General features: G+C 60.1%; 111 protein-coding genes and 1 tRNA gene (1 of these 112 only partly in view). 50 read left to right on the top strand and 62 right to left on the bottom strand.

All coding sequences use genetic code 11. The features are described from left to right. Positions 1-692, bottom strand: the 5' portion of a protein-coding gene (gene znuA, locus DUT91_RS12175) for a zinc ABC transporter substrate-binding protein ZnuA (protein ID WP_114440643.1). The gene continues 370 nt to the left of window position 1, outside the view; only the first 692 of its 1,062 coding nucleotides appear in the window; it begins with the start codon at positions 690-692; its stop codon lies beyond the left edge, outside the window. A 117-nt stretch (positions 693-809) separates the two neighbouring features. On the opposite strand from znuA, the gene DUT91_RS12170 reads away from it, so the two are divergent. From DUT91_RS12170 to DUT91_RS12150, 5 genes are all read left to right on the top strand, one after another. Then, complete coding sequence (locus tag DUT91_RS12170; RefSeq protein ID WP_114440642.1) at positions 810-1,673, top strand: ATP-binding cassette domain-containing protein; 864 nt, start codon at positions 810-812, stop codon at positions 1,671-1,673. Then, positions 1,666-2,478 (top strand): iron chelate uptake ABC transporter family permease subunit, encoded by an 813-nt coding sequence (locus DUT91_RS12165; RefSeq protein WP_114440641.1) that lies wholly within the window; start codon positions 1,666-1,668, stop codon positions 2,476-2,478. The genes DUT91_RS12170 and DUT91_RS12165 overlap by 8 nt, the downstream gene beginning before the upstream one ends. Positions 2,479-2,482: 4 nt before the next feature. Then, on the top strand, positions 2,483-2,881 hold the full coding sequence (locus DUT91_RS12160) for a Fur family transcriptional regulator (protein WP_114440640.1): 399 nt from the start codon (positions 2,483-2,485) through the stop codon (positions 2,879-2,881). 249 nt (positions 2,882-3,130) lie between these two features. Next, entirely contained in the window at positions 3,131-3,733 is a 603-nt protein-coding gene (locus tag DUT91_RS12155) for an acyl-homoserine-lactone synthase (protein ID WP_160113641.1), read from the top strand. A gap of 52 nt (positions 3,734-3,785) precedes the next feature. Then, entirely contained in the window at positions 3,786-4,121 is a 336-nt protein-coding gene (locus DUT91_RS12150) for a PilZ domain-containing protein (protein WP_114440638.1), read from the top strand. Positions 4,122-4,134: 13 nt separating this feature from the next. Here DUT91_RS12150 and DUT91_RS12145 read toward each other — a convergent pair whose 3' ends face one another. The 35 genes from DUT91_RS12145 to DUT91_RS11975 form a co-directional block, all read right to left on the bottom strand. Continuing rightward, positions 4,135-4,611 carry a hypothetical protein gene (locus tag DUT91_RS12145; protein ID WP_114440637.1) on the bottom strand — a complete coding sequence of 159 codons (477 nt, stop codon included), beginning with the start codon at positions 4,609-4,611 and terminating at the stop codon, positions 4,135-4,137. Beyond that, positions 4,608-5,027: a flagellar protein FlgN gene (locus tag DUT91_RS12140; protein ID WP_342634453.1), complete on the bottom strand. Its 420-nt coding sequence runs from the start codon at positions 5,025-5,027 to the stop codon at positions 4,608-4,610. The genes DUT91_RS12145 and DUT91_RS12140 overlap by 4 nt, the downstream gene beginning before the upstream one ends. Before the next feature lie 33 nt (positions 5,028-5,060). Next, positions 5,061-5,648: a rod-binding protein gene (locus DUT91_RS12135; RefSeq protein WP_114440635.1), complete on the bottom strand. Its 588-nt coding sequence runs from the start codon at positions 5,646-5,648 to the stop codon at positions 5,061-5,063. A gap of 50 nt (positions 5,649-5,698) precedes the next feature. Then, on the bottom strand, positions 5,699-6,103 hold the full coding sequence (locus DUT91_RS12130; protein WP_114440634.1) for a hypothetical protein: 405 nt from the start codon (positions 6,101-6,103) through the stop codon (positions 5,699-5,701). Between the two features lie 8 nt (positions 6,104-6,111). Continuing rightward, positions 6,112-6,882, bottom strand: coding sequence for a flagellar biosynthetic protein FliR (fliR, locus tag DUT91_RS12125; RefSeq protein WP_114440633.1), 771 nt, complete (start codon positions 6,880-6,882; stop codon positions 6,112-6,114). An 11-nt stretch (positions 6,883-6,893) separates the two neighbouring features. Continuing rightward, the gene (gene flhA / locus DUT91_RS12120; RefSeq protein ID WP_114440632.1) at positions 6,894-8,984 is read right to left on the bottom strand and encodes a flagellar biosynthesis protein FlhA; all 2,091 of its coding nucleotides are present in this window, start codon (positions 8,982-8,984) and stop codon (positions 6,894-6,896) included. Between the two features lie 75 nt (positions 8,985-9,059). Then, positions 9,060-9,326: a flagellar biosynthesis protein FliQ gene (gene fliQ, locus DUT91_RS12115; RefSeq protein WP_114440631.1), complete on the bottom strand. Its 267-nt coding sequence runs from the start codon at positions 9,324-9,326 to the stop codon at positions 9,060-9,062. A 21-nt stretch (positions 9,327-9,347) separates the two neighbouring features. Then, positions 9,348-9,755 carry a flagellar hook assembly protein FlgD gene (flgD, locus tag DUT91_RS12110; RefSeq protein WP_114440630.1) on the bottom strand — a complete coding sequence of 136 codons (408 nt, stop codon included), beginning with the start codon at positions 9,753-9,755 and terminating at the stop codon, positions 9,348-9,350. Then, positions 9,752-10,246 carry a flagellar biosynthesis repressor FlbT gene (gene flbT, locus DUT91_RS12105; protein WP_114440629.1) on the bottom strand — a complete coding sequence of 165 codons (495 nt, stop codon included), beginning with the start codon at positions 10,244-10,246 and terminating at the stop codon, positions 9,752-9,754. Before flbT ends, flgD begins: the two co-directional genes overlap by 4 nt. A gap of 2 nt (positions 10,247-10,248) precedes the next feature. Next, on the bottom strand, positions 10,249-10,593 hold the full coding sequence (flaF, locus tag DUT91_RS12100; protein WP_114440628.1) for a flagellar biosynthesis regulator FlaF: 345 nt from the start codon (positions 10,591-10,593) through the stop codon (positions 10,249-10,251). A gap of 96 nt (positions 10,594-10,689) precedes the next feature. Beyond that, a complete protein-coding gene (locus DUT91_RS12095; protein ID WP_114440627.1) occupies positions 10,690-11,739 on the bottom strand; it encodes a flagellar hook-associated family protein in 1,050 nt (349 codons plus the stop codon). A gap of 2 nt (positions 11,740-11,741) precedes the next feature. Beyond that, the gene (gene flgK, locus DUT91_RS12090) at positions 11,742-13,154 is read right to left on the bottom strand and encodes a flagellar hook-associated protein FlgK (protein WP_114440626.1); all 1,413 of its coding nucleotides are present in this window, start codon (positions 13,152-13,154) and stop codon (positions 11,742-11,744) included. A gap of 31 nt (positions 13,155-13,185) precedes the next feature. Next, positions 13,186-14,436, bottom strand: coding sequence for a flagellar hook protein FlgE (locus tag DUT91_RS12085; protein WP_114440625.1), 1,251 nt, complete (start codon positions 14,434-14,436; stop codon positions 13,186-13,188). Positions 14,437-14,574: 138 nt separating this feature from the next. Beyond that, entirely contained in the window at positions 14,575-15,246 is a 672-nt protein-coding gene (gene ftcR, locus DUT91_RS12080; RefSeq protein ID WP_114440624.1) for a flagellar transcriptional regulator FtcR, read from the bottom strand. A 233-nt stretch (positions 15,247-15,479) separates the two neighbouring features. Beyond that, positions 15,480-16,124 (bottom strand): transglycosylase SLT domain-containing protein, encoded by a 645-nt coding sequence (locus DUT91_RS12075; protein WP_114440623.1) that lies wholly within the window; start codon positions 16,122-16,124, stop codon positions 15,480-15,482. Next, on the bottom strand, positions 16,006-17,316 hold the full coding sequence (gene fliK, locus DUT91_RS12070; RefSeq protein WP_114440622.1) for a flagellar hook-length control protein FliK: 1,311 nt from the start codon (positions 17,314-17,316) through the stop codon (positions 16,006-16,008). The genes DUT91_RS12075 and fliK overlap by 119 nt, the downstream gene beginning before the upstream one ends. After that, positions 17,313-18,581, bottom strand: coding sequence for a chemotaxis protein MotC (locus DUT91_RS12065; protein ID WP_114440621.1), 1,269 nt, complete (start codon positions 18,579-18,581; stop codon positions 17,313-17,315). Before DUT91_RS12065 ends, fliK begins: the two co-directional genes overlap by 4 nt. Further along, the gene (locus DUT91_RS12060) at positions 18,578-19,786 is read right to left on the bottom strand and encodes a MotB family protein (RefSeq protein ID WP_114440620.1); all 1,209 of its coding nucleotides are present in this window, start codon (positions 19,784-19,786) and stop codon (positions 18,578-18,580) included. The genes DUT91_RS12065 and DUT91_RS12060 overlap by 4 nt, the downstream gene beginning before the upstream one ends. Beyond that, a complete protein-coding gene (locus tag DUT91_RS12055; protein WP_147272177.1) occupies positions 19,783-20,445 on the bottom strand; it encodes a hypothetical protein in 663 nt (220 codons plus the stop codon). The genes DUT91_RS12060 and DUT91_RS12055 overlap by 4 nt, the downstream gene beginning before the upstream one ends. Before the next feature lie 2 nt (positions 20,446-20,447). After that, entirely contained in the window at positions 20,448-22,181 is a 1,734-nt protein-coding gene (gene fliF / locus DUT91_RS12050) for a flagellar basal-body MS-ring/collar protein FliF (protein WP_114440618.1), read from the bottom strand. A gap of 157 nt (positions 22,182-22,338) precedes the next feature. Beyond that, positions 22,339-23,187 carry a flagellin N-terminal helical domain-containing protein gene (locus DUT91_RS12045; protein ID WP_114440617.1) on the bottom strand — a complete coding sequence of 283 codons (849 nt, stop codon included), beginning with the start codon at positions 23,185-23,187 and terminating at the stop codon, positions 22,339-22,341. Positions 23,188-23,381: 194 nt separating this feature from the next. Next, a complete protein-coding gene (fliP, locus tag DUT91_RS12040) occupies positions 23,382-24,119 on the bottom strand; it encodes a flagellar type III secretion system pore protein FliP (protein WP_114440616.1) in 738 nt (245 codons plus the stop codon). Beyond that, complete coding sequence (locus tag DUT91_RS12035; RefSeq protein WP_114440615.1) at positions 24,116-24,628, bottom strand: flagellar basal body-associated FliL family protein; 513 nt, start codon at positions 24,626-24,628, stop codon at positions 24,116-24,118. The genes fliP and DUT91_RS12035 overlap by 4 nt, the downstream gene beginning before the upstream one ends. 10 nt (positions 24,629-24,638) lie before the next feature. Beyond that, positions 24,639-25,349, bottom strand: coding sequence for a flagellar basal body L-ring protein FlgH (gene flgH / locus DUT91_RS12030; protein ID WP_114440614.1), 711 nt, complete (start codon positions 25,347-25,349; stop codon positions 24,639-24,641). Further along, positions 25,346-25,912: a MotE family protein gene (locus DUT91_RS12025; RefSeq protein WP_114440613.1), complete on the bottom strand. Its 567-nt coding sequence runs from the start codon at positions 25,910-25,912 to the stop codon at positions 25,346-25,348. Before DUT91_RS12025 ends, flgH begins: the two co-directional genes overlap by 4 nt. Continuing rightward, positions 25,909-27,096, bottom strand: coding sequence for a flagellar basal body P-ring protein FlgI (locus DUT91_RS12020; RefSeq protein ID WP_200834956.1), 1,188 nt, complete (start codon positions 27,094-27,096; stop codon positions 25,909-25,911). Before DUT91_RS12020 ends, DUT91_RS12025 begins: the two co-directional genes overlap by 4 nt. A gap of 29 nt (positions 27,097-27,125) precedes the next feature. Then, positions 27,126-27,587: a flagellar basal body P-ring formation chaperone FlgA gene (gene flgA, locus DUT91_RS12015; protein WP_245419700.1), complete on the bottom strand. Its 462-nt coding sequence runs from the start codon at positions 27,585-27,587 to the stop codon at positions 27,126-27,128. Between the two features lie 38 nt (positions 27,588-27,625). Continuing rightward, entirely contained in the window at positions 27,626-28,414 is a 789-nt protein-coding gene (gene flgG, locus DUT91_RS12010) for a flagellar basal-body rod protein FlgG (RefSeq protein ID WP_114440610.1), read from the bottom strand. 16 nt (positions 28,415-28,430) lie between these two features. Further along, entirely contained in the window at positions 28,431-28,781 is a 351-nt protein-coding gene (fliE, locus tag DUT91_RS12005) for a flagellar hook-basal body complex protein FliE (protein WP_114440609.1), read from the bottom strand. Further along, the gene (flgC, locus tag DUT91_RS12000; RefSeq protein WP_114440608.1) at positions 28,781-29,200 is read right to left on the bottom strand and encodes a flagellar basal body rod protein FlgC; all 420 of its coding nucleotides are present in this window, start codon (positions 29,198-29,200) and stop codon (positions 28,781-28,783) included. The genes fliE and flgC overlap by 1 nt, the downstream gene beginning before the upstream one ends. Before the next feature lie 3 nt (positions 29,201-29,203). Next, a complete protein-coding gene (gene flgB, locus DUT91_RS11995) occupies positions 29,204-29,584 on the bottom strand; it encodes a flagellar basal body rod protein FlgB (RefSeq protein WP_114440607.1) in 381 nt (126 codons plus the stop codon). A 97-nt stretch (positions 29,585-29,681) separates the two neighbouring features. Next, positions 29,682-30,257, bottom strand: coding sequence for a hypothetical protein (locus tag DUT91_RS11990; protein WP_245419685.1), 576 nt, complete (start codon positions 30,255-30,257; stop codon positions 29,682-29,684). Beyond that, positions 30,254-31,642, bottom strand: coding sequence for a flagellar protein export ATPase FliI (fliI, locus tag DUT91_RS11985; RefSeq protein WP_114440606.1), 1,389 nt, complete (start codon positions 31,640-31,642; stop codon positions 30,254-30,256). The genes DUT91_RS11990 and fliI overlap by 4 nt, the downstream gene beginning before the upstream one ends. Beyond that, positions 31,642-32,367 carry a flagellar basal-body rod protein FlgF gene (gene flgF / locus DUT91_RS11980; RefSeq protein ID WP_114440605.1) on the bottom strand — a complete coding sequence of 242 codons (726 nt, stop codon included), beginning with the start codon at positions 32,365-32,367 and terminating at the stop codon, positions 31,642-31,644. Before flgF ends, fliI begins: the two co-directional genes overlap by 1 nt. 7 nt (positions 32,368-32,374) lie before the next feature. Next, the gene (locus DUT91_RS11975; protein ID WP_114440604.1) at positions 32,375-33,163 is read right to left on the bottom strand and encodes a DUF1217 domain-containing protein; all 789 of its coding nucleotides are present in this window, start codon (positions 33,161-33,163) and stop codon (positions 32,375-32,377) included. Positions 33,164-33,309: 146 nt separating this feature from the next. Here DUT91_RS11975 and motA point away from each other — a divergent pair, with 146 nt between their 5' ends. The 7 genes from motA (at position 33,310) to DUT91_RS11940 (ending at position 38,628) form a co-directional block, all read left to right on the top strand. Further along, the gene (gene motA, locus DUT91_RS11970) at positions 33,310-34,182 is read left to right on the top strand and encodes a flagellar motor stator protein MotA (RefSeq protein ID WP_114440603.1); all 873 of its coding nucleotides are present in this window, start codon (positions 33,310-33,312) and stop codon (positions 34,180-34,182) included. Between the two features lies 1 nt (position 34,183). Then, positions 34,184-35,122, top strand: coding sequence for a FliM/FliN family flagellar motor switch protein (locus tag DUT91_RS11965; protein WP_114440602.1), 939 nt, complete (start codon positions 34,184-34,186; stop codon positions 35,120-35,122). After that, complete coding sequence (locus tag DUT91_RS11960; protein ID WP_114440601.1) at positions 35,103-35,582, top strand: BAB2_0123 family type IV secretion system effector; 480 nt, start codon at positions 35,103-35,105, stop codon at positions 35,580-35,582. The genes DUT91_RS11965 and DUT91_RS11960 overlap by 20 nt, the downstream gene beginning before the upstream one ends. A gap of 23 nt (positions 35,583-35,605) precedes the next feature. Further along, positions 35,606-35,938 (top strand): flagellar motor switch protein FliN, encoded by a 333-nt coding sequence (fliN, locus tag DUT91_RS11955; RefSeq protein WP_114440600.1) that lies wholly within the window; start codon positions 35,606-35,608, stop codon positions 35,936-35,938. 8 nt (positions 35,939-35,946) lie between these two features. Next, entirely contained in the window at positions 35,947-36,999 is a 1,053-nt protein-coding gene (locus tag DUT91_RS11950) for a flagellar motor switch protein FliG (protein WP_114440599.1), read from the top strand. A 31-nt stretch (positions 37,000-37,030) separates the two neighbouring features. Beyond that, positions 37,031-38,104: a flagellar biosynthesis protein FlhB gene (gene flhB, locus DUT91_RS11945; RefSeq protein WP_114440598.1), complete on the top strand. Its 1,074-nt coding sequence runs from the start codon at positions 37,031-37,033 to the stop codon at positions 38,102-38,104. An 89-nt stretch (positions 38,105-38,193) separates the two neighbouring features. Continuing rightward, on the top strand, positions 38,194-38,628 hold the full coding sequence (locus tag DUT91_RS11940; RefSeq protein ID WP_114440597.1) for a hypothetical protein: 435 nt from the start codon (positions 38,194-38,196) through the stop codon (positions 38,626-38,628). A 25-nt stretch (positions 38,629-38,653) separates the two neighbouring features. Here the strand turns inward: DUT91_RS11940 and DUT91_RS11935 are convergent, their stop codons facing one another. Both DUT91_RS11935 and DUT91_RS11930 read right to left on the bottom strand, forming a co-directional pair. Then, positions 38,654-39,445 (bottom strand): helix-turn-helix transcriptional regulator, encoded by a 792-nt coding sequence (locus tag DUT91_RS11935; RefSeq protein ID WP_114440596.1) that lies wholly within the window; start codon positions 39,443-39,445, stop codon positions 38,654-38,656. Between the two features lie 252 nt (positions 39,446-39,697). Then, complete coding sequence (locus DUT91_RS11930; protein ID WP_114440595.1) at positions 39,698-40,420, bottom strand: TetR/AcrR family transcriptional regulator; 723 nt, start codon at positions 40,418-40,420, stop codon at positions 39,698-39,700. Positions 40,421-40,550: 130 nt separating this feature from the next. Here DUT91_RS11930 and DUT91_RS11925 point away from each other — a divergent pair, with 130 nt between their 5' ends. The 6 genes from DUT91_RS11925 to DUT91_RS11900 all read left to right on the top strand — a co-directional run bounded on the left by DUT91_RS11925 (position 40,551) and on the right by DUT91_RS11900 (position 47,665). Continuing rightward, on the top strand, positions 40,551-41,801 hold the full coding sequence (locus DUT91_RS11925) for an HlyD family secretion protein (protein ID WP_114440594.1): 1,251 nt from the start codon (positions 40,551-40,553) through the stop codon (positions 41,799-41,801). 41 nt (positions 41,802-41,842) lie between these two features. After that, positions 41,843-43,426 carry a DHA2 family efflux MFS transporter permease subunit gene (locus DUT91_RS11920; protein WP_114440593.1) on the top strand — a complete coding sequence of 528 codons (1,584 nt, stop codon included), beginning with the start codon at positions 41,843-41,845 and terminating at the stop codon, positions 43,424-43,426. Positions 43,427-43,740: 314 nt separating this feature from the next. Beyond that, complete coding sequence (locus tag DUT91_RS11915; RefSeq protein WP_114440708.1) at positions 43,741-44,844, top strand: ABC transporter substrate-binding protein; 1,104 nt, start codon at positions 43,741-43,743, stop codon at positions 44,842-44,844. A 66-nt stretch (positions 44,845-44,910) separates the two neighbouring features. Continuing rightward, positions 44,911-45,807 carry an ABC transporter permease gene (locus DUT91_RS11910; RefSeq protein ID WP_114440707.1) on the top strand — a complete coding sequence of 299 codons (897 nt, stop codon included), beginning with the start codon at positions 44,911-44,913 and terminating at the stop codon, positions 45,805-45,807. After that, positions 45,804-46,592, top strand: a complete 789-nt coding sequence (locus DUT91_RS11905) for an ABC transporter permease (protein ID WP_114440592.1) — start codon at positions 45,804-45,806, stop codon at positions 46,590-46,592. Before DUT91_RS11910 ends, DUT91_RS11905 begins: the two co-directional genes overlap by 4 nt. A gap of 11 nt (positions 46,593-46,603) precedes the next feature. Then, positions 46,604-47,665 (top strand): ABC transporter ATP-binding protein, encoded by a 1,062-nt coding sequence (locus DUT91_RS11900; protein WP_114440591.1) that lies wholly within the window; start codon positions 46,604-46,606, stop codon positions 47,663-47,665. 11 nt (positions 47,666-47,676) lie between these two features. On the opposite strand, the gene DUT91_RS11895 is transcribed toward DUT91_RS11900, so the two are convergent. The 4 genes from DUT91_RS11895 to DUT91_RS11880 form a co-directional block, all read right to left on the bottom strand. After that, positions 47,677-48,294, bottom strand: coding sequence for an alpha/beta hydrolase (locus DUT91_RS11895; RefSeq protein WP_114440590.1), 618 nt, complete (start codon positions 48,292-48,294; stop codon positions 47,677-47,679). Between the two features lie 10 nt (positions 48,295-48,304). Further along, positions 48,305-49,249, bottom strand: coding sequence for a VOC family protein (locus DUT91_RS11890; protein WP_114440589.1), 945 nt, complete (start codon positions 49,247-49,249; stop codon positions 48,305-48,307). A 131-nt stretch (positions 49,250-49,380) separates the two neighbouring features. Further along, positions 49,381-50,802 carry an NADP-dependent phosphogluconate dehydrogenase gene (gndA, locus tag DUT91_RS11885; protein WP_114440588.1) on the bottom strand — a complete coding sequence of 474 codons (1,422 nt, stop codon included), beginning with the start codon at positions 50,800-50,802 and terminating at the stop codon, positions 49,381-49,383. A gap of 137 nt (positions 50,803-50,939) precedes the next feature. Beyond that, the gene (locus tag DUT91_RS11880; protein WP_114440587.1) at positions 50,940-51,773 is read right to left on the bottom strand and encodes a MurR/RpiR family transcriptional regulator; all 834 of its coding nucleotides are present in this window, start codon (positions 51,771-51,773) and stop codon (positions 50,940-50,942) included. A 120-nt stretch (positions 51,774-51,893) separates the two neighbouring features. Here DUT91_RS11880 and DUT91_RS11875 point away from each other — a divergent pair, with 120 nt between their 5' ends. From DUT91_RS11875 to DUT91_RS11855, 5 genes are all read left to right on the top strand, one after another. Next, a complete protein-coding gene (locus DUT91_RS11875) occupies positions 51,894-52,658 on the top strand; it encodes an N-formylglutamate amidohydrolase (protein ID WP_114440586.1) in 765 nt (254 codons plus the stop codon). A 61-nt stretch (positions 52,659-52,719) separates the two neighbouring features. Further along, positions 52,720-54,234, top strand: a complete 1,515-nt coding sequence (locus tag DUT91_RS11870; RefSeq protein ID WP_114440585.1) for an amino acid permease — start codon at positions 52,720-52,722, stop codon at positions 54,232-54,234. A gap of 78 nt (positions 54,235-54,312) precedes the next feature. Continuing rightward, the gene (locus tag DUT91_RS11865) at positions 54,313-55,683 is read left to right on the top strand and encodes a glutamine synthetase family protein (RefSeq protein WP_114440584.1); all 1,371 of its coding nucleotides are present in this window, start codon (positions 54,313-54,315) and stop codon (positions 55,681-55,683) included. A 69-nt stretch (positions 55,684-55,752) separates the two neighbouring features. Next, a complete protein-coding gene (locus DUT91_RS11860; protein WP_114440583.1) occupies positions 55,753-57,138 on the top strand; it encodes an aldehyde dehydrogenase family protein in 1,386 nt (461 codons plus the stop codon). Between the two features lie 27 nt (positions 57,139-57,165). Beyond that, positions 57,166-58,338 carry an iron-containing alcohol dehydrogenase gene (locus DUT91_RS11855; RefSeq protein ID WP_114440582.1) on the top strand — a complete coding sequence of 391 codons (1,173 nt, stop codon included), beginning with the start codon at positions 57,166-57,168 and terminating at the stop codon, positions 58,336-58,338. An 80-nt stretch (positions 58,339-58,418) separates the two neighbouring features. On the opposite strand, the gene DUT91_RS11850 is transcribed toward DUT91_RS11855, so the two are convergent. After that, positions 58,419-59,012 carry a GNAT family N-acetyltransferase gene (locus tag DUT91_RS11850; protein WP_114440581.1) on the bottom strand — a complete coding sequence of 198 codons (594 nt, stop codon included), beginning with the start codon at positions 59,010-59,012 and terminating at the stop codon, positions 58,419-58,421. Between the two features lie 83 nt (positions 59,013-59,095). After that, entirely contained in the window at positions 59,096-60,229 is a 1,134-nt protein-coding gene (gene odc2 / locus DUT91_RS11845) for an ornithine/lysine decarboxylase (protein WP_114440580.1), read from the bottom strand. 612 nt (positions 60,230-60,841) lie between these two features. Here odc2 and DUT91_RS11840 point away from each other — a divergent pair. The 3 genes from DUT91_RS11840 to DUT91_RS11830 all read left to right on the top strand — a co-directional run bounded on the left by DUT91_RS11840 (position 60,842) and on the right by DUT91_RS11830 (position 63,634). Beyond that, complete coding sequence (locus DUT91_RS11840) at positions 60,842-61,741, top strand: LysR family transcriptional regulator (protein WP_114440706.1); 900 nt, start codon at positions 60,842-60,844, stop codon at positions 61,739-61,741. Positions 61,742-61,823: 82 nt separating this feature from the next. Beyond that, on the top strand, positions 61,824-62,492 hold the full coding sequence (locus DUT91_RS11835) for a DUF1007 family protein (protein WP_114440579.1): 669 nt from the start codon (positions 61,824-61,826) through the stop codon (positions 62,490-62,492). Between the two features lie 17 nt (positions 62,493-62,509). Next, complete coding sequence (locus DUT91_RS11830) at positions 62,510-63,634, top strand: nickel/cobalt transporter (protein WP_114440578.1); 1,125 nt, start codon at positions 62,510-62,512, stop codon at positions 63,632-63,634. A 15-nt stretch (positions 63,635-63,649) separates the two neighbouring features. On the opposite strand, the gene DUT91_RS11825 is transcribed toward DUT91_RS11830, so the two are convergent. The 8 genes from DUT91_RS11825 to trhO all read right to left on the bottom strand — a co-directional run bounded on the left by DUT91_RS11825 (position 63,650) and on the right by trhO (position 70,274). Continuing rightward, entirely contained in the window at positions 63,650-63,856 is a 207-nt protein-coding gene (locus tag DUT91_RS11825) for a hypothetical protein (RefSeq protein WP_114440577.1), read from the bottom strand. 12 nt (positions 63,857-63,868) lie between these two features. Then, on the bottom strand, positions 63,869-64,870 hold the full coding sequence (locus tag DUT91_RS11820; protein ID WP_245419684.1) for a cation diffusion facilitator family transporter: 1,002 nt from the start codon (positions 64,868-64,870) through the stop codon (positions 63,869-63,871). Positions 64,871-64,979: 109 nt separating this feature from the next. Continuing rightward, complete coding sequence (locus DUT91_RS11815) at positions 64,980-65,669, bottom strand: GNAT family N-acetyltransferase (protein WP_114440575.1); 690 nt, start codon at positions 65,667-65,669, stop codon at positions 64,980-64,982. 88 nt (positions 65,670-65,757) lie between these two features. Next, entirely contained in the window at positions 65,758-66,852 is a 1,095-nt protein-coding gene (gene modC / locus DUT91_RS11810; RefSeq protein ID WP_114440574.1) for a molybdenum ABC transporter ATP-binding protein, read from the bottom strand. Then, positions 66,849-67,532, bottom strand: a complete 684-nt coding sequence (modB, locus tag DUT91_RS11805) for a molybdate ABC transporter permease subunit (protein ID WP_114440705.1) — start codon at positions 67,530-67,532, stop codon at positions 66,849-66,851. The genes modC and modB overlap by 4 nt, the downstream gene beginning before the upstream one ends. Positions 67,533-67,552: 20 nt before the next feature. Beyond that, positions 67,553-68,305: a molybdate ABC transporter substrate-binding protein gene (gene modA / locus DUT91_RS11800; RefSeq protein WP_114440573.1), complete on the bottom strand. Its 753-nt coding sequence runs from the start codon at positions 68,303-68,305 to the stop codon at positions 67,553-67,555. Positions 68,306-68,561: 256 nt separating this feature from the next. After that, positions 68,562-69,260 carry a tellurite resistance TerB family protein gene (locus DUT91_RS11795; RefSeq protein ID WP_114440704.1) on the bottom strand — a complete coding sequence of 233 codons (699 nt, stop codon included), beginning with the start codon at positions 69,258-69,260 and terminating at the stop codon, positions 68,562-68,564. A gap of 96 nt (positions 69,261-69,356) precedes the next feature. Next, positions 69,357-70,274 (bottom strand): oxygen-dependent tRNA uridine(34) hydroxylase TrhO, encoded by a 918-nt coding sequence (gene trhO / locus DUT91_RS11790; protein WP_114440572.1) that lies wholly within the window; start codon positions 70,272-70,274, stop codon positions 69,357-69,359. A gap of 115 nt (positions 70,275-70,389) precedes the next feature. On the opposite strand from trhO, the gene DUT91_RS11785 reads away from it, so the two are divergent. Together DUT91_RS11785 and DUT91_RS11780 are read left to right on the top strand one after the other, a co-directional pair. Continuing rightward, a complete protein-coding gene (locus DUT91_RS11785) occupies positions 70,390-71,034 on the top strand; it encodes an N-acetylmuramidase family protein (RefSeq protein ID WP_114440571.1) in 645 nt (214 codons plus the stop codon). 77 nt (positions 71,035-71,111) lie between these two features. Further along, a complete protein-coding gene (locus DUT91_RS11780) occupies positions 71,112-71,750 on the top strand; it encodes a 2-dehydro-3-deoxy-phosphogluconate aldolase (RefSeq protein ID WP_114440570.1) in 639 nt (212 codons plus the stop codon). Between the two features lie 69 nt (positions 71,751-71,819). Here DUT91_RS11780 and DUT91_RS11775 read toward each other — a convergent pair whose 3' ends face one another. Then, positions 71,820-73,706 carry a peptidoglycan L,D-endopeptidase MepK gene (locus DUT91_RS11775; RefSeq protein ID WP_114440703.1) on the bottom strand — a complete coding sequence of 629 codons (1,887 nt, stop codon included), beginning with the start codon at positions 73,704-73,706 and terminating at the stop codon, positions 71,820-71,822. Between the two features lie 262 nt (positions 73,707-73,968). After that, positions 73,969-75,504: a sigma-54-dependent transcriptional regulator gene (locus DUT91_RS11770; RefSeq protein ID WP_114440569.1), complete on the bottom strand. Its 1,536-nt coding sequence runs from the start codon at positions 75,502-75,504 to the stop codon at positions 73,969-73,971. Between the two features lie 200 nt (positions 75,505-75,704). Between DUT91_RS11770 and DUT91_RS11765 the strand changes: the two genes are divergently transcribed. The 7 genes from DUT91_RS11765 to hemH all read left to right on the top strand — a co-directional run bounded on the left by DUT91_RS11765 (position 75,705) and on the right by hemH (position 84,872). Further along, complete coding sequence (locus DUT91_RS11765; protein WP_342634452.1) at positions 75,705-77,564, top strand: M3 family oligoendopeptidase; 1,860 nt, start codon at positions 75,705-75,707, stop codon at positions 77,562-77,564. Positions 77,565-77,648: 84 nt separating this feature from the next. Then, a complete protein-coding gene (locus DUT91_RS11760; protein WP_114440567.1) occupies positions 77,649-78,821 on the top strand; it encodes an aminodeoxychorismate synthase component I in 1,173 nt (390 codons plus the stop codon). Next, complete coding sequence (locus DUT91_RS11755) at positions 78,770-79,429, top strand: aminotransferase class IV family protein (protein WP_114440566.1); 660 nt, start codon at positions 78,770-78,772, stop codon at positions 79,427-79,429. The genes DUT91_RS11760 and DUT91_RS11755 overlap by 52 nt, the downstream gene beginning before the upstream one ends. A 184-nt stretch (positions 79,430-79,613) precedes the next feature. After that, positions 79,614-81,059: a homospermidine synthase gene (locus tag DUT91_RS11750; protein WP_114440702.1), complete on the top strand. Its 1,446-nt coding sequence runs from the start codon at positions 79,614-79,616 to the stop codon at positions 81,057-81,059. 165 nt (positions 81,060-81,224) lie between these two features. Continuing rightward, complete coding sequence (gene omp10, locus DUT91_RS11745; protein WP_114440565.1) at positions 81,225-81,602, top strand: outer membrane lipoprotein Omp10; 378 nt, start codon at positions 81,225-81,227, stop codon at positions 81,600-81,602. 136 nt (positions 81,603-81,738) lie between these two features. Continuing rightward, positions 81,739-83,655, top strand: a complete 1,917-nt coding sequence (locus tag DUT91_RS11740; RefSeq protein WP_114440564.1) for a 5'-nucleotidase C-terminal domain-containing protein — start codon at positions 81,739-81,741, stop codon at positions 83,653-83,655. Positions 83,656-83,804: 149 nt separating this feature from the next. Then, entirely contained in the window at positions 83,805-84,872 is a 1,068-nt protein-coding gene (hemH, locus tag DUT91_RS11735; RefSeq protein ID WP_114440563.1) for a ferrochelatase, read from the top strand. Positions 84,873-84,890: 18 nt separating this feature from the next. On the opposite strand, the gene DUT91_RS11730 is transcribed toward hemH, so the two are convergent. Then, on the bottom strand, positions 84,891-85,886 hold the full coding sequence (locus DUT91_RS11730; RefSeq protein WP_114440562.1) for a KpsF/GutQ family sugar-phosphate isomerase: 996 nt from the start codon (positions 85,884-85,886) through the stop codon (positions 84,891-84,893). 228 nt (positions 85,887-86,114) lie between these two features. Between DUT91_RS11730 and DUT91_RS11725 the strand changes: the two genes are divergently transcribed. Next, positions 86,115-87,764, top strand: coding sequence for an outer membrane beta-barrel protein (locus DUT91_RS11725; RefSeq protein ID WP_245419695.1), 1,650 nt, complete (start codon positions 86,115-86,117; stop codon positions 87,762-87,764). Between the two features lie 25 nt (positions 87,765-87,789). On the opposite strand, the gene galU is transcribed toward DUT91_RS11725, so the two are convergent. Continuing rightward, positions 87,790-88,686 carry a UTP--glucose-1-phosphate uridylyltransferase GalU gene (gene galU, locus DUT91_RS11720; protein WP_114440701.1) on the bottom strand — a complete coding sequence of 299 codons (897 nt, stop codon included), beginning with the start codon at positions 88,684-88,686 and terminating at the stop codon, positions 87,790-87,792. A gap of 326 nt (positions 88,687-89,012) precedes the next feature. On the opposite strand from galU, the gene DUT91_RS11715 reads away from it, so the two are divergent. Both DUT91_RS11715 and DUT91_RS11710 read left to right on the top strand, forming a co-directional pair. Further along, positions 89,013-90,188, top strand: a complete 1,176-nt coding sequence (locus tag DUT91_RS11715; protein ID WP_245419694.1) for a lytic murein transglycosylase — start codon at positions 89,013-89,015, stop codon at positions 90,186-90,188. Between the two features lie 170 nt (positions 90,189-90,358). Further along, positions 90,359-91,546: an SGNH/GDSL hydrolase family protein gene (locus DUT91_RS11710; RefSeq protein WP_114440700.1), complete on the top strand. Its 1,188-nt coding sequence runs from the start codon at positions 90,359-90,361 to the stop codon at positions 91,544-91,546. 46 nt (positions 91,547-91,592) lie between these two features. Here DUT91_RS11710 and DUT91_RS11705 read toward each other — a convergent pair whose 3' ends face one another. Next, a complete protein-coding gene (locus DUT91_RS11705; RefSeq protein ID WP_114440559.1) occupies positions 91,593-93,047 on the bottom strand; it encodes a glutamate synthase subunit beta in 1,455 nt (484 codons plus the stop codon). A gap of 124 nt (positions 93,048-93,171) precedes the next feature. Continuing rightward, the gene (gltB, locus tag DUT91_RS11700) at positions 93,172-97,917 is read right to left on the bottom strand and encodes a glutamate synthase large subunit (protein ID WP_114440558.1); all 4,746 of its coding nucleotides are present in this window, start codon (positions 97,915-97,917) and stop codon (positions 93,172-93,174) included. Between the two features lie 589 nt (positions 97,918-98,506). Here gltB and DUT91_RS11695 point away from each other — a divergent pair. Continuing rightward, positions 98,507-99,556, top strand: a complete 1,050-nt coding sequence (locus tag DUT91_RS11695; protein WP_114440557.1) for a threonine aldolase family protein — start codon at positions 98,507-98,509, stop codon at positions 99,554-99,556. A gap of 46 nt (positions 99,557-99,602) precedes the next feature. Here the strand turns inward: DUT91_RS11695 and DUT91_RS11690 are convergent, their stop codons facing one another. Further along, on the bottom strand, positions 99,603-100,073 hold the full coding sequence (locus DUT91_RS11690; RefSeq protein WP_114440556.1) for an Hsp20 family protein: 471 nt from the start codon (positions 100,071-100,073) through the stop codon (positions 99,603-99,605). Positions 100,074-100,373: 300 nt separating this feature from the next. Here DUT91_RS11690 and DUT91_RS11685 point away from each other — a divergent pair, with 300 nt between their 5' ends. Beyond that, positions 100,374-100,823, top strand: a complete 450-nt coding sequence (locus tag DUT91_RS11685; RefSeq protein WP_114440555.1) for a PepSY domain-containing protein — start codon at positions 100,374-100,376, stop codon at positions 100,821-100,823. Positions 100,824-100,981: 158 nt separating this feature from the next. Further along, positions 100,982-101,971: an alpha/beta fold hydrolase gene (locus tag DUT91_RS11680; protein WP_114440554.1), complete on the top strand. Its 990-nt coding sequence runs from the start codon at positions 100,982-100,984 to the stop codon at positions 101,969-101,971. A 7-nt stretch (positions 101,972-101,978) separates the two neighbouring features. On the opposite strand, the gene hisN is transcribed toward DUT91_RS11680, so the two are convergent. Both hisN and DUT91_RS11670 read right to left on the bottom strand, forming a co-directional pair. Next, positions 101,979-102,764, bottom strand: a complete 786-nt coding sequence (hisN, locus tag DUT91_RS11675) for a histidinol-phosphatase (RefSeq protein WP_114440553.1) — start codon at positions 102,762-102,764, stop codon at positions 101,979-101,981. 311 nt (positions 102,765-103,075) lie between these two features. Then, positions 103,076-103,966, bottom strand: a complete 891-nt coding sequence (locus tag DUT91_RS11670) for an N-formylglutamate amidohydrolase (RefSeq protein ID WP_114440552.1) — start codon at positions 103,964-103,966, stop codon at positions 103,076-103,078. A gap of 373 nt (positions 103,967-104,339) precedes the next feature. On the opposite strand from DUT91_RS11670, the gene cpdR reads away from it, so the two are divergent. Together cpdR and DUT91_RS11655 are read left to right on the top strand one after the other, a co-directional pair. After that, complete coding sequence (cpdR, locus tag DUT91_RS11660; protein WP_068882823.1) at positions 104,340-104,702, top strand: cell cycle two-component system response regulator CpdR; 363 nt, start codon at positions 104,340-104,342, stop codon at positions 104,700-104,702. A gap of 136 nt (positions 104,703-104,838) precedes the next feature. Next, a tRNA-Val gene (locus DUT91_RS11655) sits at positions 104,839-104,913 on the top strand. Positions 104,914-104,962: 49 nt separating this feature from the next. Here DUT91_RS11655 and DUT91_RS11650 read toward each other — a convergent pair. After that, positions 104,963-105,874, bottom strand: coding sequence for a LysR family transcriptional regulator (locus tag DUT91_RS11650; protein ID WP_114440550.1), 912 nt, complete (start codon positions 105,872-105,874; stop codon positions 104,963-104,965). 287 nt (positions 105,875-106,161) lie between these two features. Between DUT91_RS11650 and DUT91_RS11645 the strand changes: the two genes are divergently transcribed. The 7 genes from DUT91_RS11645 to DUT91_RS11615 all read left to right on the top strand — a co-directional run bounded on the left by DUT91_RS11645 (position 106,162) and on the right by DUT91_RS11615 (position 113,443). Beyond that, positions 106,162-107,370, top strand: a complete 1,209-nt coding sequence (locus DUT91_RS11645; RefSeq protein ID WP_114440549.1) for an ABC transporter substrate-binding protein — start codon at positions 106,162-106,164, stop codon at positions 107,368-107,370. A 25-nt stretch (positions 107,371-107,395) separates the two neighbouring features. Continuing rightward, entirely contained in the window at positions 107,396-108,196 is an 801-nt protein-coding gene (locus tag DUT91_RS11640; RefSeq protein ID WP_114440548.1) for an ABC transporter ATP-binding protein, read from the top strand. Next, on the top strand, positions 108,189-108,899 hold the full coding sequence (locus DUT91_RS11635) for an ABC transporter ATP-binding protein (protein WP_114440547.1): 711 nt from the start codon (positions 108,189-108,191) through the stop codon (positions 108,897-108,899). Before DUT91_RS11640 ends, DUT91_RS11635 begins: the two co-directional genes overlap by 8 nt. Before the next feature lie 5 nt (positions 108,900-108,904). Further along, positions 108,905-109,792 (top strand): branched-chain amino acid ABC transporter permease, encoded by an 888-nt coding sequence (locus DUT91_RS11630; RefSeq protein WP_114440546.1) that lies wholly within the window; start codon positions 108,905-108,907, stop codon positions 109,790-109,792. Between the two features lies 1 nt (position 109,793). Continuing rightward, positions 109,794-110,786: a branched-chain amino acid ABC transporter permease gene (locus DUT91_RS11625; protein ID WP_114440545.1), complete on the top strand. Its 993-nt coding sequence runs from the start codon at positions 109,794-109,796 to the stop codon at positions 110,784-110,786. A gap of 4 nt (positions 110,787-110,790) precedes the next feature. Then, positions 110,791-112,386: a GMC family oxidoreductase gene (locus tag DUT91_RS11620; protein WP_114440544.1), complete on the top strand. Its 1,596-nt coding sequence runs from the start codon at positions 110,791-110,793 to the stop codon at positions 112,384-112,386. Positions 112,387-112,606: 220 nt separating this feature from the next. Continuing rightward, positions 112,607-113,443: a MetQ/NlpA family ABC transporter substrate-binding protein gene (locus DUT91_RS11615; protein WP_114440543.1), complete on the top strand. Its 837-nt coding sequence runs from the start codon at positions 112,607-112,609 to the stop codon at positions 113,441-113,443. Positions 113,444-113,577 lie beyond the last annotated feature (134 nt).

Genomic DNA, 113,577 nt, shown 5'->3' with positions numbered 1-113,577 from the left:
TTCGTCAGTTCATCGAGCTTGGCCGAATAGGCCTTGGCATTGCTCTTGTAGAGTACGGCATGGGCAGGATCCGCCTCGGCCAGCGTCTTGGCGATATCCCCTACAAGAACTTTGGCGTTTTCCGGATCGAGCCAGACATGCAAATCGTACTCGCCATGCGCATGGTCGTGATGCTCATCACCTTCGTCGTGCGCCGCGTCCTTGCCATGATCGTGCTCGCCTTCCGCGTGGTCATGCCCATCATGTGCCTTCTCTTCGTGCGCGTTGTCTCCGTGCGCGTGGTCATGACCCTCCTCCGCTTCATCATCGCCATGCTTGTGCGCTTCGAATGGCCCGCCTTCGCGGAACTTGAGCTTGGTCAAGCCGGAAGCATCTCCCAGCGCCACGACCTTGGCGCCGGCTGCAAGCGTCTCGAAGGGCTTCTGGAGGAAAGTCTCCATTCCGGGACCGACCCAGAAAACCACCTTGGCATGTTCGATAGCCTCCGCATCGGACGGCCTGAGGCTGTAGACATGCTCCGATCCCGTCCCTCGCACGATAAGCGCCGGCTCGCCGACCCCTTCCATCACGGCGGCGACCAGCGAATGAATCGGCTTGATCGAGGCGACAACGCCTTCCCTGTCGGCGGCGAAAGCAGAGCCCGCGCCGGCAAGAACAGCAGATGCAAGCAGAAGGGAGCGGAGAATTTTCATGGTATTCCTCGTTGAATTCAGAGCAACGGCAACCGATATGTTATCTTATTACATACGTTGCGTAACGCTATAACGTCTGCCATAAGGCATGGCAAGTACTCACTGGAAAATAACGATATGCCGACCGGCCATATAGGCCCCGCGCCTCTCCCAGAACCTCTTATCGACATGAGGAATGCCGGTGTTTTTCGCAGCGGCAGATGGCTTGTCCGTGATATCGACCTGCAATTGAGGCGCGGCGAAATTGTCACCCTGATCGGGCCGAATGGCTCGGGCAAGAGCACGACGGCCAAGATGGCGATCAAGGTGCTCAAGCCTGATGAAGGACAGGTGATCCATGCCCCCGGACTGCGCATCGGCTATGTACCGCAGAAGCTGGCGATCGACTGGACGCTTCCGCTGTCCGTCGAACGTCTCATCACGCTGACATCCCCGCAGAAGAAGCAGGACATAGAGCACGCGCTCGAAGCCGTCGGCATTCCCCATCTTGCGAAGGCGGAGATGCGCCATCTCTCGGGCGGAGAGTTTCAGCGCGCGCTGCTTGCGAGGGCCATGGTGCGCAAGCCGGATATCCTCGTTCTCGACGAACCCGTGCAGGGCGTGGATTTCATCGGGGAAGCGGCGCTCTACGAACTGATCGAGAAACTGCGCGATACCTCGCATTGCGGCGTGCTCCTGATCTCGCACGACCTGCATCTGGTGATGGCCGCGACAGACCGCGTCATCTGCCTCAACGGCCATATATGCTGCAGCGGCACGCCGAAAGACGTAGCCGCGAGCAAGGAATACGCAAAGCTCTTCGGCCCTCGCGCGAGCGGGCCACTTGCGATCTACGAGCATCATCACGATCATACTCATCTCCCCGACGGGCGTGTTCGCCATGCGGATGGTTCCGTCACCGATCACTGCCATGAGCATGACGGCCATCATCACGACCACACGCCGACCCTGAAGGCGGGAGGAAAGAGCACCCATGCTTGACGATTTCTTCACCCGCGCACTGATCGCCGGCGTCGGCCTCGCGCTCACCACCGGTCCGCTCGGCTGCTTCATCGTCTGGCGGCGCATGGCTTATTTTGGCGACACCATGGCCCATTCCGCCCTTCTCGGCGTCGCGCTGGCCTTCTTTTTCGAGATCAACGTCATGATCGGCGTCTTCACCGTCGCGGTGTTGATTTCCGGGCTCCTCCTGCTCCTGCAGCGCCGCGATTCGCTCTCCACCGATTCGCTTCTCGGCATTCTCTCCCATTCCACCCTTGCCCTGGGGCTGGTCATGGTCGCATTCATGACCTGGATACGCGTCGATCTCCTGGGTTTTCTGTTCGGCGACATTCTCGCCGTTTCAAAAACCGATATTGCCTTCATCTATGGCGGCGGCCTGGCTGTACTGCTGGTCATGATGTGGCTTTGGCGCCCGCTTCTTGCCGCGACCGTCAACGAAGACGTCGCCAAGGCGGAAGGGCTTCACCCGGATTTCTCGCGCATCGTCTTCATGCTGCTCATGGCCGTCGTCATTGCCATCGCCATGAAGATCGTCGGCATCCTGCTGATCACGGCGCTGCTGATCATTCCGGCGGCGACCGCCAGGCGCCTCTCCACAACACCGGAACAGATGGCCGTCTTCGCTTCCCTTCTTGGCGCGGTCGCGGTTGTGGCCGGCCTTTTCGGTTCGCTGCGCTTCGACACGCCGTCCGGTCCATCCATCGTCGTTGCGGCTTTAGGGGTTTTCATTTTGAGCCTCTTGCCGTTACATATCCTTCTGCCATCAACCGCGCGCGGACGCTAAGCCAATGACTGCCCATCACGAGCTCACCCGCAACCAGGCCCTGGTGTTCAATGCTCTTGCGAAAGCCGAGAGCCCTTTGAGCGCCTATACTATTCTTGATCGGCTGCGCGACGACGGCTTCCGCGCACCGCTCCAGGTTTATCGAGCGCTCGACAAGCTTCTCGATTATGGCATGATCCACCGGCTTGAGAGCCTCAACGCTTTCGTTGCCTGCGCCCACCCTCATTGCGCCGATCACGGGCTGATCGCATTCGCCATTTGCGAAAAATGCGGACAGGTATCGGAATTCTCGGACCCGATCATCGAGGGGCAGGTCAATGAGTGGACTTCCCGGAGCGGCTTCCGGTCGTCCAAGACGACCGTTGAAATCCGTGGAACCTGCGCTACCTGCCTCAACGGATAATATAACTCCGAATAGCAATATATAGAGAAATTACAACCTACGCGAGAATATCACTGCAATTACGCCACAAAAGGCTGTAACTTCAATACAATTTAACTTTCACTATAAATATTAACTTAAGTCTCTTTTCATTTTTGCCCTGCAAATATCCGTCCGTGGCGGACGGACCGGTGCTTTGCCGGAATTTTCGATAGGCGGGCTCGTCAATTTCGCCTCACCCATCTTGCTATGGCGAAAGAGGAGCGATCAATGCTGCACTATGTCCACCCCCATCAAAGACCGCAATACCGTTCATTGCTTGACGACTATTTCCGTCTGCGCAAGACGATCTTTCACGACAAGCTCGGCTGGAGCGTGAATGTGACAGGCGATATGGAAAAAGACATCTACGATACGATGGACTGTCTTTATATTCTGTCGACCTCGGCGGACGGTGAGTTGCTCGGCGGGCTTCGCCAGATGGTCACGACAGGCCCGACCCTCACCTGGGAAGTCTTTTCCGATCTTGTCCCGGATCGCACGAGCATTATGTCGCCACGCGTGTGGGAGACGACGCGTTTCTGCATCTCCCCCTCAGCCTCGCATTTGAAGTTCAACAGCGGCCTCAATCGCGTGTCCATCGAACTCTCGCTTGGCGCCCTCGAATATGGCATCGAACAAGGCGTCACTCGCCATATCGCCGTATGCGAGCGCACGGTGTTCGAATTGTCCCGCTCGCTGCGGATGCCCTCCGAAATTCTCGGTTCGCGGATCGAACCTAACGGTTCCGAAATCCTTTGCGTGGCATGGGAAGTCAGCGAAGAATCCGCGGCGAGGCTGAAATGGGTAGGATCGATGGCGCAGGTGGCATAACGCACGATTCCGGCGGGGTAGCCGCCGGTTCCGGCTCTGCGGGACGTGCTGGATGAGCAATCGTTCCTCTGCACCGGAGAAGCGCAGTTCCGAGCGCCGTCGCACGCGGCTGCGCTCTGGAAAAATCGTCAATATGAATGGTCGTTTCCTGATAGAATGCCAGTTGCATGACATCGCTGGAGGCGGCGCGAAAATCCGTGTCGCCGATGCGCGTGACGTTCCTGATCGGTTCTGGCTGTTCGATGACCGCTATGGTCAGGCGCTCATTGCCGAGATTGTCTGGCGCGATGGTGTGGAGTTGGGCGTCAGATTTTGCAATGACCCCACAATTCAACCGCTGGACGATGCCCGTCTTTCAAAGCTGGCCGGCAAATATTATTCCCTGTAATTGATCCAGAGAGCTATTCCCCACCGGCCTTCATGTTCATCTCGCGAATTTCGGCCGCCGAAATATAGTTGAACTGCTCGACCAGGAGATCCTGCACGACCGGTTCCGGGAACTTCTGGTTGATCCCATCGATCACCGATTTCCGAACCGTCTCGAAATTCACCTTTTCGACCTGCTTCGTATCCGAATAGCTCCCGTAAAACTGGCGAAATATCTCGTCATGGATGAAATATTCCAGCGGAACCGCCAGTCGCGACTTCGTTTTCGAATCAATCGTGTAGACCAGTTGTGCGACGACATAGCCGGCCACCGAACCGCCTGTCATGACCGGTACGCTGAAGACATCCGTTTTGACGTAATCCATGCCACCGAGATAGCTCGCCTGCTGACCGTTCCCTTCCGACGCGGGCTGGTGGCCGCGCACTGCGATGAACAGTGATCCCAGCGCAACAGCGCAGATCCACAATCCGATCAGGACAATGCGGATCATAGGGCGTGGCCGCTCCGCGCATGCTGCATGCTATAGGTGCCGTCAGCCTCCTGCGTTTCCAGCGCAGTGCGGATGATATCGGAGAGTTCGCCCACAGCGCGCAGATGCAGTTGCAGCGCCTCGCAATTGCGCTCAAGCTTCTGCTTCAGCCGGTCGAGCAGCGGCTGAAGTGTTCTGAGCGCCGGTGCATCGGCAAGCGTCGCTGCCTTGTTCATCGCACGGGTGAAATCATAGAGCCCCCTGCTCTTGCGCGCATTGATCTCGGCGAGATCCGGATTGGCGCCATCGAGAAGAAGCTGCGTCTCCGTGTCCACGACATTCTCCAGGCGTTCGATCGCGAGGACTACCGGCTTCAGGGCCGCTTGCTTCTCGCCCTGGGCTTTGGCTGGTGCGTCGGCTTCCGGTGCGAAAGGCATGATTTCAGAAAAGTTGGATGTCATCGAAATTCCTCAAGATCTATGTGGGTTCTCACCCGCATCCGCATCGGTATTGTTCAATTGTTGTTTGATGAGCTGGCGTTCGGCCTGGTGCAGGATATCCGTGGATAACGATCCAGTCTCGCCCGCCGCGGCCTCCTGCGATTTTACATTCATCAAGGAGGCCGTAACCGGCATATTGGCGTCGGCCAACCGTTTGCTCTGCGCTTCCAGCATGCGGGCAATGCCGATCCCGCCCCCGTCAGCCATTTTCTGGGCTATCGCCTCCGCCATCATCGATTTCCAGTACTCGCCTGATATCCCCTGTCCGAAAACCGCATTCGTATCGTCGGTAAACATCGACTGCACGAATGACTGCAGCATGAAGGCCTCGAACTTCGTATAGGCGGGATTATGCTCCGCACTCGTGGAAACCGTTTTGCCCGAAGGAGCGGCCCCAACCGAAAAGGCTTCCTGCGCGAACGATGGGCCGCCGGATGCTCCTGACGACACTCGTGATGACGCAAGCGTGCGCAACCGCTCGACGGAAGCCCTGAATTTTTCAGGATCGGCCGCAGTCGCAACGTCCAGCACGATATCTGACGGCGGATTTATCGCCATGTCGGTGGATATCCTCTCTCCATTTTCCAGATCACTCTACCCACCCAAACTTACGGCAAGCTTGAGCCGAAGCGTATTTTCCCGGCGATCAATTCCTCTACGAGATCGGCTTCGGCTTTTCTCTCCCGCTGGCGGCTGCCGTCCGACATCCGGACTTCCAACAGTTCCAGCCTGCGCGATACCTGAAGCAGGGCCTGCCGCTCTGCGGCCAGTTCCTTTTCCAATTGGGTCCCGCGGCGCATGTTGGCACTGAGCCGCGCCAGGATCGCTGCCGGATCGATAAATGCCCCGCCGCCCTCATAGCGACGATCCTGCATCGCCAGCAATTCACCATTCTCCGCCATGATCTCCGCCAGACCGGCGGCAAGATTGGCGATCGCCATCTCCCGCCGCGCCTTCATCAGCGACTGGACCGCAATGAGGCTCCCCAAGCTCTTGAGATCGTAACTGGCCATCCAAACTCCTAGAAACTGCGTAGATGAACGCCCGCTTCCGAAACGAAAAAGGTCAAGAGTTCGGGCAGCAGGAAATAGGTCAGCACCAGACCGCCAGCCAGGACGAACGGCAACGAAATGAAATAGACAGGGATCGTCGGCGTCAGCTTGTTGACGAGACCGATGGCGATGTTAACCAGGATAGCGAAGACGATGAACGGCGCGGCGATCCGCAACGTGCCGGTGAAGGCGCTGGAGAAGGCATCCGTGACATCCACCAAAGCTGCATCGGGCCGTAAACCGCTATCCACCGGGATGACGGAATAAGAGGACAGCAAGGCCCGGAACACTTCCTGATGCAAATCCGTGACAAAAAACAGGAAGAGCGCCGAGAGTGTAATGATACTGGCAATGATCGCCTGCGGTTCCGATTCCTCGATCGCCCCGCTAGGCGCACCGGAATAGCCGATCGTCATGGCGATGACGCCGGCCATGAACTGCAACGCCCAGAAATATATCTGCGCCAGGATGCCGATCAGTCCGCCGACAATGCTTTCCGTCACGATCAGCCGCAACATCGTCCACGACTGCACGTTCGCCAATGTAGGCTCCAACCGTGGCTGAAGCAGAGGAACGACCATCAGCGAACAGGCAAGCGCCAGAAAAAGCCGGACGGACATCGGAATGCGCGGGCTCGATACCCCTGGCATGACCATCAGACAGGCTCCTACCCTGGCGAAGACCAGAAAGGCGGTCAGCACCATTTCGTTGAGCGGCAGCGAAAGCGCGGTTAATGGCATGCGGCAGCGCTTTAGGAGATCGTACCGAGCGACTTTACCTCGACGCCGCGCGCGATTTCCACATGGGACAGCACGGAAAGCGTAGCAAAGAGCCGCTCGATGATCATGCGAATATAAGGCCGCGCCTCGGGCGAAGCCACCAGCACGAAGCGTTCGCCGCTGTCGAGATGTTTGCGGATCGCCGTGCTCGCTTCAGTGCCGAACTGCTCGAGCAGTCGCGGGTCGATATCGAACTCGATCACCTCGCCCTTGGTGTCCCGTTTGAGGCTCTGGTGGAAGACCAGATCCCAGCGATTGCCGAGGCGAAGTACGTTGAGCGTGCCGTTGTCCGAGAGATCGCCGCATATCTGCTGCGCCATGCGCATCCGCACATGTTCGACGATCAACTCGGAGCGCCGTATATGCGGCGCGATCTCGGCGATTGCTTCCAGGATGAGATGCAGGTTGCGGATCGAAACCCGTTCTGCAAGCAGGAGCTTCAACACCGCCTGGAGACCGGAATAGGAGAGATGACCGGGGCAGATATCGTCGAGAAGCTTGCGATATTCCGGCCCGAGCCTGTCGAGCAATATGCGCATGTCCTTGTAGGACAGGAGTTGCGCCAGATTGTTGCGGATGATTTCGCTCAGATGGGTCAAAAGGACGGAAAGATTATCAACTGTCATGTAGCCATCGCGCTTCAGCTCGGCAGCGAAGGTTTCTGGCACGGAATAAGCCTTCATGCCGAAGGCCGGTTCGCGCACCGTCTCGCCCGGCACATCAGGCGGCGACCTTTCGCCGAGCACGACCAGCGTCTCGCCGACCCGCAACTCATGGCTTGCGACGGCGGTGCCGTGGATCTTGATCCGGTAGGTCTTCGGTGCCAGCGCGATATCGTCCGTCACCTTGATCTCGGGAATGACGAAACCGTATTCGAGAGCGAACTTCTTGCGCATCTTGTTGACGCGATGGGCGAGTTCCTCCTGCTGGGCGAGGAGCCTCGTCGAAAGTTGCTTGCCGAGACAAAGCTCGATCTGCGCAGTCTCCAGCGAAGCCTTGACGGAATTGCGCTCTTCTTCCTCCGCATGGCGCAGCTTTTGCGCTGCGTCCGCCTGGTCCGCGTCACGCCGCTTGGCTCGACGGCGCGGTACGGCAACCCCGACGAAAGCCATTCCCGCGGCAAGAATGAAAAACGGGAAAGCCGGAAGACCGGGCAGGACGCCCAGCACGAAAAGCAGAAATGCCGCGATGAACAACGCCTTGGGATAGGCGCCGAGCTGGCCGAACACCGCCTGGTCGGTCGAGCCGCGCGTACCGCCTTTGGAAACAAGAAGACCAGCGGCAAGCGATACGATCAGCGCCGGTATCTGCGTCACCAGACCATCGCCGACTGAAAGCTTGGTGAAGACATCCGCGGCTTCCGAGACATCCATTCCATGGCGGGTGACGCCGATGATGATACCGCCGAAAATATTGACGGTCGTGATGATCAGACCCGCGATGGCGTCGCCGCGAACGAATTTCGATGCGCCGTCCATGGAACCGAAGAAGGAGCTCTCTTCCTCCAGTTCACGCCGGCGGTGCTGCGCCTGTTTTTCGTCGATCAGTCCTGATGAGAGATCCGCGTCGATCGCCATCTGCTTGCCGGGAATGGCATCGAGCGTGAAGCGCGCGCCGACCTCGGCAATACGGGATGCGCCCTTGGTGATGACAAGGAAATTGACGATGATGAGAATGGAGAAGACGACAAGCCCGATGACGAAATCACCGCCCATGACAAATTGCGAAAAGCCATGGATGACATGCCCTGCCGCCGTATAACCCTCATTGCCATGGGTGAGGATGACGCGCGTCGTGGCGATATTGAGCGACAGGCGCATCATCGTTGCGATCAGCAACACAGTCGGAAAGGCGGAGAAATCGAGCGGCCGCTGGATCCACAGAGAAACCATCAGGATCAGCACTGAAAAGGCGATCGAAAAGGCAAGGCCGATATCGAGGACCACCGCCGGGACCGGCAGGAACAGAACGGTCAGGATAATGACGATGCCAGCGGCAAACCCTATGTCGCTTCCGGTCAGGAAGCCCTTGTCGCCGAATGATTTTGTTGCGCTCTGCTGCACACTGTTCTCCCGAGATACTCAGGAAGAATAAGCGACGAAGCTTGCGCGAGGGATTTGCGCGCAAGCTCTTGCTTCTTAAAATCCTTTTTCGATACGCGAATAGGCGAGAAGCGTGAAAGCGTTGATCTGCGCTCCGACGAACGGCGCGGTGAAGGCCAGGACAACAAATATGACGATGATTTTGGGAACGAAGGTCAGCGTGATTTCCTGCACCTGCGTCAGCGCCTGGAAAAGCGCGATGCCGATGCCGGCGATCATGGCTGCAAGAACCGCGGGCCCGCTGGCGGCGAGCGTCGTCCAGATCGCCGAATTGATGATGTCGAGCGCATCGGCTTCGTTCATCGCCCGCCCCTTCCGGCTAACTTAACTTATGGAGACGCCCGGCGTGATTGCCAGTTCGCTGCCATCGGCAAGCTTCGCCACCAGGCCGTCCTGCAGGATGCGCACGGATTTGACCTCGCCGCTGATTTTCCCGTCGGCACTCGTAACGGTGCGGCCGATCAGGCCGTCGGCCTGCGAAAGCGCGGAATTGCCGAGAAGCTTCTCGAGCTTGCTGTTCATCTGAACCGCCTGCTCGACATTCGAAAATGTCGCCAGCTGCGATATATACTGCGTCGAATCCATCGGCTCCGTTGGATCCTGGTTCTTCATCTGCGCTACGAGCAGCTTGAGAAAGGACTGGTAGTCCGCCGATGCCGCATTGGCCGCTGAATTGTTGTTCGTCGTCGGCGTGTTGGTATTCGTGTTTGAAACGCTCGGTGTTGTCGTCATGCCATTGCCTCCACAGGCCGGGTCAGAATTCCAGGTTCACGTCCGATATCCCCCGTATCTCCAATACCCCCGGGTACCCCGATGTCTTTGCCGCCCATAATTCTTGCTTCGTCGGGATAGAGATTACGCAGGGTCTTTAGCGCTTCAAAGACACGATTTTGATGAACGAGCTCGTCGATGAGCTTCAATCCCTTCAGGATCTCGACATCCTCGAAAGTGCTCAGTGTTGCCTTTAGCATGGCCTGGAATGTCTCCCGGGCTTCCGAACCGATGGCCGGATTGATCAGCATGATCTGGGCGGCAAAATAGAGTTGGCGCAGCGGCGTGGTCGTTTGCTCCGGCTGAAGAACGTGACCCTCCAGAAGAAAGGTCGCGTCGTTCAACAGCTCGAGCGAAACCTTGCGGTCGGCGCGAAGAACAGCCCCGTTGATATAGATCTTCTCTCCCGCCCGTAGCGAAAGACGGATGGTATTTTTGGAAGCCGGTGCCATTTCTAAAGACTGTCCCTGATCGTGCGGGTGATATCGATGACGGAATCATAATCGTCGGATTCGCCCTGCCTTATCCGCTCCATTTCCTTGAGAATGAAAATGCCAATGGAAATGATCGCGGCTTTGAGTTCCTGAGGCAGTGCATTTTCAACACTGCCGAGATCTTCGATGAGAGTCGTCCACAATTGCATCGTGAAATAAGCGGCGTCGATACCTTCCCTGGATGATGCTCCGTGTTCGCGTGCAGTACAGAGCATTTCGATGCAACGATCGAAGAGCAGGCGTTCGCGTTCCTTGGCGCTTGCCGTGTCATCATTCATCACATCTTCATAGCGCGATTGATACATTTGATCTCCGGGGCATTCCAGCAAATAACTCTAATGCTTTACTTTAGGACTAGCGTGAATCGATACTTTAATTTGTTGAATCATTACCTGATTTTATCACTTCAAGTAGTTGAGAAGACTCATACCCATGAGCCTAGTGGTCATCGCATAGGAGGTCTCGATCTGCGACATCAGCGCACTGACACGCGTCGCTGCCTCATAGGGATCGACCGCTTCGAGATCGCGAACCGAGCTGTTGAGAATGTTGATCTGCGCCGCGATGCGCGTATTGGCGTTCGTCGTCCGGGCCTGGGCGATCCCGAGTGCGGATTGCGACTGCGAAACCGCTGTGATCGCTTCAGTCGTCGTACCGAGCGCCTTGTTGATCAATGCGGAAAACGCGCTGTCGTTAAGGCCGATATCGCCAAGCTCGGCTACCATGGTGAAGCTCATTGCCACTTTGCGGAAGCCTTCCGCATTGGCGCTCACCGAAGTCTCCGTGAGTTCAGTCGGCGCGATGCGGCTCTTGATGACTGTGCTCGACGCCGATGACCAGTTGCTGCTCCAGTTCGCTTCGCTGAATTCAGCCGCAAACGCCGTTCCGAGAAACGCTTCCATGTCCGACGCGGAAATGCCAGCCACTTGAGGCGCATCCGTCGCAAAACCGAAATGATTTTCGAAAGCCTCCTGAACAGCCGACCTGGCAGTGCTGCCATCCCCGAAATAATCACCAAGCGGCTTCACATCGGTGTTGACGCCGGCGAAAATGAACTCGCCGGCATAGCTGCTGTTGAGAAGGCCTGTCGTGGTCTGGAGCGCCGATTTCGCGCTCTGGACAATCGTGGTTTTTCCTTCCACCGTCGAGGTCGCGCCTGCCAGATTGGCCAGGAAGTTTTGAGCTTGGCCGATGACGCTGCCAATCGCCGTCTGCGATGTCCTCATCCGCTGGGATATCAAATTGTTCATCTCGGTGAGCGACGACAGCCGATCATATTCCTTGCGCAGCGAAATAGTCTGGCCGGACCGTGCGCCAAGCGCCAACCCCACATCGAAGACTGTACCGGTGGTTGCTTCCTGCTGCGCCTTCAACAATTCCGTCTGTGCCTTGGAGACAACTGAACGCAAGGCATTTGAGAGAGCGTAGGACGAAACTGACTGAGCCTTCATGATTATCTCACCGCATTGAGAAGATCGTCGAGCATCGAGCCGACGGTTGACAGAACCCGGCTTGACGCCTGAAAGGATTGTTCGAGTTGGAGGAGGAGAGCCATCTCCTCGTTGATATCGACGCCGGTGGCGTTGGAGAGCGCCTGCTCCGCACGCGATGAGACCGTGGAATTATAGCTCTCGCTATCCGCTGCGGCCTTGCGCTGGCTTTCAAGCCAACTTGTCGAAGCGCTGCTGTAATCGATGATGCTGAGGTTGGTTCCTCCGCCCACAGCGGAATCGAAGCTGCGCTTTTCCGCGACAAGTCCAATCAGTTGCTGCAAACGGCCCGAGAAGCCCGAAGCGTTATCCGGGTTGTAGATATCGCCATGTCCGTCACGCAGCAATTCCGAACTGCCACCTTCGGAACGGATATATTCCGAGGGGACATGAACCTTCCCCGCAATGCCAGGTTCCGAGAACGAACCGGAGGAACTAAAGAGCCCAGTCTGGCCGCCCTCCTCGGAGAAGATGTCGATGAGCCCTCGGGCTATCTCATCAAGCTGGTTTTGATATTGAGGGGCGATCTGATCGCGCAACTGCAGGAGACCGCTCAAGCGCCCCGTCCCGTAGGGTTGCTCGAAGGTGCTGTGCGAGAGCGGCACGCCATCCACATAGACATTGTTACCGCCGGTCCCGGCGGCAAAGGCCGTCGTCGGCTCGAAGCTCACCTTGCGCGCGGTTTTTTCGAACAGGGTCACACCGGTTTCGGCGAAAATAACCATGTCGTTGTCGGCGCGTGTCATGGTGGTGATGCCGATCTCACCTGACAACTGTTTGAGAAGCGAATCGCGCTGATCGAGAAAGTCCGATATGTCGTCGCCCGACCTTGTGCCGTTGACGATGCGGCTGTTCACCTCTTCGAACTTCGCCAGCAATTCATTGACGTTGTCGACAGAATTGGCGATGTCCGCATCGGCATCGGCGCGCAGCTTCTGGACTTGCGCCGTACCCTCGTTGAGCGCTTTTGCAAGCGCCACGGCCTTGTCGACAACGCTATCGCCGGCCGTCGTGCTCTGGCCGGGCTGGGTGGCGTAAATCTGCAACGCATCGCGCAGATCGCCTATGAGCGCCGCGGGCGAGCCGGAATAGTCATCCGCCGAATAGAGCGCAGACAAACGGCCGAGCCCGGTTGCGAGCGTGCTCGACGATGCGTTCAGGCTGTTGGCTTGGATATAGCGTGTCAGCAGCGCCTCGTCAGCCGAACGACCGACGTTCACATAGACCGAGCCATGGGCCCCCGAGACCAGGGAGCCCGTGCGCTTGACATAGTTTGGATCGCTTGAGCCCGCAATGTTCCGAGATGCCAGCGCCGTCTGCTTCGACGTAGCTTTGAGAGAACTCTGGGCCGTAAGCAATGCAGAACTTAGTGACATCCTCTATCCAATCCCGCCCATATTAGAAGGGCTATCTCTTCAGGTTGACCAGCACGTCCATCAAATCCGCGCCCGTCTGGAAGGCTTTGGAATTGGCGGTGTAGCTGCGCTGTGCCTCGATCATTTCAGTGAGCTCTTCGGCGATATCGGCATTGGATTCCTCGAGTGCGCCCGAAGAAATGCTGCCCATCCCGCCGCTTTTGGGAAAACCGAGCTGGACATCGCCGGAATCGGCGCTCGGCGCGAATACGTTGCCGCTCAGCACTTCCATCCTGTCCGGGCTCGCCACATTGCCGAGCGCGATGCGGTAGATCTCGCGCTGGGTTCCGTTCTCGTAGCGGGCCACGACGGAACCGTTCGGGTCGATATCGACGCTTTCGATGGCGCTCGGCGACCTGCCATCGATATTCGCCTCGTACACGGTGTAATCGCCGGCAAGCTGCTTGGTCGACGAAAGATCGAGGTCGAGCGTCTGCCCCCCCGGGATGGCGATCGCCACATTGCCGGCCGATGTCAGTTTGCCGGTCGTCGCGTCAAACGCCATCGTCGGGGTGGTGAGCGCAGCTGACGCGTAGGGAAAGCCGCCGTTTGCGGCCCGCCCCTTGGCGTCGTAAACCGCGACCTGCCAGGTATTGTCGGCTATTTTACTGAAATAGACGTCGAGAACGACAGGATTGCCGAGATTGTCGTAGGATACCAGTGAGGTCTTGGCGGTGAATTTTGAATCCACCAAATTGTCTCCGGCCCGGGGTGCGGGAACAACTTCAGCGTTAGCCGGAAGATTGACGGTAAACTTGCCTGTCCGGCTCGGATCGGCAACCAGATCCATCTGGTCTATGTTGATCTTCTCCAGCCCCTGGAAGCCGTTCGCAACGTTGTTCACCTTGCCGTCGACGACGGGATAACCCATCAGGTAGTAGCCAGACGTGTTGACGAGATTGCCAACGGAATCCTTCACGAACGATCCGGCGCGGGTCAGGTAGGGCGTGCCATCGGCATTGCTGACAACAAAAAAACCATTTCCGTCAATGGCAAGGTCGGTCGATGATGCCGTGGAGCGGATGCCGCCCTGGTCGGATATCCCGTAGCGCACTTCGGTTTTGACGCTTCCGGAATTGTACTGGCCATCCGAGCTCGGCAGTACGAGCGAGGAAAACTGCGTGCTGGCGCGCTTGTAGCCGACGGTGCTGGCATTGGCGATGTTTTCCGCGACGGCCGACAACCGGTTGACCTGGGCATTCATGCCGGAAACACCAGTGCGCATCATCCCATAAAGGCTCATTTACATCTCCTGATGTGAGGATTCCTGAATCGATGCTAGCTCACGACCCTTGCGTGAACCTGTTCTGAATCACTCACGATTTTCTGGAAGCAGGATGGATAAGTGAGGGCCGATCAATGCAGGGCCGGCCCCGTTCAGCTACTCGATATTGATGCAGTAGCCGAGGAAGCGCTTCGAATCGATGGGATCGAAGCCCAGCGCTTCCCTCAGTTTCTTGCGCAGCTTGCTGATATGACTTTCAACGACGTTTTCCTCGACTTCGCTATCGAAGATTCCGTAGATCGCGTTGAATATCTGCGTCTTGTTGAGCCTGCGGCCGCGATTAGCGATGAGATATTCGAGAATCCGCCGTTCGCGGCGCGGGAGCAGAAACTCCATCCCGTTGATCTGCGGATCGCGCCCATCCGAGAAAACCCGGATCGGCCCGACCTGAATTCCCGAAACATCTACGCCCGCACGGCGGCGGATGGCGTTGATACGCGCCAGGATCTCGCGGACGTGAACCGGCTTGCGGACCACATCGTCCACACCCGACTGGAACAATTCCAACGTGTGCTCAAGCGATTGCGTCTCATTGACGGCAATGACCGGAGCCGAGCAGCGTTCGCGTATCTTGATCGGGAGATGATTGCGATTGGAGCACTCACCAATCAGAAAGGCCTCGACAGCCAGAATATCGCTCTGCGCGACCGTATCAACCCAATCGCCGAAATCGGCCGGAGAGAACCCGGTCGTTGAAATCCCTTCCCGCCCAAACCAGGCAGAATACCCACTAGTGACTAGATTGCGTTCGTCCACAACCACAATCATCGGCCCGCCTCCGAATCAGTATGTTACCCCGTGGGAACAACAACTAACTGGCGCGATGACTCGACAACAATCCCAATTTATAGGGAGCAATTTAGTGGGGAAGAACCATTGATATCTACGGAGCAACAAATCAAACCAAATGCGATCGCCGCAGGAGCTTGGTCAGTACCCTATAGAGCTTTACAAAACGTTAACAGTAGCTGGCTTTCACGATTCATAACAAGACGTTACGCTCAGGCGTGGCAGAAGCCGCGCGCTTGGGGAGTCCAGTTTCCGAAACCCGTCGCCACCATGTTTTCCATTACCCGGCAAACATATTTCTTCTGGGCAGGGTCATTGTTTGGTCCAGCATGATAGCGGGCGACAGCGAGGGTCCAGTTGCCTTCGCGGGCGCGAAGCTGCTTCAGGAAGCGTGCGGCGTAGTCGACATTCGCCCTTGGCAGCAGCATCTGTGCAACCGATGAGAATTCCTTGCCGTGGAAATAATGGTTGATCTGCATGCAGCCAAGGTCGATCAGCTTGGCCCCCTGACGCCTTGCCTGATCGAACCCAGCCAATGCGGCGGCGGCCGTGGGGAAGAATTCCGCCCGCCCCTCGATGTTCATCGCATAGGGCTGCAGCGAGTTCTTGCGCCCGGTTTCCGTCAGGCCGACGGCGTAGAGAATGCCGATCGGGACTCCGTATTTGGCAGAGGCCTTGTGCATTTCGCGTTCGCAGACATTTTCCGCCCGCGCCGGCCCTGCCCCCAGTGCAAGGATGCTAGACGACAATGCCGCGAGACAGACGGCGGCCACCACGCGGATCCAGAGGCGAAGCTGGAGCGTTCGCCTGCGCCTGATCGTCCGAATTCCACGTTCGGCGCTGATCACGATTGCCATTGCCTTCTCCCTGCATAGTGGCCTGCGGATGCCCTCCGTTACGCCCACCGGTCTGATCTTGAGCGGTGAAATTCTGCTGTCCCGCCTGGTTGCCTGCTGCATTGGAGGTGGCGGGATTTCCGCGTTCCGTCACCGTGATGGCGACGACGGCATTGTCGCTCAGCCCCACCGACTGCAGCGCTTTGCCCAACATATCCCGGTCGGCCGCAAGCCGGTCCGCCGTCTCGCGCCTGTCCGCCACCAGCTCTACCTGCATGCCGTCAGGGACCATCCGCAACCTGGCGGTAACGGTCCCAAGATCGAGCGGCTGCAGCCGGATGTTAAGGGTCTTCACCGTCCCGTAGCTGCGCTCCGAGACGATTTCCACGCCGGCGATATGGATTGCCTGCTTTACCGGCGCAGCCGCGGCATTCGCCAGGCCAGGGGAACTGTTGGCTCCGCCGGGCCGATTTTGCGTGTTTGGCGTCATCGCGCCACTATCGGCAGCCTCGCCACCACGTCCTTTGACAGCCGGCTCCTTTAGGTCAGGCTTGGAAGCGCTTGGATCGGCTTTCGCAGCATCCTGGCGCCGATTTCCCTCACCTCCACCCGATGAGGCAATTTTGTCGTCGGTCGAAACAGGCACCGGCGTTTTGTCATCCGGCTTGTCCGTTCCATCGGGAGCAGGGTGGCCCTTTTCCTGCCGGGTTGTAACAGGCACAGCCGCCATATCTCCCGGTTTCGCCGTTTTTCCATCGGCCTTCGTGCCATACAGTTCCGCATCGGCGCTTTCATCGACAAGAATTTCATCGCCCATATCTGGACGGCCTGCTCCGGGCTTTCCGGCGTCGTCCACATCGATGGCTAAAGCATCTGCCGAATTCCCCGCAGCCGTCGCCGCCTCCACCTGCTTGATCCGCGAGGGATCGAACGAGAGCATGGCTTGTGCGGCAATGGCCGAGATGGGCGGCGATTCCTTGACGGGAGGCATATCGCCGCTTTTCTCTTCGTCGCCGGCTTCCTCAGCCTCCGAAATCCTGCTGCTCCGCTCTTCCGCCTTGCCGCCAAATCCCTTGACGAGCGTTTCGAACGCTACCGCCGGGTTCAGATCGGCGGCATCCCCACCGGCGTGCAGCTTGGATCTCGCCTCGTCCACATGCGCCGGCCGCGCCAGGGAACGCATCATCTGCGGGAGGATATCCTTGATCGTCATTGCGTCGCCTTTTCCAGCAATCGGTCGATTTCGGCCAGCTTCTTCTTGGTATCGTCCATGGTCTCCTGCACTGCTGGATCAGGCCTGTCGGGCTCACTGTGCGACCGCGCCCATGTCGGATCGGTTTCATCGCCAGTGGAAGCCGCAGCCGCCTCGGCCTTCGGCGGCAGGGCGGAACCGGATGCAGGCTGTGCCGGCTCCCGGACGACCCGCCCGGCCATCGCCTCGGCAGCATCGAGTAAGCGTTTGTCGCGTTCATGCAGACGCTCCCGTGGTATCTCCGACAGCGTACGGACGGCGTCTTGCGCGCGCATCGACCCGGCCTTGCTCGCAGCCGAATAGAGCCTCGCCTGGGTATCGTCCAATCGCAGCTGTTTCGCCATCTCAACCGCCTTGGCCGAAATGAACCGCGCACGTTCCATCTGCCCGTCCAGAAGCGCGCCGCGCGCCACGCGCAGGTAGAGGGCGTGTCGTGCCGGCGGTCTGGCAAGCCGCGCCACCTCCGCTATTTGCTCGTTCCCGATCCTGTCCTTCAATTGCAGAAGCGCATCGACGAACTGCACAAAGAAATCTTCCGCATAAGGCGAGCGGGAAAAGCGCTGGAGATAATTCCGCGCAAGCCCCTGCACCTTGGCCGCATCGCCGAGCCGCGCCGCAATTTTGAGGCTGCGCCGGATCGCCGCCTCTTCGAATAACGAGCCCGGCACGGAAACGCGCACCATGTCGAGGCGTTTCATCGCCAGGGAAGGATCTGCCGCGGCGATTTGCGGAGACGTCACCAGATAGATCGAGGCCAAAAGCTCGTTGGGCGCACCCGGCGGCAACGGATCTGCGAACTGCTGCACCACCTCCGCCGAATTCGCATCCGCATAGGCGAGAGCGCCGGCAACGAGACGCGGAGGCAGGCTCTCCGGCGGAGCAGCCGTCAGAATGGCCCTCACCACTTCCGGATTGCCGCCATTCAGGAGATAGACCACCGCCGCATAAAGGTTTTCCGCCTTGGACCAGACCTCGGGCGGGCTAGCCTGTAGTTGCTGCGCGATGCGCCCCAGGACACGGTTGAGCATGGCAAGCGCCTCGGGCTTGCCGGAGACGACCTGGTCCTGGAGCATACGCAACGAACGCACGAGCTGATAAGGCTCCAGCACCGGCAAGGATGAGGCCGCCACCGCCGCCGCGCAGAACGCGCCACCCGATAACACGATGGCTGACGAAGCCATCGCTAGTACCGCGGCACGCAAGGAGCGTCGAACACCCCTCATCATGGAGCCGTCTTCAGGAAGATATCGATACGCCGGTTTTCCGCAGCATTCGGATCCCCGGGGTTTTTCGGCTGCCGGTCGGCATATCCTTCGACGCGCAGTATCCGCTTTTCATCGAGACCGCCGCGTACCAGCATGTAATAGGCCATCTGCGCGCGCGCTGAAGAAAGCCGCCAATTGTCGTAAGAAGCGCTCTTGAAGGGCCGTGCATCGGTATGCCCGCTGATGATGACGCTGCCCGGCCTGCTGGCGATGATCTTGGCGATTTTTTCCAGAACCTCGACCACCCGGCGATCCGGCTTGGCGGAGCCTATGGCGAACATGCCGTAGTCGATCTTGTCGGTCAGCTGGATCATGACGCCGCCATCGGCGGGCACGACGGTGATATCGGGGCTGTTCGGCTCCTTGGCCGCTGCCGTCGCTCGGCTGATCTCCTGCGCCAGCTTTTCAGCCTCGGCCAGATCTTTCCCGCTATCCTTCTCCTGCGACCGGCTTTCCACTTTTTCAGATGCGCTGCCGGATTTCTCCGCCTGATCCTTTATGTCGGCAGCCGCTGTTTTTTCGGTTTTCTCAGCGCCGGATGCCTGCGCCTCTGGCGCCGCTTCCCTTGCTGCCGTGCTTGGCGGGCGGACCGGCGCAGGCTCTGCCGTTACCGGAAACAGTTCATCATCGACACGATTCGACCAATAATCCGGATTGAACGGATCGCGATAGGCTTTCCCCCCTTCGGAACCTGTCAGCGGACCGGCGGTGGCGGCACCGCCCTCGCCCGCTTTCGACTGATTCTGCATGACGCCGGTCTCATTGGCGATCTCCGCCAGCACAGCGTAAGGTTCTTTGAACATCAGCCGCTCTTCGCTTTCCGACGGGGTCTGGGCCTTTGAGTCATTGATGACCTTGGTGCCTGTTTCTGTCGCCTTGTCGCTTTGGAAGCGGACCTTGCCCTCGTTGAGGTCGATCTCCTCCACGCCCTTGCGGCTTGAGTGCCTGTCGATCAGCTTGACCGGATTGAAATAGCTCGCCACCGCCGCCTTGGTTTCCTCATTGGTGGCGTTGATGAGCCACATGACCAGGAAGAACGCCATCATGGCGGTCATAAAATCCGCATAGGCGATCTTCCAGACACCGCCATGATGCTCTTCATGGTCGCCGCCATGGCCGCGGCGCACGATGATGATCTCCCGCTTGGTTTCAGGATCGATATTCATCGTATCAGGGCTTTCAATTCGGCCAGCAGGGGAGAGAGCCGCGTTTCGACAACCATCTCGCCCAGTTTCATGCTGAGTTCCGCCTGCTCCGCCTCTATAAGCACGAACTCTTCATGCTCAAATCCGTCCGTGCTGCGCAGCGCCTCGATGAGATCGCGCGGGCCGCGTATTTCCGTGACCGCTGCGGGGCGAACCGTACCGGCAACCGCGCGGGCGAAATCCGCGACCGTATTTCCCGTCACATGCGCTGCAACAAGCGGCGAGATCAGATGTGTGACCTGCAGCGAGAAGGAAACTTCCAGCGCGGCGAACCCCTCGTTCAACCGCATCAACAGGCGATCGGCGGTTTCGTTCAGGACAGATGCCCTGACTGCAGCAATTTCCTCCTCATGCACACGCTGTACGCGCTGTTTTTCCGCTTCATAGAGCGCGTCCGCTTCTGCCCGCCCCGCTTCGCGTCCTGCCTCGAAGGCCTGCTTTAGCTGAAGCTCGATATCGACGGCTTCTTCAAACGCCTGTTCCGGAGACACATCTTCGTCCGGCTCGCCCTCCTCAGAGGAAATCGGCTCCGATGCAGCAGGAAGAATGATCACCCGCTCGTCAGGAATCCGCCGCGGCGAAAAATCGGAGAGGAAGCTGGCGATGGAAAGATCGCTCATGGTCATGCAGCCCTGCGTTCGGCTTCCTGGCCAACAAAGCCGCGCTGCTCGGCGGGAGCCCGCGTTTCTTCATGCACCCACTGCTTGAGAACCGCCGCCACGCGCTCCTCGTCCATTTCGATCATCTGCTCCAGCCGGTAGCGCGCCGGCGCGCGCATCCGCTGGCGAAGATCGCCCAGGCTCTCCTGCGCCTGCGCCGCATAGGCCGCAGCGCCCGACAGCGCCGTCTCGCCAGATGCGCCCACATTCGCCAACTGCCCCGTCCCGGTGAAATCCGGAATGGCGATCTCGCCCGCCTCGCGCTGCGCTGCAGCCTCCACAGCCCGATTGCCGGCAATCTCACGCATCAGCGGCCGGGCGCCGAACCATATGATCAGCGCGACCGCGCCGATCAGCGCTGCAGCATTGATCAGGCTACCCGCCTGGCGCAGGATCAGTTCCGATATCGGCGTGAAAGCGGGCTCCATCTCCTCTCCAGCCGGATCCATGAAATTCAACGCCGTGACATTGATCACATCGCCGCGCGCGGCATTGAGCCCTGCCGCCGTTGAGACGAGATCGCGGATTTTCGCCACCTGTTCATCGACGAAATTTCCCGGAGGCGGTGTCGTTCCTGCCGAAGCGAGAAGCCGCGCCTGATCGACGACCACGGCGATTGACAGATGCTTGACTGAATAGCCGTCGCTGACTGTCGAGACGGTCTTACTGTTGATCTCGTAATTGGTAAGCTCTTCGCGCCGCTCGGTCTTTTCCGTAGAGCTTTCGCCGTTTTTGCTCTGGATTTCCTCTTGCGGGATGTTCTGCTCGACGCCAGTCGCATTATCGTTTTTCGAATTTTGCGAGGCGCCGTTTTCCCGCACCACGCGAACGGACCGCTCGACCCTGGAATCCGGATCGAACACCGTTTCGTTGATCTGCTTGCGGTCCGTATCGAGCACCGCCTGCACGCTGGTCTGGAAATGGCCTACACCGAGATAGGGCGCCAGCGCCTTGCGTATATTGTCATCGATCGAGGCAGCCACCTGCTGCTCCAGTGATGCGGACATTACCGCCGCGCCATTGGTATGATCGCTGCTCGACGCGAGAAGTCGGCCATTGGTATCCATGACCGTCACTGAGGCCGCGTCGAGCGCGGGAACGGCGGCAGCCACGAGTTGGCGTATGGACTGCGCCGATTCGGCTGCAAAGCCGCCCTCGGTGCGGATGACGACGGAAGCCGAAGGCTTCTGGTCCCCGCGTCGGAAGCTTCCCTTTTCGGGAAGGACGATGTGTATCCGTGCGGCCTTTATACCTCTGATCGCCTGGATGGTCCGGGCGATCTCGCCTTCGAGGGCGCGGACCCGGGTGATCTCCTGCATGAAGGATGTCAGCCCCAGCGAACCCATATTATCGAAAAGCTCATAACCCGCGTTGTTGCTGGTCGGCAGCCCTTTTTCCGCCAGGTGCATGCGCGCCTGCTCTGCCTTCCCGAAGGGCACGAGAATGGACGTGCCGTCCGACTTTACATCGAACGGAATACCGGCCTCGCCGAGCGCCATGCCCATGCGGTTGACGTCGTCGCGGCTCAGCCCGACATAGAGCGTCTCATAAGGGGCCCGGCTGAAATAGAAGCTCGAGAACAGGATCGTGCCGAACAGCGCAGCGCCCATGAGCCCCAGCGCGACCAACCGCCTCGTGCCCAGCCTGGCCAGGGCGCTTGAAACCTGTTCGAGAAATTGCTGGAAATTCTTCTGCATCACCACCCGCCGCCATCATTTCATGGCGACCATAGCGAGCGAAGCTTGCGCGAAGTTAGAGCGGTGAACTTGTCTGCTTTTTAAGCTGCCCAAAAATGCGGCAAGGGACCGTGCCCCCCGCACGGTCCCCCGGCCCCCCGCTTTTATCAAATACCGCTTATCCGCGGAACAGCGAAAGGATGCTCTGGTTGCTCGAGTTAGCGATCGACAGAGCCTGAACACCAAGCTGCTGCTGAACCTGCAGAGCCGACAGACGCGCCGATTCCTTGTTCATGTCGGCATCGACCAGCGTACCCACACCCTTTTCGATGGAGTCCTGCAGACCGGACAGGAAGCTCCTCTGGCTATCGATCTGTGACTTGGCAGCGCCGAGCGTGGCAGCACCGGTCGTAAGACTTGCCAGAGCCGTTTCTACCTCGCCCAACTTCGTCTCGATATCAGCATCCGCCGTAGCCGATGTGAAAAAGCCGGCTCCAACGATAGTGGCAACCATTGTTTGAGCATCGGTATCGGCAGCAGCCACAGTGATTTTGTCAACCGTGACGGTCGCGCCCGAACGATTGTAGGAAGAGACGACTTCCAGATCTGCTGTGGGGCCATTGAGAAGGTTCGAACCTGCATAATTGGCATTGCTGAGCGCCGAATTGATGTTCGAAACGAGCGACGTGATTTCGGTTTCGATTTTGCCCTTGTTTTCGGCGCTCGCACCAAGTGCCGAAACGAGCTTCGTCTTGATTTCGTCGACCGCGTCCTTGATCTTGTTGATCGCCGAATAGGCGGTGTCGACTTTGCCGGCTCCAAGGCCCAACGAGTCCTGAACGGCGGAAAGCGCCTTGTTGTCGGACTTCATCGAGGTTGCGATGGACCAGTAAGCCGCATTGTCGGAGGCTTCGCTGATACGCAGGCCCGTGGAAATACGGTTCTGGGTGGTTTCGAGCGCCTTGTTGGTCGACGTCAGCGTCTGGAGTGCAGTCAAAGCGGAAGAATTGGTCAGAATACTGGCCATGGGTATTGCCCCTTTTCAAAACATGATCCCCAAAGGGTCACGCGGTTATGGATTGATTTTTTAGGGACAGGCCGGACTGATACCGGCATGGCGGAGCGGCATCATGCCTATTGCCGTTGCGGCAATTCCGTCATGCCGTGATCCTTACACAGCAATTGTTACCAATATTTTAACGCCGCAGAAAACGTTGTCGATCAGGAAAAAGAGCGGACCAGACTGCCGACAAGAATGTTCCAGCCATCGATGAGCACGAAGAACAGGATCTTGAATGGCAGCGACAGAACTGTCGGTGGCAGCATCATCATACCCATCGACATCGTGAGCGTGGCAACGACCAGATCGATCACCAGGAAAGGCAGGACGATCAGGAAGCCAATCTCGAAGCCGCGCCGCAACTCCGAAATCATGAAGGCGGGGATCAGAATGCGCAGGTCGACCACACCGTCTTCGGCGGTTCGGAAAGAGGGATCGGCCAGATCCTCGAACAGCCGCAGATCCTTGTCGCGCACCTGGCGCAGCATGAATTCCCGGAACGGCGACGCGATCTCGCGTAGCGCGACATCCTGCGCGATCTCGTTGCGCATCAGCGGCTGCACCCCGTTCTGCCACGCCCGATCGAAAGCCGGCGCCATGACATAGAAGGTCATGAACAGCGCAAGGCTGACCATCACCAGATTGGCCGGCGCGGTTTGCAACCCGAGCCCCGAGCGCAGCATGGAGAAGGCGATGGCGAAGCGCGTGAAGCTCGTCACCATGATCAGGAGGCCCGGCGCAATCGACAATACCGTCAGAAGGCCAACGAGCTGGACGATCTGCCCGCTCGCCGCACCGCTGCCGGCAGGAATCAGGCCTTCAAGCGAAGGGATCTGCGCCGCAGCTCCTTGCACGCCAAGGAACAGGAAGGCGGCAACGAGGAAAAGGCGTTTCGTCATTCCACCACCAGCGAGGAAATGAAAACCCGCTCCACCTTGCCGTCGGAGCGCAGCTTGGCGCGTTCTTCCAGATCGGCGCGCAGATAGGCAAGCCCTGTCGCGCCCTGCAGTTGCATCAGGCTGGCGCTGCGCATGAAGGCCATGAAATCGTCGGAAATCTTCATCGCCAATTCAGGCGCGATATCCTCGCCGGGTCTGGCAACCAACGCCGATTCCAGGCGCACCCATGTCGTGGACGGTACTGCAAGATTGGTCAGGATCGGCTTCAGCTCAATCACGTTACCGAGAGGTTGGGCTTCATGTCCCTTGCCCGGCTCTTTGCTCGGCGCCGCACCGCCGGAAACCGGTCCGGCCATTTCTCCCGTTCCGCTGATATAGCCGCCGAGAAGCCATCCGCCGCCGCCGGCAACCACCGTCAGCATCGCGACGGCGGCGAGGGTTCCCATCAGCGGACCGATGGCTGCCTTTCCACCCTCGGGATTTGCGGGGGATTTCGTCTGGTCGCTCATGCCTGCCCGCTCAAAATGGAGAAATCTGGTCGAGGATCTGCTGGCCGTAAGGCGGCTGCTGGATCTCGCTGATACGTCCACGCCCGCCATAGGAAATGCGCGCCTCGGCGATCTTGTCGTATGAAATCGTGTTATAGCCCGAGATGTCGCGCGGTCTCACGACACCAGCCACGTTGAGAACGCGCAGTTCGTTGTTGACCCGCACCTCCTGAGAACCGCTGATCACCAGATTGCCGTTGGGCAGGATATCGGTGACAATGGCCGCAATGGAGAGCCTGATCTCCTCCTTGCGCTCGACCACGCCCTGCCCCGTCGAGCGGCTGTCGGACTTGCTATTGAGCGAACCGGAGAAATCGCCCGCTGAGCCGCCGCTTGTCGAAAACTCGCCGCCAAGCCCGTAAAGTGAGGACGAAACCCGCTGCCGGCCGCTCTTATTGTCCAGATTGGCCTTGTCGTTGATCGAGATGTTGACGGTCAAGACGTCGCCCGGATTGGTCGCCCGCGGATCGCGGAAAAAGCTGGTCGAGCGTTTTTCCCACAGCGAATATTTATGGTTTTCCGGCTGCGACGGGAAACGCGACCCGTTGGTCATTCCGTAGGACGCACCGATATCCGTTCTGACCGGCGTCAGGTCGGGCGTGCGGTTGACCTCCTGAAGTGGGCTCGCGCAACCGGAAAGGCCAAGCGTCCCGATCACGACAAGGGAAATGATTCTGTTCATTGAATTCTGCCTGGAATTCTGCTTGGCACCTGAGCATTGCCACCCCGGGCAATTGATTGCGCGCCGACGATGACACGCGCCAACTGCGCGGATTTCTCTGGCGGCATTTCGTTGAGGATCACACTCGACATGCGCGGGCTGAGCTTGAGCAGAAGCGCGGCTGCAGCTTCGTCGCCGATCAGCGCCATCTGCGCCGCCGCTGCATCCGGCTTCATCTTGGAGATGATATCGACCAGCGAATCCTGCGCCTTGTCGACGAACTCATTACGCCGCTGCAGCCAGACCTCATACTCCTTGCGCTTTTCCTCAAGCGCCCTGACGCGCTGATCCACCTCGGCCCTGAGGTCGGCAAGCTCCTTTGCCTGGATCGCATAACGCGCATCTGCCGCGTTATCGGTGATATTGCTGCAGTATTTCTGGATTTCCTCAACGTCGGCAGGCGATTGCGGAATGATCGTCCCCGTTTCCTGCGCCCGTACCGCGCCTGCGCAAACCGCAAACCAAACGGCGGCCGCAAGAGTGGCTCCTGCTATGACTGAAAAGCTGGATGCTCTTTTCATCATTGCACCACCAGTTCAGCATGCAGAGCGCCGGATGTCTTGATCGCCTGCAGGATCGCGATGATCCCCGTCGGCTTCATGCCGATCTGGTTGAGCCCTTTGACGAGATTCTCCAGGTTGGTGCCGGAAAGCACGCCAATCTTCGATTGCTGTTCGCTAGCCGCTATATTCGTCGTCGGCTCCACCGCCGTCACGCCGTCGGAAAACGGCTCCGGCTGCGAGATCACAGGCGTTTCGGTGACGCGCACCGTCAGGCTGCCATGGCTGATGGCAACTCTCGAGATGCGCACCTTGTCGCCGATGACGACGGTGCCGGTACGCTCGTCGACCACCACGCGGGCGATCTCGTCGGTCGCCACCGGCAGGCCTTCGAGTTCCGCCAGAAACCGGGCGGCGGTCACATTCTTCGGCTTGCGCAGCCGGATCGACTTGGCATCGCGCTCCTTCGCCACCGGCTGGCCGTAACGGCGCTTGGCGAAGATGTTGATCGTATCGGTGACCCGGATAGCCGTGGTGAAATCGGGATCGCGCAATTCGACGACGAGCTCGCCTTCCTTGCCGAAATTACCCTTCACCTCGCGCTCCACGAGAGCACCGTTTGGAATGCGCCCGCTGGTTGGCACGCCCTGCGTCAGTGTTTCCGCCTGACCTTCGGCGGAGAAGCCGGAAACAATCATATTGCCTTGCGCGACGGCATAGATTTCGCTGTCCGCGCCCGTCAGTGGCGTCATGACCAATGTCCCGCCCTGCAGCGACGAGGCGTCGCCAAGCGAGGAAACGGTTACGTCAATGCGCGACCCCACGCCTGCGAACGCCGGCAGGTTGGCGGTGACGATGACCGCCGCGGTATTCTTCGAACGTGTCGCGCCGCTCGGCGCGCTGATGCCCAGATTGTCGAGCATGGCGCGCATCGACTGCTCGGTGAAAGGCGAGTTTCGCAGGCTGTCGCCACTTCCCTTCAGGCCGATGACCAAGCCATAGCCGACAAGCTGGTTCTCGCGCACGCCTTGAATGGTGGCGATATCCTTCAGCCGCGCGACCACGCCGCCCTTGCCGAGATCGGAATAGGCCATTTTCGAGGGATTGCCGCCCGAGCCGAGCCAATCGGCGTCAGCTTCCGCGGCAGAAAAAAAGTCCCCGGCCTTGCGCGAGGATTCGTCCGCCATCAGCGGCGACATGCCCATCATGAGCGCGACAAGGACAGAAATGCTCCGCTTCACTGCATTCCCACCTGTATCTTGCCGTCAGCCTGGACTGTGCCGGAAACGATCAATCCGCTATCGATATTGCGCACCTTGACGAAATCACCGGCAGAACCGGGCTCCAGCGGCGTCCCCATCGCGGTAATCGTCAGTCCGCCCGCCGTATAGACCAGAGGCGCGGGCACGCCGCGTTTGACCAGCGAGGGTTCGCCCAACGCGCCGATCAGGATCGGCTTTCCCGGCAAGAGCGTGCGCCGCGCGATCTTCCCCGTAACCTGGTCCGGCGTCAGCGCATATTGCCCCGCCGCCTCCGCCCGGATGGTGAACTGCTTTTCCAGAAGCGCGGTATCCCCCACCGTCTGCCCGGGATAGATGACGGCGGACGGCACCACGAACGAGATACGGTCGGCAAGGGCGGCGGGCGCAAAGGCAAACGCCGCGATGCCTGCCAGTGCAGCGGTCCACAGCCTTGCCATTTTACGCCTCGCCTTTCCCCAAGTCATCAGAGCCTCCGTCAGCGCAAATTCTTCGAAACGACCGCAGCCATTTCGTCCGCCGCCTGGATCACCTTGGAGTTCATTTCATAGGCGCGCTGCGCCGTGATCAGCTCGGTGATTTCCTTGACCGGATCGACATTGGACGCTTCGAGATAGCGCTGCGTCAAAGTGGCAAAACCCGGATCTCCGGGAACGCCGACAATCGGTGCGCCTGACGCTTCGGTCTCGCGATAGAGATTGTCGCCGAGCGGTTCGAGCCCCGCCTCATTGGTGAAATTGGCCAGCGTCAATTGGCCGAGATCGACCTGCTGGACCTGATCCTGCAGCTTGGCGAAGACTTGCCCGGATTCCGAGATCGTTACCTCCACCGCTCCGGCCGGGATGGTGATAGCCGGCTCCACCGGATTGCCGTCGATTGTGACGAGTAGCCCATCGGCATTCTTGTTGAAGGCGCCTGCCCGCGTATAGAACGTCTCACCCGTCGGGCTCTGGATCTGGAACCAGCCATTCCCGGTCAGCGCGACATCGAGCGGATTGCCGGTCTGCGACAGGCTGCCCTGGATATGCAGGTTGCGCACCGCCGCCGTCTGCACGCCGAGCCCGACCAGCGCGCCCTCGGGCACGATGTTCTGGTTGGCGCGGTTCGGCACGCCAGCCGTTCGCTCAGCCTGGTAGATCAGGTCGGAGAATTCCGCCCGCGCACGCTTGAACCCGGTCGTGTTGATATTGGCGATATTATTGGCGATGACTTCGAGATTGAGCTGCTGGGCATTCATGCCCGTTGCCGCGATGGTGAGCGCTTTCATGGTGTTTTCCTCAAGCCTAGATCTGCATCCGGCTGATTTCGAGATAGGCCTGGACGATCTTGTCGCGGATGGCGATGGCCGTCTGCAGCGACTGCTCGGCCTCCATGACCGAATTGACCACTTCGCGGGTTGGCACGTCGCCGGTCATGCTGGAAATCGACATTGCCTCGGCATTCCTGATCTTGTCGCCCATTGATCCCGTCAGTTGCGACAGCACGTCCCCGAACGAGGCGCCGCCGACCGAAGGCTGACCGGCAGCGGACGGCTTTGCGGGAGCGATGGCGCCCGCCGCACCGGCTTCACCGACGGCTTCCGACAGGCTCGACAGGGCGTTGCGGGTGGAAACGCTCAACAACGAATCAATCATCACGAGTTCCTCAAAAGGTCGATGGTCATGGCGATCATCTCGCGTGCCTGCTTGATCACCTGGAGATTGGCTTCATACGAACGGTTTGCCTCCCGCATGTCGGCCATCTCGACCACCATGTTGACGTTGGGATATTTGACATAGCCTCTCGCATCCGCCGCCGGATGGCTCGGATCATATTGCTCGACGAAAGGGGAGGAATCGGTGCCGACCTCGGCGACGCGAACCTCCTGCGTTCCGGTCGTGCGCTCGAGTTCGGTTCGGAACGAAACCGTCTTGCGCCGGTATGGATCAGCATCAGGCGTCTTGCCCGTCGACTGGGCGTTGGCCATGTTCTCGGCGACGATGCGCAGTCGTGTCGATTGCGCGTCGAGACCCGACGCCGCCACCTTCAACGCGCTGATGATGGGATCGGCCATGGTCTATCCCTTCACCGCGGTCAGCATCATGCGATGGAATGCCTTGACGATGCTGGTATTGAGGGAGAAATCGCGGCTGACTTCGCCGGCCTTGATCATTTCTTGCTCAAGACTGACGGTATTGCCGGAATGGGTGGTCTCGATGATGTTGTCCTGACGCATCTGAACGGCGCTGATGCCGGTGGCATTGACTTCGAGATGGTGCGGATCGGTCGCCGCCATGCTGAGCTGCGTTTTTTCCAGGACATCGCTGAACGGATCGACATCGCGCGCTTTGAAGCCGGGCGTATTGGCGTTCGCCACATTGCTCGAAATCGCTGCCTCCTTCACGGAAAGCCATTGCGCCTGCCGTGAAGCCAGATCGAAGAGATGAATCGGCCCCATGATTCTATCCGCCTGCCTTACCCCGTTTAACTTTCGTTAACCTATGCGCCGAATCTTGCGCGAGACTTGTGCCGGTATGTTCTTGAGGCGAACGTTTCTATTGGGTCTGTTCGATCACATCACCCGTTGAGGTCTTGAGCTGCCAGGTGCCGGCCCCGTCGCTTCGGCTCAGCGCGGTGAGCGTACTGCCATCGGGAAGCAGCGAGCCCTTTTCCACGAACCAGTAACCCGCGCCATCTTCGATCATCGCCATGCCGCCGACCACCTCGCGCAGCAGGAATACCGGTTTGCCCGGAAAAGGCTGCTTGTCGGGCGACGCCTCTTCCGCTCCCGCGGCCCGCGGCTGTCCCTTGCCGTTCGACATGGTGGCGCCGGTTGGATTGGGATCGAGCTCGGGCTTTGCCGCGACGGTCTCGGACGGAGCAAACGGATTCATCCGGCGAAAGACGGTCTGTTTCGACCGGTCCAGCGGATCGCGGACATTCTTTGGCGCAGCATTTTGCTGTGGCGGCTCGACGCGATCGAGATAGACGACGAAGGGCAGCATGGCGCAGCCGGCGGCAAGCGCCACCCCTGCTGCCTTCAGATAGCTGTCGATCTTTTTTGCCGGTGCAGGCGGCCAGGACGTGGGTTGAGCGGGAGGCGGGACGTTCTTCTGTTCTTCGCGGCTCATGCATTCTCCTTGCCGCGCAGGGCGGCAGCAAGATCATTGTAGGGATCGATCGAAACCGGCATGTCGGGCGTCTGCTGCATCGCCTCGTAGATTTTTGGCACCAGCGTCACCGCCTGGTCGAGAAAGCCGTCATTGCCCGCTTGATAGGCGCCGATGGCGCGCAGGTCGCGCGTCTCCTCGAAACGCGCGATCAGCCCACGCAATTGGGTGACGAGCTTCTTCTGCTCAGGCGTCCAGCCATGCTGTGCAAGCCGCGAGACGGAGCCTGGAACATCCACCGCCGGGTAACGACCCTGCGCCGCTATGCCCCGGTCGAGCACGATATGCCCGTCGAGCGTGCCGCGGATTGCGTCCGATACCGGATCATTGTGATCGTCGCCGTCGACGAGCACCGAATAGATGCCGGTGATCGTGCCGCCCCCTTCCAGTCCGGGACCGGCCCGTTCGAGAAGACGCGGAAGCTGGCTGAAGACGCTAGGCGGATAGCCGCGTGAAACCGGCGGCTCCTCCGCCGCAATCGCTACCTCGCGCGCCGCATGCGCGAAGCGGGTGATAGAATCGACGATCAGCAGAACGTTTTCGCCCCGGTCGCGAAAATATTCGGCGATGGCCGTTGCTGTGTTGGGTGCGAGCCGACGCATCATCGGGCTCTCGTCGCCGGTGGCGACCACCGTGATTGTCTTGCCGAGCTTACCAGCCATGGTATCGTCCAGCATGTCGCGCACTTCGCGCCCGCGCTCTCCCGTCAGCGCCAGCACCACCGTGTCGAAATCCGTGGCCTTGGTCATCATCGCCAGCAGCGTCGATTTGCCGACGCCCGATCCCGCGAAGATGCCCAGTCGCTGGCCGAAGCACATCGGTGTGAAGATATCGATGACATTGACGCCGGTGCGCAAACCCGTGTCCACCCGCGCCCGACGCATCGCGGCCGGCGGCGAGCGATCCGCCGGCATGGGCACACGACCCGGCACGAGAGGTCCTTTACCGTCGAGCGGCATTCCCAGGGCATCGATGACCCTGCCCTTCCATTCGGGCGAAGGGGCGATGCGCAATGCGCCATCGGGAAAGACCGGCGCGCCGAGAACCGGCACCGCGCGATCGTCGAACGGCTTGATCAGCACATGGCTTTCCGCCACACGGATGATCTCGCCGCGCGTGAGCCCTGGCCCGCAACGCATCAGCACGCCGTCGCCGAGCGTCGCCGTCTGCGAGATGCCGCGTACCGCGATCACCGAGCGCGAAACATCGTTGACCGTGCCGCCAATGCCGACCAGCGGCGACGGGGCCGAGCATTCGCGGCGCACGAACGCCACCAGCCGTTCCAGCGGCAATCCCGCAACAGACGAAAGGCTTGCCGTGGGCAACAGGTCGGCAGTTCCGGCCATCACGCTTTCGAGCCGAGCGTCTTGACAGCGTCAGTCAGCGTATTTTCCTGCTGCCGCAGCAGCGCATCCACCTGCTCGAAAGCGCGGCTGACGCTGATGAGCCGCGTCATTTCGGTCACGCCATCGACATTGGAGCCTTCGATCGCCCCCTGCACCACTCCGACACTGGCATCGTCCACCACCGCCTGCGCCGCAACATCGGGGATGACGGCAGAGTTTCCAGCATAGGTCAGCTTGGCCTCAGGCGCGATGGAGAAGAGCCCGATCGCACCGACCTGCGCGCCATTCTGATAGATTGCGCCGTCCGACGAAATCTTCGGCGCGCCGCCATTGGGGTTGATGATGAGAGGCTGGCCGCCCGCATCGAGCACCGGATGCCCCATGACCGAGCGCAACTCGCCCTCCGGCGTCATCTGCATCCGCCCGTCGCGCGTATAGACCTGCCCCTGCGGCGTGGAGAGCGATAGCCATGCCTCGCCCTTGACGGCCACATCGAACGGATTGTCCGTCTGGATGATCGGGCCCGCCTCAGTACGGATATAGCTCTTTCCCGCCGAGGCGAAATGAACGTCGTCGCTGGCCTTCATGGAGACGAGCGAATCGAATTTCGTACCCTCGCCGCGAAAGCCCGGTGTCGACATGTTGGCGACGTTGTTCGCGATGGCGTCGAGCCGGCGCTCCAGCGTTATCTGCGAGGAAAGTCCGACATAGATGGAATTCTGCATGTATCGGTCACCTGCCGCCGGGTTTGAAGGATTGAAGAGTGGTCAGGATGTCGGTCGAGATCCCCACTGAGGAGGTGCCGCCCAGCAGCAGCGAAGCGACCGAGGACGCGCTGCCCATCGAGGGATTGTTCATCTCGTACAGCGCCGTGAAGCGGGTCATGAACTTTGCCAGTTCTTTCGGATCGGAAAGCGACTTGATGTCGAGACGCTGCTCGATCCTCTGCGCCTGCTTGTCGATATCGGCGTAGGATACGGCAGACGGTATTCCGAGCGCCGTCTGCACCACCGTCAGGAGTGCCCTGTCGCCCAGGATTTCATAGGCGTTGGTCAGCCCCTTGGCCTTGCGTTCGAAGTAAAGCGCAAGGCGCACGCCCTCGTTCTGGTCACCGGCTTCCTCTTCCAGGGTCTGGCGGACATATTTGTCCACGACGCCCTGCCTGGCCTTGTCGGAAGCAGTCGTCTTGTCGCCGAGCGCGGCGAAATCGAACGTGGTGGCGAAATCCCTGTAGCGCTTGTCGGTCAGCGTGTTGGCAAGGCTCGAATCGTCGCTTGTGCCTTCGGTCAGGATCTTGCGCACGAAAGCCTTGGCATAGGCCATGTCCTCCAGGCCGTGCGCTTTCATGGCGTATCGGTAAAGACGGTCGTCGGCCATGAAATCGTCGATCGATTTCACCTTGCCGATATTCTCCAGGTAATAAGCGGTTTCCCGCTCGACCACCGGTTCCTTCGATACGCGCGCCAGGGATCGCGTCATGTTGGACGCAATCATGCGATAGCCCGTCAATGTGTCGACCATGCCCCTGCCCTTCGAACTGCCCCTTCAATCGATAGCAGCGTTTATCGCTCCAGAAGCTTGCCCGAAGCTGGTTTAGCCGAGGCAAGCTTCGCGCAAGCCGCCCCCTCTATTGCTGCGGTCGAACATGTCAGCAGGAGAAGAATGTTTTGGGCATTATCATCGGCCTCGTCGTCACCCTCGGCTGCATGCTTGGCGGCTTCATCGCCATGGGCGGTCACGTTGGCGTTCTTGTCCAGCCGTGGGAATTCGTCATCATCTGCGGCGCCGCCCTTGGTACGTTCCTCGTCGCCAATCCGTTTTCGGCGGTCAAGGATACGGGCCGCGCCTGCATGGAAGCGTTCTCCAACGCCGTTCCCAAGCAGCGCGATTATCTCGATATCCTCGGCGTTCTCTACAGCCTGATGCGCGAATTGCGCGCAAAGTCGCGAAATGAGGTCGAGATTCATGTCGATAACCCGCAGGAATCGCCAATTTTCCAGGCATTTCCCAGCGTATTGAAGAATCAGGACTTGACCGGTTTCATCTGCGACTATTGCCGCCTGATCATCATCGGCAATGCCCGCTCGCATGAAATCGAGGCGCTGATGGACGAGGAAATCCATACCATAGCGCGTGACAAGCTGAAGCCCTATCATGCCATGGTCGCGGTAGCCGACGGCCTGCCGGCGCTCGGCATCGTCGCCGCCGTCCTCGGCGTCATCAAGGCCATGGGTGCACTCGACCAGGCCCCGGAAGTGCTGGGGCATCTGATCGGCGCGGCACTTGTCGGAACCTTCGCCGGCATCTTCTTTTCCTATGCCGTGGTAGGCCCGATCGCGACCAAGATAAAGACCGTCCGCGAGAAGAAGAACCGCCTTTATATTATCGTCAAGCAAACGCTGCTTGCCTATATGAACGGCGCGTTGCCGCAGATCGCGCTGGAATATGGCCGCAAGACAATTTCCGCTTATGATCGCCCGTCGATCGACGTGGTCGAGCAGGAAACGCTGACCAGCGTACTGGCCCAGCAGGCGGCATGAGATGACCGCTTTCGCTCAAGAGAAGAAGCCCGACGTTCTGGCCGAAAGCATATTGCGCGCGGCGGGCATGTCGGTAGACGACCTGAAATCACTCAGCCATGTCTTCAGGGACGCGGCAGCCACCTTCTCAACGCGCTTGAGGGAACTCACCCCAGTTGCCGTCGAGACCGAACTCTCAGGCGTGGAGGCGGTCGAAAGAACTGAAATCGAGGCGCTGATTCCCCAAGACGGCATGATCGTTCCCGTCCAGGTCGACAGATGGGGCAGCACCATCCACATGGTGGCCGACCGGGCCTTCATCTTTTCCGGGCTGGAGGCTTTGTTCGGAGCAGGCGCCAATTTCGCTTCATACGAAACCGCCGAAGCCTTCACCAGCGTGGAGCGCAAGATCGCGGGCCAGCTCTTCGCTCATATGGCCGGTGCTCTCGATCATGTCTTCACCGGCGGAGAGCAGCAGATATTCCATGTCGGCGAACCGTTGGAAACGGCAGAGTTCGACCTTGAGAAATTCGACCAGTCCCGGCTTTTCTCCTGCAATCTCGCCATCAGGGCGGCAGGCAAGACCGGAACCATTCGTCTTTTGATGCCCCGGTCCTGCCATCGTCCGATGCAGGACGCGATCGCTCGTCTGCTGCGCCAGCCGTCGGCCCATTCGGACCCGACCTGGGCCAAGAAGATACGGCTGGAGGTGAGCCGCGCGAAGGTCGGAATCGAGGCTTTCATCCATCAGGGTACGATGACCCTTGGCGATATCGCGCACTTGCAGCCCGGCCAGGTGCTGAAACTGCCGAAGGACGCCATCGAGCAGGTGCGTCTGCGTAGCGGCAATCAGGCGCTTTTCAAATGCACACTTGGCAAGACGGGTATCAATTTCACCGTACGGATCAGCGATCCCGTCAGCGAAGAAGAGGATCTTATCGATGAACTTACTGCTGGTTAATGCGATTTCGGCGGTGTTTTCGCTCGTTTCGATCGGTATTGTCGTCGTGGCGCTGCGAAAAGCGACGGAAATGATCCGTCTGGGCCGCTCCATGGCCGAACAGATCGCCGCATCCTCCGACAATCTGGAGCGGGCGCTTGCAGCCCTCAAGGCTGAGCACGACGATTTCCGCGACGAGAGCAGGAAGCTGGACGCGCGCCTGGAAGAATCCGCCAGGGCCCAGCGCGACATCGCCCGCTCGGTCGATCTGATGCAGCGCATCCGCATCGAACTGCAGGGCGATGTCCGCGCGATGCGAACCTCGATTTCGTCCCGCAATACCGCCGCGACAGCCGCACCCGCGCCGGCAAGAGCGCCCGAACAGACACCGTCACAGGCAAAGCCATCCAAGCTGCCGGTTTTCGTGCGGCGTACGGTGGCAAGCGCCTCCGTAGCCGATAATTTCGCCACCTATTCGTGATCACGCAGGCAAAGGGAAGACTGATGGACAACGAACTCGACGAAGCGATAGAAGCGCTTAAAAGCGACGAGCCGCGCGCCGGCCGCCAGACGAGCCAGAGCGGGACCGGGAAGCCCAATCTGGACCTGATCATGGGCATTCCTGTCGATGTCCAGGTAGTGCTCGGCGGCACGTCGATGCCGGTCGCCAATCTGATGAAGCTTGGACGTGGAGCCGTCGTTACCCTCGACAAGCAGATCGGTGATCCCGTCGATATCGTCGTCAACGGCCGGGTCATCGCGCGCGGCGAAGTGATCGTGCTGGAAGACGATTCCTCCCGCTTCGGCGTCAGCCTGACCGAAGTCATCGGCAAATAGCGCACCCCATGTCCGAAAAGTACGAAAGCGAGACAGGGATGGAATCCGGTGAGGACGCGCGCGGCATCGGGGCATTGTCCGGCCCGCAAAAGGCCGCAGCCCTTCTGGTCGCCATCGGCCGGCCTGCGGCAGCACGTCTCCTCAAGCATTTCCAGCCTGACGATTTGCGCCTGCTTGCCAGTCAGGCCCGCAAGCTCGACCCGATATCGCCCAACGATTTCGAGGAACTGGTCAAGGAATTCGAAGACGCCTTCGCGGACGGCGCATCACTTTCAGAAGCAGGCCTGCGCTTCGAGGGGCTCTTGCGGGAAGCCCTGCCGCAGGAAGAAGTCGACGCGCTTTTCGATGAGCGGCCGCGACCGATGCTTGTGAAGGAATCGGTCTGGGACCAGCTTACCCGCGTGCCCATCGAAACCCTGCAGGGCTATCTCGCCGAGCAGCACCCGCAGATCATCGCTTTCATCATCTCCAAGCTGCCGTCGGATATCGCCGCGCGCCTGTTCATCGGCCTGCCCGGCGGTCTGCGCAGCGTCGTCGTCCAGCGCACGCTCCACATCCGTACGGTAACCCCGGCGGTGTCCGAATTGCTCGAGGATGTGCTGCGCCGCGAAGTGACGGGGAAGACCGACAAGGGTCCGCAACAGGCCAATCACGGCCAGATCGCCAATATTCTGAACCAACTCGACAAGTTCGAGATCGACGACATGCTGGGTAGCCTTTCCGATCTCAACACGGACGATCTGGCGCGGATCAAGGCGAAGCTCTTTACCTTCGAGGATATCGTGCGGCTTTCGCAGCGGGCACGCCTGCTCCTGTTCGATGACGTCCAGACCGAGCAGGTCACCACCGCACTGCGGGGTGCAGAGGCGAAATTGCAGGAACTGGTTCTCTCCTCGCTCTCGGCACGCGGCCGGCGTATGGTGGAAACGGAGCTTTCATCAGGACAGGGAAACATCACGGCGCAGGATATCGCCGATGCCCGCCGCGCCATCGCCCGCACGGCTATCGCCCTGTCGGAACGCGGCGTGATCGATCTCGAAGCGGAAGGCGCCGCCGCCTGACCGGCGGCCGCCCCCGCCCCGCCGCGACCTCATGTCAGACGCTCCCGATAAAGAAAGTAAAACGGAAGAGGCGACCGAGCAGAAGATTCGCGATGCGGTGGAGAAAGGCAATCTGCCATTCTCGAAGGAGGCGCCAATCCTGGCATCGGTGCTCGCCTTTCTGCTCATCGCGGTCTTCATCGCCACGCCTGGCGTCGCCAAGCTCACCTTCTTCTTGGCTGAACTGATCGACCGACCCGAGGACTGGCAACTCAACGGCAGCGAAGATGCCGGCCAGCTTTTCCAGATCCTGACGATTGCCGTCGGCACTGCTCTGTTGCCTATATTGGTGATCATACCTTTGGCCGGCATCGCTGCCTCCGTACTCCAGAATGCGCCGGTCCTGGTGATGGAGCGTATACGCCCACAGTTTTCGCGCATTTCGCTTGCAAAAGGCTGGTCGCGCATATTCGGCCGGTCGGGCCAGGTCGAGTTCCTGAAATCCCTGTTCAAGCTCTCCGCCGCAAGCCTCGTGGTCTTTTTCGTCTTCTTCAAGAGCAATACGCTCTTCACCGACGCCATCGCCACCGACCCCCGAGCGCTTCCGGAATTCATCCGCGAGAATGTCATCCGCCTGCTCGCCGCCAACGCAATCGCCATCACCCTTCTGGCAGGCTTCGACATCGCCTGGTCGCGCTTTCACTGGCGCAGCGAATTGCGCATGACCAAGCAAGAGATCAAGGACGAGCACAAACAATCGGAAGGCGATCCATTGGTGAAGGCGCGCCAGCGTTCGCTCGGACGCGACAGAGCCCGGCGGCGCATGATCGCATCAGTGCCGACGGCCACCCTCGTCATCGCCAATCCGACACATTTCTCGGTAGCATTGCGCTACCAGCCTGCGCAGGACGCCGCGCCAGTGGTCGTCGCCAAGGGACAGGATCTGATCGCCCTGAAAATTCGGGAAATCGCCGAGGCAAATAACATCCCGATATTCGAGGATGTGCAACTTGCAAGATCATTGTATAAGCAGATGAAGGTTGATCAGACCATAGCCCCGGAATTCTATAAAGCAGTCGCCGAACTTATACAGTTCATCAACTCACGACAGAGGGCAATTTTGTAGGAGAACTGGAAAACTTCAAGAATAACAAAGACTACTCATTAGAAAAATTGTCAAACAGCCTGGCTTGTCGGACGTGAAGCGGTGAAAGCATGAGAAGCACGCAATATTCTGAGACACGCGAATCGATTATCGCCGGGCATATGACCGAGGTCATCCGTGACCTCCGGCTTGTCGATGTCGCCGACTATATCGCATTCATACGCTGCGAGCTCTTCGCCAATATCGCCGATATCGTCAACTCGGCGACGGAATTGCACTTCTTCCCGCAGACCCTGCATTTCGGCCATGGCGGCGAATATGAACTGGACTGGGACCGTCCGCCGCGCATCATACTTGATATGGAATTCCGCAATATGGGTGTTTATGCCTATTTCCGCCTGCTGATCGATGCGAAAGGCGCGCAGATCGACCTCAATCACATCACCTTTGATCAGGCGAGCGAAAGCCCGGCGCATAATACCGAACGCCTCGCGGCGGCTTTCGCGGATGCGCGAATTCCGCAGCGAATAGCGAGCGGCAAATAGCACGGATGCGCGCTACCCACTATTTCTATGATTGAAGATGGGTCGAGTCCGGCATGTCGATGATGCCAAGCGACAATGCCGTCGCCACTGCCGACGTCCGATTGGAGCAGCCGAGCTTGATCTTGGCATTCTGCAGATAAGTCACCACTGTCCAGCGGGCAATGTTGAGAATCTCAGCGATTTCGCCATCCGTTTTGCCACTCGCAGCCCAGCGCAGGCAATCAACCTCACGCCGGGTCAAAAGGCTTGCGGCAGCGGCGCTGACGACGCCTTCCTTGGTGCCATAGAGCGAATTATGGATCAGGCTCGAAGCGCTCAGGAGACGCGGGCGCATCTTTTCGATGAACTTCTCCTTGTCCTCATCGCCCACCTCGAAGGTGAACAGGGACGAACCGGGAAAACCATGCGCATTGGTAGCACCTACGGCAACGAAAAGATTGCCCAGACCATGTTTTTGTCCGTCCCGGATGAATTCCTTCACTTCCGGTGAGACGTCCGCATCCAGTTCGAGATTGCGCAAGGTGCCTGCCGCGTCGTTACGCAGCAGCGGAGAATCATCCTGCACCATGGGATCGACGCTGAAATAGTTCTTGGCGGAATATCTTAGAATCCAGCTGGTGGGAAATGTCATGACGACAGACAGGTCCGACGGATTGCTCCGAACGGTCTCGTCAAGCCTTGTACGTGAAACATGTGAAATATGCTGACAGCCTATTTCATCACGAACACGGCAAAGCAGTTCCAACGTGCCAGTCTTGGAAGAAGAGCCGAAAAAGCCCTTCTTGAAGTTGGGAAAATGCACAAGATCGAGGCTCATTGTACGTCCTTAGCCATTGAGAGACCGCCAGAATAACGAGAGGTCATCTTTCACAAGCCGTTCCATAAACGGCATCGCGTCTATAAGCGAGTCGAATATTCGACATAGCTACAAGACGCACAACTGGCGCAAAAAGAAACTAGTCATACAAGCTGATTCAACAACTTCCGTAGCTTTATGCACAAAATAGAACGACGCTTGTCGCCCGGTTGTATCAAACAGCCAGCCCTAGTTGCAATGGATTATAAATCCTCATTTCTCATTGGTTTTTCCATTTTGATGTTGCCGCGGTGCATAGGCAATAAAAAACAGTTCGACAGCCGAAATCACAGTCTTGCGGATCAGTTCGGCACTGGGTTCGGCCATGGCGCTAAACAGGCGCTGGCGGTAGATACCGGCCAGGAACAATTCGGCCAATTGATGGGAGGCGAGCTCGGTATCGGGGATATCTAGATGACCGGTGTGAACCTGCTCGTCGAGGAATGTCTTGAGCAACGCCTTGCCGCGTTTCGGTCCCCGCTCATAAAAGCGCGCGCCGACTTCCGGCATCCGGTCGGCAACGCCGATGATGATGCGTTGGGCGCGGATGACCGGTTCTGACGTGATGAGGGTTGCAAGCGCAATGCCGAACTTGACCAGCGCGTCGCGCCCTGAAAGCCCGTGCTCGATATCCGCCGTGAGGCTGGCGAACATCGAAGCGCGATATTCATCGCAGAGCGCCTCGAACAGTTCTTCCTTGCCGTTGAAATAGACATAGATCGTGCCCTTGGAGACGCCCGCCTCGCGCGTGATGTCGTTGACACTCGCGGCGTCGAAGCCCATGCGCATGAAAACCCGGCGCGCGCCCTCTAAAATCTGCTGCCGCTTCGCCGGATCCTGGCCGGCGCCAAGCCTTTGCTGGCGCAGGTACGGAACTTCACCACGCTCCTCGGTCTCCTCGGGAAGGCATGGTTCGGCATTTTTCTCGCTAATCATTTCATCACTCTTCACTATTTTCGAACCAATCGGTTCGATCCCCCTTGATATGGCGATTGCTCTGAACTAAGTCAACACGTCGAACCGATCGGTTCATTTACCGGTGAGATCACAGAAAGCCATCGTTCCCATGTCGACATCCAGATCCGCTTCTAAGTCTGATGAAAGCGGCGAGGTCCGCCCCTTTCCCTTGATGAAGCATGCAGAAGAGCCGGCTCACGCCGAGCAGCCGGCGCCGAAGGACTATCCCCAGGCATCGCCCAGCGCGAAGCCGCAGACCGACGCAGGCGATAGATCATCCAGTGCGGGCGGAAAGAAGAAGGGTATCGGCAGGCGCATCGTGCTGCCGGTTGTAGCACTTGCCGTTCTGGCAGGCGCCGGCTGGTACGGTTACGATTACTGGACGGATGGCCGTTTTCTGGTGACCACCGACGACGCCTATATCCAGGGCGACATCGCCGCCCTGTCGCCAAAGGTGACAGGCTATATCGAGAAGGTACCGGTCGCCGCGAACCAGTTCGTCAAGGCTGGAGATGTCATCTTCCAGCTCGATGCCGGCGACTATCACATCGCTCTGGAAGAGGCCGAGGCCAAGATTGCGACCCAGCACCAGACGCTGGCGAGCATCGCCGCACAGATCAAGGCGGCGCAGGCCTCGCTCCAGCAGGCCCAGGCGTCGAAGCTCGCCGCCAGCGCGGTGGCGACCAACGCCAAGACGACAATGGCGCGGGCGCAGCAACTGCATAATACGCGCTTTGCCTCTCAGTCCGACGTCGACAACGCCACATCGGCGCTCAACCAGGCCGACGCCAACCTGGCGGGCGCCGAAGCGCAGATCGCAGCCGCCAACGCCAATATCGGCGTGTTGCAGGCGCAGTACAAGGAAGCCGAGAGCAGCATGCGCTCGCTCGAACTCGCCCGTGACAAGGCGACACGCGATCTTTCGTTCACCACCATTCGTGCGCCTTTCGACGGTGTAGTCGGCAATCTCTCGGGCAAACAGGGCGATCTCGTCAGCGCCGGCCAGAGGATAGCGGCGCTCGTGCCGGTCGATCACCTCTATATCGACGCCAACTACAAGGAAACGCAGCTCGCCGAAATCAAGCGGGGCGAGAAGGTGCGTATCTCCGTCGATGCGATGGATGGGGAGACCTTCGAGGGAACGGTGGCTTCGATCGCCCCGGCTTCCGGTTCGGTCTTCTCGCTCCTGCCGCCGGAGAACGCCACGGGCAATTTCACCAAGGTCGTCCAGCGCGTCCCCGTCCGTATTTCCATCCCGCCCGAGGCGCTTGCCACCGGCAAGTTTCGCGCCGGTCTGAGCGTCATCGTCAGCATCGATACCCGCACCGCGCCGGACGAAAAGGCCGCAGCAGCGAAATAGGGTTTCTACTCTAGCTGCCAGATTTCATGGAGTGAGCCGTCATGGCCACCACGACAGCCGACATGCCGGTGCCACAGGCCCCCGCCGATGAACGCATAGACCCGAAAAAGGCCCTTGCCTTCCTGGCGATGGTCTTCGGCATGTTCATGGCCATCCTGGACATCCAGATCGTCTCGGCTTCGCTGGCGGAGATCCAGGCGGGGCTGAGCGCCAGTTCCGACGAGATATCTTGGGTCCAGACATCCTATTTGATCGCGGAAGTCATCATGATTCCGCTTTCCGGCTTTCTCGGCCGGGTCATGTCGACCCGCGTGCTGTTCACCGTGTCGGCGGCAGGATTCACCCTGGCGAGCATCCTTTGCGCGACGGCGACCTCCATCGACCAGATGATCATTTACCGCGCGATACAGGGCTTTATCGGCGGCGGCATGATCCCTAGCGTGTTCGCGGCCGCCTTCACCATCTTTCCACCGTCGAAACGCTCCATCGTCTCGCCAATGATCGGCCTCGTCGCCACGCTCGCGCCGACCATAGGCCCGACGGTCGGCGGCTATCTGAGCGACGCTTTTTCCTGGCACTGGCTGTTTCTGGTCAATGTCTTCCCCGGCATTCTCGTGGCGATCGCCGCATGGAACCTCATCGACTTCGACGAGGGCGACAGCTCACTCATGAGCAAGTTCGACTGGTGGGGCCTGGCCGGCATGGCCGCTTTCCTCGGTTCGCTAGAATATGTTCTCGAAGAGGGCCCGCGCAACGACTGGCTTCAGGATGACACGATCCTGATCTTCAGCATCATCCTCGCCGTGGGCGCGATCATCTTCTTTTATCGCGTCTTTACAGCCGAGGAGCCGATCGTCGATCTGCGCGCCTTCAGCAATGTCAACTTCGCCTTCGGCTCGGTCTTCTCCTTCATCATGGGCGTTGGCCTCTATGGCCTAACCTATCTCTACCCGCTCTATCTCGGCCAGATCCGCGGCTATGACGCGCTGATGATCGGCGAAACGCTGTTCATCAGCGGCCTCGCCATGTTCATGACCGCGCCGGTTGCAGGTTTCCTGTCCAATCGCATGGACCCGCGCCTGATGATGATGATCGGCTTCCTGGGCTTCGCCGCCGGCACATGGACGATGACCGGGCTGACGGCGGATTGGGATTTTCATGAGCTTCTGCTTCCGCAGATCCTGCGCGGCTGCTCGCTGATGCTCTGCATGGTGCCGATCAACAATCTGGCGCTGGGCACATTGCCGCCTTCGCGCATGAAGAATGCTTCCGGCCTCTTCAATCTGACGCGCAATCTCGGCGGCGCTGTCGGCCTCGCCGTCATCAACACCATCCTGACCGATCGCGCCGATATGCACTATGCCCGACTGGCGGAGCATGTCAGCTGGGGCAACCGCGAAGCCGAGGACATGCTCGCCAGCATGGCGGCTAAATTCAATGCCAGCGGCATCGACGGCAGTACCGCGGCTCTCGCTAGGATGTCTGCCATGGTCCGCCAGCAGGCGACGCTGATGTCCTTCATTGACGTGTTCTTCATCCTGACGATGCTTTTCGCGTCTCTGGCGGTTTTCGCCATCCTGCTGCGCAAACCCGGAAAACCGGCGGCCGGCGGTGGCGGCCATTAGGGCTGGGGAACCTGTTTCGGTTCATAAGCTTACAGGCTGACTACGAATCCCCAAGAAATTGGGAAACCCTGTGCGCTCTTGCCGCCCCGCAAAACCGATAAACCACGTCACAGATATGAAATATTTTTGTCATGCTCGGCGAATTAGTAAAACGGATCAATTGCTAAGCCCCGGGAAAAGTGTTTCACTTCCTGCCGCTACGAAATTCGGCATATGTCGCTGCTGTCATCCAATTGTCATTCGATGAGACTATCGGGATGGCGCGGATGCCGGATTTGAGCCAAAGGCGTTCGCCGCAACAGGGGAGTTTTTTCATGCTTGGGTATTCAGCTCGTTTGCTGTCTCTATCGACTGCTCTCGCCATCGTCGGCACGTCTGTCGCCGCTGCCGAACCATCTGCCGAACTCATCGCTGCCGCCAAGGCTGAGGGTCAGTTGACGACCATCGCGCTGCCCCATGACTGGTGCGGATATGGCGCCCTGATCACCGGCTTCAAGGAGAAGTACGGCATTGAGATCAATGAACTGAACCCGGACGCTGGTTCGGGCGACGAGATCGAGGCGATCAAGGCCAACAAGGACAACAAGGGCCCGCAGGCGCCTGACGTCATCGACGTCGGTTTCTCCTTTGGCCCCTCCGCCAAGGCCGATGGCCTGACGCAGTCCTACAAGGTCTCGACCTGGGATTCGATCCCCGACGACGCCAAGGATCCGGAAGGCCACTGGTACGGCGACTATTATGGTGTTCTCTCCTTCGAGGTGAACAAGGACATCATCCAGAACGTACCTCAGGATTGGTCGGACCTGCTCAAGGATGAGTATAAGAATTCCGTGGCGCTCGCAGGCGATCCGCGCGCGTCCAACCAGGCGATCCTCGGCGTCTACGCCGCCGGGCTCGCATCAGGTGCTGAAGCGGGAACGAAAGCCGGCGAAGCTGGCCTGGAGTTCTTCAAGCAGTTGAATGCCAACGGCAATTTCGTGCCTGTCATCGGCAAGGCCGCCTCTCTGGCACAGGGCTCCACCCCGATCCTGATCCGCTGGGACTATAACGCCCTCTCCGATCGCGACACGCTGAAGGGCAACCCGGCCGTTGAAGTCGTCGTGCCGAAGTCGGGCGTCGTCGCCGGCGTCTACGTTCAGGCGATCAGCGCCTATGCGCCGCATCCGAACGCCGCCAAGCTCTGGATGGAATATCTCTATTCCGACGAAGGCCAGCTTGCCTGGCTCAAGGGCTATTGCCATCCGATCCGCTTCAACGACCTCGTCAAGAACGGCAAGGTCCCGCAGGATCTTCTCGACAAGCTGCCTCCGGCGGCATCTTACGAGAAGGCCGTCTTCCCGACGCTCGACGAGCAGAAGGCGTCGAACGAAGTGATCACCAAGAACTGGGACAGCGTCGTCGGCGCAAACGTCCAGTAAGACGCTTTTTCGCCGGGCGAGGTGTTTCGCAAGAGACACGCCGCCCGGCGGAAGGCCAAAATGCCCATGAGCAGCATCCCGGACACTTCCTCGACCACTCGCACACCATCGCTTGCACGGCGTCTGCCGCTCGAATGGCTGGGCGTGGTGCCGTTTTTCCTTTTCGCCATCATGTTTCTGATATGGCCGACGCTGTTTCTGATCGTCGGCGCATTCAAGGATCAGGCAGGCAACTTCACGTTCCAGAACATTCTCGATCTCTTCCAGCCCTCGATCATGAGTGCCTACTGGATTTCGATCAAGATCAGCCTAGCCTCGGCGCTTGGCGGTGCTCTCATCGGCTTCTTCCTCGCCTGGGCGATCGTGCTCGGCGGCCTTCCCTCCTGGCTGCGGCCGACAGTCCTGACATTTTCCGGCGTGGCGTCGAATTTCGCCGGCGTGCCTCTTGCCTTCGCCTTCCTCGCGACGCTCGGCCGCACCGGCCTCGTCACCGTGCTGCTCAACAAGTATCTCGGCTTCAATCTCTATTCGACCGGGTTCAATCTTCTGAGCTTCCTCGGGCTGACCATCACCTATATGTTCTTCCAGATACCCCTGATGGTGCTGATCCTCACCCCCGCCCTCGACGGCCTGAAGAAGGAGTGGCGCGAAGCCTCCTCCATCCTGGGCGCGACGACGATGCAATATTGGCGCATGGTGGCGTTCCCCATTCTGTGGCCGAGCCTGCTCGGCACCAGCCTGCTCCTCTTCGCAAACGCCTTCGGCGCCATCGCGACCGCCTATGCGCTGACCGGAAGCTCCCTCAATATCGTCCCCATCCTGCTCTACGCGCAGATCCGCGGTGACGTGCTGCACAACGAGAATCTCGGCTATGCGCTGGCGCTCGGCATGATCCTCATCACCGGCATTTCCAACGTGCTCTACATCTGGCTGCGGATGCGCGCGGAAAGGTGGCAGAAATGAAATCGCAACGCATCGGCGCATGGATCGCCTTCGCCATCGGCGCGATCTATTTCCTCGTACCGCTGATCGGCACATTCGAATTCTCGCTGCGCATGCGGCGCGGCGAATATTCCTTCGATGCCTATCGTGTCGTCTTTTCCGATCCGAATTTTCAGGCGACCTTCGCCTATTCCACGCTGATGGGCGTGATGACCATTATCTTCGGCATCCTGCTTGTTGTGCCGACCGCATACTGGATCCGGCTTCGCCTGCCGCAGCTTCGCCCCGTTGTCGAGTTCATCACGCTGATGCCGCTGGTGATCCCCGCGATCGTCATCGTCTTCGGCTATCTCAGGATTTATAATTCGTCGTCGATCCTGCCTTTCACCGGATCGCGCCGGATGACGGATCTGCTCCTGATGTTCGGCTATGTGACGTTGTCGCTGCCCTATATGTACCGCGCCGTCGACACCGCCATGCGCGCTATTGATGTTCGCACCCTGACTGAAGCCGCCGAGAGCCTCGGCGCCGGCTGGCCGACAATCCTGTTCAAGGTCATCTTCCCCAATGTGCTTTCCGGCGTCCTGAGCGGAGCCTTCATCACCTTCGCCATTGTCATTGGCGAGTTCACGCTGGCCTCACTCCTCAATCGTCCGGCCTTCGGCCCTTACCTCCAACTCGTCGGCGCCAACCGCGCCTATGAGCCGTCCGCCCTCGCGGTCATTTCCTTCGCGGTGACATGGATGAGCATTGCGCTGATCCAGCTTGTTTCCCGCTTCAGCAAATTCAAATCGCCCAGCGCTTGAGATCGGTTCCCATGGCTTTCCTCGAAATATCCCATCTGCAAAAAAGCTTCGGAACCAACAAGGTCGTTCAGGACTTCAACTTGGGCGTGGAGAAAGGCGAGTTCGTTTCCTTCCTAGGGCCGAGCGGTTGTGGCAAGACAACCGTGCTGCGCATGGTTGCGGGTTTCGAGGTCCCGACCTCGGGCATCATCCGCATCGACGGCAAGGACGTGGTCGATCTCAAGCCCAACCAGCGCAATATCGGCATGGTGTTTCAGGCCTATGCGCTTTTCCCCAATATGACCGTGGCGCAGAATGTCGCCTTCGGCCTTCGCGTCTCCAGGAAACCGAAGGCCGAGATCGATGCGACGGTGGCGGAAATGCTGGAACTGATCCGGCTTGGCCATCTCGGAGACCGCTTTCCCTATCAACTCTCAGGCGGCCAGCAGCAGCGCGTCGCGCTGGCTCGCGCGCTGGCGACCAAGCCGCAGGTGCTTCTCCTCGACGAACCGCTCTCCGCGCTTGACGCCAAGATCCGCGTGTCGCTGCGCCAGGAGATACGCGCGATCCAGCAGAAGCTCGGCATCACCACCATTTTCGTAACACATGACCAGGAGGAGGCACTGTCGATCTCCGACCGCATCGTCGTCATGCATGAGGGCCGCGCCGAGCAGATCGGCACCCCGTTCGATATCTATAACCAGCCCGTATCGCGCTTCGTCGCATCCTTCGTCGGCACGCTCAACGTGCTTGAAGGCAAGGTGGACGACGCCGAGGCGGGCATTGTCGATCTCGACGGCAACCGGATAACCCTGGCGCAATCGCTCTCCGGCCATAAGAATGGCGAAATGCTGGCGCTGGCGCTGCGCCCTGAAGCCGTGACCATAGGCCTGCAGAACGGCCACGACACGGCGATCGAGGGCATCATCAACGACGTGCACTTCCTAGGCTCCGTCATCCGCACGCGCGTCTCGCTCGGCAAGAACAACGTCTCGCTGGACATGTTCAACAATCCCGGCTCCCCGCCGCCGGCGCGCGGCGAAAAGGTCAAGATCGGCTTTGCCGCCAAGGATCTCCTGGTTCTCGGCGAATAGGCCGGGCGGCCTTACCGTCGATATATCTCGGTAAAAACATTGATAGCCGCCAGTTCCGACTGGCGGATTTCATGGCCGCCGGAATGCCATTCGATAATTGTATCGCTACCCTGCGCCGTCAGGTACTCGCCGAGACGCGTGGTAAAGGCAGGCGGGCAGATCGGATCTTGGCGACCCGCCGTGATCAGCACGCGCCGACCCTTCAGATCGGGCTGTTCCGCCGGCTGCCATGGGATCAGCGGATGCATCAGGATAGCCGCCTTGAAGAGATGCGGCTGGTCCAGAAGAATCGAGGCCAGGATGTTCGCGCCGTTGGAATAGCCAAGCCCGATCACGGCGGACGGCTTTTCCGCCTCGATATGCGCGCGGACGAAATCGGCCATCGCCTTGGTGCGGCGATGAAGATCGGCCATGTCGTAGACGCCCTCGCCGGTCCGGCGGAAGAAGCGCGCAGCGCCATGTTCCAGGACATCGCCGCGTGGCGAGACGATCCCCGCGCCCGGCAGCAATTGCCGGCCAAGGTCGAAGAACTGGTTTTCGTCTCCGCCCGTCCCATGAAAGACGAACATCAACGGGGCGCCCGGCGCGGACGCCGGGTGCATGCGATAATGGTAAGTTTCCATCGACATATCGGCTGCCTCAATCCACGATCGGCTGCAGGTGACGCTCGAGCAGTTCGCGCAGGGGTTCATGCTGCTTGGGCAGCTTCAATGCCTCGCCCAGATGCGCGGTATCCTCATCACGATCGAAGCCCGGTTCGTTGGTCGCCACCTCGAACAGGACGCCACCTGGCGTGCGGAAATAGATCGCCCAGAAATAGTCCCGGTCGATGACGGGGGTGACCTGATATCCCGTATCCATCAGCGCCTTGCGCACTTCGAGCTGCTTTTCGCGGTTCTCGACGGCGAAAGCGACATGATGCACTGAACCCGCCCCCAGATCGGCGAAGCGAGCGCCAGGAACCGTTTCGATATCGATGACATTGGCGCCGTTGCCATGCGGAACAACGAAGCGCCGGACATTTCCCGCCCTGTCTGCTTCCTCATAGCCCATGAATTCCAGGAGTTCAGCCGTAGCCCCTTCGTCACGCAGGCGCAGCGACACCGAATGAAAGCCACGGATCGCCTCGTCATCGCCGATGCCGCCCTTGATCCATGGAGCGCGTGCATCGCCCTTTACCTCAACGAGAGCGAAACTGTCCGCGTCGGGACCAAGAAAACGCAGCCGCTTTTCACCGAAAACCTCATCGCGCGACAGCCCTCCGGCGCCATGATCCGCCAGATGCTTTTCCCAGAATGGGAGCGTTCCTTCTGGAACGGCAAAGACGGTCATACCGACCTCGCCTGCGCCTTGACGGCCCGGACCGATATGCGGGAATGGGAAATAGGTCATGACGGAGCCGGGCGTCCCGGCCTCATCGGCGTAATAGAGATGATAAACGTCGGGCGCGTCGAAATTGACGGTTTTCTTGACGCGTCTCAGCCCGAGCGCCCTGGTGAAGAACGCGTTGTTGAGATTGGCGTCCCTCGCCATAGATGTGACGTGGTGAAGCCCCTTGATGGTGCTCTTGAGCGTATCTGTCATTGCATCGCCCTCATATGGCTGTGCCGGATCATTCCGGCGGATGCGAGCTATATGGGGTTAAAACGGCGGCTGAGGTAAGCCGCCGTTAGGTGATGCATTGTCTCTGTTTAGTGAACGATACCTACCTTGGTTCACCCCATATCCGACGACCAGGGACCATGGAAATCGCCCTCGCGGTCGAGCCGCTTGAAGCCATGCGCACCGAAGAAATCGCGTTGCGCCTGGATGAGATTGGCAGAGCCGCGCGCCTGTCGATAGCTGTCGAAATAGCTGAGCGCAGAGCTGAGCGCCGGCACGGGCAACCCCGCGAGAGCCGCAGTGGAAACGACTTTGCGCAGCGCCGCCGACCCCTTGGTCATGCGCTCGATAAAGGCGGGCGCAAGCAGCAGGTTTTCCGGCGAACCTTTATCGAACGCTTCAGCGATGACATCGAGAAACTGCGAGCGGATGATGCAGCCGGCCCGCCAGATGCGGGCGGTGGTTGCCAGCGGCAGGTCCCACTCATATTCCTTCGACGCTCCTGCCATGACCGCGAAGCCCTGCGCATAGGCCGCGATCTTACCGGCAAGCAGGCCCTGCTCGAGATCGTCGATGAAGCGGGCGCGATCCTCCGGAGAAAGAGCTGTCCCGCCAAACGGATAAGCCTTTTCAGCCATCTGCCGCTCTGCTTTGAGGGCCGAAAGCGAACGGGCAGCAACAGCGGCCTCGATACCGGTGGCCGGAATGCCTAGCATCTGCGCCTCGATGGCCGACCAACGGCCCGTGCCCTTCTGCCCGGCTGAGTCGAGAATGACATCGACGGCGGCCTTGCCCGTATCGGGATCCACCGCGAGCAGCACTTTAGCGGTGATCTCGATCAGATAGGAGTTGAGCGGGCCGTCGTTCCACTTGGAAAAGACGCTGCCGATAGCAGGCGCCGAAAGGCCGAGTCCGTCGCGCAGGATGCCGTAGATCTCGGCGATCATCTGCATGTCGGCATATTCGATGCCATTGTGAATGGTCTTGACGAAATGGCCGGCGCCATCAGGCCCGAGAAGCGCACAGCAGGGATCGCCGTCATATTTGGCGGCAATCGCGGTCAGCACCGGGGAGATGCGGTCATAGGCTTCCTGGGTGCCGCCGACCATGATCGACGGGCCGTGACGCGCCCCTTCCTCGCCACCGGAAACGCCCATGCCGACAAAGGTCGGGTCGTCGGTGCCGAGACTGTTCAGGCGGCGCACCGTGTCGTGGAAATTGGCGTTGCCCGCATCGATGATGATATCGTCGCGCATCAGGAGCGGCTTTAGCGCCTTGATCTCCTGGTCGACAGGATCGCCTGCCTTGATCATGAGGATGATCGGGCGCGGGGCGCGGATGCTGCCGACGAGTTGCTCCAGCGTGTCGCACGGAATGACCCGGTCCTTGAGTTCCCCTGCATTCTCATGGAACTCGTGGGTCTTCTGGGTCGTGCGGTTGTAGACAGCGACGCGGTAGCCCTTCTCGGCGATGTTGAGCGCGAGATTCGCCCCCATGACACCAAGGCCGATCAGCCCAATATCCGCTTTTTCCATGACGCTTCCTTTCGGGAATATAAACAGGAGAGATTGGCGGCACGAACGTGCCGGAATCAGGTTTAGACCATCGTCTTAGCTTATCGATTTTATTGCGGCAGACAAAGCCGGTTGCGGGCCTGCGCGGCACGATAGCGTTACTCGCCGCGCAATTCTTCCATTTCACGGATGCGCTTGCTGGCGGTCTCCTCGGCATGGCGCGTGATCTCGGCGATCAGGGTTTCCGCCACGACGAAAAGAGCCGCCGTCGAATCCCACGCCGAGGGGACAGCCGTCCGTCCGGCGATCACATGGCGGGCAAAGCGGGCGATGGGCGAAAGCCACTGGTCGGTCAGGAGCACGATTTCGACACCGCGCGCCTGCGCCTTTTCGGCAAAGCGAAGCAGGCTCTCCTGATAGCGGCGAATGTCGAGGATCACCAGCACGTCGCGCTTGCCCATGTCGATCAGCCGATCGCGCCAGTTGCTCTCCTGCCCATCGAGATGAACCACGCCGGGGCGGATGATCTGCATATGGACTGCCATATAGCGCGCGATCGGATCGGTAAACCGTCCGCCGACGAGATGGATGTGGCCGCGCGGCCGGCTCAGCATCGCGGCGATCTCCGCGATCTGTGCTTCTGGCAGATGGCTGAAGGTCTCGCGGATATTTTCGAGCGTTGCATCGACCTGCGCAAAGGCGCTCTGCGGCCGGGCTGATTGGGGCGCCAGGTTGCGTGTCAGCGGCGACTGGATCTGCGCTGCCAATTCCTCCTGCAACGCTGCCTGAAACTCGGGATAATTGGAAAAGCCAAGCCTTGCCACGAAGCGCAGGATGGTTGGGGAACTCACCCCGGCTTGCGCCGAAAAATCCGCGACCGTCTTCAGGCCGATCAGCGGATAATGCGCAATCAGCGTCTGCGCCGCCCTGCGCTCGCTGGCCGACATCGAGACGATCTTTTCGCCGATCAGCTCGGATATGCTTGCTTTCATTTCGCTCGCCCCTCGCGCCAGATTCATGTTTGACAAATCGCGGCACTTTGTATCAAATCATACGACACGAGACATTTAAATAGATACTGTAACAAACAGTACAATCCTCGGGGAACATGAATGGCTGATACGACCGTGATCGCGGACGTCGACAATCCCGTCAGGATCACCAACCGGCACGGCAAGAGCCCGGTGCTGCTCCTGTGCGACCATGCCTCGAACCATGTTCCCGCGGGTTTCGCACTGGGGCTGACGCCAGATGACCTGCAGCGTCACATCGCCTGGGATCCCGGCGCTCTGGGCGTGGCACGCGAAATGAGCCGCCGCCTCGACGCCTCATTGATCGAATCCTGCATCTCCCGCCTCATTGTCGATTGCAACCGACCCCTCGACGCGCCGGATCTCGTTCCAGGCTTGAGCGAATTGACAGCGATTCCAGGCAACAGCAATTTGAGCGAAGATGAAATCGCCGAAAGAGTGGCTTTGTCGCACGCGCCCTATCACGCGGCAATCGATGCCTTGATAGCCACGCGCATCGCTACGGACATTTCACCGGCTCTCGTCGCCATCCATACGTTCACACCCGTCTATCGCGGCAAGGAGCGCCCTTGGCATGTGGGCATTATCCATGGCGACGATACCAGGCTCGCTGCACCCGTCATATCGGGACTACAAGCCATCTCCGGCCTCTGCGTCGGGATAAATCAGCCCTATTCGCCGGCGGACCGGGTTTATTATACGCTGGAGCGGCACGCCCGGGCCAACGGGCTCCAAACGGTGATGATCGAGATCCGCAATGACCTCGTGACGACCGGGCAAGAAGAAAAACACTGGGGCGAAAGGCTCGCCCGCATTCTGGGAGAGATTCAGGGAAAAATTTTATAACCGCCAATGCGGCGGACGAGAATGCACTGAAGTCAACCAACGAATTGACAGGGGAATTAAAATGGCAAGTGCAGACAAGAAAGTTGTCGGCAGCGTCGCTTACCAGACGCGCGACAAGAGCTATTTCGAAAGCCGCCAGCTCATACGCCATGCCAATGCATGGCACCTTTGGGCGCTCGGCGTAGGCGCGGTGATATCCGGCCATTTCTCCGGCTGGAATGGCGGCCTGCTGCAAGGCGGTTGGGGCGGCATGTTCATCGCCACCATCATCATCGCCATCATGTATCTGGGGCTGACCTTCGCCATCGCGGAAATGTCGCCCGCATTGCCCCACACAGGCGCTGCCTATTCCTTCGCCCGCACATCCATGGGTCCATGGGGCGGGTTCCTCACGGGACTCGCGGAAAATGTCGAATATGTGCTGACGCCTGCCGTCATCGTCTTCTTCATCGGCTCTTATCTCACTGGCATTTTCGGCACGTCGCCTGAATTCCAGCCTGTCTGGTGGGTCGCAGCCTATATCGTCTTCCTCGGGCTCAATATCTGGGGCGTGGCGCTGTCCTTCCGCGTGACGCTGATCGTGACGATCCTGGCGCTTCTGTGCCTCGTCGTCTTCTGGATCTCAGCAATCGGCCACATGGATTTCTCGCGCTGGGCGCTCAATATCGGCCCCGGCGGCGTTGAACTTCCTGATGGTAATGGACCCTTCCTGCCCAACGGCATCGGCGGCGCGCTCGCCGCTCTTCCCTTCGCCGTCTGGCTGTTCCTCGCCATCGAGCAGCTACCGCTTGCAGCCGAAGAATCGATCGACCCGAAGCGCGACATGCCCAGGGGCATCATCCTGGGAATATTGACGCTGATCGTCTCGGCCTTCGCCATCCTGACGCTTAACCCGGCAGTCGTCGGCATCGGCTCGTTTGCGCTCGGCTCCTCCGGCGAACCCCTTCTCGACGGCTTCAAGGCCATCTATGGCGAGGGCATCGCAAAGGGTCTGGCGCTCGTCGCGGTGCTGGGGCTGATCGCCTCGTTCCACACCATCATCTTCGCTCAAGGGCGGCAGATCTTCTCGCTCAGCCGCGCCGGCTATTTCCCGACCTTCCTGTCGGTCACGCACGGCACGCGCAAGACCCCGCATGTCGCCATGATCGGCGGCGCGCTTCTGGGCCTCGCCGTGATCCTCGCCCTCTGGTTCCTGCTCGGCGCGGAAAGAGGCGGCGCGGCCATCGGCTTTACGCTGCTTAACATGGCGGTGTTCGGCGCGATGCTGAGCTATATCATGCAGGCCGTATCCTTCATCCTCCTGCGCAAGAACCAGCCGAACATGGAACGGCCATTCCGCAATCCGTTCGGCGTCCCGGGTGCCGCGCTCACCATCATTATCGCGTTCGTCACGCTCTATTTCCAGCTGAACGACCCGGTCTATCGCCAGGGCATTCTCGGTGTCGCCATCTGGTTCGCGGTGTTCATCGCCTATTTCGCGCTCGTCGGCCGCCACAAGCTGATCCTGTCGCCGGAAGAGGAATTCGCGCTCGAGCACCGGACGACGGCCGAACGCGCCGCCGCCGCCAAGGCGTGAAGCTACGCCTATCCCGCTACCCGCGTCCGGCCCTAGGGCCGGACGCACCATTCTCCTTGAAAGCGCACCGGGGCTAAGATGGCTGGAAATCTCACCTTCAACGAACTGAAAAAAGAAGTCGAAAACGGCGACATCGACACCGTTCTCGCCTGTTTCGTCGATATGCAGGGTCGGCTGATCGGCAAGCGCTTCCACGGCAGCTATTTCATCGAATCCGCCCATGACGAAACCCATGGCTGCGATTATCTGCTTGCCAATGACATCGATATGGAGCCGGTGCCCGGCTATAGAGCGGCAAGCTGGAAAAAGGGTTATGGCGATTTCGTCATCAAGCCCGATCTCTCCACCATCCGCAGGATACCGTGGCTCGAAAAGACCGCGCTGGTCCTGTCCGATATTCTCGATCATCATCATCATGAGGATTTGCCGCATTCACCGCGCGGCATCCTCAAGCGCCAGTTGGCACGGCTCAGGGAGCGCGGCTATCTCGCCTATTTCGCCTCCGAACTCGAATTCTACCTCTTTGACGAAACCTATGAGAGCGCCCGCGCCAAGCACTGGAAGGCGATGGCGACTGCCTCGCCCTATATCCAGGATTACGTGATCCAGATGACCAGCAAGGAAGACGCGGTGATGCGCGCCATCCGCAACGGCCTTTTCGATGCCGGCATCCCGGTCGAGAACTCCAAGGGCGAATGGGGCCCCGGCCAGGAGGAGATCAATGTCCGCTACGCCGAGGCGCTTGAGATGGCCGACCGTCATGTCGTGATGAAGAACGGCTGCAAGGAGATCGCCACCCAGATGGGCAAGGCCATCACCTTCATGGCGAAATATGATTATTCGCTCGCCGGAAGCTCCAGCCATGTCCACAATTCCTTGTGGAGCGCCGATGGCAAGACGTCGCTTTTCCACGATCCCAAGGCCGAATACGGCATGTCTGCCCTGATGCGTTCCTGGGTGGCGGGGCAGCTGAAATACGCCCGTGACTTCACCCTGCTGCTGGCGCCCTATATCAATTCCTACAAGCGCTTCCAGGCGGGCACCTTCGCACCGACCAAGATCGTCTGGAGCCGCGACAACCGCACGGCGGGCTTCCGCCTTTGCGGCGAGAACTCGAAGGCGATCCGGATCGAATGCCGCATCGGTGGCGCCGATTTGAATCCCTATCTGGCCTTCGCCGGCCTCATAGCCGCCGGTCTTGCCGGCATCGACGAGAAGCTCGAACTGGCAAAGCCCTTCGAGGGCGATGCTTATGGCGGCGCGCGGCTTCCTGAAATACCAAAGACGCTGCGCGAGGCGACGGACATATTCGCCAGATCGAAAATACTGAAATCCGCATTGGGCGAAGAGGTGATCGAGCATTATGTTCATACTGCCCGCTGGGAACAGTTCGAATATGATCGCCGCGTCACGGACTGGGAACTGCATCGCGGATTTGAGAGATACTGAGCAAGTTCAGGAAAAAGAGCCCGTTGCCGTCCGGACTTGCGTAGAACGAAGAACTAAAAGGAAAAGAAAATGACCGAAACGGTGAAAATCGTCTCGCCCGTCGATGGTTCGATCTATGCGGAACGTCCCGTCTTCAGCGACAAGGCGCTTGACGCGGCGGTGGAAGCCGCGCGCGCTGCTCAAGCGGCATGGGCTGAGACGCCGATAGCCGAGCGCGGACGTTACTGCCTCGCCGCTCTCGAAGCACTTCTCGCGATGAATGACGAAATCGTGCAGGAACTTGCCTGGCAGATGGGTCGCCCCGTGCGTTACGGCGGCGAGAAGGGCGGCGTCGAGGAGCGCACGCGCTATATGGTGAAGATCGCTGAGGACGCGCTCAAGCCGGTCATCGCGGGCGACAGGGCCGGCTTCCGCCGCTATGTCAAGCATGTGCCGCTCGGTATCGTCATGGTCATCGCGCCGTGGAACTATCCCTATCTCACCGCCGTCAATACCATCATGCCGGCGCTGATCGCCGGCAACACGGTTCTGTTGAAACACGCCGCCCAGACGCTTCTGGCGGGCGAACGCTTCCAACAAGCCTTTGACAAGGCTGGCCTTCCCAAGGGCGTTTTCCAGAATATCGTGCTGAACCATGGCCAGACGGAAAGACTGCTCGCCTCGGGGCGCATCGACCATGTGAACTTCACCGGCTCCGTGGGCGGCGGCAAGGCAATCGAACGGGCCGCCGCAGGCACTTTCATGACGCTGGGCCTGGAACTTGGCGGCAAGGACCCGGCCTATGTCCTTCCCGACGCAAATCTTGACCACGCGGTTGCCAATCTCGTTGACGGCGCATTCTTCAACACCGGCCAGTGCTGCTGCGGCATCGAGCGCGTCTATGTGCATGAGAATATCTACGACAAATTCGTTGACGGCTTCATTGATCTCACCAGACAATATGTCGTCGGCAACCCGCTCGATCAGGCCACGACCATGGGACCGATGGCCCAGGCCCGCTTCGCCGATTTGATCCGTGAGCAAAAGGCGGAAGCGCTGCGCAAGGGCGCCAAGGCCCATATCGGCATGATGGTGGCGGAAGACAGGCCGGGCTCGCCCTATCTGGCGCCCGAAGTGCTGACCCATGTCGATCACCAGATGAGCGTCATGCGCGAGGAAAGCTTCGGGCCCATCGTCGGTATCATGAAGGTGCGCAATGACGACGAAGCGCTGGCGCTGATGAATGACAGCCCCTATGGCCTCACCGCCTCGCTATGGACCGCCGACACCGATCATGCCGCGCGTCTCGGCGACAAGATCGAAACCGGCACGGTGTTCATGAACCGCTGCGACTATCTCGATCCCGCGCTGGTCTGGACCGGCGTCAAGGACACTGGCAAGGGTGCCGCCCTCTCCGCCATCGGCTACGCCAATCTCACGCGACCGAAATCCTATCATTTGCGTGAGACGATCTGAAAAGCCAACCGCCTGAAAGACAAGTGCATGACCAAATTCTTCTCCAAATGGAACTACCCCACAACAGTGCTTTTCGGCGAGGGACGCATCAAGGAATTGCCCGATGTCCTGGTCAGTGCAGGCATCGCCAATCCACTGTTCGTTACCGATCCCGGCCTCGCGCAATTGCCTGTCGTCGCCAGGACTTTGAAGATTCTTGACGATACAGGTGCATCCTACGGCGTCTTTTCCGAGGTCAAGCCCAACCCGGTGGAGTCCAATCTCAACGCGGGCGTGAATGTCTTCCGGGACGGCGGACATGACGGCGTGATCGCCTTTGGCGGCGGCTCGGCGCTGGACCTGGGCAAGCTCATAGCCTTCATGGCGGGGCAGAGCCGCCCGCTCTGGGATTTCGAGGATGTCGATGATTGGTGGACGCGCGCCGATGCCAGCGCCATCGCGCCTGTTATCGCCGTGCCGACCACGGCGGGCACCGGATCGGAGGTGGGCCGCGCGGCGGTCATCACCAATGAGGCCACCCATACCAAGAAGGTCATCTTCCACCCGAAGATGCTTCCGGTCACCGTGATAGCAGATCCCGAACTCTCCGTCGGAATGCCGCCCTTCATCACCGCAGGCACCGGCATGGACGCATTCGCCCATTGTCTGGAAGCTTATTGCGCGCCAGGCTATCACCCCATGGCCGACGGCATAGCGGTCGAAGGCATGCGCCTCGTCTTCGAGAACCTGCCCAAAGCCTATGCGGACGGCAAAAATCTGACGGCGCGCGCCAATATGATGAGCGCCGCCGCCATGGGCGCTACCGCCTTTCAGAAAGGGCTCGGCGCGATCCATTCGCTGTCACACCCCATCGGCGCCCTCTACGACACGCATCACGGCATGACCAATGCGGTGTTCATGCCCTATGTGCTGGCCTTCAACCGCGACGCGGTCGAGGAACGGATCGTCCGCCTGTCGCGCTATCTCGGCATCAAAGGCGGCTTCAACGGCTTCGCTAAAGCCGTTCTGAAGCTGCGCAAGCAGTTGAAGGTGCCGCACAAACTGCCGGGGCTGATCAAGGGCCTGGAAATGGATGACAAGCGCAAGGCACTGATCGCCGACATGGCGCTGGCTGACCCGACCGCCGGAGGCAATCCGGTAAAGCTGACGAAACAGAATGTTCTGGAACTGCTGGAAGCTTCGATCGAGGGAAAGCTCTGACGCGATTTACATCGAAATGGAACGCCGGCGGGACAGAGGTGCTGTCCCGCCGACGTTTCCATTAAAATAGCACCGGGCGTCTAGGCGGTAAGCCGCAGCGCCTGCTGTTCGCTCACTGCACGGCGTCCGGATGGCGTGAGAATCCCCTGCGCGCCATCGAGATGGCCAGGCTTCAACTCCAATGCCAGAAAACGACGCCGCTCGACCGGGCCGGGCATGGCAAGGGCCGCGACCTTTTCGCCGGAAAATCCGAAACGCGCATAATACTCGGGATCGCCAACGAGCAGAATCGCGCCATGGCCGAGCCGAGCCGCCTCTCCAATCGCGTGGCGCATCAGCGCCGAACCGATCCCCAGCCCTTCGGCTGCGGGGTCGACGGCCAGCGGGCCGAGCAGCAGCGCCGGCACATGAGCCCCCGATGCGCCGCGCCCCGCGCGGATATCCCAAAGCCGGACAGTGCCGACCAGCGCGCCGTTTTCATCGCGCGCCGCGAAGGCAAGGCCTGCCGATGGCATACGCCCGCGCCGAAGCTTCTCCGACGACTTGCGGCGGCGGCCCTCGCCCATGGCACGGTCGAGCAGCGCCTCGCGCGCGGCTATATCATGCCCGGCCTCGCCTGAGATGACGAAGGCTTGGTTCAGGTCGTCCCACATTTCGGAAACTGTCGCGTTCATTGTCGTGACCAATCGTATAAGCGCCGCCTATCGCCCGGCACTCCTGCCGGGCGGGCTAAAATGAACCAGACGCAGAGGCCGGTTCAGATGACGTAGGATCGGAGCGGTTCGAAGCCGTTGAATGCGACCGACGCATAGGTGGTGGTGTAGGCGCCCGTCCCCTCGATCAGAACCTCGTCACCGATCGTCAGCGAAACGGGCAGCGGATAGGGCGTCTTCTCATACATCACATCGGCGGAATCGCAGGTCGGCCCCGCGAGGATGCACGGCTCGGTGCGGTCGCCATCATGCGGCGTGACGATCTGGTAGCGGATCGCCTCGTCCATCGTTTCGGCGAGACCGCCGAACTTGCCGATATCGAGATAGACCCAACGGACATTATCGTTGTCCGCCTTCTTCGAGATCAACACCACTTCCGTCTTGATGACACCGGCATTGCCGACCATGCCACGGCCCGGCTCGACGATCGTCTCCGGGATGCGGTTGCCGAAATGCTTGCGCAGCGCATCGAAGATGGCGCGGCCATAGGCCTGCGCGGTCGGCACGTCACGCAGATAGCGCGTCGGGAAACCGCCACCCATATTGACCATCTTGAGCATGATGCCTTCCTCGGCCAGCGCCGCGAAGACGCCCTTGGCATCGCTCAGAGCGCGATCCCATGCGGAAAGGTCGGTCTGCTGCGAGCCGACATGGAAGGACACGCCATAGGCATTGAGCCCGAGCGATTTGGCACGGCGCAGCACATCGACGGCCATGGCGGGCACGCAGCCGAACTTGCGCGACAGTGGCCATTCGGCCCCTGCCCCATCGGTCAGCACACGACAGAAAACGCGGGCGCCGGGTGCTGCGCGGGCGATCTTTTCCACTTCCTCGACGCAATCGACTGCGAAGAGGCGGATGCCGAGCTCGAAGGCGCGCGCGATGTCGCGTTCCTTCTTGATGGTGTTGCCATAGGAGATACGCTCCGCAGGCGCGCCGGCGTCGAGCGCCATTTCGATCTCGGTGACCGAAGCGGTGTCGAAAGACGAGCCGAGCGAAGCCAGCAGGCGGAGGATTTCCGGCGCAGGATTGGCCTTTACCGCGTAGAAGATGCGCGAATCCGGCAGGGCTTTCTCGAAGCCGATGTAATTTTCACGCACGACATCGAGGTCGACCACGAGGCAGGGACCGTTCGGACGTCGGGTGTTGAGGAAATCGATAATGCGCTGCGTTGCCATCGTATTCTCCTGTTCCAGCGGCATGCTGCCGCTGTCGCAAAGGCTGCGGCTGCCGGCTGCCCGCCGGTTATTGCCGCATAGGGACAAAGTGCATGAAGCCACCTGCCGCGAAGCCAGCCTTTGGAGGTGCTGAAAACGCGCGAAGGTTCATGCGGCGATGGAACAACGCTCAATCAGCGTAATCCCGCTTTGTCTGCCTTGGCTTGGAATTGGGAGAACCGCATCCGCACTGCCGGCAATGAAGGTGTGCCTCTTCAGTAATTTCGGCGTTTGGACAGCCGAAAGACACCAGAAAGGCCCGCACCGTCGTTGCTTCAAGATGTCCTCGAATCTGGCGGTTGGCCGACAGATCGACTGGAGGGGTTAGTTCCAGGTACCTTACCGTTTACTCTCACCATTCGAGAGTTCGGCGGACACCCACGGGCACGTGCGACTTTGGGCAAGCGCGATATAAGGTGAAACTTGTGTCCAATCAATGACAAATCGGTCTCAGGGCAAAATTTTTTATATGCTGAACAATGGGGCCAAATCATCTACAATAGCTGAACAACCGCAAACCGGCGACATCACCGGAAATGCATGGGTTTGGAACTGGGCCAGGGGGCCGCTTTCATGGATACGCTCACCCGTATGCGCGCTTTCATCGACGTCGTGGAAGCCGAGGGTTTTTCGGCTGCGGCTCGCAAGATCGGCCGGTCCAAGGCGCTGCTTTCCAAGTATGTGCGCGAACTGGAAGACGATCTGGGCGTATTGCTGCTCAACCGCACGACGCGGCAGTTCTCCATGACCGAGGCGGGGCACACCTATTACCAGCGCGCCTCGGAGATCCTCCGCGACATCGACAGTCTGCAGGATTCGATCAGCGAGACGAGCGGCGACGTCCGCGGACGCATCAAGCTTTCCGCGCCCCGCACCTTCGCCGATGCGCCGATCGGCCAGTCCCTCATCGATTTCTGCGCGGATCACCCGGAGATCGTCCTCGATATCCGCCTGGACGATCGCTTCGTCGATCTGGTCGAAGAAGGCTTCGACATGGCGATCCGCATCACTCGCCTTCAGGATTCCTCCCTCATCGCCAAGCGCCTGACGGCCTTTCACCTGGTCCTGTGTGCATCACCTGAACTCATCGCAAAAGTCGGCATGCCCGAGAGACCGGAGGGGCTGCACGACCGCCCCTGCATCATCGACACCAATGCCCGCTCCCGAAATAACTGGCATTTCCGCAACACCGATGGATCGCTACTCACCGTTCCCGTCAGCGGCCCGGTCGAGGTCAACAGCCCGCTGACGACCATGGCAGCCGCGGTCAAGGGGCTGGGCTTCTGCATTCTTCCCCGCTTCATCGCCGAGCCGGAGCTTGCAAGCGGCAGGTTGGTGGCAGGGCTGGACGAATTCACTACCAGGGATGGCGGCATCTATGCCGTCTATCCCGACCGCAGATATCTCCCGGCCAAGGTGCGCGTTTTCGTGGATTATCTCGCAAAATGGTTCAAGGAACGCAGCAATTCATGAGCATCGGCGCATTTCACATCCCGCCGGTCCCACTTTCGCCAAGTTCACCCGTTGAATTGCCGATCATCACAAGGATTGATTCATGCCTCGAAGTGAGGATTGTTTGACACGGCGCATGGCGCTTGCGGCAGTGGCGGCGGCTTTGTTGCCGTCACCGGCGAATGCCCATCCGCATGTCTTCGCCGAAGCGCGCCTCGAAGTGACGGTTGCGCCGGATGGAACCGTCGAGAAACTCGCCCATGTCTGGCGCTTCGATGACGTCTTCTCCAGCACCGTGCTGATGGAGTTCGACAAAAACGGTGATTTGAAGCTGGATCAGAGCGAATTGGATACGCTGGGTCAAACGATCAGTGATTCCATCGCCGAATACAAATATTTTCAGACCGTTCTCTCCGACGGCAAGGAAGTTGCGATGGCCAAGCCGGCGCATCTGGTCGCCGATTTTCCTGATAACCAGCTTCTGATCATGTTCGAATCCAAGCCGGAGAAACCGATGAAGCTCCATCATAAGGCGAGCTTCGGCATCTACGATCCTACCTTTTACACCGCGATCGACTATCTAAACGATTCCGACATGCATATCACTGGCGTGCCGAAGGGCTGTACGGCCAAGGTCGTTCGCCCCAACCCGGACGAGGCGATCGCCGCCAATCAGGCGACCCTTACCGATGCCTTTTTTAACGATCCGACCGGCACCGACATGTCGAAGATTTTTGCCACTCGCCTCGAAGTCACCTGCAGCCAGAACTGAAACAACGGGAAAAACGCATGAAAAGGCCGCCTTTTCCGGCAAGCCCGGTCATTCTGATAAGCGTGACGGTCGGTTTGTTGTTCGCCGGACAGGCCTGGGCGCAATCTTCGCTCGGCATCGGGGCCAATGAGGTGGCCATGCGGCCGGTCGGCCCCTTCGCTCACATCATCGAGTGGATCATGATGGAGCAGCGCAGTTTCTATCGCGCCATGACCGGCGCGCTGAAGGGCATGCGCGAGGACCCGTGGCAGGCCGCTATCCTGGTGGGGCTGTCATTCGTCTACGGCATTTTTCACGCCGCCGGGCCGGGCCATGGCAAGGCCGTCATCTCTTCCTACATGATCGCCAACGAAACGACACTGAGACGCGGCGTTTTCCTGTCCTTCGTCTCTTCCATCCTGCAGGCGTTATCGGCCATCTTTATCGTCGGCCTTGCCTGGCTGGTGCTGCGCGGCACCAGCGTCTCGATGAGCGATGCCGCCCGTTACATGGAGATCACAAGCTACGCGCTGATCATTCTCTTCGGCCTTTGGCTGCTCCGGCGCAAGGTGCCGCTCCTTTTCGCGCGTCAGCAGGCGGCGAATGCAGCAGAACCAACCGGCGGGCTTGCCATGGAAACACTCGCCTTCTCGGCTCCCGGCATTTGGGAAGGCGCCGTATCGGAACAATCGCGCGCGCAGATGAGTAGCCGCAGCAATCGCCTCAACTACAGCCGGGCGCTGGCGCCGGGGGCCATCCCCGATCATATGCATATGGGATCAGGCGAGGTTTGCAGCGCCTGCGGAAATACCCATGCGCCGGACCCCTCGCTTCTACAGGGCGATTTCGACTGGAAGACCGCCTGGTCCGCTCTCATGGCGGTCGGCCTTCGCCCATGCTCCGGCGCGCTGATCGTGCTCACCTTCGCGCTGTTGAATGGCCTTGTTCTCGGTGGCGTGCTGTCGGTTTTCGCGATGGCGCTCGGGACCTTCATCACCGTCGCCGCCCTTGCAACGCTCGCGGTGACCGCGAAGAACCTCGCGCTGAAATTCGCGGGCAGCGGCATCATGTCGGCCAAGCTTCAGGTGATCATCGAAATCGGCGCGGCGCTCTTCATCGTCCTCGTCGGCATGCTGCTTTTCACAGCAGCCCTATCGATCTGAATCACGGATCCGCCGTCAGTCCTTGCGCCTCTGCTGACGCGCGCGCAGCCAGAAGACACCAAAGAAAGCCAGGACGAACAGCACGGCGAACACACCAGCCAGCAAAGGCGATTCGGCACCAAGGGCCAGCATGATGCGCGGCATCAGGAGCCAGAGCGCCCCGAAGCCCAGAAGGATTGCCACTGCCGCAATCGCCGCATTCCGTGTCTTTGGATCCTGCAACAGCTTGCCCCTTTACGTGCGCGTGCTTTTTTGCGTGCGCCGGCCCTTTACTTGGGAATGAGCACGACCCGCGGGCTCCCCGGCCACAGCGCATTCATGATTCCCATGACCGTCGGCACATGTACCGCATGCGGTTTCGATGGTGGCATGGGTGATTCCATGGGCGGAGGCAAGCCTTTCCTTGATCAATCGGGTGACCGCCGTCACATCGCCGCCATCCACAATTCGCGCATGCATGGTTGCCAAATTGCTTTGGCCGTCGAGCGACCAGACATGCATGTGATGGATGTCTTCCACACCCGGTACGCTCTTTTCGAGATCGCGCGCGATATCGTCGCGGTCGAGCACGTTGGGCGCACCTTCCAGCAGCACCTGCCCCGCATCGCGCGTCAGCCGCCAGGCGCTGACGAACAGCAACACCGACACCAATGCCGAAAGAATTGGGTCGATCGGATACCAGCCGGTAGCGAGGATGACGAGCGCCGCGGCAATGGCGGCGACAGAACCGAGCAGATCCCCCATCACATGCAGGATCGCGCCGCGCATGTTGAGGTTCTCGCGATCGCCGCCATGCAGGACGAGAAACGCGGCGATATTCACCGCGAGGCCCATTATGCCGACCACGAGCATCGGCCCGCCCAGGACGCTCGTAGGCTGCTGGAAGCGCTCCCAGGCCTCATAGACGATCCATGCGCCCACCACGAATATGGCAAGGCCGTTGGTATAGGCGACCAGCGGCTTCAACCGGCCGAGGCCGTAGGTATGCCGGTTGGTAGCCGGGCGCGCGCCCAGATGGAAGGCATACCAGGCCAGCCCGAGCGACACGGAATCGGTCAGCATATGTCCCGCATCCGCGAGAAGCGCCAGTGAGCCCGTCAAAAGGCCGCCAAGCGCTTCCACCACCATGAAACCTGCCGTCAGGGCAGCAGCGATAAGAACCCGCCGCTTGTCGAGACCACTGTAATCATCATCATGATTGTGCTGATGATCATGCTGGACGTGCTCGTGTGCCACAGTTCTTGCTTTCACTCAGAGTGTCGCGCGTGCATTTTGACGAGAAAAGGACGCCCTAATACTTATGAATATTGCGTAATGGCATCTTTATCGCTTCCGATTTAAGGAATTATGCAGCGTTGGACAAGTCCGCTCGCAGATCTTCCAGCCGCTTCTTCTGGTTACCGTCAGCATCGAAATTATCCGGTGACAGCCATTTTCCATAGGCCTGCCTGAGCGCAGGCCATTCAGCATCGGTGATGGAGAACCATGCAGTGTCGCGATTTTTGCCCTTCACCACCATATGCTGGCGGAAAACGCCTTCGAACTGGAAGCCGAAACGCAGAGCCGCCCGCTTGGACGGCTCATTCTCATTGTTACACTTCCATTCGTAACGGCGATAACCGAGTTCGTCGAACACCATTCGGGCGAACAGGAACTGCGCTTCCGTCGCCGCCGGCTTGCGCGAGATGAGCGGTCCCCAATAGATACTTCCTATCTCGATGACACCGTGTGCGGAAGCGATACGCATCAGCGCCTGCCGTCCAGCAACCCTCCCGGTCGCCTTGTCGATGACGACGAAGAATAGCGGGTCACTGCTGGATTGCGTCTTTTCGAGCCAGGGCTGGAACGCGGCCCGGTCTTCCGGCGCATCTTCAAAAAGCCAGGTGAAGCGCTGACTGGCATCCGGAACGGACGAGGCTTCGAAGAGACCATCGCCGTGTTTCGCCGCATCGAGAGGTTCCAGCCTGACATAGGCGCCTTCCAGAACCTTGCGCTCAGGCAGGGGCCGCGCCGTCCAATGCTTCAGGTCCGTCATTTCATTCTTCCTCAGATAATCTCGGTGGCCACAGGAGCACAAATCGGATGCAACTGAACAGGTCAAAATGCGCCGGGAATGAAAATTCCTACCCGCCTTTTGCGAACCGCATCGAACTGCGGTCGACCGAAACCGCCTTGACCAGGGCGAACACCTCCTCGCCCGGCTTCAGGCCGAGATCGGCCACCGATTTCCGCGTCAGCCTTGCCCGCAGCACCTGCGCGGCGAATGAAAGCTCCATTTCGGCAAACGCGCCGCTCTCGCTTATCGCGACGATCCTGACCGGCAGCACATTGCGAATGCTGATCGCCTCGGGCGCATGGCGGGCAAGCGACACATCCCGGGCACGGACACGCAGCCGCACATGCATGCCAGGCCGCAGTTTTTCATCGACGACCTGAAAAGCCTCGCCTCCGAGATCTATGAAAGCGACCCTGTACCCTGGGTCCCACCCTGTCACATGGCCCTCGATCAGCGCACCGGCGTCCTCGCCTGCGCCGCCGATACCGTCGATCCGGGAAAAGACCTCCGCCACCGGACCGCTTGCCACGACCCTCCCCTCCGACAGCACGACAAGCGTGTCGGCAAGCCGCGCAACCTCGTCGATCTCATGGCTGACATAGACGATCGGCAGGCCGCTTTCGTCGCGCAGGCGCTCCAGATAGGGCAAGATTTCCTGGCGTCTCGCATGATCGAGGGAGGAAAGCGGCTCGTCGAGAAGCAGCAGCGCCGGATTGGACAGAAGCGCCCGTCCGATGGCGACACGCTGCCGCTCGCCGCCCGAAAGTGTGGCCGGCCTGCGCTCAAGAAGAGAGCCCAGCCCCAGAAGATCGACCACCTCCGCAAAAGGCCTTCCCGCCTGACGCCGCCCTGCCCAAAGCGCATAGGTCAGATTGTGCCTGACCGACAGATGCGGGAACAGCCGCGCATCCTGAAAGACATAGCCGATATGCCGCTTCTCCGGCGCAGCATTGATACGGCTTTCGCTGTCGAAAAGCACGGTATCGCCAATGGCGATGCGCCCTTTCTCCGGCGAGAGCGTCCCGGCGATCATCTTCAGAAGCGTGGTCTTGCCCGCGCCCGAATGCCCGAACAGCGCCGTGACGCCGCGCGATGCCGTGAAGTCGGCACTCAGGGGAAAGCTGCCGCTCCTGCCCGAAATGGAAACCACGAGTTCGCTCATCCCGGCCGCCTCGCGTCGAGCCGGCGTTGCAGCCACTCGGAAAGGATCACCGCTGCAACCGACAGGGAAGCGGAAACGAGGATGAGCTTGATCGCGGCGCTGTCGCCGGCGGGCGTCTGCAGAAAGGAATAGATGGCGAGCGAAAGCGTCTGCGTTTCACCCGGAATGTTGGAGACGAAAGTGATCGTCGCGCCGAACTCGCCCAGCGCCTTGGCAAAGCCCAGCACGGCGCCGGCAATGATCCCGGGCAAAAGCATGGGCAGTGTCACGGTGAAGAAGGCGACAAGCCGTCCCGCGCCCAGCGTCCGCGCCGCCTCCTCAAGGCCGCGATCGATATTCTCGATTGAAAGCCGCATGGGTCGCACCAGAAGCGGAAAAGCCATGACGCCCGCAGCGAGCGCGGCGCCGGTCCAGCGAAAAGCAAGGCTGATCCCAAACCATTCATCGAGCGGCGCACCCAGCGCGCCGCGCGAGCCGAACCAGACAAGCAGGAGATAACCGGTCACCACCGGCGGCAGGACCAGCGGCATCGTCACAAAAGCCTGCAGCAGGCTCTTACCGGGAAAGGAATAACGCGCCAGCACCCAGGCCACGGCAAAGGCGAGCGGCAGCGCGAAAAGGATGGCAACGAACGCGATCCTCAGGGACAACATGATAATGCCCCAATCCGCCGCCGACAATCCGAACAGGCCGGTCCCGGTCAATTGGCAGCCTCCGCGGCCGGCACAAAGCCTTTCGCACGTATGATCGCCTGCCCCTGAAAACCCGAGAGGAAATCGAGGAAGGTTCTGGCCTCGGCCGTCCCCTCGCCGATCAATGCCGCCGGATAAAGGATAGGCGCATGGCTCGATGCAGGAAAGCGGTAAGCCTCCGTCAGCCCAGGCGCTGCGGCCAGATCGGAAGCATAAACGATGGCCGCGTTGGCCTCGCCGCGATTGACATATTGCAGCGCCACACGAACATTTTCGGCAAAAACCGCATTCTTCTCGACCTCCGTCCAAAGACCGAGCTTTTCCAGCGCCGCCTTGCCGTATTTCCCAGCCGGCACATTGGAGGGGTCCCCCATGGCAAACCGCCCTGCTCGCAGAATATCAGCCGCTTCGCCGCGCTTTTCCCCAGCCTGCATGGCGATGACGAGCGCATTGCCGGCGATGACCCGGCGCGACGCCGCGGAAATCAGCTTGCGCTCCTCGAGATAATTCATCCAGTCCTCGTCGGCGGAAATGAAGATCGAAGCGGGCGCGCCGGCTTCGATCTGCTTGGCCAGCACGGAAGACGCCGCAAAGGAAAAGGTCACCTCCACTCCTTCCCGCCCACTGAATGCCCTGGCCGCCTCTTCGACCACGTCCTGCATGCTGGCGGCGGCGAATACCGTCACCTTTTCGGCCGCGTGTGCTTTTGCGACCAAACCGGGACCGAATACCAATAAAAGCGAGAGAAAGAGCTTTTCCATCATACCATCCTGTACAGCCGAACATGTCGCCAGCCGGGAACTCTTCCCGAGGCTTCGTTTTGACGTGATGGTGGGAATGATGGAGGCAATCGCGGCCCGGTTGCCGTCAAACCCTTGACGCAAAGGCGACCATCTCCATGCCGCCCTTCGCAGGCCAATCTAGCGGCACGTTTCGCATTTGGCCAGAGCCGGCCGAAAGCATGTTTTGCAGGGGACAGGTGAGAAACCGCCGGCTCCTGGGAACCGGCGTCGAAACTCAGACTTTCGCGTTCGAAACGGTCGCCTCGATATGATCGACCAGCGCATCCGGCAGCTTCAGCCGTCCAGCCAGGAGATCGAGATAGCCACGTTCCGCGCGGGTCTCCGGATCGATGGTGAGGCGCGAAGCCGTATAGAGTTCGATCTTCTGCGCCTCAGTCTTCGCCTCGTTGATCAAGGCATCGATATCGACGGGAGCGGCTAGCTCCCTGGTGATGAATTGCTGTGCCTCGAGGCTCAGGCCCGCCTGCCCCATCCGCTCGGCGATCTTCGCCTTCTCGGCTTCGTCGATGTGGCCGTCCGCTCTCGCCGCCGCGATCATTGCCCGCACCAGCACCATGGCGAAATTTTCCTCGCCTTGCGGCGCCGTGGCGGGATTGAACGTATCGCCGGCCGGCGGCGGCAGAAGCTCCGGTTCCCTGGCGGTCGGCTGCTCCGGCGCCTTGCCTGCCTGGTAATTCTGATATGCCTTGTAGGCCAGGCCGGCTATGGCCGCCAAACCGCCGACCTTGACCGCCGAACCTGCGATCGAGCGTCCGGTACCCGTTCCCAGAAGAACCGCGGCAAGCGCGCCTGCCGCCAGCGGATTGTCCTTGGCGAGTTGCGTCACCTTGCCCACACCGCCACCGACAGTGGATTGCGAACCGGGCACCTTGGAGCCCAGAAGATCATCAAGCAGTTTCTTCGGATCGAGCATCGGCATTCCTCTTCTCGTGGATTTCTTCAACCGTCTGGAGTTAGGAATGCAATTGCGCCGATACAATGAGGATCAGCAAGAATCGCGGCTCGATGTTTAGTCCCCGATATGCCGCTTATGGCCGCGCTGCTCCGCAAGCCGCACCTGCCGCTGGCGCTCCGCATAGCGCGCCCGGTCCTCGTCGCTCCGTTGATGATAGCAACGCGAGCAGGAGATGCCCTCCTGGTAGAATCGCGAAAGGCGCTCCTCGGCGGTGATCGGATAACGGCAGGCGCGGCATAGCTCCGTATCGCCTTCCCTGAGATTATGACCGACCGAAACCCGCTCGTCGAAAACGAAACATTCGCCGTCCCAGCGGCTTTCCTCGGGCGCGACTTCTTCCAGATATTTGAGAATGCCGCCCTTCAGATGATAGACCTCGTCAAAACCGAGCCCCTTGACGAAGGCCGTCGCCTTTTCGCAACGGATGCCGCCGGTGCAGAACATGGCGATCTTCTTGCCCTCGAGTTGCTCCCGGTTTTCCTCGAACCACGCGGGGAACTCCCGGAACGTCTTGGTCTGCGGATCGAGCGCGCCCTGGAAGGTGCCGATCGCCACCTCGTAATCATTGCGGGTATCGATCACCACCGTATCGGAACTGGAAATCAGGCCGTTCCAGTCCTTCGGCGCGACATAGGTCCCCACGCTTTTCAGCGGATCGATCTCCGGGACACCCATCGTGACGATCTCTTTCTTGAGCTTCACCTTCATGCGGTTGAACGGCATCTCGCTGGCGTAGGAATATTTGAGTTCCAGGCCTTCAAGCGCCGGCTCCGCCTCGATGCGAGCGATCAGCTTCCCAATTGCCTCGGCGCTCCCCGCCACCGTGCCGTTGATGCCTTCGACGGCAAGCAGCAGTGTTCCCTTGATGCCGAGGCTGCAGCAAAGCTGCGCCAGTGGCTCGCGCAATGCCTCGTAGTGCGAAAGGCGCGCGAAACGGTAAAGGGCGGCTACGGTGAAAGGTGCGTTCGTCATGACCGACCGAACTAATCCCCGCGCGAAGCGATTTCAAGGCACCTCATCATGGTTTGTCCAACAGATGCCGGTTCAAGCGACAATCCAGGCAGGAAACGATTTGAAGGAAGCTTGCATGTTCGAAACACAGACCATCCGGGACATCATCGCCGCAGCCCGCCAATCGGGTGTCGAGCCCTCAGCCATTCTGGCCGTAGCCGAGGTGGAAAGCGGCGGACGTGCCACGGCCAGGATTAATGGCAGTGATGAGCCGCTGATCCGTTTCGAGGGGCACTATTTCGACCGGCGCCTCACCGGGAAGAAACAAGCCGAGGCGCGGCAACTTGGCTTGGCCGCGCCCAAAGCCGGCAGCGTCAAGAACCCTGCAACGCAAGCCGAGCGCTGGCGGCTTCTGGCTCGCGCGGCCCGGATCGACCGCAATGCGGCGCATGAATCCGTTTCATGGGGGCTCGGCCAAGTCATGGGCGCGCATTGGCAATGGCTGGAATACGTTGATGTTCAGGCGCTCGTTGCAGAAGCGCGCGGCTCGGTCGCGGGACAGATCCGCCTCATGCTGCGTTTCATCGAAAGATCCGGCCTGGTCAGGCTCCTGAACGAACATGATTGGGCGGGTTTCGCCCGCCGCTATAATGGCCCGCTCTATCGCCAACACGCCTACGACAGGAAGATGGCCGCGGCTTGGAAGAGGTGGCGCGACCGCCTGCTCCTGGGCAGTGACCGCGTTGAGAAGAAATCCGCCAGCCCCACCTACCCGTCCTGAATAGAGAGTGCCGCGGTGGACAAAATGATATCGCAGGGCTAAATCCACAAAATATTCAGATAACCGGAGACATCGCCATGGCCCAGAGAACCGACCTTTTGCTTCCGATCCTCAAGGGCCAGCCGGTCATCCCGGTCTTGCTCATCGACAAGGCGTCCGATGCCGTTCCGCTGGCGCGGGCACTGGCTGCGGGCGGCCTTCCCGCCATCGAGATCACGCTGCGGACACCGGCAGCGCTCGAGGCCATCCGCGCCGTCGCCGACGAGGTGCCCGAAGCCATCGTCGGCGCGGGCACAATCCTCAATGCGCGACAGTACGACGAGGCCGCGAAAGCCGGCTCGCGCTTCATCGTCAGCCCCGGCACGACCCGCGAAATCCGTGAAGCGGCATCCGGCAGCGACGTACCGCTTCTCCCCGCGGCCATCACGCCGAGCGAAATCATGACGATGCGCGAAGAAGGCTATACCTATCTGAAATTCTTCCCCGCCGAACAGGCCGGCGGCGCGGCCTTCCTCAAGGCTCTTTCATCGCCCCTGGCAGGGACGTTCTTCTGCCCAACCGGTGGTATCGGTCTCGGCAATGCCAAAACCTATCTGGCCCTGCCCAATGTCGTTTGCGTCGGCGGCTCATGGGTCGCCCCGAAGGAACTCGTCGAAGCAGGCGAATGGGCAAAGATTACAGCGCTTGCCTCGGAAGCATCCAAACTGTCCGCCTGAACGGCACAAAATGCGTAATAAAAAAGGGCCTAGAGGCCCTTTTTTTGAAGATTTCGCTCGGATTCCTACCTAATTCGACGCAGAGAATTTGGCAATCGACATGAATGTCACGGCATTGCCCGAGAATGTATCGGCCTTCTCCGATGGCAGATCCCGCTGGAACCCGGCGGTGTAGACCGTCGTCGGTGCCGAGCGTAGCGCGTCATTACGCAAAACCGGGCTCATAACCGGTATAGCGCGTGAAACGGACGTGCCGGAGATAGCCATCTGCGGCACCGGCGCACTTACCGGCTGCACGACCGCTTCGGGGTCTCTGGCCTCGCTGCGATGCGGCTTGGCGCCCTTTGCCGTGGTCCGCACGCCCGTATCGATGGCATTGATCGGCTGGCCCTTGGCGGCAGCATCGAGCAGAACCTTGCGCGGTGAGGTGGTTCGGGCCGGCGAAACGGACGCAACCAGGTCAGGCGACGTTTTCGGCCCTTCCGGCAAGGCAAGCGCTACCTGCTGGCTCCTTGGCGGCGGCGCGTTCTGCGGAAGCGGGAACGCAGGCGTTTCCATATCGGCTTCCGCCACATCCTCGTTCGCTTCCAGCACATCCGCGATCACGTCGCGGTGTGGCTCCGCTGCACTGGACGGCGCCGCGGCATCCGTGGCGGCAACGACAACGCCTGCCTCAGGCCGCGGTTCCGGAACGACGGCGGCAGCCATCAATACCCTCGGATCGGCGTGCCCGGGCTTGTTCAACGGCACTGGCACGAAGCCGTTCATCAAAGGATTTGGCACGCCCGCGTCGGCCATCTGGGCGGAATTGGCATCGACGGCCGCATTGATGGCATCCGCGCTGCTGGCCGGGATATTGACCGGCGTCGGCACGGCTGCCGGCGGTGTGATCATGGCAATCGCCGTCTCAGGTCTGCGCCCTGGCACGGGCACGGCGAAGGCAAGCGCTGCCCGTGTCTCAGGCGTATCTTCCGTAACAGGCGCAGCCGGACGCGGCACCTCGAGCGGACGGGGAACCTCACGCGACGGCAGGGCCGCAACAATTGTAGGCTGCTGAGGTTGCGGTTCCGGCGTGCGGGCGGGAGCTGGGGTTGGCGGTTCCGGTGCGGCGACAGTCGCCCTGGGCACGGCACGCGCGGGAGCAACCTGGCGCGAAGGCTTGGCGGCGGAAGCCACCGCGACCGCTCCACCGGCTTCGCCCCCGGATTCGCTCGTATCCTCTTCCTCGTCCGCACCACCGCCGAAGAGGGCGGCGAACAGGGTCTTGCTCTTGCGCGGCGCACTCGCAACCGTGATTGAACCGCCACCCGCCTTGCGCGCCTCATAGGCGGCAAGCGCCTGTTCGTAGCCCGGCAATGGCTTGCCGTCTGTGGGAACATGCAGGGTTTTGCCATTAGGGAAAACCGCCAGCAATTCGCGGCGGCTCATGCGCGGCCAGTGACGGACATTGCCGACATCCATATGCACGAACGGTGAGCCAGACCGCGGATAATAGCCGACACCGCCGGCTTGATAACGCATGCCGATATAGCGCAGCTTCTTCAGTGGCACGTCGGGGATATAGAAATCCATCGCCTTGCCAAGCATGTGCTGGCTGGTCTTGGCGACGCCGCGCGAACGCGAACGCAACATCGAATTGGTCGCCGGCGAACGGTAGGCGGAAACGACATGGATATAATCTCGTGAACCGCTGGCCTTGTAGACCTGCCAGACGAGATCGAACAGGCGGGGATCCATCTTGGTAGGCTCGTTGCGCCGCCAGTCGCGCAGGAATCGGTTAAGCTGCGCAAGACCGCCCGAGAGATACCGCCCATCCTTCTTGAAGGTGATCTCGGCCTTCTCCTTGGTATGGATGTAATAGAGCTTCAGCGTCCGCGTTTCCGCCGCTGCAAGCGAAGGCGCGAGGACGATGGGGCCCGCGACGGTAAGGATGGCAATCCACAGCATCCGGCGCATCAGCGCCGCTGCGAAAATCGCTTTAAATCCCAAAATACAGTTCATCAATTGGTCTAGCCTTGCCGTTTGTAGCAGTCCCCGAAGGCTCGGACTATCGGTTTTAATGGTTAATGGAGGTTTATTGAAGAACAAATACGTTTATAGAATGGCAAAAAAGGCACAGCGAATCACGCGCTAATGTCATGGTAAATGGCTTATTAACAAGCTTGGTAAGCTAACTGTAAACAGCGACAGAGATATCCAGAAAGCTTCGGCCGGTTGGCTATCCCGTCTCGTCGTCCCCTGCGCCGGTCTCCGTGCCTCCTCCCGGATACCCCGCCGCGTCGATGCCGTAATCCTTCAGCTTTCGATAAAGTGTCGAGCGGCCGATTCCGAGGCGCCGCGCCACCTCGCTCATCTGTCCACCATAATGCGAAATCGCGAGGCGAACCATGGCTTCCTCGATTTGCGCCAGAGACCGCACCTGTCCCTGCCCGTCAATGCCTTGCAATTGCCCGAACCGGTCCGACATCATCTGGCGATCCGGCCCGCTCAAATTCGGCTGGAGCACGGCATCGTCCTTCCCAGGCGTCGCGTTCGGCCCCCGCGTGCCATCCCCGCGATCCGCCGTCCCATCTTTTGCCTGCGCCTGGATTTGTGGAAAATCGTCCACCGTCAGTTCCGTGCCCTCGCATAGCACGACGGCCCTGAAAACCGCGTTCTCCAGCTGCCTTATATTGCCCGGCCAATCATAGACGCCGAGCAAGGCGAGCGCCGAAGGCGTGATGCCCTTGATCTGCGACCGGCCTTCCTCGGCGGCAAAGCGCGCGAGGAAATGGCGCACAAGCACGGGAATGTCCTCGCGCCGTTTCCTGAGAGGCGGCAGGGAAATTGGAAAGACGTGCAGGCGGTAGAACAGATCTTCGCGGAACTGGCCGCTTTTCACCAGATCGAGCAGGTTGCGGTTGGTCGCCGATATCAGCCTTATGTCAACATTGACGGGCTTTTTTCCGCCGACAGCATCAACTTCGCCTTCCTGCACGGCACGCAGGAGCTTGACTTGGATTTCAGGAGACAGGTCGCCGACCTCATCCAGGAACAGCGTGCCGCCATCGGCCTCGACAAATTTGCCGAGATGCTTTTCCGTTGCGCCGGTAAAAGACCCCTTTTCATGTCCAAACAGGATGCTTTCCGCCAGATTATCGGGAATCGCGCCGCAATTGACAGTGATGAAAGGCTTGCCACGCCGCTCGCCCGATCCCTGGATCGCCCGCGCCAGCATCTCCTTACCGACACCGGATTCGCCTTCGATCAGGATGGGTATGTTCGAGGCTGCCGCCTTCTGGCCGAGCTTGATCACCCTCACCATCGCTTCGCTGCGCGTTACCAGATCGCCAAAGGTGAGCCTGCCCTCGGCTGAATGCCTGATGCGCTTGATCTCGCCCTCCAGCGCGCCGAGCTTCAGCGCGTTGGCGACCGATACCTGGAGACGCTCCGGCGAAACAGGCTTGACCGCGAAATCGAACGCGCCGAGCCGCATGGCCGTGATGACTGTATCGAGGCCTCCCTGGGCAGTCTGCACGATGACAGGAAGCGACGACCCCGTTTCGCGCATCCGTTTCAGGACAGTGAAACCGTCCATATCCGGCATCACCAGATCCAGAATGACGAGGGAAATTTCCTTGCGGCTGCGCAGCAGCGCCAACGCGGCATGACCGCCATCGGCAAGAACGGTCCTATGCCCCATCCGCAGCACTGCCGCCTCCAGCAAACGGCGCTGGACCGGATCGTCGTCAACGATAAGAATGGGGCCGGTCATGGAATATGTTTTCATCTTATAAAAAATCTGAACTGGATCAGGATGATGTAGGAATCTAAATAAAGACTGCTAATCACAGTCGGCATTTGATTAAAAATACGATCGATGGTCGGCACATCGTGCATAAAGTGTAGCATACTACGGAATCGGAATTTAAGGAACATCTTATGAATAGCCCCCTGGAATTCGCCCGCCATTCCTTGCCTGAGCAGGCCGGCGCTAGACAGGCCGCATCGAAACACGAAGGGGCCGCCGCCGTCACGACGCAGGAGGCCGGAAATCTCGGCAATTTGCCGGAGTGGAATCTGGCTGATCTCTACCCCTCCATCGATTCCCCCGAACTGGCCGCGGACACGGCAAATGCCGCCCGCGACGCCATCGCCTTCGAGGAGCGCTGGAAAGGCAAGCTGGCCGAAGAGGCCGCCAAGCCCAATGGCGGCGATTTCGCCAGCGCCATCGTCGCCTATGAAAAGCTGGAAGAGTTGATGGGCCGCATCTTCTCCTATGCCGGCCTCGTCTATGCCGGCGACACATCGGACCCGAAACGCGCAAAGTTCTACGGCGACGTGCAGGACAAGATGACGGACGCGAGCGCGCATCTGATCTTCTTCGGCCTTGAACTCAATCATATCGATGACGCCGTCATCGAAGCCGCGATGAATGCCAATCCGGCAATCGGTCATTACCGGCCCTGGCTCGTCGACCTGCGGATGGACAAGCCTTATCAGCTCGAAGACCGGATCGAGCAGCTTTTCCATGAGAAGTCAGTCACTGGGCGCGGTGCATGGAACCGTCTGTTCGACGAGACGATGACTGCGTTGCGCTTCACCGTGGACGGCGAGCAATTACCGCTCGAGCCGACGCTCAATTTGTTGCAGGACGCCGACGGCGCCGTCCGCAAAAAAGCTTCCGACGCGCTCGCCGAAACCTTCAAGGCCAATCTCAGGACCTTCACGCTCATCACCAATACGCTCGCCAAGGACAAGGAGATTTCCGACCGCTGGCGTGGTTTCAAGGATATCGCCGATTCCCGCCATCTCGCCAACCGCGTCGAGCCGGAAGTGGTCGACGCGTTGGCAAAGGCGGTGCAGGACGCCTATCCCCGGCTGTCGCACCGTTATTACGCGATGAAGGCCAAATGGCTCGGGCTGGACGTTCTGGAAAACTGGGATCGCAACGCGCCACTTCCCGAGACGCCGCAGACCGTTATTCCGTGGAACGAGGCAAAGGAGACGGTGCTATCAGCCTATGCCGGCTTCGCCCCCGAAATGGCCGACATCGCGCGCGACTTTTTCGACCGCGACTGGATCGACGCGCCAACGCGGCCCGGCAAAGCGCCGGGCGCCTTCGCGCATCCGACCGTCCCCTCCGTCCATCCCTATGTCCTGCTCAACTACATGGGCAAGCCGCGCGACGTGATGACGCTCGCCCATGAGCTGGGACATGGCGTTCATCAGGTACTGGCGGGGCGGCAGGGCGCGCTGATGGCTTCGACGCCGCTAACGCTCGCCGAAACCGCCTCTGTCTTTGGCGAGATGCTAACATTCCGTTCGCTCCTCGACCGCACCATGGACAAGCGCGAGCGAAAGGCGATGCTGGCGCAGAAGGCTGAGGACATGATCAATACGGTCGTGCGCCAGATTGCTTTCTACGAGTTCGAGCGGCGCATCCATAGCGAGCGGCGCAACGGCGAACTCACAGCCGAGCGCATCGGCGAAAACTGGCTCGATGTGCAGAAGGAAAGCCTTGGACCGGCGGTTCGCCTCAACCCCGGCTATGAGGCCTTCTGGACCTATATCCCGCATTTCATCCATTCGCCGTTTTATGTCTACGCCTATGCCTTCGGCGACTGTCTGGTGAATTCGCTCTATGCCGTCTACCAGAATGCCGAAAAAGGCTTTCAGGAGAAATATTTCGATCTTCTCAAGGCCGGCGGCACCAAGCACCACAAGGAGCTTCTCGCACCTTTCGGGCTCGACGCCTCGGATCCCGGCTTCTGGCAAAAAGGCCTTTCGGTCATCGAGGGCATCATCGATGAGCTGGAAGCAATGGAAGACTGATTTGCTCCGGCAGATGGCGTCGCATATCCTGTATAATGCCGCAAAAGTGGGCAGGTCCGCCCGCTTTTGCCGATACAACAGGATATGCAGATTGTGAACCCGCTCGGCCCGTCCGATCCATTCATCCTGTTCCGAGACGACAAGGCGCAGCGCGAAATCCTGTTTGCCGAGCCGTCGGACATTATCATCGCGGAAAGCCCGGCGGACTTCGAAAATGCCTTCACCGCGGCGCAGGCAGCTCATGAAGAGGGAAAGTGGCTTGCCGGCTATCTCTCCTATGAGGCGGGCTATCTTCTCGAACCCAAGCTGGCGCCCATCCTGCCCGAGGACCGGCGCGCGCCGCTCCTCTGCTTCGGCGTTTTCGACGGCCCCTCGGAGCGCGCGTTTCCTGAGCGCGATTCCCTGCCGCAGGACAATGCCTTTCTCAGCCCCCCGCGTGCCGCCTGGACCTTCGAGGAATATGAAAAGCGGTTCTCGCGCTTGCACCGTCATCTGCGCGAAGGCGACTGCTACCAGGGGAACCTGACCTTTCCCGTCCACGCCCGCTGGTCGGGTGATCCGCTCGCCGCCTTCGATGCGCTGACCACGCGTCAGCCCGTGCGCTACGGCGCATTCTCGAGGCTCGGCGGCCCCGTCATCCTGTCGCGGTCGCCCGAACTGTTCTTCGACGTGAATGCCGATGGCTGGATCGAAGCCCACCCGATGAAGGGCACGACACCGCGTGGGCAAACGCCGGAAGAAGACGACCGGTTGCGCGATTTCCTGATCAACGATCCCAAGAGTCAGGCGGAAAACCGCATGATCGTCGATCTCCTGCGCAACGACATATCGCTGATCAGCGAGCCCTCGACACTCCATGTACCCGAACTCTTCAAGGTTGAGCGTTATCCCACCGTGCATCAGATGATCAGCCGCGTGCGTGCCCGCCTCAATCCGGGCCTCAAGCTCCGCGAGATCTTCGCGGCGCTGTTTCCCTGCGGCTCGGTGACAGGCGCGCCCAAAATCCGCGCCATGGAAATCCTGCGCGGGCTTGAAGGCGTGCCGCGCGATATCTATTGCGGCTCCATCGGCTGGATCGCGCCGCAGGGCCGGATGCGCTTCAACGTTGCTATCCGCACCATCTCGCTTTATCCGGACGGCCATGCCACTTTCAACATCGGCGGCGGCATCGTTTTCGATTCCACCGCGGAGGCGGAGTATGAGGAATGTCTTCTGAAAGCCCGGTTCGCGACGGGGATGGTCCCGACTACGAATTGATCGAAACATTGCGGTGGGAACCGCTTTGCGGCTTCCTGCGGCTGAAGCGCCATCTGGCGCGGCTTGAACGTTCCGCCGGCGCGCTTGGCTATCCGCTAGATGAAACACTGGTCCGGTCCAGCCTCGACAAGATTGCCCGAGGCGACCGGGCGTTGCGCGTTCGCCTCACGCTCGACCCCGACGGCGGCGTAGATGTGACGACGCAACCCTTCCTCCCGCTGCCGCAGGATACGGTCTGGCGCATCGCCATCGCCGGGACGACGCTCGATCGCGACGACCCGCTCGTTCACCACAAGACGACACGGCGGCAGGTCTATGATACCGCGCGGGCTGAGTTCGCCCGCGACGAGGTGGACGAGGTTATCCTCCTCAATGGCGAGGGACAGGTCTGCGAGGGCACCATCACATCGATCTTCATCGATCGGGGCGGCGCGTCATGCGCCACGCCGGCGCTCCGCTGTGGCTTGCTGCCCGGCGTCTTGCGTGAAGAACTGCTCGCCGACGGCGTCGTCTCGGAAGCGGAGCTGACGGCTGATGACCTTCGAAGGGCCAGGAATATCCTGATTGGCAATTCGCTGCGCGGGCTTATCAGGGCGCGGCTGATCTGACAGATCACCGTATCGTTTTGATATAATACACAGTTTTACTCCTCGACAGTCTCAGGTTAAGGAGGAATTATCCGGTAATGCTTTATTGTGACAGAAATCTATGGTTTAGCCGGGACGGGTATTTGACCGAACCCAACGAGGAACAAACCGCACCAAACATTGAAACCTGATGGAGATACAGGAAATGGCGAAAGCGAACTGGCCGATTCACGGCGAAATTACCGGCCCCATAGTAATGATCGGCTTTGGGTCGATCGGGCGCGGTACCCTGCCGCTGATCGAACGCCACTTCAAATTCGACAAGTCGCGCATGGTCGTCATTGACCCGAGCGACGCGAACAAGAAAATTCTCGATCAGAAGGGCATCCGCTTCATTCAGGAAGCGATCACCCCAGACAATTATCAGTCCATTCTTCAGCCGCTGCTCAGCGAAGGCGAAGGCCAGGCATTCTGCGTCAATCTTTCCGTCGATACCTCGTCGGTCGATATCATGCGCTTCTGCCGCGAGATGGACGCGCTCTATATCGATACCGTGGTCGAGCCCTGGCCCGGCTTCTATTTCGACGAAAAGACCGACAACGCAGCGCGCACCAATTATGCCCTGCGCGAAACGGCGCGTGCCGAGAAGAAGAAAAATCCCGGCGGCGCCACCGCCGTCTCCTGCTGCGGCGCAAATCCGGGCATGGTCTCCTGGTTCGTCAAGCAGGCGCTTGTCGATCTAGCCCGGGAACTGGAGCTTGATTTCACCGAGCCCGCATTCGACGATCGCGACGGTTGGGCGAAGCTGATGAAGAAAACCGGCGTCAAGGGCATCCATATCGCCGAACGCGATACGCAGCGCGCCAAGAAGCCGAAGCCGCTGGACGTATTCTGGAACACCTGGTCCGTCGAAGGCTTCATTTCGGAAGGCTTGCAGCCGGCCGAGCTTGGCTGGGGCACGCATGAGAAATGGATGCCGAAGAACGCCCGCAAGCAGGAGAAGGGCAACAAGTCAGCGATTTTCCTCGAACAGCCGGGCGCCAACACCCGCGTGCGCAGCTGGTGCCCGACGCCGGGCCCGCAATATGGCCTCCTCGTCACGCATAATGAATCCATCTCGATCGCAGATTTCTTCACGGTCAGGGACAAGAAGGGGAAGGTTTCCTACCGTCCGACCTGCCACTATGCTTATCATCCCGCGAACGACGCCGTGCTGTCGCTCGACGAAATGTTCGGTGCCGCCGGTAAACCGCAGCCGGTGCAGCACGTTCTCGACGAGAGCGAACTGGTTGATGGCATCGACGAGTTGGGCGTCCTGCTCTACGGCCACAAGAAGAACGCCTATTGGTTCGGCTCGCAGCTTTCCCTGGCTGAGGCGCGCAAACTCGCACCATACCAAAACGCGACCGGCCTGCAGGTGTCTTCAGCCGTACTGGCAGGCATGGTCTGGGCGCTGGAAAATCCGACGGCCGGCATCGTCGAGACCGACGAGATGGATTACCGCCGCTGCCTCGAGATCCAGCTGCCCTATCTCGGTCCGGTGAAGGGCTATTACACCGATTGGACGCCGCTCACCGGGCGGCCGGGCTTCTTTAGGGAAGATCTGGATACCAAGGACCCTTGGCAGTTCCGCAACATTCTGGTGCGATGACATTATCGGCACGAACCATTTTTTCACACCGACGGCGCCTCCGGGCGCCGTCTTCATGTGCGGCATAATCGCAACACTTCCTCCGCGCATCCTCCTAGTGGGGCTTGTTTTCGCTCCAATTTGGATACATCACAAGGGAGCGAAACCTTACGGGAGACCAATCATATGAAACGCTTCGGAGCAGCGGCAACACTTGCGGTGGTTTCCATGGCGCTCGCGTCCTGCCAATCCGCAGGCCCCATGGGCGGCAACGTACCGGTCGCCTCGCGCGGCGGTGGCATCGAAGGCAATTGGGTGGACGCCAACGGCATTACCTCGAGCTTCAATTCCGGTGTGTTCGTGACACGGACGACCGATACGCAGGAGAAGCTGGCGGAAGGCAACTACCGTTATGAATCACCGCAGCTTGTCGCCATCGACCTGCGTTCCCTCGTCCGTGGTACCACCTCGCGCGTCAATTGCGCCGTGGTTTCGCCTTCCCAGCTCAATTGTACCTCATCGGCCGGATCGCAGTTCACGCTGACGCGCAGGGCCGCTGGCTAGTGACACAGATCCGGATCTGACCGGCTGACGTCTCCCGTAGCGCGGATGTGGAGGATGGCTTTCCGTCTTGCATATCCGCCTGCAAGGTGTGACCATTCACTCTTCGAATGGGCAGGCCGCAGGGAGACAAGCCAAGATGTCCAGATCCTTCACTCGTGCATTCCTTTGTTCCTCGATTCTAGCACTTTCGGCGGGAACAGCCTTCGCCGACTACACCTTGAATATCCTGCACATCAACGACGTCCATTCGCGTGTCGAGCCGATCAATAAATATGACTCCACCTGTTCCGCCGAGGAGCAGAAGAAGAACGAATGTTTCGGCGGTGTGGCGCGCATCAAGGCGGCCATAGACCGGGAACGCGGAAGGCTCTCGCAAGACGGCGGCAATGTTCTCGTGGTCGATGCGGGAGACCAGTTCCAAGGCTCGCTTTTCTATACCACCTACAAGGGCGAGGACACGGCCGAATTCATGAACGGCATCGGCTTCGATGCGATGGTGCTGGGCAATCATGAATTCGACGACGGCCCGCAGGGATTGGCTGCCTTTCTGGATAAGGTGAAATTCCCGGTGATTTCCGGCAATGTCACCGCCGACGCGAAATCGCCCATCGCCGGAAAATACCAACCCTATATCGTCAAGGAGATCGGCGGCCAGAAGATCGGCATCGTCTCCGTTCTGGCGACTGACACGCAGGAAACCTCCTCACCCGGCCCCGATATCCATTTCCAGGATGAGATCGCCTATCTCAAGGGCGCGGTCGCCGATCTGCAGAAGCAGGGCGTCAACAAGATCATCGCAGTCACCCATGTCGGCTATCCCCGCGACAAAGCTATTGCGGCGGCGGTGGACGGCATCGATGCGATCGTCGGCGGGCACAGCCATACGCTTCTTTCCAACACCGATTCCAAGGCTGAAGGCCCCTACCCGACGCTTGTCAGGAACCCGGCAGGCAAGGATGTCCCTGTTGTCACCGCCTATGCCTATTCCAAATATCTGGGTGATCTGACCGTCACCTTCGACGACGCCGGGAATGTTGTCTCGGCCAAGGGCGACCCCATTCTTCTCGATTCCACGATCACGCCGGACGCAGCCTTTGCCGCCCGCGTCGCGGAACTGGCCAAGCCGCTCGAGGAACTGAAGAACAGGGTCGTCGCCACGACCGAGGCCCCCATCGACGGCTCGCGCGAGGCCTGTCGCGCCATGGAATGCCCGATGGGCAATCTCGTCGCCGACGCGACGCTCGATCGCGTCAAGGACCAGGGTATCACGATTGCCATCACGAATGGCGGCGGCCTGCGCGCCTCCATCGACCAGGGCGATGTAACGATGGGCGAAGTGCTGACCGTGCTGCCCTTCCAGAACACGCTTTCCACCTTTCAGCTAAAGGGCGCGGATGTCGTCGCCGCACTTGAGAGCGGCGTTGGCCAGGTCGAGGAAGGCGCGGGCCGCTTCCCGCAAGTGGCGGGCCTCAAATTTGCCTTCGACAGGTCCAAGCCGGCCGGTAGCCGCATTTCCGATGTGTTGGTGAAGGATCCGCAGGGCGGATGGACGCCCATCGACCCCGCCGCGACTTATGGTGTTGTCTCGAACAATTACCTCCGCAGCGGCGGCGACGGCTATAAGATCTTTGCCACCAATGGCATGAATGCCTACGACTACGGACCGGGCCTCGAAGAGGTCGTCGCCGAATATCTGGCGAAGAACCCGCCCTACAGGCCCTATACCGATGGCCGCATACAGACCGTCGATATGACGGGCGGCACGCAAGCCCCGGCCGCCGAAACGTCGGCGCCGCCAGCCCAACCGAAACCGGCGATGCCTGCCGAGCCAGCCAAACCAAGCCCACTCCCGGCGATGGAAGAGCAACCCATGGCGCCGCAAAAGCCGGCTGCGGGCGAACCCTATGTGATCAAGGCTGGCGATACCTATTGGGATCTGGCGGAAAGCTTCTACAACGAGCCGACCAAATGGCGCAAATTGCGCGATGCCAATCCGTCCTATCACCCGCGCCGCCTGCCCATTGGCGGAAAGCTGCAGGTTCCCGCCGAATAGGCGCTGGAGCCTGTCACGCACTATATAAGGCGGCGCTCGTCAGCGCGCCGCCTGCGCGCTTTCGCATCATTGAAATCACATCCCGAAACCCTACTTTCCGGACGCGTTTGAATTCGCGCGCGCAGCGCCGCCAAGGAGAAAAAGACCAAATGAGTGCAACGGGCAGGACGAGGGTAAAAAGGGCGTCGGCGGCAGAAGCGCCATGCGCGAACGATATCGTCCTCCCGACGCCGAAAGTCGGCGTTCTCCTGGTCAATCTCGGCACCCCTGACGGGACCGATTTCACGTCCATGCGCCGCTATCTCAAGGAATTCCTCTCCGACAAGCGCGTCATCGAATGGCCGCGCGCCATCTGGTATCCCGTTCTCTACGGCATCGTCCTCAATACCCGGCCGACGAAATCCGGCAGCAACTACGAGCGCATCTGGAACAGGGAAAAGAATGAATCGCCGTTGCGAACCTTCACCCACTCGCAGGCCGAAAAATTGTCTGGGGTGCTGAAGGACCAGCCCAATATCGTGGTTGACTGGGCCATGCGCTACGGCCAGCCCTCGATCGAAACCGTGCTGACGCGCCTGCGCGAACAGGGATGCCAGCGCATCGTCATGTTCCCGCTCTATCCGCAATATTCCGCGACCACCACGGCCACGGTGAACGACAAGTTCTTCGAAGCGCTGATGAAGACGCGCTTCATGCCCGCCGTGCGCACCGTCCCCTCCTACGAGGACGAGCCGGTTTATATCGATGCGCTTGCCCGCTCCATCGAGAAGCACCTGGCGACGCTCGATTTCGAGCCTGAAGTCGTGATCGCCTCCTATCACGGGATTCCGCAAAGCTATGCCAAGCGTGGCGACCCCTATCCCTCCCATTGCCTGACCACGTCGCGTCTCCTGCGCGAACGGCTCGGCTGGGACGAAAAGAAGCTCCAGACCTGCTTTCAGTCACGATTCGGCCCGGAAGAATGGCTCCAGCCTTATACCGACAAGACCATCGAGCAACTTGCGAGAGATGGCGTCAAATCCATCGCCGTCTTCAACCCGGGCTTCGTCTCGGATTGTCTGGAAACGCTCGACGAGATCGGCAACGAGGCGGCTGAGAGCTTCCACGAACATGGTGGCGTCAATTTCAGCCATATCCCCTGTCTCAACGATTCCGCCGAAGGCATGAGCGTCATCGAAACGCTGGTGCGTCGGGAATTGCAGGGCTGGGTTCGATAATCCAGGGTCTCTTCGCGGTCAGGCAACCCCGATGCGCAGCAGATCGTGGAAATGAATGAGCCCGACCGGGTGGCTTTCCTCGGTCACGATCAAGGCGCTGATATTATGCTCGTTGAGAAGGCCCATCGCGGCACCGACCAGCATATGGGGAGCAACGGTCTTCGGCTCGCAGGTCATGATGTCATCGACCTTCAGCTCACCGAGATTACGGTGAAGATTGCGCGCGAGATCGCCGTCCGTGACGATCCCGACGAGACGCCCGGCATCATCCGTAACGCCGACGCAGCCAAAGCGCTTGTGTGAAAGAACCTGCATCGCCGCCGGCAGTGGTGTACCGAGCGGCACCAGCGGCAGATCGTTGCCGCGATGCATGATATCGCGCACATGGGTCAGGCTTGCACCCAGCGAACCGCCAGGATGGAACGTCCTGAAGTCACCGGCGGTAAAGCCGCGCGCTTCGAGCAGCGCAACGGCGAGCGCATCGCCTAGTGCAAGCTGCACCAACGTCGATGTGGTCGGGGCAAGGCCGTGGGGGCAGGCTTCATCCGTCCGCGGCAGCAGCAGCACGATATCCGCCTCGCGTCCGAGCGTCGAATGTTCGCGCGAGGTCAGCGCGATGAGGGGAATGCGGAACCGCCTGGAATAGCTGACGATACCTTTCAGTTCTGCTGTTTCTCCCGACCAGGAAAGGGCGAGGATAATATCGTTGCTGCCCACCATTCCAAGATCGCCATGATTGGCTTCGGCCGAATGGACGAAAAACGCCGGGGTTCCGGTGGAGGCGAGCGTGGCAGCGATCTTCGTGCCGATATGACCGCTCTTGCCAATGCCTGTCACGATGACCCGCCCGGTGCTGCCGGCGATGCGGTCCACCGCCTCGGCGAATGGCGTGGCGAGACCATTCTGAAGCGCCTCTTCCAGCGCGGTCAGCCCGGCTTTTTCCGTTTCAATCGTGCGCAATGCGGAATTAACCGCCGTCTTTGCGTCCGCTTTAGGTTCTTTGACGTCCTGCATGGGCCAAAGCGTTAGCGCTTTAGGTCACATCTGTCCAATCTTTGTTGCCTGGACTCGCCGCCAACCCTCTCAATAAGGCGCTGAATAAAGCGTTAAAGAAACCAAGCATTAACCATGTGGATTTACGTTCAGGAAACCACGATGTAACCGGTTCCAATCCTGCACATGCATAAAATCGCACCGCCTCCGGGCAACAGACCCGACCTAGCAAGACGGCGCCGCTTGGCCGTGCTGCTTCTGGCTGGCGTTGCCATCGGCGCGGAAGGCTTTTCTGCCCAGGCACAGGATGCCGGCCTGCGCGGTTCCGTGCCGGAAAATGTTCTCGCTACATCAGGGACAACAGCCCAGTCGGGACAACAGCAACGCCGACAGCTCCCTCCGCCCAGCTATGAACCGGTCAGCCCCGGCGCCCTTCCCTCCGTTGATCTTTCCGATGAAAGCGACGGCGCGAACATCGAGGGCGGCGATGCCATGGCGAACGACGGAGCCAATCTGAATGATGCTACCCTGGCTGGCCAGCCGATCCAGCCAGCCGGCCAGGAATCATCGACTATTTCCGACCAAAGCGCGGCTCCCCGCGCACCCCGACCCACGGACGAAGCGGATGCCGATCAGCCGGTATCGGTCGATAACCTGCGCACCAGTACGGTAAACAGCGAAGAACAGAACGACACCGGCCGCGCAATGTCGGAAAACGAGAGGCAGCCGACAGTCGATGGTCGGCCACGTTCGCCGGTGGAACAGGACCCATTCGCGCCTGTCGGCCTGCGCCTCGGTTCGTTCCTGCTGCGTCCCAGCATTGAACAGGGCATCCGCATCACCAGCAATGCCGACAACAGCTCTACCGGATCGAGCGCCACGCTTTCCGAAACCACGCTGCGGCTCAACGCCCGATCCGACTGGTCGCGCCATCAGGCTACGCTTGACGCGTCCGGCACTATTGCCAAGACCATCTCCGGCCAGGACGTCTCGGAACCCCGCCTCGACATCGAGAGCGGACTGAGGCTCGATCTCAGCGATCAAACGACACTCAACACCGGCGCCGGCTATCATCTGCGGCGCGAAAGCGCCAACAATCCATTCGGCGTGGTCGGTGCGTTGAAACGCCCCATCGTGCAGACGCTTAACGGCACACTGGGTGTCGAACGCGAAATCGGCCTTCTCTTCGGCGCCATAACGGGTCGCGTCGAGCGTTCGGTCTATGGCGATGCGGAGCTTTCGTCAGGCGGCGAAGTCAGCCAGAAAGACCGCGACAACACCTTCGCCAGCGTGACGCTGCGCGGTGGTTATCAGCTCTCCGCAGCGATAAGGCCGTTCATCGAAATCGAGGTCGGGAAACGGGCCTATGACGAAAAGCGGGACAGCAATGGATATGAACGCGGCGCCACAAGGCTCGGCGCGCGGGCCGGTGCTCTCATCGATATGGGCGAAAAGCTCAACGGCGAGTTCTCGATTGGCTATCTCCGCGAGAACATCGAAGACGAGCGCCTGGAGGACATCCGCGGCCTGTCGCTCAATGCGGCGATGAACTGGTCACCCGAACGTGGTACCGATGTCAGGCTGGCGGCGCAGACGATCGTCGAAGGCGGCACCGCGCCTGGCGAGAGCGGCTCCGTCCTCTATCTCGCCAATATCGACGTCAGGCGCCTGATACGCGCCAACCTCACCCTGGAGGCCGGACTGGATCTCACCGTTCGTGACAATCATGACGGCTCCGGCCTCGACCGTGGTCTTGGCGCGGAAGTTGGCGCTACCTACTGGTTCAACCGCTTTGTCGGCATCAACGGCAGCCTGCGCCATGAATTCATGAAGAGCGACGTCGCCTCCCGTGAATACACATCCAACAGCGTCTATCTCGGCGTGAAGATGCAGCGCTGATTTCAGCGCCGCATCAGTTCCGGCTTCAATCTTCGACCTTGATGGTCCGCAGAAGATCGCCGAGGGTATGCTCCACATTCGGGCGGATATCTTTACGCCAGAGCGCGAAAGCCACATTGGCCTCGATGAAACCTTCCTTCGAACCGCAGTCGAATGTCCGGCCCGTATAATGAAAGCCATAGAAGGATTGTTGCTGCGCCAGTTTCAGCATCCCGTCGGTCAGCTGGATTTCGTTGCCGGAGCCTTTTTCCTGCTGGGCAAGAATATCGAAGATTTCGGGCTGCAGAATGTAACGCCCGTTGATGTAGAGGTTTGATTCAGCCGTGCCCTTGGCAGGCTTCTCCACCATGCTGGTGACCTCGAAGCCTGAGCCGACCGGCTCGCCGCGCCCGACGATCCCGTATTTATGCGTTTCCGCGGGATCGCACTCCTGGACCGCGATGACGTTTCCGCCGCTTTGCTCGTAAAGTTCCACCATCTCCGCCAGGCAGCCCTTCTTCGACTGCATCACCATGTCAGGCAAAAGCAGCGCGAACGGCTCGTCCCCTACCAGTTCGCGGGCACACCAGACGGCATGACCGAGACCCAGGGGCACCTGCTGGCGGGTAAAGCTCGCCGTACCCGGCGCCGGCTGAATATTCTGGAGATGGGTAAGTTGCTCGTGCTTTCCGCGCTCGGCCAATGTCGAGTAAAGCTCGACCTGCGCGTCAAAATAATCCTCGATCACCGCCTTGCTGCGGCCCGTCACGAAAATCAGATGTTCGATCCCAGCCTCGCGCGCCTCATCCACCACATACTGGATGACCGGCTTGTCGACCACGGGAAGCATTTCCTTGGGTATGGACTTGGTGGCGGGTAGAAAGCGCGTTCCAAGACCTGCCACGGGGAAAACAGCCTTACGGATCTTTTTCTTTGAACTCATTCCTCTTTCCAACTCCACAAAAATGATGATCACAATGGGGCTCAACGTCCAGCCGATCATGGCTATATAGCGGTGAACATCGGAAAAAATGCCTAATGCCGTGCGCCATCTGATCACGTTGCATTTCGCGGTGCAAAACGGCGGACGACGGAGAATACAATCGCTCTTGGCGAACCACACCTGCATGGTAAACTAAATGCTAACCTCAAGGCGCTAGCTTTCCAGGCTGCAGAGAAGATTTGTAGGCCTTCAAGGAGAAAAGCATGGTTCGGACGCGCCCAGCTACGATCGGCCGGATCGGAAAAACGCTCGCGAAAATAGCTGTCATGGCGACATTGCTTTCGACATTGGCAACAGCAAACGCGTTTGCCGATGCGAAGTTCCAGCGCTGGGTGGCTGATTTCCGCTCGACCGCTCTTAACAACGGCATTTCATCTGCAACCTACAAGAGGGCATTCGCCGGCATCACCGCGCCCGATCCGGAAGTGCTGCAGAAAGCCCGCTTCCAGCCTGAATTCACCGCCCCTGTCTGGGATTATATCGACAATCGCGTCAATGAGAATTCGGTCGCGACAGGACAGGCCATGGCCCGCCAATGGAGCCCATGGCTGTCGCGCATCGAAAAGAACTTCGGGGTCCAGCGTAGTGTTCTTCTCGCCATCTGGTCGATGGAATCCAATTATGGCGAAATCCTCAAGCGCGACGACGTCATGCGCGATGCGATCCGGTCGCTGGCAACGCTTGCCTATGCCGACAAGGCGCGGGCCAAATATGCCCGGACTCAGTTGATCGCCGCCATGAAAATCCTCCAGACCGGCGATATCGATCGCAGTCACCTGACCGGCTCGTGGGCCGGCGCACTGGGCCACACCCAGTTTATCCCCACCAGCTACCAGGCCTATGCGGTGGATATGGACGGAAACGGCAAGCGCGACATCTGGACATCCATACCCGATGCGCTGGCGACAGCCGCCAATCTCTTGAAGCGGAACGGCTGGCAGCCGGGCAAGACCTGGGGCTACGAGGTCGTCCTGCCTGCCGGACGCAAGTTTCCATCCGGTTCCCTGACCCTGGCCGAATGGCAGAAACTGGGCGTTGTGCGTGCCAATGGAAAGCCGTTTACCCACGCGTCGGAGAAGGCGACGCTGAAAACGCCCGATGGGCGCGGAGGTCCGGCCTTCCTGATGACCAAGAACTTCTTTGTTCTCAAGCGCTATAACAATGCCGATAAATACGCGCTTGGCGTAGGGCTTCTCGCGGACCGGATCGCCGGATATCAGGGTCTCGTGCAGGACTGGAACCGTCCTTTCACCCCCATCTCCATGAAGGAGCGCGAGGAACTGCAGCACCATCTCCAGGCGCTCGGCTATTACGATGGCAATATCGACGGCAAGATCGGCTCCACCTCACGCGCCGCCATCGAGGCGTTCCAGAAGCGCAACGGCCTTTCCCCGGACGGTCATCCGAGCAAGGAAGTGCTTTCGGTCCTGCGTCGACGCTGACCTGCTGAATTCCTGCGGAATTGCGTGACAAAGAAACTCTTCTGCGCTCAAATGGCGTGGAAGAGTTCTCGGCTTGAGGAACGGGCGTGAAGCGCACTGCCAATCCGGTTGCATCGTTTTGGAATCTGCTGGCGCTTCTGATAGCGGCGGCCTTGGCTGTTCTTGCGGTCATGCCGGATGCAGCGGCGCAGGGGCGACCGAGAACGCTGTTTGATATGTTTTTCGGCAGGCGCGAGGCTCCACCCGATTATTATTACGATCCCCCGCCGCGCCGGGCCACCCGCCCGTCCAAACCGCCGCCGGCGGCTCGCCGTCGGTCCAGCACCGATAGCACCCCGCGTTCGCGCGCGCCCGCCGCCGCGGAGGTGCCGTCGCGCCCCGCGGCACCTCCTCCGGTGGAAAAAAACCCCGATGCAAAGACCATCCTGGTCATAGGCGACTTTATCGGTGGAGGGCTTGCCGACGGCCTTACCGAAGCTTTCGCCCAGAACCCCGAAGCGCAGGTCGCAAATCGGGTCAATGGCTCCTCGGGTTTCGTGCGAACCGACCATTACGACTGGACGGCAAAGATCAAGGCGATTCTCGACGAGGAAAAACCTGCGGCCGTCGTGGTCATGATCGGGGCCAATGACCGCCAGCCTATATCACTGGACGGCATGTCCTATGCTCCGCGCTCGTCGGAATGGACGGCGGAATATACCAGGCGTGTCGATCAATTTGTCAACGCGATCAAGACGGCGGGTTACCCGTTTGTCTGGGTCGGCCAGCCGCCTTTCAAGCCGCGCGGCATGTCGCAGGATATTCTCGCATTAAACGAGATCTACCGGAACGCGGCTGAAAAGGCCGGCGGCAGTTTCGCCGATGTCTGGGATGGCTTTGTCGACGAAGCCGGCAACTTCTCTCTTTCGGGATTCGATATCAATGGCCAGACGGCGCGACTGCGCGCCAATGACGGCATCAACATAACCCAGGCCGGGAAACGCAAGCTTGCCTTCTATGCCGAAAAGCCGTTGCGACAATTGCTGGGTGGGAGCCTGTCGCCGGACGGGGTACAGAAGCCGGGTGATCTGCCGCAACAGGCGCCCGCCGAAGCGAAGGCGCCGGCAAGGATCGACCGTATCGCACCGGTCAGCCTCAATGATCTCGATCTCGACGGCAGTAACGAATTGCTGGGCGCAACGCTCGGGACATCCACCGCGTCGATCAAATCCGCCCGCGATCTCCTGGTTATAGATGGCGTCGCGGCAAAGCCCCAGCCCGGCCGGGCCGACGATTTCACCTGGCCGCGCAAGCCGGTCCTTACGGCAAGGCAGCCGCCAGTGCCGACAGACGATACGACGACGGGCACCACACCCTGATTTGCCGCCCTGCTCCGGCCGAAGCAGGTGCGGCATATCTCAGATCTTAGCTCGGCAGAACGGTTGACCCCATAAGGTGCTCGTCTACTGCACGCGCCGCCTGACGGCCCTCGCGGATCGCCCAGACCACCAGTGATTGACCACGCCGCACGTCACCCGCCGCGAAGACCTTGTCCACGCTGGTGCGATAGTCGCGATCGTTTGCTTCCACGGCACGGTTTCCGCGCCGGTCGGCGGAAATTTTAAGCTCCTCGCCCAATTCCTTCACCACGCCGCTCTCGATCGGGCCGGAAAAGCCGATGGCGATGAAGGCCAGATCCGCCTTGATGAAGAATTCAGTGCCTTCTATCGGCTTGCGTCCTTCATCCACCTCGCAGCAGCGCACATGGGTGAGCCTGCCCTCCTCGCCGATGAATTCGAGCGTCGCCACCTGGAACTCGCGATCTGCGCCCTCCGCCTGACTGGAGGAAACGCGCATCTTTGTTGCCCAATAAGGCCAGACGGTGAGCTTGTCTTCCTTTTCCGGCGGCTGCGGACGGATATCGAGCTGCGTCACCTTCACGGCGCCCTGCCGGAAAGCCGTTCCGACGCAGTCGGACGCCGTGTCGCCGCCGCCAACCACGACGATATGCTTGCCTCCGGCAAGGATGGGGGCGGACGGCCACGCGACCGAATCGATGTCCTCACGCCCAATGCGGCGGTTCTGCTGCACGAGGTAGTTCATCGCGTCATGGACGCCTTCAAGTTCCGCGCCGGGAATGCCCGCTGGACGCGGCGTCTCAGAGCCGCCGCAATAGAGAACGGCGTCATATCCGTCGATCAGTTCCCTGACCGGCTTGTCGACACCGACATTGACGCCGCAGAAGAAGGTGACGCCCTCGCCCTGCATCTGCGTCACGCGCCGGTCGATATAGTGCTTCTCCATCTTGAAATCGGGAATGCCGTAACGAAGCAACCCGCCGGGCCGGCTTTCGCGCTCGTAGACATGCACCTCGTGGCCCGCGCGGCCAAGCTGCTGCGCCGCCGCAAGCCCCGCCGGACCGGAGCCGATGACAGCCACCTTCCGGCCCGTCTTGACGGCGGAAGGCTGCGGCACGACATGGCCCATCTCATAGGCTTTGTCGGCGATCGCCTGTTCGATCGTCTTGATGGTGACGGGCACGTCTTCCAGATTGAGCGTGCAGGCCTCTTCGCACGGCGCCGGGCAGATGCGGCCGGTGAACTCCGGGAAATTGTTGGTGGAGTGGAGGTTGCGGATCGCCTCGTCCCAATTGTTGTTGTAGACGAGATCGTTCCAGTCAGGGATCTGGTTGTGCACGGGGCAGCCGGTCGGCCCATGGCAATAGGGAATGCCGCAATCCATGCAGCGCGCCGCCTGCTTCTGCACCTCGCCATCGGTCATCGGGATGGTGAATTCGCGAAAATGCCGGATACGGTCGGAGGCCGGCTGATACTTTGCCACCTGCCGGTCGATTTCCAGAAAGCCTGTAACCTTGCCCATGAACTTTTCTCCCCTCGCTGTCGAGGTCGCGCGGTTTCAGCTTTTTTGGAGCGAAACCCGCGGGTTTGAACCTTGGCGCCAAGGCCGGCAGATCGCCGGGCCTCAGGCACACATATGTTGACGATTATTCAGCTGCGATGCCGATCCGCATGCGCTCCATTTCCTCAAGCGCGCGGCGGTATTCCACCGGCATGACTTTCACGAATTTCGGGCGGTAGGCTTCCCAATTGTCGAGAATGTCCTTGGCGCGCGCCGAACCCGTGTAGTGCAGATGGTTCGAGATCAGTTGAACCAGACGCTCCTCGTCATGATGCGTCATGTTGCCGGATACGTCGACCCGGCCCTTGTGCATCAGGTCGCCGCCATGGTGATGCAGCTTCTCCAGAATATCGTCCTCTTCCGGCACCGGCTCCAGTTCCACCATCGCCATGTTGCAGCGCTGCGCGAAATCGCCCGCTTCGTCGAGCACATAGGCGACGCCGCCGGACATGCCGGCCGCGAAGTTGCGGCCCGTCTGTCCGATGACGACCACCACGCCGCCGGTCATGTACTCGCAGCCATGGTCGCCCACGCCCTCGACCACCGCCGCCGCGCCGGAATTGCGCACCGCGAAACGCTCGCCTGCCACGCCACTGAAATAGGCCTGGCCCTCGACCGCGCCATAAAGTGCGGTGTTGCCGATGATGATCGATTCCGCCGCAACGATTTTCGCGTCTTCCGGCGGACGGATGGTGATGATCCCGCCCGAAAGCCCCTTGCCGACATAATCATTGCCGTCGCCGATAAGGTCTATCGAGATGCCATGAGCCAGGAACGCCCCGAAGGACTGCCCTGCCGTGCCGCGAAGAGTGATCGAGATCGTGTCCTCGGGCAGGCCCTTGTGGCGATAGCGCTTGGCCACTTCGCCCGAGAGCATCGCACCCACCGAGCGGTCCACATTCTTGATCGGCAGTTCGATCTTCACCGGAAGCTTGCTTTCGAGCGCAGGCTTTGCAAGTTCGATGAGCTTGCGGTCGAGCACATCCTCGATCGGATGATGCTGCCGTTCGGTCCAGTAGGTCTTTTCCTTCGGCGCATCGGGCTTATGGAAGATGCGGCTGAAATCGAGACCGCGCGATTTCCAGTGGCTGATCATCGTCTGCTTTTCCAGAAGATCGGTATCGCCGATGATCTGCTCCAGCTTGGTATAGCCCATTTCCGCCAGGAGTTGCCGCACCTCTTCCGCCAGATAGAAGAAGAAGTTGATGACATGCTCAGGCGCACCTTTGAAGCGCTTGCGCAACACCGGATCCTGGGTCGCGACGCCGACGGGGCAGGTATTGAGATGACACTTGCGCATCATGATGCAGCCGGCCGCGATGAGCGGCGCTGTGGAGAAGCCGAATTCATCCGCGCCGAGCAGTGCGCCGACGACGACATCGCGGCCGGTGCGCAAACCGCCATCGACCTGCAACGCCACGCGTGCGCGCAAGCCATTCAGCACCAACGTCTGGTGCGTTTCGGCAAGGCCCATCTCCCAGGGGGAGCCGGCGTGCTTCAGCGAAGTCAGGGGCGAAGCGCCCGTTCCGCCGTCATAGCCGGAAATTGTGATGTGATCGGCGCGCGCCTTGGCGACACCCGCCGCGACCGTGCCGACGCCCACTTCCGAGACGAGCTTGACCGAAACATCCGCCTGCGGATTGACGTTCTTCAAATCATAGATGAGCTGCGCCAGATCCTCGATCGAATAGATGTCGTGATGCGGCGGCGGTGAAATCAGGCCGACGCCCGGCGTCGAATGGCGCGTCTTGGCGATGGTCGCGTCCACCTTATGACCGGGCAGCTGGCCGCCCTCGCCGGGCTTTGCGCCCTGCGCCACCTTGATCTGCATCATGTCAGAGTTGACGAGATATTCCGTCGTCACGCCGAAGCGACCGGACGCAATCTGCTTGATCGCCGAGCGCTCGGGGTTCGGTTTGCCGTTCGGCAGCGGATAGAAACGGTCCGGCTCCTCGCCGCCCTCGCCGGTGTTCGACTTGCCGCCAATGCGGTTCATGGCGATGGCAAGCGTCGTATGCGCCTCGCGGGAAATCGAGCCGAACGACATCGCGCCGGTCGAGAACCGCTTGACGATCTCAGCCGCCGGCTCCACCGCATCGAGGGGAACGGACTTCAGCCCCCGTTCCTCGGCTGTCTTTATGTGGAACAGGCCGCGAATGGACTTTGCCGCCGCCGTCTCGCCGTTGATGAGGTCCGTATATTCCTTGAATGTCCTGGGATTTTCCGTGCGCACGGCGTGCTGCAGCTTGGCCACGGCATCGGGCGACCACTGATGCGCCTCACCGCGTATGCGGTAGGCATATTCACCACCAACATCGAGCGTCGTCAGCAATACCGGATCATTGCCGAACGCATCGGTATGACGGCGTACGGTTTCCTCAGCGATCTCCTCGAGCCCGACGCCCTCGATGGTGGTGGCCGTGCCGAAGAAGAACTTGTCAACGAATTCGGATTTTAGGCCCACCGCATCGAAGATCTGCGCGCCGCAATAGGACTGGTAGGTCGAGATGCCCATCTTGGACATGACCTTGAGAATGCCCTTGCCGATGGACTTGATGTAGCGATGGACGAGCTCATGCGCGTCCACCTCCGGCGGAAACTCGCGGCGCCGGTGCATGTCGAGCAGCGTATCGAAGGCGAGATAGGGGTTGATCGCTTCGGCGCCATAGCCCGCTAGGCAGCAGAAATGGTGCACCTCACGAGGCTCGCCGGATTCGACCACCAGTCCGACCGAGGTCCGCTGGCCCTTTCGGATCAAATGATGGTGCACTGCCGCCGTCGCCAGAAGCGCCGGGATCGGAATCCGGTCCGGCCCGACCTGGCGATCCGACAGGATGATGATGTTGTAGCCGCCATGGACAGCCGCCTCCGCGCGGTCGCAGAGGCGCTCGATGGCGCCATGCATCCCCGCTGGGCCCTCGCCGGCGCTATATGTGATGTCGAGCGTCTTGGTGTCGAACCGGTCCTCGGTATGGCCGATGGAACGGATCTTCTCCAGATCGCCATTGGTGAGGATCGGCTGGCGCACTTCGAGACGCTTGCGCCGCGAGGTGCCGACCAGATCGAAGATGTTCGGGCGCGGACCGATGAAGGAGACGAGGCTCATCACCAGTTCTTCGCGGATCGGGTCAATCGGTGGGTTCGTCACCTGCGCGAAGTTCTGCTTGAAATAGGTATAGAGCATCTTCGACTTGTCCGACATCGCCGAGATCGGCGTATCGGTGCCCATCGAGCCGATGGCCTCCTGGCCGGTCGTGGCCATCGGAGCCATGAGGATCCTGGTGTCCTCCTGGCTGTAGCCGAAGGTCTGCTGGCGGTCGAGCAGGCTCACATCCTTGCGCAGCGCGCGCGGCTCGACGGGATTGAGATCCTCAAGGATGAGCTGCGTGTTCTTCAGCCACTGCTTGTAGGGATGGCGCTGTGCGATCTCGGACTTGATCTCCTCGTCCGAAACGATGCGGCCCTGTTCCATGTCGATCAGGAGCATGCGGCCCGGCTGCAGACGCCACTTCTTGACGATCTTCTTTTCGTCAACCGGCAGGACGCCCGCCTCCGACGCCATGATGACGAAATCGTCGTCGGTGACGATGTAGCGCGCGGGACGCAAGCCGTTACGGTCGAGCGTCGCGCCGATCTGGCGGCCATCGGTGAAAGCCACGGCGGCAGGGCCGTCCCACGGCTCCATCAGCGCGGCATGATACTCGTAGAACGCCTTGCGCTCCTCGCCCATCAGCTTGTTGCCCGACCACGCCTCCGGGATCAGCATCATCATGGCATGCGCCAGGGGATAGCCGCCCTGGAACAGGAATTCGAGCGCATTGTCGAAGCAGGCCGTGTCCGACTGGCCTTCATAGGAGATCGGCCACAGCTTGGAGATGTCGTTGCCGAAAAGTTCGGAATCGACCGAGGCCTGCCGCGCCGCCATCCAGTTGACATTGCCGCGCAGCGTGTTGATCTCGCCATTATGCGCCACCATGCGGTAGGGATGCGCGAGCTTCCACGATGGGAACGTGTTGGTCGAAAACCGCTGGTGCACCAGGGCCACAGCGCTCTCAAACCGCGGATCCTTCAAGTCCCGGTAATAGGCGCCGACCTGATAGGCCAGGAACATGCCCTTGTAGACGATGGTGCGCGCCGACAGCGAAACGATGTAGAAACCGTTGTCGCGGCCATCGGTCTCCTGGAAGATGCGATTGGAGATGACCTTGCGCAGGACGAACAGGCGGCGCTCGAAATCGTCGCCGGTCTCGATGTTCGGATCGCGACCGATAAAGACCTGCCGGTGATAAGGCTCGGTCACCGCGATATGCGGTGCCTTGGAGAGCGATGAATTGTCGACGGGAACGTCGCGGAAGCCGATCAGTGTCTGCCCTTCGGCAGCGATCACTTCCTCGATCACCGTCTCGATATGCGCACGCTCTGCCGCATCCTGCGGCATGAAGAGATAGCCCACCGCATATTGCCCGGGCGGCGGCAGGTCGATGCCCTGCGCGGCCATTTCCTCGCGGAAGAAGCGGTCGGGGATCTGCACGAGCATGCCGGCGCCGTCGCCCATCAAGGGGTCGGCGCCCACGGCGCCGCGATGGGTGAGGTTTTCCAGCATCTGGAGACCGTCATTTACCACCTGATGCGACTTCACGCCCTTCATATGCGCAATGAAGCCCACGCCGCACGCATCATGCTCGTTGCGCGGATCGTAAAGCCCCTGACGCGCGGGAAAAGCTGCGGGGAATGATGCTTTTGGAGTTCGTGACGTTTTCGCGGTTTTGACCGCGCGGTTCTGTACGTCCTGGCCAAGCTCAGTCGTTACAGATGGCGTCAATTCCGTCATCGTCATTTCCTCCTTCTAGAGCCCTACTGGGGCGGTCATTCTTATCGGGGGGAATATGTTCGATTCCACCCCGCGTCCATGCGGCATATGACTGCAAGAGCATTCGCGAAACGGGGGAATACGACGTTTCTCACCCACATTCCTGCGCTTTCGCGCCAGCAAGACGATACCGGACTGCTTCTTCGCCCAGCCCGGCCACCTTGCAGACCTGCCCGCGACAAAACCCGGACGGAGACGATACCATGCCTTCATCCCGGGTTGGGTCGTTAAATAAGACAGCAATACTGTCCTATATTCTATGCCAGAAATTATGCTCCGCTACAAGATGGAAAAGCAAAATAAATTTGCTCCTTTTGAAATATTATTACGTCAAAGACCGCCTTCCATTACGTAAATTGTGTTTGCAGGGATTTTCACGCGAGCGTGATGCCTTGGTAGAGGAATTCTCTAACCTCAATGCTCCCCCTCCGATGATCTCCATTCGAACCCTGGACATGATTATGTCTGCTTTCATATAGACAGCCGGCAGCACCGCAGTGCACAACAGCCCGCCACGATATGGCGAGCGGAGAAATGCCGGAGAAGCCGTATGAATTTCGCATCCGATAATTGGGCGGGCGCCCATCCCAGGATTGCCGAGAGCCTGACCCGCCATGCAGGAGGCTTTGCCGCCTCCTATGGAGCAAGCGAGCTCGACCGCATCGTGGAAAAGCGCTTCAACGAGATGTTCGAGCGCGAGGTCGCCGTATTTTTCGTTGGCACCGGAACCGCTGCCAATTCGCTGGCGCTGGCGAGCGTCAACCGCCCGGGCGGCGTCTCCTTCTGCCACCGCGAGGCCCATGCCATCGAGGACGAATGTGGCGCGCCCGAATATTTCACCGGCGGCGCTCGCCTGCATCCGGTGGACGGCGCGCTGGGGCGCATCGATCCCGTTAATCTGAAACGGGAACTGAAGCGTTTCAACCCGGCTTTCATTCATGCCGGACAGCCCATGGCCGTGTCCATCACTCAAGCGACTGAAGTCGGTACGCTTTATAGCCTCGCCGAGATCGCCCGCATCTCCGCCGTATGCCGTGAACATGGCTTGCCGCTGCATCTCGATGGCGCGCGCTTCGCCAATGCGCTTGTTTCCCTGGGTGTCTCCCCGGCGGATATGACTTGGCGGCAGGGCGTTGATATCGTTTCCTTCGGCGGTACCAAGAATGGCTGCTGGTGCGCCGAAGCACTGGTGTTCATGGACCCCTCCCACGCCAGGGACCTACCTTTCATCCGCAAGCGCGCCGCCCAGCTCTTTTCCAAGACCCGCTTCATCGCGGCCCAGTTTGACGCCTATCTTGACGGCGGCCTCTGGCTCGAACTGGCAACGCATGCCAATGCGATGGCTACCCGGCTTGCCGGCCATATCCGGACTTCCGAGCGCATTCGCCTCGCCTGGTCTCCGCAGGCTAACGAAGTCTTCGCCATCATGAAGAAGAGCGTCAGCGAAAAGCTGCAGCAGCAGGGCGCCGTCTTCTACGAGTGGAATCCGCCGCATTCGGAAATGAACCGCGTCGAGGAGGGCGAAGTTTTCGCCCGCTTCGTGACGAGCTTCTCAACATCCGACGATGAAGTGGACCAGCTCGGCGATCTGATCGCCTAAAAAAACGGCGCCCAGAGGCGCCGTTCTTATTTCCGGTCAGGCAAGATTATTCCGCAGCCTTGGTTTCGATCTGCTTGGCCTTATCGGACGATACTGCCGTCACCGCGATCTTGCGGGGCTTCATCCCTTCCGGGATTTCGCGCTTCAGATCGATATGCAGCAGGCCGTTCTTCAAGCTTGCGCCATTGACTTCGACGAAATCGGCAAGCTGGAAGCGGCGCTCGAAAGCCCGTGAGGCGATGCCGCGATACAGCACTTCGCTGCCATTGCCGGCACTTTCCTCAGACTTTTGACCCTTGATGGTCAGCTGGTTGCGGTGAGCCTCGATCTCGATCTCATCTTCCGCGAAACCTGCAACGGCCATCGTGATGCGATAGGCGTTCTCGCCCGTCCGCTCGATATTATAAGGCGGATAGGTCGGCGCGCCCTCGGGCTGCGCGAGCGAATCAAGCATGGTGAAAAGCCGGTCGAAACCGACCGTGGAACGATAGAGCGGTGAAAAATCAACGTGACGCATGGTAAGCCCTCCTTCAGAGCGACGATGTTTGCGTTTTTGGCCGAAGCGAAAATTCCCGATATCGGCGAATTTTCTTGAGCCAGCAGCCCCATTTTGGCGGCTGCATCCATGATTTGGGGGCGTTATTTTACGATTTCAAGGGTTCCGCAGGAGCGAAGTGGAACTGGACGACCTCTCGAATCTTTCTTCTGTGCATATCGCTGAACGCCAGATGAATACCGTCTTCGGCATTTATTCAGCTTGTGCAGGTTAAATCTTTAACCATGTCCGGAGTGTTCCGGCACTTGAGAGGAAACGACGATGAAAAAGGCTCTTATAGCCATCGCTGCCGCCGCAACGCTTTCGTTCAGCTTTTCCGCCCCGGTTTTTGCGGCGGAGCGATCGAATATCATTCTGGCCCAGGGCTGGGATGGGGATTATCGCGAAGCTCCAAGGCCGCCGCGCGGCTATGAAATGGAACGTCGCGACCGGGATTGGAGGCCGGATCGCGACCGCGACTGGAGGCCTGGCCGCGACCGTCCTCGCCGCGACGAGGTCATGAACCCCCGCCGCGTTGCCAGGATGCTGGAAAGCCGCGGCTATGACGTCGGCGATATCGATCTGCGCCGCGGCCGTTATTTCGTCCGCGCCACCCGACCGAACGGACGGCGCGTCATGCTCGTTGTCGATGCTCGCAGCGGCCGCATTCTCGACGAACAGCGTGCCGGCGGCGCGCGCCGCTCTGGCTTCACTATCGAAATCAATCCCTAGGCACACCAACAGCCTGCCGGATGTAACGTCCCTTCCAGACGGCAGGTTGAGCCGGAGGTTCCATCACGGAGCTTCCGGCTCTTGTCATTTGACCTTTGCCATCGGCCGGCCTAACGATGGGCGATCGTGTCAATCCGGAATATTGTTGCCAAAGCTGCATGACGGACTTTCTTTTCGAGACCGATACCAATCAGATTCCCGCTGCAACCCGCTCCGGCATGCTGGAGATGCGGGACGGCAAGCTGTTGCGCTACATGGTCACGCAGGCCGCCAACCGGCCACTGCGCGGCACGGTGCTCTTGCTCCACGGTCGCAATGAATCCATCGAGAAATATTTCGAGACCATTACCGATCTGAGCACGCGCGGCTTCGCCGTGGTGTGTTTCGACTGGCGCGGGCAAGGCGGATCGAGCCGCATGATCCGGGACGCGATGCGCGGCCATGTCAACCGCTTCGATGATTATGTCTCGGACCTGGATCAGGTCTTCCGCGAACTCGTCCTGCCGGATTGCCCGCCGCCTTTCTATGTCTTGGCCCATTCGGCAGGCGCGCTCGTCGCGCTGCTCGCCGCACCCCTGCTGACCATTCGTGTCCGTCGTATGGTGCTGGTCGCCCCGCTTCTTGGCCTTCCTGGCTCGCGTTTCTCGACGAATGGCATTCGTGTTGCCACCCGGACGCTGAACCTCATCGGGATGGGGAGGCGTTACGCCACCAAAAACCGATATCAGGCAGGCGCCAGGCCTTTTTCCGGTAATCTACTGACGAGCGATCCCGGCCGCTATATGCGCAATGTTGAGATCGTCCGCCGTCAGCCGCAGCTTGGACTGGGTGGCCCGACGGTGCGCTGGGTCTCCGCCGCACTCCATGCGATCGACCGGGTCAGCGATCCCGATTTCATCGCGAAGATCCGCATTCCTACACTCGTCGTCACCGCAGGCAACGACGGCGTGGTTTCCACGCCGGCCGCGGAGCGCTTTGCCGCGCAATTGCGCAACGGCGCACTTCTGACCATAGACGGCGCGCGCCACGAAATCCTGCAGGAGGCCGATTTCTACCGCGAGCAACTGCTCGCCGCCTTCGACGCCTTTGTACCAGGCTCGGATGAACCCGATAATGTGATCTCAACCGAACCGGAGGAAACCGCGTGACAGCCGATCAGCCTGCGTTAAGCAGGTCGAGCGCGGCCTTGTGGAGATCCGGCGTCGCCGCCGCAATGATGTCGCCGCCCTCTTCCGCTGCCCCACCATCCCAGCGCGTCACCACACCGCCGGCCTTTTCGATGATCGGGATCAAGGCGACGATATCGTAGGGCTGCAAGCCCGCTTCGACGGCGATATCGGCAAATCCCGCCGCCACCATCGCGAAGGCATAGCAATCCACCCCATAACGCGGCAGACGCACCACCGCTTCCAGACGGTCGTAGGCAAGCCGCTTGGCGCCCTTGTAGAGGGCAGGCGTAGTGGTGAACAAGGTGGCATCGGCAAGCACTGCGGTATCGCGCGTTTTCAGACGCCGCGCCTGTTCGCCGACGCTGAGACGTTCGTAAAACGCTCCCTCGCCATCGCTATAGAAAAGTTCCCCGGTAAAGGGCTGCGACATCAATCCCGCCTCGGCGTTTCCGTCGATGGTCAGCCCCACCAGCGTTCCCCATACCGGCAGGCCGGAAATGAATGCCCGGGTTCCGTCGATGGGATCGATCACCCAGATATGGCTGTGATCGAGATTTTCCGATCCGTGCTCCTCACCCAGGATGCCGTGATCGGGATAGGCGCTGCGGATCACGGCGCGGATCGCCCGCTCCGCCTCGCGGTCGGCCTCCGTCACCGGGTCGAAACCCACCGCATATTTATTGTCGATCAAACCGGGATTGCGAAACCGCGGAAGGGTTTCGGCTGCGGCGGCATCCGCGATCTGCACAAGGAATGACTTTTCAACGACCAAAATGGCCTCCCGAATGAATGTGAATGGTTGCAATCCAGGCAACCATAGCAAAAATGCCTTATATCTAGGCATGCATAAAAAATGCCCAAATTATCGGTTTCTCACTTGACCCTTTGTGCATCGCAGCATAGGATAAACATCAGACAGGGTTTCCTGTCTATGCCCTCCTTGGGCGTTTCCTCCCTAGACTTTAGGCCGCCCACGGGCGGTCTTTTTTTGTCTAATGCCCAGCAGAACGTGACAGGCCACGGCGATGAGTGACCGTGATTACTGCAATATTTCGAAAACGAAAATAGCGCCCAACCTGCCAATCATTCCGCAGCAAGCGGGGGCACGCCGAAATGATAGTCCGGCAATGAGGACAGATCGGCCAGGAACATGTCGATATCCTTGCGAAGCAGTTCAAAACCGGCATGCTTTGCGAATGTACGCTCGTTAAGATAGAGACCACGATTGACTTCGATCTGCAGCGCGTGAAAACCCCTTGTCGGCCGCCCGTAATGCTCTGTGATGTAGCCCCCGGCATAAGGCTTGTTATGCGCGACCGCATAGCCCATGTCGCGCAGAAGTTCGATCGCCGCGGCGGAAAGGCCGTCGCTGCACGACATGCCGAACCGGTCGCCGATAATGAAATCCGGTCGCCCGATGCCATCACCCACCTTTATGCCCGCCGGCATGGAATGGCAGTCTATCAGCACGCAATAGCCGAAGCGGCGCTGCGTATCCGCGATCAGCCGGCTCAACACCGCATGGTAAGGCTTATAGAGCGTCTCGATCCGCTCCAGCGCCTCGGTGAGTGGCAATTTGCCGGGATAGATGTCCTGCCCCTCACCCACCAGCCTCGGCACCGTGCCGAGCCCGCCCGCCACCCGCGCCGACTGGGCATTGGCGTAAGGCGGCAGCGGTTCGGCAAACATGCGCGGGTCGAGTTCGTAAGGCTCCCGGTTGACGTCGAGATAGGCGCGCGGGAAATTCGCCAGGAGCATCGGCGCCCCAAGCGCCACGGCGGCGCCGAACAATTCCTCGACATAGCAATCCTCCGACCGGCGGATCGCGTATTCGTCAAGTCTGGAGGAGGCAAGGAACCGGGACGGATAATAGCGCCCGCTATGCGGCGAATCGAACACGAAGGGAATGCGCTGCTCCGCCGGTGCACGAACCTCATGCGGCGGAACGACGGAAAAATCGCACTCCAAGCTCATCGGCCCACCATTCGCTCACCATTATTATCCCTGGTAATTATCGCAGAAATGTCGTCCATGGTGCGGTCGGCCGTTCGGGCGGAAAATGTCATCGGGAGAAAGTGCCAGCAGAACGCCATGCTGTCCAGTCCCCGGAGGCCCGCTCGTCCGCCGTTCTCGGCAATGTGACCACCCGGCTGGCCATCCGGCAGCCCTGTGCGGGCGACAACCCAGCCTATCGACAAACCAACTGCTCTGTCTCTATTGTCAAGCCCTGCATTCATTCGATATTTACCAAAAAGGCGTTTCTTCAAACGGGTTGAGTCGCCCGCCGCGCCCAGTGAGCTAGTGTGGGCAGGCCAGCGGCAGAGCGACCATGAATTCGGACGGACCAATGAAAAGAATTCTTCTAGCGGAAGATGACAATGATATGCGCCGCTTTCTGGTGAAAGCGCTGGAGAAGGCGGGCTATCACGTTACCCATTTCGACAACGGCGCCAGCGCCTATGAGCGGCTTCGCGAGGAGCCCTTCTCGCTGCTTTTGACCGACATCGTCATGCCTGAGATGGACGGGATTGAGCTCGCGCGCCGTGCCACAGAGATCGATCCCGACCTCAAGGTTATGTTCATCACCGGCTTTGCCGCGGTGGCGCTCAATCCGGATTCGAACGCGCCGAAGGATGCAAAGGTCCTGTCGAAGCCGTTCCATTTGCGCGATCTCGTCAACGAGATCGAAAAGATGCTGGTCGCTGCCTGACCAGACCAGACCGACTTGACTGGCTTGACCTTCCGCCTGGCGAAATGGAAAAACGGCGGAAGTTCAAATCAGTCCTGAAATTCAAAATCAGGCATTGACGGGCGCATGCCGATATGGTGTATGCGCCTCCACGGATGGGCGTGTAGCTCAGCGGGAGAGCACTGCATTGACATTGCAGGGGTCACAGGTTCAATCCCTGTCACGCCCACCATCCACTCAAAAAACTTTGCTGGTTCGCCACAAGTCCAGCGGACGCCATTTCAGTCCAGCAGCGCCTCCCCCAGAAAACTCGCCGAAAAGCTGCGCGCCTCGCGCCTGATGAAGTCAGTCAGAACGCGGATTCGTGGTGCAGCCACCACATCGTCGTGGCAACTCAGCCAATAATCGCGCACCAGATGCATTTCCGCAGGCAACACCGGCACCAGCGTGTCATGCTTGCCGGCGATGTAATAAGGCAGCACACAGAGGCCATAGCCGGCCAGCGCCGCGCTCAGTTGCGCATGGATGCTGGAACTCTGATAAGCCGGTCGAAGGCCGGGCAGTATCTCGCGCATGTAATCGAGCCCCGGCGTAAAAACCATATCCTCGATATAGCCGATGAATGGGTGGGTGGAGAGATCCTTGCGCTGCCTGATTGGCGGATGCCTCGCGAGATAGTCGGCGGAGCCATAGATGAACAGCCGGTAGGAGGTGAGTTTCTCATGCTGGTATGCCCCGGTGCGCGGCGGGTGCAGCGTGATCGACAGTTCCGCCTCGCGGCGCGACAGGGATACGATCTGCTGGATCGTCACAACCTCTACCGACAATCCGGGATAGGCTTGCGCCATGACGGGCAGGCGCTCCGCGAGGAAAAAATTGCCGAAGCCCTCAAGCGTGCTCAAGCGCACCACACCCGAAAGTGACGCCATGTTGCCGGTAGCCTCCGTCTGGAATTTCCCCGCCTCGCGCTCCATGACCTCGGCCGGTTCCATCAGCCTCTCACCAAGCGGCGTCAGCATGTAGCCGCGCGGGTTACGCTCGAAAAGCTTGGCCGAAAGCGCCTGCTCCAGGCGGTCGATCCGCCGCGAAACGGTGGCGTGGTTCGTCCTCAGCCTGCGCGCCGCCGTAGAGAGCTGCCCGGTGCGCGCAACGGCCAGAAAATATTGAAGATCGTCCCACGTGAACTGCCGCACGGCGCTCTTTCCTCTTTGCCTGAAGACATCTGTGCATATTTGTACGGAACCTGTTCGAAAATTGTTGTTCTTGTACGCATTTGTCAATGCTAGGCTTTTAAGAACACGTGATAGCCGCCAGCGGGAAAAACGGCCTATGATGTGGGAGGAGGAACCATTACGCGCGTTCCACGGCAGGGAGAGTCGTGAAGCTGCGAAAATCATTCACGACGAAAATCGGGATTATCGGCTGCTGAAACAGGATCACTCCTGTTTAACGAGCGCCGCACCATTGGGAGGAGAACAAGATGAAGCTATTGGCAATCGCATCCGCCGCCTTGCTGGCCGCAACTGTCATTTCCGCGCAAAGCGCCGAGATTTCCGACGGCAAGGTCAAGATCGGCATCCTCAACGACCAGTCCGGCGTCTATGCCGATTTCGGCGGCAAATGGTCCTATGAAGCCGCCAAGATGGCCGCAGAGGATTTCGGCGGCAAGGTTCTCGACGCCCCGATCGAGATCATCACCGCCGATCACCAGAACAAGGCGGATATCGCGTCGAATATCGCACGCCAATGGTATGACACCGAGCAGGTCGATTCCATCATGGAACTGACCACCTCATCGGTGGCTCTTGCCGTTCAGGGGCTTTCCAAGGAGAAGAAGAAAATCACCATCGCCACCGGCCCGGCGACGACCGAGTTGACGGGCAAGCAATGCTCGCCCTACGGTTTCCATTGGGCCTATGACACGCACGCGCTGGCTGTTGGCACAGGCGGCGCGTTGGTCGAGCAGGGCGGCGACAGCTGGTTCTTCCTCACCGCCGATTATGCCTTCGGCTACTCGCTGGAAGAGCAGACTTCCAAATTCGTGACGTCGAAGGGCGGAAAGGTCCTCGGCTCCGTCCGCCATCCGCTCGCCACCACCGACTATTCGTCGTTCCTGCTGCAAGCCCAGTCATCCGGGGCCAAGGTGATCGGCCTCGCCAATGCCGGTCTCGATACGGCCAACGCCATCAAGCAAGCCTCCGAGTTCGGCATCGTTGCCGGCGGCCAGCGCCTCGCGGCGCTTCTTTTCACGCTGTCGGAAGTCCATGGCCTCGGCCTCGAAGCGGCGCAGGGCCTGACGCTGACCGAAGGCTTCTACTGGGACCGGGACGACCAGTCGCGCGCCTTCGGTCGCAAGTTCTTCGAGCGCACCGGCCGCATGCCGAACATGATCCATACCGGCACCTATTCCGCTGTGACGCAGTATCTGAAGGCCATTCAGGCAGCGGGGACGGATGAAAGCGAGGCCGTCGCCAAGAAGCTCCATGAAATGCCGGTGGAAGATGTCTTTGCCCGCGGCGGCAAGGTGTTGGCGAACGGGCGCATGGTCTACGACATGTACCTGATGGAGGTCAAAAAGCCGGACGAGAGCAAGGAGCCCTGGGACTATTACAAGGTGCTGGCGACCATCCCCGGCGACCAAGCTTACCTGACGGCGCAGGAAAGCGGCTGCCCGCTGGTTTCACAATAAGGCCTTGGCTATGAAAGCGGCAATCATGGATGATCCGGCGAAGGCTGAAGCCTCGCCGGGTCCTGATCAGGCAAAGGCCCGGGTGGTTCTCTCCGCCCGCGGCCTGCGCAAGGATTTCGGCGGCTTCAATGCCGTCAACAATGTCGATCTCGACGTGCACCATGCCAAGGTGCACGCGCTGATCGGCCCGAATGGCGCAGGCAAGACGACGGTCTTCAATCTGCTCACCAAATTCCTGCAGCCGACCAGCGGCACCATCACGCTTCTCGGCGAAAACATTACCAGGACGCCTCCGGCAAAGGTCGCGCGGATGGGCCTCGTCCGCTCCTTCCAGATCTCGGCGATCTTTCCGCACCTGACAGTACTGGAAAATGTCCGCGTCGCGCTGCAGCGGCCGAACGGGCTCGCAATACAGTTCTGGCGGCCCATGAGCGCACTCGATGAACTCAATGAACGGGCGATGCAGCTTCTCGAAGAAGTCGGGCTGAAGGACGCGCGCAACGCCCTTGCCGCGGACCTTTCCTACGGCCGCAAGCGCGTGCTGGAAATCGCCACCACGCTGGCGCTCGATCCAAAGGTTCTGCTTCTCGACGAGCCCATGGCCGGCATGGGCCAGGAGGACGTCGGCAATGTCGCCCGGCTCATCACCAAGGTGGCGCGCGACCGCGCCGTGCTGATGGTGGAACACAATCTGAGGGTGGTCGCCGATATCTGTGATCATGTCACAGTGCTGCAGCGTGGCGAAATCCTGGCCGCCGGCGACTATCGCACCGTCAGCCAGGACGAGCGCGTCCGCATCGCCTATATGGGAACAGAACATGCATAGGGGAACCCCACTCCTCGCCGTCCGCGATCTCAACGCCTGGTATGGCGAGGGCCATGCCCTGCATGGCGTCAATCTCGACATTCATCAGGGAGAAACCGTAACGCTGCTCGGCCGCAACGGCGTCGGCAAGACGACAACACTGCGCGCGATCATGGGCATCATCCGCAAGCGCACCGGCTCCATCACCTTTGATGGCCACGACCTCATGCGGTTTCCGCTGCACAGGACCGCCCATGCTGGAATCGGCTTCGTGCCGGAGGAGCGCGGCATCTTCGCCAGCCTCAGTGTCGAGGAAAACCTGCTGCTGCCGCCCGCTGTGGCAAAAAACGGCATGTCGCTCGAGGAGATCCTCGATCTCTTTCCCAATCTGAAGGAACGGCGCAACAGCCCCGGCACCAAGCTTTCCGGCGGCGAGCAGCAGATGCTGGCGATCGCCCGCATCCTGCGCACCGGCGTCAAGCTCTTGCTGCTCGACGAGCCGACCGAAGGGCTTGCGCCCGTCATCGTCCAGCGCATCGGCGAAGTGCTGGCAACGCTCAAGCAACGTGGCATCACCGTATTGCTTGTGGAGCAGAATTTCCGCTTCGCGGCCAAGGTCGCCGACCGCTTCTACGTCATGGAGCACGGTCAGGTGGCCGAAAGTTTCGATGTAGCGGAACTGCCGCAGCGCATGCCGATGCTCAACGAAGCGCTGGGAGTATAACGGCCATGACCATGATCTTCGGAATACCCGTTCAGGCCCTGCTCGGACAATTGCTGGTGGGCCTCATCAACGGCTCCTTTTACGCCATGCTGAGCCTCGGCCTCGCCATCATCTTCGGGCTCCTGCGCGTGATCAATTTCGCCCATGGCGCGCAATATATGCTGGGCGCTTTCGTCGGCTATCTGCTCCTGACGCAGTTCGGCATCGGTTACTGGCCGGCCCTGATCCTCGCTCCCCTCATCATCGGGCTTGGCGGCGCCATCATCGAGCGGGTAGCTCTGTCGCGTCTTTACAATCTCGACCCGCTCTACGGGCTTCTCTTCACCTTCGGCCTGGCGCTCGTGATCGAAGGCGCCTTCCGCTATTATTACGGCGCGGCAGGCCAGCCCTATGCCGTACCGCCATCGCTCGCCGGTGGACAGAATCTCGGCTTCATGTTCCTGCCCAACTACCGCGCCTGGGTGGTTGTCGCGTCACTCATTGTCTGTCTCGGAACATGGCTCCTGATCGAAAAGACCAGGCTCGGCGCCTATCTGCGCGCGGCTACGGAAAACCCGACATTGGTCAAGGCCTTCGGCATCAACGTGCCTCTGCTGCTGACCTTCACCTACGGGCTGGGTGCGGCGCTGGCCGGCCTCGCCGGCGTCATGGCGGCGCCGATCTATCAGGTAAGCCCGCTAATGGGTTCCAACATCATCATCGTCGTCTTCGCCGTGGTTGTGGTCGGCGGCATGGGTTCCATTCTCGGCGCCATCGTCACCGGCTACCTGCTCGGGCTTTGCGAAGGGCTGACCAAGGTGTTCTATCCCGAGGCGTCCAATATAGTGATCTTCGTCATCATGGCGATCGTGCTTTTGATCCGTCCCGCCGGACTATTCGGAAAGGAGGCGTGAGATGGCCGAAACGACGTTGACATCATTGGCAGGACGGAACGGCAAATCCGTCGCCCATTCACTGCAGATCGCGCTGGTCGTCATCTGCATTGCGGCGCTTGTTGCCGCGCCATTCTTCTTCTATCCGATCTTCATCATGAAGGTGCTGTGCTTCGCGCTCTTCGCCTGCGCCTTCAACCTGCTCCTCGGCTATACCGGCCTTCTCTCCTTCGGCCATGCCGCCTTTTTCGGCGGAGCGGCCTATATCACTGCACACGCTGTCAAGGAATGGGGCCTCCCTCCCGAGATCGGCATCCTGATCGGTGTTATCGGAGCGGCGGCTCTTGGCCTTGTCATTGGCTTCCTCGCCATTCGTCGCCAGGGCATCTATTTCGCCATGGTAACGCTGGCGTTGGCGCAGATGTTCTACTTCTTCTGCCTGCAATCCAATTTCACCAAGGGCGAGGATGGTATCCAGGGCGTTCCGCGCGGCCATCTCTTCGGCTTCATTGATCTGAACGTACCGATAAACATGTACTACATGGTTCTGGGCATCTTCCTGATCGGTGTCTTTGCCATCTGGCGCATCATCAACTCGCCTTTCGGCATGATCCTCAAATCCGTGCGCGAAAATGAACCGCGCGCCATTTCGCTCGGCTATTCCGTCGGCAGATACAAGCTCGCCGCTTTCGTCATGTCGGCTTCTATCGCCGGTCTCGCGGGCGCGGCCAAGGCACTGGTCTTCCAGTTCGCCACGTTGACCGACGTGAGTTGGCAGATGTCGGGCGAGGTCATCCTGATGACCCTTCTCGGCGGTATCGGCACGCTCATCGGCCCGATCGTCGGCGCAGCCCTGGTCGTGACGCTGCAGAACTATCTCGCAACATCGGATTTCCCCGTCACGGTCGTCACCGGCGCGATCTTCATGATCTGCGTGCTTCTGTTCCGGCGCGGCATCATCGGGGAACTCTATGCCTCGCGGCTCGGCCGCAAGCTGATGGCGAGACGCGATTGACGCCATGACCGACAGCTACGACTACATCATCGTCGGTGCGGGCACCGCCGGCTGTGCTCTCGCCAACCGTCTTTCCGCCGACCCCAAAATATCCGTCCTGCTGCTGGAGGCCGGCGCCAGAGACAATTACGCCTGGATCCACATCCCGGTGGGCTATCTCTACTGCATCGGCAATCCGCGCGCCGACTGGTGCTTTACCACCGACCCGGAGCCGGGGCTCAACGGCCGCGCGCTCGGCTATCCCCGCGGCAAGGTGCTTGGCGGCTGCTCCTCGATCAACGGCATGATCTATATGCGCGGCCAGGCGCGCGATTACGATCTGTGGCGGCAGGCGGGCTGCGCCGGCTGGGGCTGGGACGATGTCCTTCCCTATTTCAGGAAATCCGAGGATTACTACGCTGGCCCCGATGAAATGCACGGCGTAGGCGGCGAGTGGCGGGTCGAAAACGCCCGTCTTCATTGGGATATTCTGGACGCCTTCCGCGACGCGGCGGAAGCGGCCGGCATCCCCCGCATCGATGATTTCAACCGGGGCGACAATGAAGGTTCCTCCTACTTCAAGGTCAACCAGAAGCGCGGCATCCGCTGGAACACCGCCAAGGCCTTCCTGCGCCCCGTCCTCGGCAGGCGCAATCTCAAGGTGGAAACCGGCGCGCATGTCCGCCGCCTGCTGCTGGAAGGGTTGAAGGCGACCGGCGTCGAATTCGACCAGATGGGGACGATGCGCAGCGTCAGGGCGAGGCACGAAATCATCCTCTGCGCCGGCTCTGTCGGCTCACCGCATATTCTGGAACTCTCCGGCATCGGCCGCGGCGATATCCTGCGCGAGGCCGGCATACCGCTCGTCCTTGAGCGCAGGGATGTCGGTGAAAACCTTCAGGATCATCTGCAATTGCGCTGCGCCTACAAGGTCACGGGCATCCGCACGCTGAACGAGCAGGCAAACCGGCTGGTGGGCAAGGCCGCGATCGCGCTTGAATATCTCGTCAGGCAGTCCGGGCCGATGTCGATGGCGCCGAGCCAGCTCGGCATATTCACGCGCTCGGACCCCTCCTTCGAGACGCCCAACCTGCAATATCACGTCCAGCCGCTGAGCCTCGAAAAGTTCGGCGAGAACGTCCATCCCTTCCCGGCCTTCACCGCCAGCGTCTGCAATCTGCGCCCCGACAGCCGCGGTTCGATCCATGTCCGAGACCCCAATTACCGCGTACAGCCCGCGATCCGCCCCAACTACCTCGCCACCGAAAGCGACCGTCATGTAGCCGCCGATGCGATCCGCATCACGCGCCGCATCGTCGCGCAGGAACCGCTGAAGAAATATACCCCGCAGGAGTTCAAGCCGGGCCCGCAATACCGAACCGAAGATGAATTGATGAAGGCCGCCGCCCAAATCGGCACGACGATCTTCCACCCTGTCGGCACCTGTCGCATGGGCATCGACCCCGATGCGGTGGTCGATCCGCGATTGCGCGTCAACGGCATTGAAGGCCTGCGCATCGCCGATGCCTCGATCATGCCGACGATCACGTCGGGTAATACCAATTCGCCAACACTGATGATCGCGGAAAAGGCGGCAGATCTGATCCTGGGGCGGGCGTGACGACCCACCGAGAGGGCGCATGGAAATAGGCCGCTTCGAGAAACCAATTACCAACAATCGGCTCCGTTGGAAATCCCGTTTCGGCCCCGCCCCACAAACGGCATAATATTTCTTGTTTATCTTTGGCCTCGCAGAAATTATGAAGCCCTATAAGGGTGGGGGCAAGGAATTGCATCTGCCGGTATGATTTCGAAATCCGAGACCGCAAGGAAACAATAAAATGACGCTCTCTTCTCCCAAATCGCCGTCGCGCCGCGCCGGCCTCAAGGCGCTGCTTTTCTCGGCCATCGCCCTTTCCGTGGGCTTTGCCGCCCCAACCTCCGGTCTTGCCCAGGAACAAACGATCAAGGTCGGCATTATGGGTGGACAGGATGAGGATATCTGGAAGGTCGTCGCCGAACAGGCCGCCAAGAGCGGGCTGAAGATCGAGACCGTCACCTTTGCCGACTATACCCAGCCGAACGAAGCGCTCGAGCGCAAGGAGATCGACGCCAACGCCTTCCAGCACAAGCCTTATCTCGATGCGCAGATCGAGCAGCATCAATACAAGATCGAGCCGGCCGGCTACACCGCCGTCTTCCCGATTGGCGTCTATTCGCGCAAGGTGAAGAGCCTGAGCGAGCTGAAGGACGGAGCTGCCGTCGGCGTACCGAACGATCCCTCGAACGAGGGCCGCGCCCTGCGGGTTCTCGAATCTCAGGGCCTGATCAAGCTCAAGGACGGCGCTGGTATCCTCGCCACCCCGATCGACATCGTCGAAAACCCCAAGAACCTGGAGATCAAGGAGCTTGATGCCGGCGTCGTCGGCCGCTCCATCGACGATCTGGACGCAGCCGTCGTCAACAATGACTGGGCGCTGAAGGCCGGGCTGGATCCGGTGAAGGACGTGATCGCGCGTGAATCGAAGGACAACAATCCATACAACAACTTCATCGCAATCCGCACTGAGGACAAGGACGCCCCCTGGGTGAAGCCCCTCGTCGCCGCCTTCCAGAATGATGCGGTGAAGCAAAAGTTGCTTGAAGTCTACAAGGGAACGGCACTGCCGGCCTGGTGATATCGCGCCAGTTCTGGCCTAGCCAGTTCTCAAGCCATGCGGTTCGGATATCCCTTATCCGGACCGTTTGTGTTTAAATGATATGCCCATAAAGCGCCCTACGACGAAGTTTTGAGGCAGATGTGAATACCCAG

The organism is Paramesorhizobium salinisoli (assembly GCF_003335045.1).
GTDB lineage: Bacteria > Pseudomonadota > Alphaproteobacteria > Rhizobiales > Rhizobiaceae > Paramesorhizobium > Paramesorhizobium salinisoli.
This window is presented reverse-complemented; position numbering and strand designations above follow the sequence as displayed.

Bases quoted from the DNA above. Each gene is read 5' to 3' on its own strand.
- DUT91_RS12170 (WP_114440642.1), top strand. From the start codon at position 810: ATGCCGACCGGCCATATAGGCCCCGCGCCTCTCCCAGAACCTCTTATC.
- DUT91_RS12165 (WP_114440641.1), top strand. From the start codon at position 1,666: ATGCTTGACGATTTCTTCACCCGCGCACTGATCGCCGGCGTCGGCCTC.
- DUT91_RS12160 (WP_114440640.1), top strand. From the start codon at position 2,483: ATGACTGCCCATCACGAGCTCACCCGCAACCAGGCCCTGGTGTTCAAT.
- DUT91_RS12155 (WP_160113641.1), top strand. From the start codon at position 3,131: ATGCTGCACTATGTCCACCCCCATCAAAGACCGCAATACCGTTCATTG.
- DUT91_RS12150 (WP_114440638.1), top strand. From the start codon at position 3,786: ATGAGCAATCGTTCCTCTGCACCGGAGAAGCGCAGTTCCGAGCGCCGT.
- DUT91_RS12145 (WP_114440637.1), bottom strand. From the start codon at position 4,611: ATGATCCGCATTGTCCTGATCGGATTGTGGATCTGCGCTGTTGCGCTG.
- DUT91_RS12140 (WP_342634453.1), bottom strand. From the start codon at position 5,027: ATGCCTTTCGCACCGGAAGCCGACGCACCAGCCAAAGCCCAGGGCGAG.
- DUT91_RS12135 (WP_114440635.1), bottom strand. From the start codon at position 5,648: ATGGCGATAAATCCGCCGTCAGATATCGTGCTGGACGTTGCGACTGCG.
- DUT91_RS12130 (WP_114440634.1), bottom strand. From the start codon at position 6,103: ATGGCCAGTTACGATCTCAAGAGCTTGGGGAGCCTCATTGCGGTCCAG.
- fliR (WP_114440633.1), bottom strand. From the start codon at position 6,882: ATGCCATTAACCGCGCTTTCGCTGCCGCTCAACGAAATGGTGCTGACC.
- fliQ (WP_114440631.1), bottom strand. From the start codon at position 9,326: ATGAACGAAGCCGATGCGCTCGACATCATCAATTCGGCGATCTGGACG.
- flgD (WP_114440630.1), bottom strand. From the start codon at position 9,755: ATGACGACAACACCGAGCGTTTCAAACACGAATACCAACACGCCGACG.
- flbT (WP_114440629.1), bottom strand. From the start codon at position 10,246: ATGGCACCGGCTTCCAAAAATACCATCCGTCTTTCGCTACGGGCGGGA.
- flaF (WP_114440628.1), bottom strand. From the start codon at position 10,593: ATGTATCAATCGCGCTATGAAGATGTGATGAATGATGACACGGCAAGC.
- DUT91_RS12095 (WP_114440627.1), bottom strand. From the start codon at position 11,739: ATGAAGGCTCAGTCAGTTTCGTCCTACGCTCTCTCAAATGCCTTGCGT.
- flgK (WP_114440626.1), bottom strand. From the start codon at position 13,154: ATGTCACTAAGTTCTGCATTGCTTACGGCCCAGAGTTCTCTCAAAGCT.
- DUT91_RS12085 (WP_114440625.1), bottom strand. From the start codon at position 14,436: ATGAGCCTTTATGGGATGATGCGCACTGGTGTTTCCGGCATGAATGCC.
- ftcR (WP_114440624.1), bottom strand. From the start codon at position 15,246: ATGATTGTGGTTGTGGACGAACGCAATCTAGTCACTAGTGGGTATTCT.
- DUT91_RS12075 (WP_114440623.1), bottom strand. From the start codon at position 16,124: ATGGCAATCGTGATCAGCGCCGAACGTGGAATTCGGACGATCAGGCGC.
- fliK (WP_114440622.1), bottom strand. From the start codon at position 17,316: ATGACGATCAAGGATATCCTCCCGCAGATGATGCGTTCCCTGGCGCGG.
- DUT91_RS12065 (WP_114440621.1), bottom strand. From the start codon at position 18,581: ATGATGAGGGGTGTTCGACGCTCCTTGCGTGCCGCGGTACTAGCGATG.
- DUT91_RS12060 (WP_114440620.1), bottom strand. From the start codon at position 19,786: ATGAATATCGATCCTGAAACCAAGCGGGAGATCATCATCGTGCGCCGC.
- DUT91_RS12055 (WP_147272177.1), bottom strand. From the start codon at position 20,445: ATGAGCGATCTTTCCATCGCCAGCTTCCTCTCCGATTTTTCGCCGCGG.
- fliF (WP_114440618.1), bottom strand. From the start codon at position 22,181: ATGCAGAAGAATTTCCAGCAATTTCTCGAACAGGTTTCAAGCGCCCTG.
- DUT91_RS12045 (WP_114440617.1), bottom strand. From the start codon at position 23,187: ATGGCCAGTATTCTGACCAATTCTTCCGCTTTGACTGCACTCCAGACG.
- fliP (WP_114440616.1), bottom strand. From the start codon at position 24,119: ATGACGAAACGCCTTTTCCTCGTTGCCGCCTTCCTGTTCCTTGGCGTG.
- DUT91_RS12035 (WP_114440615.1), bottom strand. From the start codon at position 24,628: ATGAGCGACCAGACGAAATCCCCCGCAAATCCCGAGGGTGGAAAGGCA.
- flgH (WP_114440614.1), bottom strand. From the start codon at position 25,349: ATGAACAGAATCATTTCCCTTGTCGTGATCGGGACGCTTGGCCTTTCC.
- DUT91_RS12025 (WP_114440613.1), bottom strand. From the start codon at position 25,912: ATGATGAAAAGAGCATCCAGCTTTTCAGTCATAGCAGGAGCCACTCTT.
- DUT91_RS12020 (WP_200834956.1), bottom strand. From the start codon at position 27,096: ATGATGGGCATGTCGCCGCTGATGGCGGACGAATCCTCGCGCAAGGCC.
- flgA (WP_245419700.1), bottom strand. From the start codon at position 27,587: ATGGCAAGGCTGTGGACCGCTGCACTGGCAGGCATCGCGGCGTTTGCC.
- flgG (WP_114440610.1), bottom strand. From the start codon at position 28,414: ATGAAAGCGCTCACCATCGCGGCAACGGGCATGAATGCCCAGCAGCTC.
- fliE (WP_114440609.1), bottom strand. From the start codon at position 28,781: ATGATTGATTCGTTGTTGAGCGTTTCCACCCGCAACGCCCTGTCGAGC.
- flgC (WP_114440608.1), bottom strand. From the start codon at position 29,200: ATGGCCGATCCCATCATCAGCGCGTTGAAGGTGGCGGCGTCGGGTCTC.
- flgB (WP_114440607.1), bottom strand. From the start codon at position 29,584: ATGGGGCCGATTCATCTCTTCGATCTGGCTTCACGGCAGGCGCAATGG.
- DUT91_RS11990 (WP_245419685.1), bottom strand. From the start codon at position 30,257: ATGAGCCGCGAAGAACAGAAGAACGTCCCGCCTCCCGCTCAACCCACG.
- fliI (WP_114440606.1), bottom strand. From the start codon at position 31,642: ATGGCCGGAACTGCCGACCTGTTGCCCACGGCAAGCCTTTCGTCTGTT.
- flgF (WP_114440605.1), bottom strand. From the start codon at position 32,367: ATGCAGAATTCCATCTATGTCGGACTTTCCTCGCAGATAACGCTGGAG.
- DUT91_RS11975 (WP_114440604.1), bottom strand. From the start codon at position 33,163: ATGGTCGACACATTGACGGGCTATCGCATGATTGCGTCCAACATGACG.
- DUT91_RS11965 (WP_114440602.1), top strand. From the start codon at position 34,184: ATGACCGCTTTCGCTCAAGAGAAGAAGCCCGACGTTCTGGCCGAAAGC.
- DUT91_RS11960 (WP_114440601.1), top strand. From the start codon at position 35,103: ATGAACTTACTGCTGGTTAATGCGATTTCGGCGGTGTTTTCGCTCGTT.
- fliN (WP_114440600.1), top strand. From the start codon at position 35,606: ATGGACAACGAACTCGACGAAGCGATAGAAGCGCTTAAAAGCGACGAG.
- DUT91_RS11950 (WP_114440599.1), top strand. From the start codon at position 35,947: ATGTCCGAAAAGTACGAAAGCGAGACAGGGATGGAATCCGGTGAGGAC.
- flhB (WP_114440598.1), top strand. From the start codon at position 37,031: ATGTCAGACGCTCCCGATAAAGAAAGTAAAACGGAAGAGGCGACCGAG.
- DUT91_RS11940 (WP_114440597.1), top strand. From the start codon at position 38,194: ATGAGAAGCACGCAATATTCTGAGACACGCGAATCGATTATCGCCGGG.
- DUT91_RS11935 (WP_114440596.1), bottom strand. From the start codon at position 39,445: ATGAGCCTCGATCTTGTGCATTTTCCCAACTTCAAGAAGGGCTTTTTC.
- DUT91_RS11930 (WP_114440595.1), bottom strand. From the start codon at position 40,420: ATGATTAGCGAGAAAAATGCCGAACCATGCCTTCCCGAGGAGACCGAG.
- DUT91_RS11925 (WP_114440594.1), top strand. From the start codon at position 40,551: ATGTCGACATCCAGATCCGCTTCTAAGTCTGATGAAAGCGGCGAGGTC.
- DUT91_RS11920 (WP_114440593.1), top strand. From the start codon at position 41,843: ATGGCCACCACGACAGCCGACATGCCGGTGCCACAGGCCCCCGCCGAT.
- DUT91_RS11915 (WP_114440708.1), top strand. From the start codon at position 43,741: ATGCTTGGGTATTCAGCTCGTTTGCTGTCTCTATCGACTGCTCTCGCC.
- DUT91_RS11910 (WP_114440707.1), top strand. From the start codon at position 44,911: ATGAGCAGCATCCCGGACACTTCCTCGACCACTCGCACACCATCGCTT.
- DUT91_RS11905 (WP_114440592.1), top strand. From the start codon at position 45,804: ATGAAATCGCAACGCATCGGCGCATGGATCGCCTTCGCCATCGGCGCG.
- DUT91_RS11900 (WP_114440591.1), top strand. From the start codon at position 46,604: ATGGCTTTCCTCGAAATATCCCATCTGCAAAAAAGCTTCGGAACCAAC.
- DUT91_RS11895 (WP_114440590.1), bottom strand. From the start codon at position 48,294: ATGTCGATGGAAACTTACCATTATCGCATGCACCCGGCGTCCGCGCCG.
- DUT91_RS11890 (WP_114440589.1), bottom strand. From the start codon at position 49,249: ATGACAGATACGCTCAAGAGCACCATCAAGGGGCTTCACCACGTCACA.
- gndA (WP_114440588.1), bottom strand. From the start codon at position 50,802: ATGGAAAAAGCGGATATTGGGCTGATCGGCCTTGGTGTCATGGGGGCG.
- DUT91_RS11880 (WP_114440587.1), bottom strand. From the start codon at position 51,773: ATGAAAGCAAGCATATCCGAGCTGATCGGCGAAAAGATCGTCTCGATG.
- DUT91_RS11875 (WP_114440586.1), top strand. From the start codon at position 51,894: ATGGCTGATACGACCGTGATCGCGGACGTCGACAATCCCGTCAGGATC.
- DUT91_RS11870 (WP_114440585.1), top strand. From the start codon at position 52,720: ATGGCAAGTGCAGACAAGAAAGTTGTCGGCAGCGTCGCTTACCAGACG.
- DUT91_RS11865 (WP_114440584.1), top strand. From the start codon at position 54,313: ATGGCTGGAAATCTCACCTTCAACGAACTGAAAAAAGAAGTCGAAAAC.
- DUT91_RS11860 (WP_114440583.1), top strand. From the start codon at position 55,753: ATGACCGAAACGGTGAAAATCGTCTCGCCCGTCGATGGTTCGATCTAT.
- DUT91_RS11855 (WP_114440582.1), top strand. From the start codon at position 57,166: ATGACCAAATTCTTCTCCAAATGGAACTACCCCACAACAGTGCTTTTC.
- DUT91_RS11850 (WP_114440581.1), bottom strand. From the start codon at position 59,012: ATGAACGCGACAGTTTCCGAAATGTGGGACGACCTGAACCAAGCCTTC.
- odc2 (WP_114440580.1), bottom strand. From the start codon at position 60,229: ATGGCAACGCAGCGCATTATCGATTTCCTCAACACCCGACGTCCGAAC.
- DUT91_RS11840 (WP_114440706.1), top strand. From the start codon at position 60,842: ATGGATACGCTCACCCGTATGCGCGCTTTCATCGACGTCGTGGAAGCC.
- DUT91_RS11835 (WP_114440579.1), top strand. From the start codon at position 61,824: ATGCCTCGAAGTGAGGATTGTTTGACACGGCGCATGGCGCTTGCGGCA.
- DUT91_RS11830 (WP_114440578.1), top strand. From the start codon at position 62,510: ATGAAAAGGCCGCCTTTTCCGGCAAGCCCGGTCATTCTGATAAGCGTG.
- DUT91_RS11815 (WP_114440575.1), bottom strand. From the start codon at position 65,669: ATGACGGACCTGAAGCATTGGACGGCGCGGCCCCTGCCTGAGCGCAAG.
- modC (WP_114440574.1), bottom strand. From the start codon at position 66,852: ATGAGCGAACTCGTGGTTTCCATTTCGGGCAGGAGCGGCAGCTTTCCC.
- modA (WP_114440573.1), bottom strand. From the start codon at position 68,305: ATGGAAAAGCTCTTTCTCTCGCTTTTATTGGTATTCGGTCCCGGTTTG.
- DUT91_RS11795 (WP_114440704.1), bottom strand. From the start codon at position 69,260: ATGCTCGATCCGAAGAAACTGCTTGATGATCTTCTGGGCTCCAAGGTG.
- trhO (WP_114440572.1), bottom strand. From the start codon at position 70,274: ATGACGAACGCACCTTTCACCGTAGCCGCCCTTTACCGTTTCGCGCGC.
- DUT91_RS11785 (WP_114440571.1), top strand. From the start codon at position 70,390: ATGTTCGAAACACAGACCATCCGGGACATCATCGCCGCAGCCCGCCAA.
- DUT91_RS11780 (WP_114440570.1), top strand. From the start codon at position 71,112: ATGGCCCAGAGAACCGACCTTTTGCTTCCGATCCTCAAGGGCCAGCCG.
- DUT91_RS11775 (WP_114440703.1), bottom strand. From the start codon at position 73,706: ATGCGCCGGATGCTGTGGATTGCCATCCTTACCGTCGCGGGCCCCATC.
- DUT91_RS11770 (WP_114440569.1), bottom strand. From the start codon at position 75,504: ATGACCGGCCCCATTCTTATCGTTGACGACGATCCGGTCCAGCGCCGT.
- DUT91_RS11760 (WP_114440567.1), top strand. From the start codon at position 77,649: ATGCAGATTGTGAACCCGCTCGGCCCGTCCGATCCATTCATCCTGTTC.
- DUT91_RS11755 (WP_114440566.1), top strand. From the start codon at position 78,770: ATGTCTTCTGAAAGCCCGGTTCGCGACGGGGATGGTCCCGACTACGAA.
- DUT91_RS11750 (WP_114440702.1), top strand. From the start codon at position 79,614: ATGGCGAAAGCGAACTGGCCGATTCACGGCGAAATTACCGGCCCCATA.
- omp10 (WP_114440565.1), top strand. From the start codon at position 81,225: ATGAAACGCTTCGGAGCAGCGGCAACACTTGCGGTGGTTTCCATGGCG.
- DUT91_RS11740 (WP_114440564.1), top strand. From the start codon at position 81,739: ATGTCCAGATCCTTCACTCGTGCATTCCTTTGTTCCTCGATTCTAGCA.
- hemH (WP_114440563.1), top strand. From the start codon at position 83,805: ATGAGTGCAACGGGCAGGACGAGGGTAAAAAGGGCGTCGGCGGCAGAA.
- DUT91_RS11730 (WP_114440562.1), bottom strand. From the start codon at position 85,886: ATGCAGGACGTCAAAGAACCTAAAGCGGACGCAAAGACGGCGGTTAAT.
- galU (WP_114440701.1), bottom strand. From the start codon at position 88,686: ATGAGTTCAAAGAAAAAGATCCGTAAGGCTGTTTTCCCCGTGGCAGGT.
- DUT91_RS11715 (WP_245419694.1), top strand. From the start codon at position 89,013: ATGGCGACATTGCTTTCGACATTGGCAACAGCAAACGCGTTTGCCGAT.
- DUT91_RS11710 (WP_114440700.1), top strand. From the start codon at position 90,359: ATGCCGGATGCAGCGGCGCAGGGGCGACCGAGAACGCTGTTTGATATG.
- DUT91_RS11705 (WP_114440559.1), bottom strand. From the start codon at position 93,047: ATGGGCAAGGTTACAGGCTTTCTGGAAATCGACCGGCAGGTGGCAAAG.
- gltB (WP_114440558.1), bottom strand. From the start codon at position 97,917: ATGACGGAATTGACGCCATCTGTAACGACTGAGCTTGGCCAGGACGTA.
- DUT91_RS11695 (WP_114440557.1), top strand. From the start codon at position 98,507: ATGAATTTCGCATCCGATAATTGGGCGGGCGCCCATCCCAGGATTGCC.
- DUT91_RS11690 (WP_114440556.1), bottom strand. From the start codon at position 100,073: ATGCGTCACGTTGATTTTTCACCGCTCTATCGTTCCACGGTCGGTTTC.
- DUT91_RS11685 (WP_114440555.1), top strand. From the start codon at position 100,374: ATGAAAAAGGCTCTTATAGCCATCGCTGCCGCCGCAACGCTTTCGTTC.
- DUT91_RS11680 (WP_114440554.1), top strand. From the start codon at position 100,982: ATGACGGACTTTCTTTTCGAGACCGATACCAATCAGATTCCCGCTGCA.
- DUT91_RS11670 (WP_114440552.1), bottom strand. From the start codon at position 103,966: ATGAGCTTGGAGTGCGATTTTTCCGTCGTTCCGCCGCATGAGGTTCGT.
- cpdR (WP_068882823.1), top strand. From the start codon at position 104,340: ATGAAAAGAATTCTTCTAGCGGAAGATGACAATGATATGCGCCGCTTT.
- DUT91_RS11645 (WP_114440549.1), top strand. From the start codon at position 106,162: ATGAAGCTATTGGCAATCGCATCCGCCGCCTTGCTGGCCGCAACTGTC.
- DUT91_RS11640 (WP_114440548.1), top strand. From the start codon at position 107,396: ATGGATGATCCGGCGAAGGCTGAAGCCTCGCCGGGTCCTGATCAGGCA.
- DUT91_RS11635 (WP_114440547.1), top strand. From the start codon at position 108,189: ATGCATAGGGGAACCCCACTCCTCGCCGTCCGCGATCTCAACGCCTGG.
- DUT91_RS11630 (WP_114440546.1), top strand. From the start codon at position 108,905: ATGACCATGATCTTCGGAATACCCGTTCAGGCCCTGCTCGGACAATTG.
- DUT91_RS11625 (WP_114440545.1), top strand. From the start codon at position 109,794: ATGGCCGAAACGACGTTGACATCATTGGCAGGACGGAACGGCAAATCC.
- DUT91_RS11620 (WP_114440544.1), top strand. From the start codon at position 110,791: ATGACCGACAGCTACGACTACATCATCGTCGGTGCGGGCACCGCCGGC.
- DUT91_RS11615 (WP_114440543.1), top strand. From the start codon at position 112,607: ATGACGCTCTCTTCTCCCAAATCGCCGTCGCGCCGCGCCGGCCTCAAG.